This window comes from Flavobacteriales bacterium (assembly GCA_016704485.1).
GTDB lineage: Bacteria > Bacteroidota > Bacteroidia > Flavobacteriales_F > PHOS-HE28 > PHOS-HE28.
Genome location: JADJAA010000002.1, coordinates 173014 through 288356 on the forward strand (window position 1 = coordinate 173014; position 115343 = coordinate 288356).

Below are 115343 nucleotides of genomic sequence, written 5' to 3' on the forward strand. Positions count from 1 at the left end.
CTTGGTTTGCTTTTGATAGTGTGTGTAAGCCGCGCCCAAGATCAGGTTGGTGAGGTGAATGACCTATATCCAGCGCACGCGGATCACATCCGCATCCCTGAACATTCCGCACCTTCATTCGATCAACGAACAGCCGAACTCGATGATATTCTGCGAGAGCAGAACGGCGCATTGCGTTTATATGGCCGATTTCTACCAATTGAAGTGAGCACGACCTCACACGGTGCATGGGGCACCTTGGCCAATGGCGATAAGGTTTGGCGAATTCGGATAAGATCCAGCGAAGCACTTGCCACGGAATTGTTCTTCCGAAATGTTCAGCTAGCTGAAGAAGCGCGGTTGGATGTATTCGATGTAGGCGGTGAACAGCATTTTGGAGGATACACACAGAATGATATCGGACAAGACGGTTCGTTCTCTACGCCAATGGTCTACGGCGGAACGTGCATCGTTACCTATAGTGGGCCATCGCTGCGAACGAATGTTGAGGCATTTACTATCTCAGCGTTATCACACGCTTACCGCGATATAGTACAGGAGAAGTCGGGTAGTTGCGAGGTTGATGTGAACTGTTCAGAAGGGGTCGGTTATGAAACGGTACGAGATGCCGTAGTTCGGATCCGGGTCGTGGTTCCGGCAGGTACCGGTAGGTGTTCCGGGACACTGATGAACAACACGGACCTGGACTGTAAACCGTATGTGTTGACCGCTATGCACTGTGGAGATGGATCAACGGAAGACAATTTCAACAACTATCAATTCTTCTTCAATTATCAACGCTCGGATTGTAGTGGTTCGGACGGAGCACTTGATCAGGTAGTGACAGGTTGTTTGAAACGTGCGGGTAGCAACGATATCGATGCAAATGGGAGAGCTCAGGGATCGGATTTCATGTTGCTTGAAATGAATGGACAAGTACCAGCGGAATTCGACGCCTATTTTGCCGGTTGGGATGCTACAGGGAGCACGGTTAACGCCGGAAGGTGCATTCACCACCCGGATGGTGACGTAAAGAAGGTCAGCAGTTTCAGCACTCAGACGTACACTGCGGTATGGGGTACAACGCTGCCTGATACACATTGGCGGGTGGCATGGACAGGTACTGCCAATGGTCATGGTGTTACGGAACCGGGGAGTTCTGGTGCGAGTTTGGTGAATACCTCGAAACGTGTAATAGGAACACTTACAGGCGGGTTCTCATGTTGCACGCTATCCGCATGCGGTACCATGACCGGCCCTAACCAACCGGATTATTTCGGAAAGTTCTCTCAGCACTGGACTGGCAACCTGAACCCGGCCAATGAAAAATTGAATTTTTGGTTAGCACCGAACAGTACAGCGTTGACGCTCGATGGGTCATACGATCCATGTGGGGCGATCGGCATCGAGGAATTGGTTCATGATGTTGATCCACAGGTTTTCCCGAATCCTGCAACAGATCATATTACCGTATCGTGGCCCATGGAGTTGGCCGGGATCGATCGTGTAGTGGTCCTGGACCTTACCGGGCGTATCGTTCATTCCAGCAGCACTGGAAACCGCTCATCATTGGAATTGAATGTGGCTAATTGGGCACCAGGGACTTACGTGATCGCTTTGGAAGAGCGCGGATTACGGGTTTCAGGTAGTAGATTAGCCGTTCGTTAACAATTGGAATAGAACGCGTCTCGCACCGCATGGACTATGCCACGGATCAAATTGATCACGGAGATCGGTGCTGAAAAGCAACTTGTCTTCGATCTCGCAAGAAGTATCGATCTTCATAAGATCTCCACTGTGCATACAGATGAAAATGCTATCGCAGGTCGAACCAGTGGATTGATCAAAGAGGGTGAAACGGTGACCTGGAGGGCACGGCATTTCGGTATTTATCAAACGATGACATCGCAGATAACTGAATTCCAGAATTCTTCACATTTCGTTGATGTGATGGTGAAGGGGATCTTCGCGAGTTTCACACACGTGCATCGGTTCGAATCCAAATCGAACGAACGAACATTGATGATCGATGTCGTGGACTATCGGAGTCCATTGGGGATCCTTGGTCAGATCGCGGACAGGTTGTTCGTTCGCAGTTATCTCAAACGTCTTTTGCTGCGCCGCAACCGGACGATCAAGGAGTACGCAGAGACTGATAAGTGGATGGCCGTATTGCCCTTGAAGAATAAGGGTTATCCGTGGGTGACCAATGAGATGGTACCGCGCCTGGGAGCGACCAGCCCGATCTCCAAGCCCGACCGTAAATAGTACGAGCGTTATTGCGCTCTACCGGGTTTCACTACCTCGATCCATTGTCCTTGGCTTCTTCCGTTCACGGTGTGATCATACATCGCCTCACAGTGGGCGCCAGCTAAATAATACCGTCCTGTGTATGCAGCATTCATCATCAACCGGTACGTTACCGAGCGCCCTTTGTACAGATCGAAGTAGGTCATAACGCGATCATCACGGATGTCCTGATAGGTGAAGTAGTCGCTGGCCGTGCCATTCTCGTTGCCTTCCATCCGCGAATTCCTGATCTCCCAACCGCCGGGGAATACTTGCGTAAGCGCCAACTGGTAATAGGGTCCAAGTATGCCCGGATGTGACACCGTTACCTCAGCAATGAAATCGGTTCCCTGTTCAATGCGTTTCGGATCTATGGGGTCGTGGTTAAGATTCTCATAGGATACGGCCATGTTAAGACCATTCTTACTTGCACGCTCCTCACCAGCCAACGGTGTACCTGTACGCACCACTCGGACGTACAGCAGGTTCTTGCCTGTGTTGTTCAGCGCAACAGAAGCCTTTCCATCGGGTATTGTAAGTTCTGTTCTGCTGATCGCTTTTTCGGAGAATTTATCCTGCGACTTACCACCTAGGGTTATGGAATAACTCAGCCCTTTACCGAGTTGGCTCTTCTCTGTAAGTCGCGCTACTGCCATAAGTCCGAAGCAGGTGCTTTGTGTGCTATACCAACTTTCTGCACTCAGTCGTTTGCTAATGCGTTGCACAACAGCTGCGGCCCTTGCCGTCTCTCCCATACCGAGCAATGCCTCGGCGATCAGTGCTTCATCGCGCAGATCACTGCCGTAGGTCCAGTACATTTCGGTGTACTGTGGCACATTCGTTTCCAGATCCTTCACCAATGCTTTCGCCGCATCAACTTGACCAATTCGGGCGTAGGCCGCTGCAAGCATCCATTTGGTTCGAAGATCCAAGCCGCTCTGATCCCGCAAACGGTTCATGGCCGCGATCTCATTGCTCTTCGCCAATGCTAGAACGTACAGACGGTATGCTTGTGTGAATTGTGTTTGCTGTCGCGTCCAGCCTTGCGAAGTGGAATTGTTCCAATCTCGTGCTGCCTTGCGTTGGAATGCGAGCCAATTGGTTTTCAGGTTTCCGGGAATTGCATAACCTAGACGATCGGCTTCGATCAAGAAATGACCCGCGTAGACCGATGTCCATGTATCGTAATTGTCACCACCCGGCCAATAGTTGAATGACCCATCACTGCGTTGGAATTGTGTCATTTTACGCAGCCCACCCTCAACGTTCGCGCGCATCTGTTGCACGAAGCGATCGGGCAGTTCCATCACGTTGCCGATATACAATTGTGGAAATGCTTTGGAGGTGGTCTGTTCCAAGCAACCATGGGGATAGTCGATCAAATATTGTAAGCGCCGTGTCATGTCCACCGGTGGAATGGTGCTTACTTCCACGTACGCGCTATTTGTACCGGTCACTCCAAGCGCTTGTGGCGTATGCGTCCATGACTGACCGGGTTCCAGTGCCGTTTCGGTAACATCCGTAACAGGTAGGTTAGGTTGGCGAACTTGTAGCTCGATCTTTTCATACGCTGTTTCTCCCGCACCGGCCACCGTAACTTTCATTTTGGCAACACCGATACCTTCCTTCACGCGCACTTTGAAGGTCACCACCTGGTCACCTGTAGTTTTGAAAGTGATGTTCTTTTCTGCCGGTCCTTCGGGGATGAGCATGTCGTTGGGTTCCAGTTTCACCGAAACGTTCTTCACCTTCGCGTCCATGGCGAAAACGGTTACCGGCAGATCGACCAATTCACCTGGAGAAAGCACGCGCGGCATGGTTGCCAATACCATCAATGGCTTGCGGACGGGGACTGTTTTTTCTGTATTACCGTAGGCTTTTTCACCATCGGTGGCCACTACCATAACACGGACCGAGCCAACGTAATTGCTGATGGTGAAACTGTGTTTTGCTTTCTTACCGTGAGCGATCGTAAAGGGCCCAACATAACGCACTACGGGTTTGAAACGGTTTGCACGGGCACCTTCTGCTGGTCCGGCATCGTCGCTGCCACCCATTGCCAGAATACGTTGCAATTGTCTTCCAAAAGCACCGATCACCTGATCGTACAGATCAAAGGTGCGCACACCCAGCGCTTCCCGAGCGTAGAAATGGTTCCATGGGTCCGGGGTCTTGAAGCGCGTAAGGTCCAATAAGCCCTCGTCAACAATGGCGAGCGTATAGGTCATGCCGTCGCCGTTCTTTTCACTCACTTCAATAGTGAAGGGTATATCGGTGCGTACTTCACTGGCCATGGTGATCAATGGCTCCAAATGCGTATTGGCATCTTCCACCAGGATCGGTATCACGCCATACAACCTGATCGGAAGGTCGTTCAACGTTTTTTCGTGTGGTTGGATCAATGTAACGTGTGCATAGACATTCGGCGCCATGTCAGCCGTAACAAGGAACGTGTATTTGGTTTCCTTGTCCTTCAATTCCACCCATTCAGCATCGATCACTCGCGATCCTGTTTCCAAACTGATCAACGCGCGTCCGGTGCCTGCTGACGGGATCGTTAGCGTTGCTTGCTCACCTACGTTGTACTTCTCCTTGTCGGCATTGAAGCTCAGCATCGCGGCCTGTTCAGGGTCTTCTCGGCGCGAACGGCCCTCCCAACCGGGCCAATCCATGTACACTTGCAATGCGCTGGCATGGCCGCTTGCAGGGTCGGTAATGCGTACTGCGAATCGGCCCCATTCAGGCCTATCGATCCGGAATTTCAGTTTTGTTCTGCCTTTGCTATCGGTGGTCAGTATCTCCTCTTTTCGAAGTTCCACGCTTGGTGAGCTGATGTAATTCGCGTTCCCGTCGATATCGCCATCCCACCACCAATTGTAGTTCAACTTGTAGATCTGTGCTTTCAGTTGATGGCCACCCAAGGCCTTTCCGTCCGCATCGATGGAGACAACACCGATGGCATAGGTCGTATCCGTGTGCATGGTACCCCACGCGGAATTGAGCGTCGGCGGTTGTATGCCGACATAGCTGGTGTACGGGTAATAGGGAAAACTTTGGCGGTCCATACTGGCATCACCACCCGCCTCGAATACCCGTGTAACTATGTTGGTATTGATCATTGCCGGAGCACTCTTACCGGTCTCCACGTTCAAGGTAAATGATGTTTCACCCTCTGCGCTCAACGTGCCGTCGAAAGCCACTTGTTCTTCTTCTGGCACCCAGGTCCGCAAGTCATTGAATTCATATTTATCGTAGCCTTTGAATTTTGGAGTTCCACGCGACATGGTCACCGTAACGCGGCTTTTGAGATCACGCGCAGGAGCACCATGCAACCAATGCGACTTCAGTTTGATCACGTTCCCCGAACCGGCGTCGATCCTATCATTCGGTACTTCCAACAACACTTTCAAGCGGTTGGGTTTCACCGTTTCAATGCGGATCGTATTGTGGAATGAAGTCCCGCCCACGGTCACCGTAGCATGCCAGAAACCAGTTGGGGCCTCAGCAGCCGTAGCACACCGGAATACGTACATACCATTGACGCTGGATGTACGAACATGTTTCTGATCCAGCCTTCCACGCGGATCCGTGAGTTCAAGAACCACTGGATGATCCTTCGGTAATTTATGCAGTGCGTCCTGAAGAATGAAACTGAGATAGAGCGAATCGCCCGGTCGCCAAACGCCGCGTTCACCATAGAGCATACCTTTTATCCCACGGTCGATGGAAGCCCCTTCAACACTGAATTCACTAACGCTCAATGACGATCCGTCATCCAATTTCAAATAGCCTCGTTGGGTGCCTTTGCTGGCCACCAATAGGAACGGCTTGTGTTTACTTGGAGGCAGTGTGGCAAGGCCTTCACGGTCAGTGACCACTTGAGCCATGCTCTTGCGTTGCATGTCCAGCACGTCGAGTTTTACGCCGCTCAAGGGTGTTGTAGTGCGAATGTCACTTACGGCGATGAGCATGGAACCATCGTTGCCCACTTTGGCTATCAGGCCGAGGTCCGAGGCGATCAAATTTCGGCTGACCGAGCCGCGGTTCACGAAGTAGGAGGGCGTGCAAGGGTCTTCACGTTCCCTGTAGTCGTAGTCCTCGTAGTAATAGTCGTCGTAGTAATAGTAGTCGTTCACAAGGTCGTATGCGGCTTGTTCCTGTTCCCAACTTTGTTCGCGTTCGGGGCTGTCATCATCAGTGATCACTCCTTCGCAGGGATACACGGAATGCTTTCGGCTGAAGGATAGATCAACGCGATAGATCGCACCTGGTTCAGCCTTGAAGTACTGTTCCAGATCGAGGTAGAATTTGTTCCACCGACCAAGATCGGGTGCATCAGTTGTTTTCAGCGTAACGGTTTTCCGCGCAACCAAACGACCAACGCGTGCCAATTCGCGATCACCATCCAATGCGTTCACCTGTAGGAATTGCGAGACATTGCTCTCGTAGATACGGACCACGCGCACGTCAACGGCACTCAGGTTCACGGCTTCGAACGGCATTACCATTCCTTCACCTGATGGCAGTATCACGCCTTTACCCACCATGCGCACAGCAGGTTTCAGTTCTTCGAAGGTGAGCTCTACCGTTACATCCTTACCCAATTCTTTTCCGTTCACGTTCTTCACCGACTTGCTCACATAGCCTTGTTGCTCGCCACTTAACCGTTCGGTCGGGTAGAGGACCAGCTTATTGCCATCAATGCTAATGCGTAGTTCATCCGTACCAGCTATTCCTACGATCCCTTTGAGGTCTTGCGCAGGGTCCAATGGGTCTGAGAACAGTAGCGTGGCATATTGTTCACCGTCACTGAAGGTCGTGGCACTGATCAACGCGAGCTCACCGATCGCCGGCACATCGAACGGAAGGGCTCCTTTATCATCGCTGCCTATCCGGTCGGCGTTCCAACTGATATCAACTACCGAGGCGGCATCGCTCCTACGCACACTATCAACGGTGAATCGGTGATAGTGGCCATTCGGCTCGTGTTCCCACGTGAGTGGCAGATCCCCATTCCTTCCGTTCTGTATCGCATTGAAACAACCTGCCAGATCCTGGTCCGTGGCATCGTCACTGGTATAGACCGAAACAATAAGCCGCTGCCATTCGAGGTCGGTGGCACTCAACGATTGCATATCCGTAATACGCACGTCAACGCCTTGGCGGAAGGTGGTTACTTGGAATTTGAAGGTGCTCAGGTTCTTCGGCACATGCACGAGATCGCCAAGTTCGAATTCCACTGAATAGGTCTGATCCTGCTGCAAGCGTTCTGCCGGACGGAAACCTACCGTGAGTTCATCGTGCCAATATGCCGTACCGTTGATCGACGGGCTGAAGTCGAACACTTTTTGGATAGTGGCCAATGAAGAATCCTTCCAACGTTGATCTTGGGTGATCCGCACCAGAATAGGGGAGCGTGCCGAAATATGGCCGGTGGTGAAGGCCGGGATGTATGGTGTAAATGCGGCGTCAGGTGAGAATTTAGTATCGCTGGTCCTACAACCAATGAACACGAAGGATAGGATCACACTGAAACTAAAAGCGCGCAGGTTCCAAGAAATAGAATGCATAGCAAATTGATTGATCCGCACTCGCCGCCATTGGTTGTGCGTACCGCCAAGTTAGGAGGCTAAGTGGGAACGCAAAATGTGGCGTTGGTATTGCAGCGAAGATCTGACCGATAGTGCAACGACCAAAGAAGTTCACAATTTACTTCCCGAACAGCTCGTCTGCTTGATCCGCTGGAATAATGTGTCCGTTCATTTCGCCTACGACAAAGGCATCGGGGAAGCCCTTTTTCTGGATCGCAATGGTAGCATCATCAACAGCATGACGGTCTTTGAATGCACCATAGAAGTAACGTACACCACTGGGCGGAGTAGGGATCGCGGTAATATCACCCATACCGATCAATTTCTTCATCGTCTCCAATGGAACATCACCTATGAAGTTACCCACTTGGATCCGATAGCGGAGGACTTCAGGATTGATGATGCTCGGAGCAAGTGAACTCAGATCCTCCGGACCAGTGAGCTGTGCTCCTGCTTCAACGATCGATACACGTTTACCTTCTTTGAACGCCACAAGGAAGGCACCTTCAAAGCCTTTCAAAAGCATCTGGATCTTGTGTGCAGCAGCAATGTTGATATCGGTATACGATCCTGTGTAGTACCGTGTAAGACCATCATCGCCCTTCACCACAATAAGATCATTGATATCCTTGAATATATTATCCGAAAGTTTGTATCTGAATGCGCCTAGCTGAACACGGACCGTAACATTCCGGTTCACATCGCCTGCGCCCATTCCCTTCAATTTTTCCCTGTCCGATGCCGTTTCCTTGGAAACATCGATCAGCTTTCCATTCTCTTCGGCCATGACCAAGCTCTCGATGCCCATGCCTTTCAATTCCAGTTCACGGCGCAATGCCTCGGGGATAGCGTCGTAATTACCGACCACATAAAAGGTAGTGTCTCCGCGTTCGATCGTGCGAACATCAGGAATGCTCAATATCTTCTGGATGAGTTCTTCGCTTATGCCTTCGACCTTTGAACCCACTTTTACAACGTACACTCGTTTCGATGCGGCTTTTGGCGGCATTGGACCGAAAGATTCCCTCCGCGATGCAACGACATTCACCACACCGGAATCCAAGTAGGACAAGTGGCGTTGAAGGAATGCCTCATCAGTATAGGTCACACCTTTCACATCCACAAGAGCGCCTAGAGCGGAATCCGGTTCATCATCCAATTCGTCCGGTACACCATCCCCGTCCCGATCGCTAGGGCAGCCATGAATGTCCACTTGGAAACCAGTAGGTGTGTGTGGGCATATATCGTTCATGTCCAATACACCATCGGCGTCCTCGTCATCGTTCAATACGATAAGGTCCAACTCTTCCTTGGAGAGCGGAGTCATTTTCATTTTCTTCTTTTTCATTCGATCCATGGAAATACCATATCCGATGGAGAACGATGAGAAAAGGAATTTGTCATTCTTAGCATCACCTTTTCGATCTCCAAGGCTCGATGCCGTAATACCATCGACCTTATCATCGAAGGTGAAGTGCATGGTGGTTCCAATACGGAAGTCGAACCCTCCGCCCATGTCCAATCGAGCACCTACGCCGACAGGAACGGCCCACGTGCTTTCGCTGTATTTCCCAAAACCATCCACATTCTGTTCACGAACGTCGCTTTCATAAGAATAATCCCGTTGAATGATCACTGCGTCACCAGCGTTCGCTGCATTTTCTGCAACATCGCGTATGGTTCCATCACTCCAATAGTTGTACGACCTGCCTTGTGCATCATGTAGATCGGTCTTGGTGAGGAATTCCACGGATTCGAAACCAACTGAAATATACGGTTCAACTGCGTGGTCGTCGGGCAGAAGTTGAAGGAAATTATACTTCAATTGAAAACCACCAATGGTAACGCGAGACTCAAAGTTGATGTTCCGGAGCAGACTTCGTTCGTTCATTCCCAAACGCCCATGCATGGCGTAGAGACCTCCTTCAAGCCAAGGTGTCAGTGGTGCGGAAGCACGCAATTCATAACCCAAACGCGTTACCAATGGGTTATAATTCTTGTGGTCGTTGCCGACATCTCCATAAAACGCGAACATACCTATCCCTACTGCAATGTGAGGTTTAAGGCCAAGAATACCGGACCCGCTCGTTCCGGATTCCTCCACTTCTGTGACAGCTTCAGGCAACGAAGTAGTTGTACTGTCGGATTGTGCAACAACTGAAGTTGCGCTGAACAGGCAGACACCTATCCATAGCCCAAGACCCGCCAATTTTTGCGGGCCAATGAGGTTGCGTGGAGAACGGGGCATATGTTCCTGTTCAGTTGGTCATTACGATGCCCACTTCTGGTTGGAAAGCACCAATGCTTCCTGCACCGTTATGCGCTCACCATTGTTATATGCAGTTACGAATGGGCCGGGAAAGTTATTGCCTGCTTGAACATAGCTGTTGCGTTGATCGCGTGCATCTTTATATGCTGTGAAACTACCTGTTACATATTTGATCCATCCCTGATGGCGCTCCATGCTGTATGAACCCGAGAAATTATGCAGAACGCGGAAGTATGACCGGCTCACTTCCTTATGTCCCGCAATGATCTGCACTTTGAAGGTAATTCCTTTTTCAGGTGAAGGGATCGTACTACGTTCGGCAACAATAGGTTCCTGTGTTACTTCCGGACGCATTTCCTTTTCCGTTGCGGGCTCGGGGGTATCCGCAGTTTCCTGAGGTTGCGATGGTGTTATTGGGTCAACCTCAGGTGTTGGTACAGGTACATCGCTGGTCTCAACTGGATCAGGTGTCGGAATGTTCTCGGTTATTTCAGGTCCGTTCGCGATCAAAGCATCCGGACCGACCAAGAATTTTGTAGTTCCGGTCGTGCATTTCTGCGTTTCGTCATCCAACAAGTAACCGAACTCACCATCTATGCTGCGCTCACCCGTAACACCAGGATCATTGCTACGCAATTTGTATACGACGGTTACTTCGTTCTTAGCGGGTAAGTTCAGCCAAACGAATTTCAGGATACGGTCCTGGGTCGTAAAGATGGCATCCGCGCTGTTCTTTTCCACCGCTGAAAAGCCAGCAGGAATGACCTCTTGAAGTTTTCCGAAACCGCGGATGGCTCCTTTGATAATGGTGACCTCAACAAGCATTTCTTCAGCAGTAATGACCGTGACCTTGCGCTTGCTCGACACTTCGCCTTTGCCTTGCATTGGTGCCGTTCCAGCAGCATTGCTTACAACTGCAGCGTTTGGAACCGGAGGTGTTGTTTCAGGGACGGTCTGGTTCTGTGTTTTTGCAGCGGGCGTTGGTTGAGTAGTGCTGGCCGCAGGTTTTGTCACCGGAGGTATAGTAACCGCAGGTACAGGTTTCGATGCGGTTGGTGTTGGTGGGACTGGAACATTGGAAGGTGAAGGATCCACGGAAGGTGATGGCTCTGACTTCGAGGTACCGATCCCGATCATAGTGGAAGTTTCATCACCGACAACACCATGTTCAGCTTCTTCAGCTGCGTCCGTAACTTCTTCTGTGGAATTCGATGCGGGCTCCTCTGTGATCTGCGCTGCGCTGTAGGTGCCAAGATTGACCGTGGTCGTTGGGAGGTCGAATGTTTTGCGTTCGTTGTCCTCAATGTACGAGAAGCGGCCGATTATTGGTAAATTTCCAGAAGCTGATGGCTCCGCGGATAGGGTATAGGTCACCTTGAATGTTGGTGTGGAAGGCAGTGCCATCCATATGAATTTTGCTTTCTGATCCGCGAACGTGAACGATGCACCCTTGGTCTCGATCGCTGTTGCGGTCATTCCAACAGGTAGGTCCAGTTGGAGTTTCGCGAAACCATTCAGGTCACCCTTATTCACCGTTACCGTAACACGCACCTCGGTTCCCGGATCCATGGTTGATGGAATGTTCTGCGTGATACTGATATCACCGATCAGGAATGCATCGAATAATAGAACACCGATCAGATTGATGAAGAGTACGAGTTGATGGGCCATGTTGCGGTTGTATGGAATGCACGGAATGGACTCCTATGCTTGTGCCCAAAAGTATCGGCAGGGCGTTGGGCGATCAACCTAAGGTTCAAAGCAATACGAACAAGTTGGTGTTGATCTTGATGGATCGTTAATGCTGATCCATCTAAGGGATCCCATACGGATCACAGAGTCAGGTGAATATGATCGATCGCGATGCATGCAAAGCTCGAATTGATATTCCAGAACCAGCTCCCATTACAAGGAGGAACTTGTTCAAAGAGCAGACCGAAATAGATCACAGGGCCGATATTCTCGGACATTGCTACCGAATAATGTGGTGAGGAGCTCCGTCCACCGGAAAAGCGATCCGCATTGGACGAACAATTCAGAAATTCGGTTTCAGCATGTACTTGCTATAGAACGCGTTGATCGCTTTTACCGCGTCCTCGGGTTTGTCCACTACCGTGAATAGATCCAGGTCGGCCACGTTGATGTTGCCGTGTTGCTCGCCCATTGTTGCACGCATCCAATCGATAAGTCCTTGCCAGTATTTCTTTCCGACAAGGATGATCGGGAAGCGACCGATCTTTTGTGTTTGGATCAGCGTTAGTGCTTCAAATAGTTCATCCAATGTTCCGAAGCCACCAGGAAGTACAACGAAACCTTGCGAATATTTAGTGAACATCACTTTTCGCACAAAGAAGTAGTCGAAATCGAGACTCTTCTCCTTATCGATAAAAGGATTTGGTTCTTGCTCAAAGGGTAGATCAATGTTCAGACCAACACTTGTACCACCTCCGCGCTGTGCACCTTTATTGGCCGCTTCCATGATACCCGGGCCACCGCCAGTGATCACGCCGTAACCGTTGCCCGTTAATTGGAATGCGATCTCTTCTGCTAGTTTGTATGCGGCATGTTCCGGCTTGGTACGTGCGCTGCCGAATATGCTTACACATGGGCGGATCCGTTGCATGGCCTCAAAGCCCATCACGAATTCGCTCATTACTTTGAAGATCACCCAACTATCATTGGCCTTTATTTCGCTCCAGCCTTTGCGCTTGAATGCTTTCTTAATTCGTCGTTCGCTTTCTTCCAGCGCTTTAGGGGTCTTCTTGGTCATTGGTAGGTGCAGTATGCATGCACTAGGTTGCGCAGGCCAACAAGGATAGAAAAGAAGCGCGTACTGTAGAACGGGATAGTACGGTTCTTTTTCAACGGGTACGTACTGATCCAGGCCACGTCATTCGATTGAGCAAGGCAAATTCACGACCCCAATTACGCAATGGTCGAACGGTGCAAGAAGTGCGATCCACGTTATTCGCAAGGTGACCATTAAGCCAATTCTTTCTCGAGATAAGGTGCGGTATGTCCGCGACCCATCATCACTACTTCCTCCGGCGTACCTCGTGCTACAATTTGTCCACCACCTGCGCCACCTTCAGGACCCATGTCGATCAAGTGGTCCGCAATCTTGATGATGTCCATGTTGTGTTCGATCACGAGGACCGTATTCCCATGATCGACCAAGCGGTCCAGCACACGGATCAGTTGTTTCACATCATCGAAGTGCAAGCCGGTGGTCGGTTCATCGAGGATGTAGAATGTTCTACCGGTATCGCGTTTGCTGAGTTCCGTGGCGAGCTTTATACGCTGTGCTTCACCGCCACTGACAGTGGTACTGCTCTGTCCGAGCGTCACATATCCGAGGCCTACATCCAACAGTGTTCTAAGCTTCATGCCGATCTGTGGAATGTCCTGGAACACTTCCAAGGCTTCTTCAACCGGCATAGCGAGTACATCCGCTATGCTCTTTCCTTTGTACCGTACTTCCAATGTTTCACGGTCATAGCGCTTACCACGGCACGTTTCGCAGGGCACACTGACATCGGGTAGGAAGTTCATTTCGATTAAGCGTACACCGGCGCCTTTGCATGTTTCGCATCGGCCGCCGACGGTATTGAAGCTGAAGCGACCAGCCTTGTATCCTCTGATCTTGGCACTGGGCAAACGCGCATACAATTCACGAATATGATCGAACAGACCTGTATACGTAGCGGGGTTGCTCCGTGGCGTGCGACCGATCGGACTCTGGTCCACTTCGATCACTTTGTCGATGTGTTCCATTCCTTCGATCTTCTTGTATTCCAAAGGATGGTTGGTACTGCGATAAAAGTGTTTACTGAGAATAGGGTAGAGCGTATCACCTATCAGCGTGCTCTTTCCACTTCCGCTGACACCTGTAACGCAGATCAGTTTGCCAAGCGGAAGCTCCACATCAATATCCTTCAGGTTATTGCCATTCGCACCGCGTAGAATGATGCGTTCACCGTTCCCTTTACGTCGTTCCTTTGGCACCTCGATCCGCAATTCATTGCGTAAGTATTGGGCAGTTATACTATCACCCTTGGCCAGTGTGTGTGGATGACCTTCAGCCATGATCCGGCCACCGTGCTCGCCGGCGCCAGGGCCGATGTCGATGAGGTGATCGGAGCTCATCATCATTTCCTTGTCGTGTTCAACCACGATCACACTGTTACCTCCGTCCCTCAGATTACGTAACGATCCGATCAGCCGCTGATCATCGCGTTGGTGCAAGCCGATGCTTGGTTCATCCAGAATGTACAGCACACCTGTGAGCTGGCTGCCTATCTGTGTAGCAAGTCGAATGCGTTGCGCTTCACCTCCGGAAAGGGAGCGGGAGCTTCGGTCCAGCGTGAGGTAATCCAATCCCACATCCAATAAAAAACCACTGCGCGCAGTGATCTCTTTCACCGCTTCGCGCGCTATCAAGGCACTTTTCTCATCCAAGCGTTCGATCAGACCTTCCATGAAACCATGCAGGTCGGCAATGCTCATATTGGCCAGCTCTGAAATATTCTTATCCCCTAGGCGGAAGTACAACGACGTTTTCTTCAAACGCGTGCTTTCGCAGACCGGACAATCCACCATGTGCGTGAAGCTGGCTGCCCATTTCTGTGCACCTTTCGTACCCGTATCGCTTTGTTCCAGGATGAAAGGAATTATGCCCTCGAACTGCACATTCCGATCGCTGAGTCCAATGCTGCTCGTCACTTTCAGCGGTTCGTCCATGCCGTTCAACAAAGCGGTCAGCACGTTATCCTCCATCTCCTCAAGAGGTGTGTTGATGTCATGTCCGAAGGTCTTAATAACGGCTTCGATCTGCTTGAATATCCAACTGTTCTTATAACTACCAAGGGGAGAGATCGCACCGCGCTTCACACTTTTGCTCCTGTCGGGAACGATCTTGTCCAATGCGACCTCGGTTACTTGGCCTAATCCGTTACACCGTGGGCATGCACCATAAGGTGAATTGAAACTGAAGAGATTTGGTTCGGGTTCCTCATAAGCAATGCCGCTGGTAGGGCACATCAGGTGACGGCTTAGATAGCGTGCTTCATTGGTGTGCACATACACCACCATAAGATTTCCCTTCCCGTACTTCAAAGCAGTGTTGCACGTTTCATTCAAGCGTTTTCGGTCGCTATCCTTGACCTTCAAGCAATCGATCACGAGTTCAATGTCGTGCACTTTGTATCTATCAAGGCGCGGACGGCTAGTGAGTTCGATCACCACTCCATCTACACGTGTGCGAAGAAAACCTTGGCGTAGGAATTGTTCGAAGAGTTCGCGGTAATGTCCTTTTCTACCACGTATCACGGGTGCAAGGATCAATACTTCCTTTCCGGAATGCTCCGCACTGATGAGGTCCGTTATCTGCTTATCAGTGTAACGTACCATTGGTTCTCCGGTCTCATAGCTGTATGCAATGGCAACACGTGCAAAGAGTAAACGGAGGAGGTCGTAGATCTCTGTTATGGTCCCCACTGTACTACGCGGGTTGCGACTGATCGTTTTCTGTTCGATCGCGATCACCGGGCTCAGACCTGTTATCAGATCAACATCGGGTCGCTCAATGCCACCGAGGAATTGTCGTGCATAAGCATTGAACGTTTCAATATAGCGACGCTGACCTTCGGCGTGAATGGTATCGAATGCCAACGAACTTTTACCACTTCCACTAAGACCTGTTATCACAACGAGCTTATCGCGTGGAATGCGCACATCGATGTTCTTGAGATTGTGGACGCGTGCACCGAGAACTTCAATGAATTCGTCTTGTGCTTCGGTAAGGTCAGGAGCGCTCGGCTCGATCAACGGGATGTTCTTCAAAACGAGAATTACAACTGGGGAAGCGCGAAGTTACTCCGCTCCGCCTTCATCGAACCCTTTGCCGGGAAGAAGCACTTTGTATGCCTTGCCGTTCTGATTCGCTAAGCGGGAGTCACGCAGCCAAGGATTCAGCAGTTTCAAAGTGCGGTAGTCCGTTTCGTTGTCGATGGCGAATTGAGCTAGGTCATCCACTGCTCCATTGATCTCCAGTACACGTGTCCTGTAAGGCTGGTAAAGGTCTTTTGCGCGTAAATGGAAGCCGTAACGCTCAGGATCCTGCAACACTTCTTTCATCGCTAGCATCCGGAACACGTACCGCGAGGTCTCGTCATTCAACTGCAGATTGAAATAACTGTCTTGTTTTTGACGGCCCAATTGTTTGTCGACACCACCTACTCCTAGGTTGTACGATGCAGCCGCCAACGCCCAGTTCCCATAGCGTTTGTATGAGGCTTTCAGATATTTACAAGCGGCAATGGTGCTTTTCTCCATGTCGTAACGTTCATCCACCTCGCCACTGATCTCCAGACCGTACAATGTACCGGTCTCTTTCATGAACTGCCAATAACCAGTTGCTCCTGCAGGTGATACTACGTTGGCCAATCCGCTTTCGATCACGGAGAGGTACTTCATGTCCTCAGGAACACCTTCGCGCTTCAGGATCTCTTCGATCAACGGGAACCACCGGTTCGCTCGTTTATGGGCGATCAATGTGCTGCTCTGCCAATACGTATTGATCAATAGTTCTCTATCCAATCGTTCACGTACATCAAGCCGTTCCATTGGAACTTTTTCGCCACAGAATTCGAGTTGATCGGGAATGGTCAGGGAGAACACCTTGTAGTTATCATTGAATAGCCGTTGGTGCTCCAGGTCGCTATCTGACACAGTGGTGGAAAAAGTAAGCCAGTGTATGCAAAGACCTCCGCCCAACAATACCAAGGTGATCAGGGTCACGCGAGCAAGATGAGTTAATGTTCCAGTAGCTGATCGCATGGGTATTATGCTGGCCGGGTTCTTTTCGTAAGAATGAAGAAGGGGACGAAAACGGCCAGTGCGTAAAGAACGAATAGTCCGGTATACAAATTTTCCCAGACCGGAATAAATTTGAACATGACCAGGATAAGAAACCCGTTCAGCATGGAGATGCCAATGAACGTAAAGGCCACTTTGGCATCGCTCAACCCAGCATAGCTCAAGTGATGTGTCGTGTGATCACGTCCGCCAACGAATGGGGAAGTACCCTTCGCCAATCTGTTGAATGAAACAATAGTGGTATCCACAATGGGTAAGAGGAAAGCGATCAAGGGTGCTATCAGTTGACGAGCCGGTTCCCATTCACCTTCTGAAGAAACTGCGTTCCAGAAAAATCGGATCCCGACAAATGCGAGAAAAACACCGAGCAATTGACTTCCGGTGTCTCCCATGAACATCCTTGATGGGTTCCAATTGAAGTAGAGAAATCCGCAGAGTGATGCCATCAGACCGATCATCAGGACCATATAGACGGGTTCCAATGGTCCAATTACGAGTTGCACGATCAGTCCAGCGACCAGTATGCCGATGCTGACCACAGTGGTTATTCCATCCATATTGTCCAGCATGTTGATGGAGTTCATCATGCCAACCACCCAGATCAATGTCAGTGCGATATTGAACCATCGTGTTTCGAATACGTCGATGCATGTACCTGAAGCGATCAGGATCACACCACAGCAAAGTTGTGCGACCAATTTCAGAAGCGGGTTCGTGTTGTACGCATCATCCGCGAGGCCCATAATGAAACCCAAAGAAGTAGCGGCAAGAAGACCGAGCAGATCGGGCCTCAATGCAGTGAGGGTCATTTCGGGGAAAAGAACACCGTGCAATGTAAAGCTCACAAGGAACAAGATGAAGAAGCCGATACCCCCGAAGGCCGGTTTCGCACTTGCGCTCCATCGTTCCATGGCTTGGTTCTGCTCGCGGATCCCCAGATTGCGTGCGAAGCGCATAAAGACCGAGTTGATCATAAGGCTGAATACCAAAGCCGCGAAGAAGAGGCCGGTGTAGATCAGGAATTGTTGTGTGGGGCTGTACATCATTGCACTGCGTTGTTACCCCCAGTTGCCTTTGAACGGCGTTCCAACTGCATCCTTTTCGCTGATGATAGGATCTGTTACGTCCCAATCTATTGCAAGGTCAGTATCATTCCATTGGATGGTTCTTTCCGCGGCTTTATTGTACTGAGCCGAACACTTATATGCGAATACGGTATTATTCTCCAATGCAACGAAGCCATGTGCGAATCCAGGAGGTATCCAGAACATCCGTTTGCTCATACTATCCAATCGGATATTCACATGTTGCCCATAAGTTGTGCTGTTCTTCCTGATATCCACCGCTACATCGAGCACAGCGCCTTGCACCACCCGCACCAGTTTACCTTGCGCATGGGGCTCTGCTTGGAAGTGCAATCCTCGAAGTACGTTTTTTTTCGAAAGGCTTTCGTTGTCCTGCACGAAATCCACTTCCAGACCTGTAGCCTCCTTGAATGCCACGATATTGAACGTTTCAAGGAAATGACCACGCGGATCGCTGAAGATCCTGGGCGTTAAGAGCAGAAGCCCATCCAGTGCAGTTCTTTGTACATCCCACATTATCGTCCGAGGAGCCAGTTCAAGAAACCTTTTTGTTGGGAGGTGCTTTTCTCTTCGTAGTAACCGCCGCCATACCCTTGGCCAGTTCCATAGCCGTACCCGTAGCCGTACCCATAGCCGTAGTTGTAACCGTATTTGTTACGATCAATATCCACACCGTTCAATATGGTGCTCAATCGCTTGATGTTGTTCTCATTGATCAATCGGTCCACGTTCTGAACGAATTGTTTCTTGCTGTAATCCGAACGGAAAATGTAGATCGGGTACTCCGCTCGTTGGATCATTGGTATGCCATCAGTGACCAGCCCTACAGGCGGATTGTCTATCAGTATAACGTCATAGGTTTCTTTCAACGTCTCTAACAACTCGTCCATTCGTGGGCTGATAATAAGTTCCGAAGGATTCGGTGGGATCGGTCCAGCGGTTATGAAGTCAAGACCCTCCAAAGAACTGTGCTGGATGCAGTTCTCCAGATCATCCTTTCCGATAAGCAAGGTGCTCATACCTTTGATATTCTCGACACCAAATCCGAGGTGGATCTTGGGTTTTCGCATATCGAGATCGAGAATGATCACACGCTTTCCACCAAATGAAATTATACCAGCAAGGTTTATGGCCACGAATGTTTTTCCCTCACCGGAGATCGTACTTGTAATGGCTATTATCTTAGGCCCCGGTGTGTTGTCAACGAATTGAAGATTTGTACGAACACTTCGGAATGACTCCGCAATAAGTGATTTGGGATTCTTATCAATGAGCAATTGGCTAATGGGTATTTCCTTTTTGTACTTCGGGATCATACCAAGTATTCCTATGCTGGCGTTGGAGAGTTTGGCAATATCGTGAAGGGTCGTAATGTTATCATGGAGGATATAGCGGACGAGCACAATGAGAAAGCTCAGGATCAGTCCGGTGGCCAGGTATGAGGTAAAGATCACGTTACGTTTAGGGCTTACCGGATCATTGGCAAGGTTAGCGTTCTCAAGGATCCTGTTCTCCGCAACGAAGCCGGCCTTACTTATTCGATACTCGACTTCTTTCTCCAGCAATTGAGTGTAATACTTCTCGTTGATGTTGAAGATCCTTTCCACGCTCGCATATTCCAATTCTTTTTCGGGAAGCGAGAGGAATTCACTCTCGAAATGGCGAAGGTGTTGATCCAGCTCTTGCATACGGTCCACTGCCCGCGATCGGATCGTAGTGATCGTCTCAATGACTACACGTTTTTGAACCTCGATCTGGTGTTCAAGGCTCATGACGCTCAAGTTCTGATCGGTGGCTTCCAGATACATGGCCGTTCGTCCATTCAATAACTTTTGCATGTCGTCGATCAGCCCTTTCAGCGAGCCTTCGTACTGTGTACCGATCAATAGCGGAACAAGGTCGTACGCATTGATCTCCGGCATAGGTTTATCAGTTGCGATCTTGATCTGTTCCAAAAGCGCAATGTCCATGGAAAGGTTGGCCATTTCATCCTCGTATGCCCGTCTGCGTTCCAGGTATATGGGCGTTAATTGCTCAACGTTCGCCACATTGTTCTTCATTTTGAAATCCTGAAGTCTGGATTCGGATTGGCTTAGTTCATTGAATACTGTATCCTTTTGGCTACTGATGAATTGGATAATGTTCTCAGCACTTTCACTCTGGCGCTCAACATCATATATGATGAAGGCCTCTACCATGGCTTGTACCAGGTCCCTTGCTAGGATCCGGTTCTCGTCCCTGCAAGAGACAACGACCGTTTTTGCATTTGCATCCGCGATCTGCACTTGAACGGAGGCAACAAATCTGGAGATCAATGATCCTGTGGAATTGATCCGCATGAAAAGCGCTGATCGGATATCACCATCATCTGCATAATCAGGGTCAGATAGTCTAATGATGCAACTGAAATGTGGCGTTCGGACGATCTGTTGCCTTGCAACATCGAAATTGAAGGTTTCCTCACCGATCGAGTAGCTCAGAAGGATCCGATCCGTATTGGCAAAATTCAGGAAGATCGGTATATCACGGATCTTTTCGTTCAGCACGGTCAGCTGCTCAACCTTAAAGAACGAACGGGTGTAGAACTCCTCAGTAAGGATCTGGCCGCGATTGAAGTAGCTGACTTCCATCGGCATTTTCTTGATCACCCTGGCCATGAAGAAAGCTGAACGCATCAGTTCCACGTCGGCCAACAGATTATTGTCCTCTCCGAAGGTGGACATTTCAAGAACTTGCTTTGCGGTATTGCTCGCCCGAAGCTGAACAATAGCCTTGGATTCATAGATCGGAGCAGTATATCGTAGGTAGACGAGTGCTGCGGCCAACGCTGTTAGCACACATAAAAAGATCCAAAGCAGACTGCGGCGAACAATGAAAAGGAACAACCCCAGCTCGAACTCATTGCTGAAATTCGTGATGCGCTCCTTGTAGCTCTCAATGTTGAGATTACGTTGGCTGGAATCGTCGGCTAACATGCGCTCAGCCTTATTTGAATCCTCTAACGATGCCGATCACAAGAACTATGCTTGTAAGAAGCGTGATTATGGGAGTAAGGTCAGATAGTGCTTCTCGTGCTAATTCAGGGGTCGGTTGCACATAAACAACGTCATCCCCCTGCATTACGATATCAGCATATTTGAGACCCTCGATAGTGGACATGTCGAAGGAATAGACATCACGGCCACCTCCATCTTTCTGCAATCGGAAGAGTTTTACTTTACGTGCATCTCCTCGTTTGTTTAATCCACCGGCCTGGCCAAGGACCTCGAGCAATGTGGTGTTATTATTATCCAAGCTTACTATCCGGGCATCTCCACCACCGCCTGGGAATACCACGACACGTCTGTTCACCACAATTAACTGCACGAAGGGCTTTTTGTAATAGACCTTGAAAAGGTCCTCGAGCATGGATTCCGCCTCACGAGGTGATAGACCATTGACCTTTGTAATGCCTATAAGTGGAAATTTAGCATTCCCATTCTCATCAACATTGTAGTTGAATTGGATCTTGGATAGGATCTGCGCATCCCGCGACGCACCCTCAGAGACCAGGTCGATTATCTTGAATCCGTCGTTGGCGAACAAGCGGAACTGAAGAATATCATTGGGTTGGATCTTTAGAGGTGCTTTGGCAGAATCAGCGAATGCGTCATACACCTGATCGGTGGATGTCTTGAACATGATATCGCGGTTGATCGTGCAACCAGAAAGCAACGCTAATAGCGCGAGCGCAGTTAGCCAGTGGGTTCGTATGGACCGGGTCATAGGTGGGCAAAAGTAACCAACCCTAGTGGCTGGATCAAATAGGGATGAATGAAGAATGAACAAGAGGCAACGGAAAGGTGATCCCAACGTTAATACTTAGTTGTTCAGTAGCGTGTCGTACATGCGTGCCGTATCCGCTACAAGGCGCGTGTAATGGTACTTTTCACGAACATGATCCCACCCTTCGGCTGCCATGCGTTTGCGCAGTCCTTCATCTTCAACAAGCTGTAATAGACTGTCTGTAAGGCCATTTGCATCACCGCTGTCATGCAGGAATCCGGTTTTTCCTTGTACCACAACGTTCTCGATCCCGCCAACATTGGTGCTGATCACGGGGAGATTTGCCGCTTGTGCCTCAATAAGGCTCACCGGGGTCCCTTCATTCAAGGAAGTAAGCATCATGATGTCAAGACCGGCCGTAACGATATCCACTTCCTTGATCCAAGACGTGAATGTTATGGAAGCCCTGTCCACTGCGGGTTTTCCGTTAACTCCGTGGCCGAAACCATGTCCATTGAAATACGGTCCGTTAACCTGGGAAAGACCCATTTCCTGGACTGACTGCTGAAGGCGTTCACGCTCCTCTCCGTCCCCAACAACAAATGCGCGCACTTTCTTACCGGTGCGTCTTTCCATACGCGCTATCACATCAATGAAGAGGTCATGGTTCTTGATAGGAACCAAGCGTCCAACGATCCCGATAGCGATCTCGTCTGCGGCAATGCCATAAACATGGCGGAACAAGGCGCGCTTCTTTTCGCGGTCATCCTGAAATCGGCTAAGGTCGAACCCGAGCGGTATCACATTCACTTTTTCAGCTTTACATATCCTGTGCTCATCAACGAGTTCAGTCTTTTGAAGCTCACTGATAGCAACTATGCTAGAGGACCTATTCGCCAGAAAGCGCTCGATGTTCTTATACATAGCAGTTCTTACCGGACCGAAGTAGCTATGGAAAACGTGGCCATGGAAGGTGTGAACAATGGCCTTCACGCCCATGTCGGCTGCCGCCATGCGTCCCACTGCGCCTGCTTTTGCGGCATGGGTATGTACAATATCCGGTTTGAATTCTTTGATCAACTCTTTGATCCGTCGGTATGCACCACGATCGCGCCATGGTGCTACTTCCCGCTGCAATTCCGGTAAGATCACGGGTTTTACACCGATCGCATCCAGGATGTGATGGCTCCCTTCTTCCGTATCCTCTTGACTACCGCCAACAAGTAATGTTTCGTATTCCGCTGGCATATAGCGGGATAGATAGGCGGCATTGTAGGTTGGCCCACCGAGATTGAATCGGTTGATTATTCGAAGAACCTTAGGCATTGTTGAGCATCTGGTGATAAAAGTAGGTCAATGGGCTATTGGATCGGATCCGCATCTCAAGCAGTAAGACGCAAAAGATGATATTGGTTGCCTACTTAGGTGATCATACTGGACTTTAATAGCAGGTCGGAGCTTAGCCATCGTTTCCATGCTGAATTTCCTGGCACACTATCGATCCACTTTGCAATAACAATTGCTGGCTTCGGTAGCACACGAGAAAAGGGGAACACGGTTTGGTTAAGCAAGTGAAGTTCAGGTGAATTGAAATAACGACCAACGGCTCCTTTAGCGATCGCCGCAGAGCGAGGATAGATAGGTACACCGCTTGTCATTACCTTATTCTTTTTACCGGTCAAGGCCAAAAAGGGCTTCGCCAAATTGCGCATCCAAAGATCCAAGGCATGGGAATTAGTGAATGACACAATGACCTGTCCGTTCGGTTTAAGACTTTTCGCAATAAATGCTAGGTTCTTCTCCAATTCTTCATCATCCATATAGGTCGTAACGCCTAGCATGGTGATCAGGTCGAACTTTTTGGTGCTGAAGTGATTGTCATAACCGTGCCCAACGAATTTGTGATCGTTCGGCACCCTGCTTTGGGCGAGCATGCCTCCAGAAATATCGGTCGCAAAAAAGCGGGTGGTAGGCCAACGGCTGATCACCTCATCATAGAGATCACCTGTGCCTGAACCGATGTCCAGAACATCCTTATCCGAAAGGTCCAGCCCCTGGAGGGTTTTCTGCAACCTTTGGTTAAAAAAGTAATGGTGGAAAGCGCTTTTTTTGCCGTACTTCTCCTTGTATCGATCAGAAACACTGTCGAAGAACTTCGAGGCAAGAGTGCTGTCCTTGGTCAAAATGAGTTGTAACGATCGTGTTAGAAAAGCAACGGTGATCGCGCTGATAATAAAAAGCAGCGCGCATTAGTAGGTTGGCCTTCCATAATAACGTGAAAGGACCTGATCTACAGGTGTATCACTTCGCCATAAGCAGCCGCTGCAGCTTCCATGATCGCCTCGCTCATAGTAGGGTGAGGATGAACGGTCTTAATGATCTCGTGTCCAGTGGTCTCGAGTTTCCGGATGCTAACGCACTCCGCGATCATTTCGGTAACATTCATGCCGATCATGTGTGCGCCTAGAAGCTCACCGTACTTGGCATCAAAGATCAATTTAACGAAACCGTCCTTTGCGCCGGCAGCACTTGCTTTACCGCTGGCCATGAAGGGGAACTTGCCTATTTTGATATCAAGTCCTTTTTCTTTCGCCTGTTTCTCGGTCATTCCCACGCTGGCAACTTCAGGACTACAATAAGTACATCCGGGAATATTGTTGTAGTCCAGCTTTTGCGGGTTCTTTCCTGCGATCTGCTCTACGCAGATGATTCCTTCAGCACTAGCTACGTGGGCCAGTGCTTGGCCTGGGGTAACATCTCCAATGGCATAGTAACCGGGCATGTTCGTGGCATAGAAGTCATCCACTTTGATCTTCCCTTTATCGGTAACAATTCCGATCTCCTGAAGGCCGAAACCCTCAATATTGGGTGTGATCCCTACTGCGCTCAGCACGATATCGCATTCAATGGTCTGCTCACCTTTTGGGGTCTTCACGGTCACCTTGCATCCTTTACCGCTGGTATCCACTTTGGTCACTTCGGAAGAGGTCATTACCTCGATCCCTTGTTTCTTGAAGCTTTTTTCCAGTTGCTTGCTCACATCTTCATCTTCCACGGGAACCACGTTCGGAAGAAACTCTATTAGGGTAACTTTAGTACCTAGCGCGTTATAGAAATAAGCAAACTCGCTACCTATTGCACCGCTGCCAACAACAACCATGCTCTTGGGTTGCTCAGGCAGAACCATGGCATCACGGTAACCAATGATCTTCTTCCCATCCTGTTTCAACGCAGGCAGTTCGCGGCTACGCGCACCGGTCGCGATGATGACATTCTTACCCTCAACGGTCTGGGTTTTGCCATCCGCACCTTTCACATCGATCTTCTTCCCGGGTTTCAGTGTACCCGTACCCATGATCACATCGATCTTGTTCTTTTTCATCAAGAATTGCACGCCACTGCTCATGCCTTTTGCTACATCGCGGCTGCGGGCAACGATCGCTGGAAAGTCCGCTTTCGGTGAGCCTACGGTAATGCCATAATCCTTTGCATGGTTAATGTATTCGAACACATTCGCACTTTTCAGTAGTGCTTTAGTAGGAATACAGCCCCAGTTCAGGCAGATACCGCCAAGTGCTTCTTTCTCAACAATAGCGGTCTTGAGTCCAAGTTGGCTGGCACGGATAGCAGCAACATAGCCACCAGGGCCACTGCCGAGAACGATCAGGTCATAGGTCATAGGAAGAATGGAATATGCGGTTGTCTTGTTCTAATTAGACTTCGGGAAATGCCCCGGATCATCCTTCGAAGTAGATGACCGGGAAATGAGGTCAACTCTCCGAAAGTGGGTGCGAAGTTAGCGATCGCGGATAACCACGCAGCTCGTTCGTGAAAGCCATTGATCTTATAACGTCCTATCTATTGTTAGCAGCTATTTTCGCCGCCATGGAGGAAGGTAAACTTGGTCATGGGAACAAAAAGGCACCCCTATTGAAGCAACTCCTTACGGTCAGCTTCATGAACATTGGCGCATTTGTGGTTTTCTATAGCATCGGGATGATCGGAATGCTAGGTATCAAGCAACTCACATTCGATGAATTCGTGGGAACAATTGAACCCCAGATCGAATTGATGGGAGGCTATGATGCGCTTCCCGGTATTGAACAATTAACCCACTTGATCTATGACCACGGGGCAATGCTGATGGCGCTCTTACTGCTACGCACCGTGGTTCGCGGCATTGGTGCTTATCTCATTTATAAAGGACGAAAGAACGGTTTCATGGTTTACGCCATTGCTCAATTGGTGGGCATATTTCTCCCGCATATCGTATTACCGTGGGTGTATCTTGGCTTTTTCGGACCGCTGTCCTCCGTATCCATGACGGCATTGTATGGCTCCATTCTGCGCCCCAAAAAGGTAGACTGAATCAGGTCAGTCCGGTTATCCGGATATTGCAATACCGCTTATTTCCACGTTCACATTTCGCGGTAGACCTTTCACGGCAACTGCTTCCCGTGCAGGAGGTACATCATCGAAATAACGTGCATACACGTCGTTCACAGCGGCATAATGGTCCATGTTGCTCAAGAAGATGGTCACCTTCACCAAATGTTCGAAACCGAGTCCGGCTTCTTTCAAAAGGGCGCGAACATTTTCCATTACCTGCTCAGTTTCTTCCGCGATGCTGTTCATACGCAAGTCCCCTGTTCCAGGGTCCAACGCGATCTGTCCGCTCAGGAATACGAAACCACCTGCGGCAATTGCAGGTGTATAGGGTGCAATGGGTTTTGCAGCGTTCGGGGGTAGTATTGGGGTTTTCATTTAACAAAGATGGTGATGGGCCGGTTCTTTCCACTTAGAAGATGACCAATAGCTTTGCCACCCATGAAAGACAAGCGCCCGCTGATCCTGGTCACCAATGATGATGGCATATTCGCATCCGGCATTCGCACGCTGGTGGAAGAGATAATGCCCTATGGCCGTGTGATCGTAGTTGCACCGGATAAACCGCAGAGTGCAATGGGACATGCCATTACGATCCATAATTTTCTGCGGTTGTCAAAAGTCGAACTGATGGATGGTGTGGAAGCATGGAGTTGTACCGGTACACCGGTTGATTGCGTGAAACTGGCGATCTACAAATTGCTTGGCGGTAGCAAACCGGATCTGCTGGTCAGTGGGATCAACCATGGGGCGAACATCAGTATCAACGTATTGTACAGCGGTACCATGAGCGCTGCTGTTGAGGGTGCAATGGAAGGGATCCCGAGCATTGGTTTCAGTTTGATGGACCATGCGGTAGATGCCGATTTCAGCCAAGTACGTCCTATCATCCGCAGTGTTACTGAGAACACGTTGAAGCACGGCATGTCACAGGGTATCTGTCTCAATGTGAACATTCCGCGGAATACCGGTGTGGCTCTCAAAGGTCTACGTGTATGCCGTCAGGCCAGGGCCAATTGGGAAGATGAATTCGAGACCCGCTTGGATCCCGGGAACAAGGAATACTATTGGATGCGCGGTGAGTTCCGAAGTGAAGATCACGGTGAGGATACCGACGTTTGGGCAGTTCGGAACGGTTTTGCAAGTATGGTTCCAGTTCAATTCGATATGACCGCGCACCATACAATTGCCGACCTTAATACGTGGGACCATGCCATCGGATAGTTTGCGTCTAGGGTTGATCACCGGACTTCTGGTTCCACTACTGGGGTTTGTCATCTATGCCACGATGTATGTTACGGGCATCCGTCCACATCTTACGTTCTCCTATTTCGTGAATGATCTTTTCTTGGGCACACGCACGTATCAGTCGCCCGTTCTATCGCTATCGCTGATCGCAAATTTGCCGCTGTTCTTCTGGTATGATCGTAAGGAGATGCCAAAGGCGATGCGAGGAGTGATCCTCGCGAGCTTTGTTTATGCAGTTGTTGTCGTTGCGTTATGGTTGGTAGCTTTATGAGCAAGCGCATATACATCATTGCAGGTGAAGCCAGCGGAGATCTACATGGAGGCAACTTGGTCAAAGCATTGTTCAATGAAGCAGCCGGGTCGAAGTCGGAGCTGAAAATTCGCGGATGGGGTGGTGATCGGATGGCTGCTGCTGGTGCCGATGTGGTAAAGCACTACAGCGAGCTGGCCTTCATGGGCTTTACACAGGTGATCATGAATTTGCGCAGTATCCTGCGCAACATCGATGCATGCAAAGCGGACATTGCAGCTTTCACACCCGACGCTATCATCCTGATCGATTACCCCGGATTCAATTTACGAATAGCGCAGTGGGCGCATGAAAAAGGCATACCGGTGCATTACTACATCAGCCCTCAGGTCTGGGCGTGGAAGAAAGGCAGAGTGCATACCATCAAGAAAGTCGTGGATCGCATGTATGTGATCCTTCCGTTCGAGAAGGAGTGGTACGCGCAATATGGCATGGATGTGGATTTTGTTGGCCATCCGTTGTTGGATGCCATCGAGCAGGAGGGCAGTTCCGAGGTGTTGCCTTTGCCGGGTGCTGATGGCCGTCCTGTGATCGCGCTTTTACCGGGCAGCAGAAGGCAAGAGATCGTGCGCATGTTACCACTCATGATCAATGCCGTTCGACATTTTCCGCAGTTCCGTGCGGTCGTGGCAGCGGCTCCCTCGGTTCCGGACGCGGATTATGTTGATCTGATCGGCGACGCACCCATCACCCTGGTCAAGGACAGGACCTATGACATTCTGCGTACAGCGCACTCCGCGCTCGTTACAAGTGGCACGGCAACATTGGAAACCGCTTTATTCGGAGTGCCAGAGGTGGTCTGCTACAGCGGTAGCGCTATAAATGTGTGGCTGGCAAAGCGATTGGTGAACATAGAGTACATCAGCTTGGTGAACCTCATTATGGAGCGGGAAGTGGTAAGGGAACTGATCCAATCCGACCTGAACGAAAAAGGTCTGAGTACCGAATTGGAAAGAATTTCTTCCGCAGGTGACTACCGGAACACCATGATCGAGGGGCTTTCTGCCTTGCGCGAAAAACTAGGAGGCCCTGGAGCATCTAAAAAGGTTGCCAAAGCCGTGTGGATAACTCTGGACCCTGCGTCCTGAAGTACACAAGGCCACCCGATACATTTGGGCGCTCGTCGGGATCTGTACGTCGACGGAGTACCCATGATCAAACGAATTTCAAGCCTGTTCCTTACACTTGCTTCCTTATTTGTGCAGGCTCAAGACCGTACGATCAGCGTGGGCTTATTGCAGGACCGGACGGTTCGGCACATCATGGTCATGAGCACAAAAGGCAACTGTTCGGTGCTTGTGGATGGTAAACGTATCGGTGAGGTCAAAGCGAACGATGGCTTACTGGTGGATCTCGTTGATGGGAAGATCAAAGGTAAGTCACTGTCGCTAGCGTTTACTGCAACCACTTCTGTGGAACTTGTGCCGCAGCTGGAAAGTGGCGGATTCAGGCTACGCTCCATGGATCACAAATTGGCGGAACGGACCTATCCCGGCGCACTTACGATCACGAACAACGGTGGGTCTTTCAAGCTGGTGGATGCAGCAGATATTGAAGCTTACACAGAAGGAGTGGTGAAGGCCGAAGCCGGAAATAAGCACCACGTGGAGTATTACAAATTGCAGAGCGTAAGCTGCCGAACTTATGCGCTAAGCAATACACGCAAACATGCATTGGACGGATTTCAATTATGCGATGGCGTTCATTGCCAAGTATTCTATGGCATAAATACGAACGATAGCATTCATCAAGCTGTGGAAGCTACCAAAGGACTTGTGCTCGTTGATCCGAACATCAAACTGATCCATGCTACTTTCCACAGTAATTGCGGCGGCGAAACCGTGAATGCCGAAGATCTGTGGTCCAAGCGGGAACCCTATTTGCGAGCGACCAAGGATACCTTCTGTTTGGCATCACCTCATGCTACTTGGAAGAAGACACTTACACGCAAGGAATGGCTGCATTACCTGAACACTAAGTACAAGATCCGGACGAATGATAAGGACCAGTTACATGCTGTTCTGAACTACGCACCGGAATGCCGTGATCTTTATTTGGCGAATACGTGGCCGTTGGTTCCTTTGAAGAATGTTCGCGAAGATCTGAAACTACGATCCACCTTTTTCTCCGTGCATGCTCAAGGTGATAACGTGGTATTGGAAGGACGAGGTTTCGGGCATGGCGTAGGCTTATGCCAAGAAGGGTCCATGCGCATGGCACGTTCAGGGCTCGGTTACATGGATATTCTGCACCACTACTACAAAGATGTCCATTTGGTGGACGTTAGTTCCGTGGAATTCTTCCGCGCAGAAGAGCAGGTGGGAAATAGCTTTGGAACGAATCCTTGACACTCCGTTGAGTTGCGATCAGGAGCCGTCCTGACCGATGGTATTTTCGGTAAACACTGTAACGCATGGCACAAGCGCGAATTACCGTAGACGATACACGGGACAGGATCCGCAACGGACACCCATGGATATTCGGTACCCAGATCCAGAAGGAAGAAGGGGAGTACGCCCCGGGTGATATCGTGCAGGTCTTCGATAAGCGTCGCAGGCCTTTGGGGCAAGGTTATATCAATCCTGCATCCATGATCCGCATCCGGTTGTTGACACCGCATTTGGAAGATCGGATCAACAAAGCATTCATTACTGAGCGGATCGTTGCTGCTTGGCAATATCGCCTACGCATGGGGCATGGTTCCAGTTGTAGAGTTGTATTCGGTGAAGCCGATGGGTTGCCCGGCCTTGTCGTGGATAAATTCCAGGACGTCGGTACGAAGAAGTTAGTGCTATCGGTGCAATTCCTAACGCTCGGAATGGAGCGTTGGAAGGATGTTGTATTGGAAGCGTTGAACGCTACGATAAAACCGGATGGTGTGTATTTGCGCAACGATGTACCTATCCGCGAAAAAGAAGGACTTGAACAATACAAAGGCTTTGCTGACAAACCCTTCGATACTGATCTGATCATCGACGAGAACGGCTTGCGGATCTCCGTTGACGTGGCGGGTGGGCAGAAGACAGGCCATTTTCTTGATCAAGTAGCGAACCATGCAGCCATGCAACAGATCAGTTCCGGCAATAGGGTATTGGATTGCTTCACGCACACTGGCGGCTTTGGCCTGCACGCCGCGCACTATGGTGCCAAAGAAGTTTACGGGATCGACATCAGTGAAGATGCCATTACCCAAGCAAAGCGGAATACAGCGCTCAATAAGTTGAAGAACATCAGCTTCGGTAAGGCAAATGTGTTCGACTACCTCACGGACGCCAGTTCCAAGGGAGAGCAATGGGACGTCATTGTGTTGGACCCACCCGCTTTCGCGAAGAGTAAAAGTGCCATTGATAATGCATACCGTGGATACAAGGAGATCAACCTACGTGCATTGAAATGCATAACGAAAGGTGGTTTTCTGGTAACCTGTTCCTGTAGCCAGCACATGGGTCCTGAATTGTTCCGCAAGATGATCGCTGAAGCCGGTGTGGATGCTGGCCGCCGCTTGCGCGAAGTGTACTACGGTACCCAACCAACGGACCATCCCATCCTTTGGGGTGTTCCAGAATCGCACTACTTGAAGTGCTTCGTATTGGAAGTGCAGTAGGGCACCCTAAAATTGGTCGTAGGATTTTTCTGTATTTTCATCATTCCAAAAGAAGTAATGTGAATTGACATTGTCTATTTGCATTGTGTGAATTACTTCTTTTACTGAAAGGTCGATCGCATGCAGGATACATTATCCAGAACTGTGCATTGGAACTTCGTAGCGAGGGTTGAAATGGCAACGGTAGCAAGGGTTTCAGTGAGAAGGCATAGCAGAAGCTATGCTGACGAACTGAAATCGAGCGAAGCGCTTGATACCACAGCCATTTCAGGCCGTAGTAGATTTTCTAATGCATAGTTCAGGATTATTCTGGAGTGCCTTGGTGCGTGCCCCCATGGTGCGCCTTGCAACACCTTTCATCATGGGCATTTCGGTAGCGTATGTAACCCATCCAGGATTGATACCTGTTCTCGTATTGTGTATTGTAACGTCCCTGGCTCTTGTATTCGCCCTGCGTTCCAAGGCGCGTTACGAGCAACGATGGCGAAGAGGAGTCCTATTCGCGTGTTGGACATTCGTGTTCGGTGTGTTCTGGTACACGCTGCGCGATCCGAACTCGGACCCCGAGAACATATCCAGCATTGCGGATCTTACGGGACAATGGACCGTGAACATCACTGAAGTAACTGGTATAAGCAAAGCATTGCTCCGTGCCGAAGGGGAGATCCAAGCACATACTACTGAGGAAGAGTGGAAGGAATGCTCAGGTAAGTTGATGATATCCTTGTTACGCGGAGAGGATGGAGCAACGGTAATGGCAGGCGATCGGTTGGTGCTTGTTGGAGAAGTGACCCCGATCGAACGTGTGCCGGATCCTGGTGGGTTCGACAGAAAGGCGTGGGCTGGATCACGAGGAATGGACTATGAGATCTTCGCGCCGCGTGATGATTGGTCAGTGACCGGACATATTGCTACGTGGACGGATGGATTCAGTTCTTTAAGGAAGCACGTATCGAAATGGATCGACGAGAGTGCTGTGCCAACACGGGAACGAGCTCTGGTAAAGGCATTGGTCCTAGGGTTGCGCGATGAATTGACAAGTGAGCAACGTACTTCATTCATCAGGAGCGGGACCATACATGTGTTGGCCGTCTCGGGAACACATGTTGGGTTCATCTATGGCATGCTCTTCATTTTGTTCCGTTGGTCCGGGGAAAGCAGAAAAGTGCGGTTGATCAGAGGTACTTTCATCATACTTGCATTATGGGGATATGCAGGGCTGACGGGAGGTTCGCCGAGTGTGCTAAGGGCCACGATCATGTTCAGTTTCTTTACGCTGGCCGACATGTTTGCGCGGCAGAACAATTCATTGAACAGCCTATTCACAGCTGCATTTCTTTTGCTGATCATTGATCCGCATATGCTTGTTGAGATCGGTTTCCAGCTTTCATTCCTAGCTGTCTTGGGTATTATTCTTTTCATGCGTCCGATCGAGATCCTCTGGTCACCGGACAATTGGTTGTTGCGGAAGGTCTGGAGCTTGGTTGCGGTTTCATTAGCTGCACAAACGCTCACTACGCCGCTATCGATCTATTTGTTCGGTGGATTTCCGACATGGTTCATCCCAGCAAATCTGATCGTCGTAACAGCAGCGGGCTTTGCTGTCTATGGATCCGTTCTTTTGTTGTTGCTGTACAAAGTACCTGTGATCGGTGCGGCGATCACGTGGGTCCTTACACGTTTGTTGATGGGCGTTGGTATCACCACTGAATTCTTCGCACAATTGCCATACGCATATCCTCCGATGCGCGTGAGTCTAATGGAAATGATCTTGCTCTATGTCATTATTGTCGCCTTTATGTCGGCATGGATACTACGATGGCGGCAAGGGCTGATCATTGGGTCGCTGAGCGTTGCCGCGGTATTCGTAAGCATCGGTATCCGTATCGAGCGGTCACATGAGCTGGATCAATTCACCATCTATGACGATCGTGGTGCTTTACATGCTGCATTATCCACGGGTCGGTCATTGGTGGTGTTGAGCGATACAAACGGAACTGAAGATCGAACATGGATCAAAAGCAAAGTTGCACGTCATGAACGTGTCCTAGGTGCGCGTTCGGTGGAGTGGATAGATATGGATCGTGTCCAAGAAAACGTAAGCAGAACTGGAAACTCGTTGATCGGCAATGGATACTGGTGTTCGTCTCAGATCGAAGTGCTGTTCTTCTCCCAGAATGATCATATGGTGCAGGAGCCGGAAGTATCCGCGGTAGATGCGATCGTTATACATGACACGAAGCACTTGGCAGAAGAGGACCTTGAGTTGATCTCCGAACGCACTGATCAGGTCGTACTGGCAGGTGACTTGCCGTGGAAGTTACGCTCTTTCGTCAAGCGTTGGAGCGAAGAGAACGGACTTAAGTTGCACGATGTTCGGGAAGATGGTGCATTCATTTTTTCACGCCGATCCGTTGATGAATGATCAATGCAAGCGCACAGCAATTGGTGCAACGCCGTAGCTTGGCTCCAATGCTCGTAGACTCCATCCGTTGGCGCACGATCCGTGATGCGCGATTAGCATCCTTGCAAGAAGGTGGCCTGTTGCGCGTGATGCTCGGTAAGCAACCGATATTGTTCGTACGTCATGAAGGAACGTTACGCGCTATGCAAGACCGTTGCCCGCATCAAGGGCGATCGCTCAGCGGTGGTTGGTTGGATAAGGGACACGTGGTCTGCCCTTTTCATCGCTTTCATTTCGATCCAATAACAGGAGCATGCAGAGGTGGGCTTACCGTGAACGTGGAGACCTTTCCGGTGCACGAAGAGAATGGGGTGATCAAACTCGGTAAACCTTATACTACGCTGCGGATCTTCGGGTTCGATCTGTGGTAAGCATCAGAACTTGAACGCTACCTGAATGCTGTACTGCAAGCCTCTGGTCTTGTTCGGAAGCGGAGTGTAGGAGTAGTACTCGTCGGTCGCGAGTGGAACAACGCCATCTTTCTGTATGTCATGATCTGTTGTTGTCAGGCTCACCCAGTTCAGGTCCATGTTGAGCCCTACGCGTTCACTGAAGTACATACCAACACCCATGCTGATCCCATAATAGACACCCGTATCAATGAACTTAACTTCACCCTCATCCATACGGTCGGTATATTTCAATCTCCCAAGGCCTACTTCAGAGCTAACTGTCCAAGCAAATTTGTCACTTTGGAGCAAGTATCCCCGTCCTTTGAATCCCATTGTACGAAAACCGGTTCCCGCATCAAAGTCACCGCTAAAAAGCACTAGGGCCCCTGGTTCCAGCGTTGCACCTAAACTAAATTGTTTGATCACACCTACCTGAACGTCGAGCACAGCTCCCAACGAAAAGCCACCATCGATCTCTGGTGAGAACCGGTTCATTCGTTCATTCTTGGTATAATGCCAACCGATAGCACCACCTGCGGCAATATGGACGGTACCTGACTTGTTGATCTGCGCACTTGTAGTATTGGGCAAACAAGTAGCAAACGCGAATGCTATCAGGGTAGAAGCGGTAAATGATCTCATAATGCCAGAAGCTTGTTGTTCTTGAAGGATGAAAAGTAAACGATCGGTAGCGAACAGGATCCTATCATCATCCCAAAAGTGCTAATTCTGGATATTCGAAGGGTTCAATGGCTCGATGCGTGTTCGGTGATGCATGTTTTCCGAGCAAAGGAGCTACGGTAAACGCCTCAAGGTCATTTTCAGTGAACGGTGAGATCAAGTCCGATATCCGATCACGGTCAGTGCTTGAGGAAAGCCAAAGTTCATCCAATTCTTTCGGAATGATGAATGGCATGCGTGGCCCTTTGGCCTTAGGGTTATTGTGGATCCTGGCCATCAAAGCATTCGCTTCGGCAGTGACGATGCTCACGGTGTTGATCGATGCTCCCGTTTCCGGATCTTTCCAATTGCTGGAGATCCCGGCTAAGGCCATCGGCGCATCATCCTTGAACCGGATGTGGTACGGAAATGTACGTTTCGCAAAGTGGAAGAATTCGAAGAACCCATCCACGAGTATTAAGCACCGGTGCTGTACTGCAATGCGAAATGCGGGTTTCTCGAAAATGGTTTCACCACGTGCATTCAACGTCTGTCTGCTAACAATTGCGGCTTGTGCATGGTCCTTTACCCAGTGCGGAATAAGGCCCCAACGCACCAGATCGAACCTCGGGCCATCATCCCGTGTAAAACACAGCAACTTAGGATGTGCGAACCCGCTGATGTGGAACATGGCCGGCTGCGTTGCCGTAAGTTCTTCCAATTGCAGTTGAAGTTCCTTTACCTCATCTTCACTTGCACCCGCACGTTTGGCGTAGGTGATCTTCTTTTTGGTCAGATATGCGACCGTGTAACACATAACTATAATGCGCTAAGCGGGAAGGTTTCTTTCAAGCGGATCCCTTTCTCCGTGCGCTCCAGTGTTGCGCATTGGTTGGTCGCATCGTGCTCGAAAAAGAGAACCAGTTGATCATCCGCAGCACGTTCAAGAAATGCAGCTTTCTCCGTCATGGTCAACAGAGGCCGCGTGTCATAGGCCATTACCCAAGGCAACGGTATGTGATGCACGCTCGGCAATAGATCGGCCATGTATACCAGTGTTCGCCCTTTGTATGCAATGTGTGGTATCATCATGGCATCGGTATGGCCGTTCACGGTAAGTATATCCACGGAATGGAATACATCCTTCACGAACACATTCTCGTCAGCTTTCGCACGCGAAGCAGGCACCAGTTTCAATTGTCCACTCTCTTCGATCGGAAGAATGTTCTCCTTCAGAAAGCTGGCCTTTTCGCGCGGATTCGGCTTTGTGGCCCATTCCCAGTGATCGGCATTGCTCCAATAGGTAGCGTTCTTAAAGGCCGGAACAAGCAGTTCGCCTTGCCTTTTGATGGAGCCACCGCAATGATCAAAGTGCAAATGGGTAAGAAAAACATCCGTGATCTCATCGGTGCTGAATCCCGCTCTTTTCAATGAGCTATCAAGTGAGTCATCACCATGCAGGTCGTAATGCCCGAAGAATTTTGCATCCTGCTTATCGCCGATCCCGTTGTCGATCAGGATCAGTCGATCTCCTTCTTCGATCAAGAGGCAGCGCATGGCCCATGTGCAGAGGTTATTCGCATCTGGTGCATGACGTTTCTCCCAAACGGTCCTGGGCACCACACCGAACATGGCACCACCATCGAGTTTGAAGAAACCCGTATCGATCACATGTAGATTCATGGTGTAAAGGTCGTAATGATCGAAAGAATAGTGAACCCTGTTCATGCTATCGACAAATACCCGTGAATGATCTCTGTCATTTCGCGTCGAATGGTCGGTCTGGACGGATCATCTTCGTGCCATGCGTCACGTACATTTCATCGCGATAGGCGGCAGCGCCATGCACAATATGGCAATTGCCTTGCACCAGCAGGGGTTTGAGGTGACAGGTAGCGATGATGAGATCTTTGAGCCAAGCCGCACGCGCTTGGAACGATTGGGTCTGTTACCGGATAAACTGGGTTGGGATGCAAGTAATATCCACTCTGGATTGGAAGCGGTGATCCTTGGGATGCACGCGCGCTTGGATAACCCCGAACTGATCCGCGCACAAGAATTGGGTATACCGATCTACAGCTACCCCACCTATTTCTACGAGCGCACAAAGAATAAGACACGCGTAGTGATCGGCGGAAGCCACGGTAAGACCACCATAACCAGCATGATCGTGCATGTGTTGCGGCATGCGGGGGTGGAATTCGATTACCTCGTTGGCGCGCAGTTGGACGGATTCGATTGCATGGTGAAGCTCAGCGAGACCAGCAAAGTAGCGGTCATCGAAGGGGACGAATACCTCGCATCGGCCTTGGAGCCTGTCCCGAAATTCCATTTGTACAAACCTGATATCGCACTGATCAGCGGAATAGCGTGGGATCACATCAACGTCTTCAAAACATTCGCGAGTTACGTTGAGCAGTTCATGCTGTTCATCGATGCCATCGAGCCCGGTGGTAAACTTGTGTATTGCCAAGAAGATAGCGAGGTCCGGAACCTCTGCGAAGCCAAGGACGTCAACGTGGATCGCGTTCCATACGGTATTCCACCGCATCGAATAGATGAAGGTCGAACGGTGTTGATCACCTCGAAAGGAGACTTGCCTTTAGAGGTTTTCGGTAAACACAATTTGCAGAACCTGGAAGGCGCTCGTCATGTTTGCCATTTACTCGGCATTGGCGATAAACAGTTCTATGAAGCCATCGGTAGTTTCCACGGAGCGGCAAAGCGATTGGAGAAATTGGCGGAAACGCCGAGTAGGGTGGTGTATAAGGATTTCGCACATTCACCCAGCAAGCTGAAAGCCACGGTACAAGCGGTACGCGAGCAATTCCCGGATAGGCAATTGGTAGCCTGCATGGAACTACATACCTACAGTAGTCTCAGTGAAAATTTTCTGGATCAATATGCAGGATGCATGGATGATGCTGACCGTGCTATTGTATTCTATGATCCGCATGCCGTTCAGCTCAAACGGTTACCATCCATTCCGCCTGAACGCATCCAAAGAGCATTTGCGCGTGAAGTAGAAGTGCTGAATGACCCTATTGCTGTAATGGGCGCTGTACGAAAGGATGCGCGTGAAAAAAGTGTTCTACTTATGATGAGCAGTGGCAACTTCGGCGGCCTGGACCTTCAAGCCATGAGCGAGGCATTCATTGCGTGAGATCATCCGCTAGTACAATGCCACTTGAGATGATCGCCCGATCCTTAGAGCTGCTGCGGCGATCAACTCGATCCACATACTCACCGAATGAACCGGCGTAACAATTTATGTTGGGTTGCCGCGATCACCAATGCATTGAATGCCCCAACCGCAAGCAATGTGAAGAACGTAATGCTCGCGTAGTTGAATGGTGTGAACATGACCAAAAGGCTTTCGCGTGCATCTGCTTCGGTCTTGCCCGCAGCTACCAATGCAGCTATGCGTTCTTCCATCTTTTGCGGAAATTCATCCAGGTCGATGAACGTATAGTATAGGTAAAGGAAAACGCCCATGATCAAGGCATAGATCGCAGCATTGCTGAACTCGTTCCGCATCAGGTCCGGGAAACGAGTGGTACGGTCGCGCACTAACATGCGGTGCCCTGTGAAATAGATCAACGTGACCATCGCGAAAAAATGCACCAACATGAAGTCGGTACCCTCCGGCGGGTTTCCGGAATAGAAAAGGAATAGTCGCAGAGCAATTACAGCTATAGCAGCGAAGAGTGTTAGGGCCATAGCAAGGAGAACGTGTCAATTAGGACATGATACCTTCTCTTGATCATCACTGGCTAATTTAACCATTCATGCTCACCAGGAACTCTTCGTTGCTCTTGGTTCCCTCCATGTGCTTTTTCACGAATTCCATGGCTTCCACGGAGTTCATGTCAGCAAGGTGTTTACGCAGGATCCATGTGCGTTGCAACACGTCCTTGTGGTGAAGCAGATCGTCGCGACGTGTACCGCTGGCCATGATGTCGATGGCAGGGAAGATGCGGCGGTTGCTGATCTTACGGTCCAGTTGCAGTTCCATGTTACCGGTTCCTTTGAATTCCTCGAAGATCACCTCGTCCATTTTACTGCCGGTCTCCACAAGTGCAGTAGCAAGAATGGTCAATGAACCACCGTTCTCGATCTTACGTGCCGCACCAAAGAAACGTTTTGGTTTTTGCAATGCATTGGCATCCACACCACCGGAAAGGATCTTACCACTAGCAGGTTGCACCGTGTTATACGCACGTGCAAGACGTGTAATGGAATCGAGCAGGATCACCACATCGTGGCCACACTCTACCAAGGCTTTTGCTTTTTCCAGAACAATGCCAGCAACCTGCACGTGGCGTGATGCTGGTTCATCGAATGTACTGGCGATCACTTCCGCATTCACGCTACGGGCCATATCGGTCACCTCTTCCGGACGTTCATCGATCAATAGTACGATCAAATACACTTCCGGGTGGTTGGATGCAATAGCGTTCGCCACGTCCTTCAACAGCACCGTTTTCCCGGTCTTCGGTTGAGCAACGATCAATCCACGCTGACCTTTTCCGATCGGTGCAAAAAGATCGAGAACGCGCATGCTCACATTCGTCTCTTTCGCGACCAGATTGAATTTCTCATCCGGGAAAAGCGGAGTAAGGAATTTGAACGGAACCCTGTCACGCACCCATTCCGGATCTCGCCCATTGATGGTATCCACCTTTACCAGCGGGAAGAATTTATCACCTTCACGTGGTGGGCGAACATAGCCTTTTACGGTATCGCCGAGTTTCAGTCCGAACTGTTTCACTTGTTGCTGACCAACGTAAACATCATCCGGTGAGGCCAAGTAATTATAGTCACTGCTGCGCAGGAAACCATAACCGTCGGGCATCATTTCCAACACACCTTCGGTCTCTACGAAAGCATCGAAATTGAATTGCTCGCGTTGTGGGCGTTGCTCGTTGCGCTGGTCAGTCCTAGGTTCGTTGCGTTGGTCTGTCCTAGGTTCGTTGCGCTGATCGGTCCTAGGCTCGTTGCGCCCTTCCGAGCGTTGATTGCGATCGTTGCGTTGGCCATCATGATCATTCCTGTTGTCATTTGATCCGCGGTCCCGGTTCTCATTTCGGTTACGGTCATTTGGTCCACGTTGCTCCTGTTCGCTGCGAGGAGATTGTTCACCCTGGTTCCGTCGGTCACGGCGATCCGGCCGATCATTTCGATCACCGTGTTCATTCTGGCGTTGCTGCGGGTCCTCGTTCTTGGGACTCTCACGGTCCTCATTCCGGCTACGGTCATTGCGAGGTTGTTCTCGTCGATCGCTATCCGTTCGCTCGCGTGGTGCTCTTTTCCTATCAGCAGCGCCATCATCTTTCGGATTCACCCGATCACTAACTTTCTCACCAGTATCACGCGCGTTTTCAGTTTGGTCGTCATCATTATCATCCCCATCTTCATCATCTTCATCATCCTGATCGTCATCATCGTCATCGTCCTCTTCTTCTCCCATTTTCAATGGTAGCTCTTGCTCGGGATCTTCTTCAGTCTCCTCTTCATCAGCAGTGGCCAATGCAAGGATCGCTGTATCATCTTCAACGAATTTCGGCCCCTTTGGCTTCGCTGGTTTAGCATCGCGCGCTTCTTCTTCAAGGATCGTGGTGATCAGATCCTGTTTACGCAACGTATCTGCTTTTTTAAGATTGAGCTTTTTTGCGATCTCTTTTAGCTCGGAGAGTTTCATTGCGCTCAACGCGTTCTGGTCGTACATGGACGAATAAATGGTAAAGTGTTCGTGGGTCACCCGGGTTCGGGTCCAAAGAAAAGCCTGATAGGCTCAGTCAACTTACAGTATAAAGGGACAAAAGAACCGACTCGGAGTGGATCGGGCGTCAATAAGACGGATAGTCCGGCCAGTGCAATACGAATGCAATGTTACGGGGATAATATGATAATGGCAATGGTTTTTTTGCATTTTTGCTGGCTGGTCCCATTAGGGATCTTCTTTTTTCAATTCGTAGCCGGTATTTTCGCCGCTCCGCCACGCACGTAGACCCTCGAATGATACAACGCAAGCAATCCTTGTTTCTTTTACTAGCGGCATTATTGGCCTTTGCCACATGGCTATTTCCAATATCATCATACAAGCGCAATGATGGAACGTACCAATTAAAGACTCTCGGGCTCTACGCAGAAGATGGGGTAGAGGTGGCGGATGTCGGTCTCAGGATCCCATTCGCGGCAATATTGACCGTTATCGGCGCTGGGTTGCTGTTCTGTATTTTCCTGTACAAGAACAGAACGCGTCAAATGCGTTTCGTACGGGCCGCATTCCTATTGACCCTCGCGGTAACAGCATTCATGTTCATCACGGACAATTCCGTACAGGCTTATCTCATGGTGGATCATGTGCTGGTGAGCACGTACGGTCTATCCTTCTACATGCCGCTCGCTATACTGGTATTGTGCGTTTTGGCAGAGCGCTCCATAAAAGCCGATGATGCGCTGGTGCGAAGTGCAGATCGTTTGCGGTAGGCATCAATTCACTTCCACTTTCAGGGTGGTCGTTCGTGTGCCAATTGAGAGTTTGAGCAAGTAGGATCCTGTAGGTAGATCCTCAACAGAGAATGTAAAAATTCCGTTACCGATCGTAGATTGGAAGGTGTTGCGATAGACCGTTTTACCGGACAGGCCAACAAGTTCAGCGAAGATCTGTTTACCATTATGGTCTGGTAACTGCACGGTGATCATATCGTGCGCAGGGTTCGGAGCAACAACTGCATTTAATGGACTTGGTTCGTAACGCTCCGGCAACCTTGTAAAGCCGGGCAAGCTGGCAGTATCCATACCCGCATTGATCGGTTCTGCAAGTAGTGCTGCGGCGGCAAGTGTGGCTTTTGTACAATTGGTAAGAAAGGGGATGTCGATCGTGGCTATTGCGTCATTCACTGTATGGTAATTGGGATTCCTGAAATTGGAACCATCCGTAAGCATCAGCGCCTGTCTTCCGCTATCCCAGAACACGGCATGGTCGCTGCGGCGAAGGTCTGGCACGATCTCGCTGTTGCCCGGTGCCGCAAGTGCAATGGTGCGTAAAGCAGATACGTATGTGCTGCTCGCAGTCAGGTAACTATTGATCAACGCTTGGGAGGCCACATTGCCGACAACGGTCAGGAAATCACCTCTGTTCTCATTGGCTTCAATTGCTGTGGTGGCATCCGGAAATAGAATGTTGAAACCTTGTGGCACCTCTTGGCTATTCGGTTCATCACTATAAAAGCCGATCATTTCCATATTCAACACGCCGTTGATCTGTTCCCACGCTGGAATACTGTTCAGTACATAATGTTGTGAACCGATCAGTCCTTGTTCTTCGAATGAAAAGCCTAGGAACCGCAGACTGTTCTTGAAATTGTATTGCGAAAGAATGCGAGCAATGGACATCGTCGCGACAACACCGGTAGCGTTATCATCTGCGCCTGGAACGTTGGCCACTGCGTCATAATGTGCATCCACTATAAAAGTGCTTGCCTCGTTCACGCATCCCGGTTTACGCCCAACTACATTGTCAGCTTGGGCAGCTCCGAACGGCACTGCAATTGAGGATCGTTGAAAGCCAGGCATGCTGAACGTGTTCCAGATCGAATCACGTACGGCTTGCAGTCCGTCCGGATCAGCGACATGGTTGCGCGGGATCGCAATGTATCCCAACCGATCTTGTATGATCTGCTCAGTGACCTGATCAACCATTTCCTGAATATCAGGCGTGTTGTCATCATAAGCCACCACCTTGACGATCACCGACCCAAGTGACGGAATTCCAGTATAATTCCAACTGATCGAAAGGCCGGATGCCGGTGCAATGTTGTTCCCGATCGCTCCAGTAACGGTTGTAACGTCCGCTAGAAATGTTTCACTATTATTCTGTGATGCTGAGAACATAACGGTACACAGGTCGTTGGTAGGGTCGATCAGATCATATTCCACCGTGATCATTGCTGATCCTTCATCCAAAATCACATTCGTTATTTGTACGCTAGGCGGGGCGTTCTGCGCAGCAGTATGAAAAGGAATACATGCGCACAGCAACAAGAAAAGGTAGAGCAGTATCCCCTTGAACATGGGTTGGTTGCTATGGATAGTGTTCCGAACTGGATCGATGTTGGTCGCGCTGCAATGCATGTTCCTCGTTTTTTGGCGTATTGGTGCCTATTTGTTTTTGAATTTCGCGATGGCGTTCCGTGTGAAATCGCTCAGTACCAACCGGCCACTGGTTGCGGCCCGATCAGCGAGTAAGGTATCCCAATCCTCGGTACCACGCCACATGATCTTTTTCAATTCCGCCATTGCCTCAGGACTATAGGTGGACAATTCTTTCGTGTGCTCTTCAATTTTGCTGTTGAGCGCGTCCATGGTCGGGAATAGTTCCGCGTAGATCCCGTTCTGCACGCACCACGCAGCACTACGCCGCGTTGCAGGGGTAGCCGATAATAGCCCGAAAACCCCGTTGCCGGTCTTGCGTTCAACTGCTGGCCCCACTACGAACGGACCAATTCCGATCGCTAATTCACTGAGCCTGGCGGATGCGTTTTCATGAGCATAGGCAATGTCCACAGCACAAGCCAAGCCCACACCACCACCAACGATATGGCTGTGGATACGTCCAATTACAAATACCGGAGCCTTGCGTATTGCGTTGATCACTGCGGCAAAGCCACTGAAAAAAACAGTGCCTGCTGCAATGTCATCAATGGCCAACAATTCATCGAAACTTGCACCAGCGCAAAAGGCTTTTTCGCCTTCGCTTTGGAGAATGATAACGCGCACATTCGTGTCATTGCCCGCTGTTTCAATAGCGCTTGCAATGCTTCTGAGAATATGCCCAGGTAGGCTGTTGCTTTTGGGATGGTGGAATGAAATGGTTGCAATACCTTCTTCAACTGTGCTATGTACGTGGCCGTCACTCATGGAAATGTGGTTCGTTCGGTTCAGGGGGCGAATGGAATGTAAGTTAGTTCGTTCGAACCATTTGGAACGGTGCGAAATTGCATAACAAGAACGATACGGCGAACTTACAGGGTAATTCATGATGGCAAGTGACGGATCGATCGGTTACTCGTCGAAACTAGAACCTAACTAAACAACGATGTTCGATCAGATAATTTCTTCCCTTAAGGAACAAGCAGGTTCAGCGCTTATGAGCAATTTGGGCCTCAATGAACAACAAACGGATGGGTCCATCACGGCAGCTGCCGATAGCGCAAAAGAAGTGCTTAGTGGCGGCGATGGCTTTGGTATGGACGATGTCATGAACCTTTTCAGCAGTGCTAATAACAGCTCTGGTGCCGATGGCATCCTAAGCCAAATTGGTACCGTATTATTGAGCAAGCTTACCGGTCAGGTAGGTCTGGATCGCAGTAAGGCCAGTGATGTTAGCGCGATGTTGCTCCCCATGTTGACCAATTTGATCACGGAAAAGTCCGGTGGCAATGCGGATATGCTAAAAGGTCTGCTAGGCGGTAATGGTGGTGGAATTGCTGACGTTGCCAAAGGCATGCTTGGCAATTTGTTCAAATAGGAACGATCTGATTTGAAATTGGGCCGGGTCTTCGAAAGAAGGTCCGGCCTTTTTCATACAGGATCATGCAGGAATGGGTTTTACGATCCTCTGTCCGGTGAACGGAATTGGTTGTACTCGGCTCCTAAGGAATGCCATGACTTCTTCTTCGGAAGAATGGACGTTGCCCACGTTCACGAAGTGTTTGGCAAGAATATCATAACGGTCCCTGATCAACAGCAGGAAGACATGCCCATAATTCAATCCAGAGAATACTACAGCTCGGTTCTTCGCAAAGTCATTCAAGTGCGTGTGGAAATAATTGGGGTGTTCGGTCCAGTGCATCGTTGGGTCGATGTGATGGCTGATGTGGTAACCGTCATTCCAACATTTATGATTGAACTTTACATTGATGCAGGTGATGCTGTTCTTGAAGTCGTTCCCAGGTTCATCCGGACAAATAAAGGTGTGCTGCGTCCAATTGCCTGCCATGGCCACTAATCTGAATGCGATGAACGGTAGGATGAATGCGACAACGGTTGCCGGCCAATTGACCAAGCACAACAATCCACAGAAAACGAAGAACAGGAATTCACCACGTGCTGCTTGCATCGCCAATTTATTCCTTTTACGACCGATCAGATACGCCACGAGCGTCCACATGCCAGTGAATAGAAAACGCAGGTAGTACCGTAGGAAATCCATACCCGAGTCCCGCTGATAGGGCATCGTGCTACTTTCGTCCAACTCCAGGTTATTCTCTACATGGTGCATTCCTACATGGTGTGCGCGATACGTTTCCGGAGATTGTCCGAAGAAAGGCGCTAGGACCCAGGGTAGGTATTGATTGAGGAAACCGTATTCCTTCTTGAAGAACGGACGATGGGTGGTACAATGCAACATCAACCCGAATGGACCTTTATACGTGATGTTGTTTATGAACAGATAGGTCAAAGCAATGACCCACCATAACCACGTGGGTACGAATGGCATGTACAGAAGCACCGCCATTGGTATCAATGTTACGGTAACGCGAAGGAGCAGATAGACGAATGGAAGATCACGCTTATCCCGGATCAACTTCAAGAAGAACCGGTCCAATGCTGAATAGCTGGTGGGTTCTACGTATGTGGGGTCCGTGTTAACTGGTACTGAAAGCATAAAGTGGTTCTGATGAGCGCAAGCTACGTATCAACGTGATGAAAGTGCGCATAAAGCGCGTTGAACCCTTGCGACGCTGACACCCACAAAGAGCTGCGGCCTACGTTTTTTCTGATCACCAAATTGTTAAAGCATAGGACACGACTGGTACTTGCTCGGAACCGAACTGTTCGCATGCATAAAAGAGAGGTAAATTCGCAGGTGTGAAACAGTCCCTGACAGTCCTCATTATCGCTATCGGTAACTTGGTTGCAGCCCAATCCGGTGTATCGCAATTCACGTCACGCCCACTTAAGCACACCTTTTATGTTTACTGGGGATATAACCGTTCCTACTATCGGGATTCCGATATATCATTCAAGGGAGAGGGGTATGAATTCAAGTTAAAGGGTGTACAGGCCATTGATGATCCTGAAAGGTTCTCACCCGATGTGTATTTCAACCCAAGCAAGTTCACGATCCCACAATTCAACGTTCGGGTCGGATTTCATATCAAAGATAATCTGAGCATATCATTGGGCTGGGATCATATGAAGTATGTAATGCGGGCGCCGCAGGTGGCTGTTATGGATGGATCCATCGACCCGGAGCTTTCTTGGCGTTATGGTCGGGAATACACCAATGAACCGATCGTGGTTGACCCGGATCTCTTGCTTTATGAGCATACGGACGGTCTCAATTTCGTGCGACTTGGATTGGAAACGCACGCACCTTTTTGGTCCGGATCGCGTCAGCGACTTCAGTTGGGGGTGTTGTTGGGCATCAATGCGGGCATGGTAATGCCGTGGACCGATGTTACTTTTCTGGAGGAACGCCAAGCAACAAGACTTCATCTAGCTGGCTGGGGGGCTTCCGCTACCATGGGGTTACGATTGAAATGGCGCAATACGTTCTTTCTGCAATATCAGGTACAACCCGGATATCTGGATCTGCGCGACATTCTTTTGCAGGACCACGGCCCAGCTAGAGCCAAGCAAAAGATCTGGTTCACTGAACTGAGCTTGACCGCAGGTGCATACGTGTCCATATTCAAAAGAAGATCCTGATATGGAGGATGTGGCCATCAAAACGGGAGTAGTTTGCTGGGTCGTTCTCCACATTAGCGCGTTGATATGAGGTGTTGCCATGCTTTACCAGGGCTGATCGATAATCTATATTAGCGGCCGTAAATTCATCCCCTGAACGTCATGACATTGAATAATTACACAGCTATTTTGACCATGATCACCGTATCGATCGGGTCTTTCCTGAATGGTACGGTCAAAGCACAAGGCGTTGATGCATGCGGTGCGGCTATCACACAGTCGCTTCCGCTCGGGGGTTCGCTAACGCTAACAGGTGACAATACATCAGCAACAGCGACAGGTGATTGGGCGCCAGGATCCAATTTTGCTGGTGCACCGGTCCTCTGGCACTCGTTCTCAATTTCTGATTGTGCCAATGTGACGGTCAGTTTTTGTGGATTATCTCCAGCTTGGGGCAATGTATTTGGAATTTTGAGCACGGATTGCCCAGCAGATAACCTTGTGACATTCTCCAATGTGAGCACAACAAGTTGTGGCGACGGAAATACGGTGTACACCTGGAATAGCTTGGCCCCTGGCACGTACAAACTTCCTGTAGTAAAGGATGCTGCACAAGGATCCGTTGGTGCATACAGTATTCTTTTGAGCTCTGAGGCTTGCAATTTGGATTTCTGCAATAACGCACCTGCCATCCCGATCTCGGTCGGGGAAACATTGACCTTCACAGGTGATGTAACGGATGCAACACCTACCGGAGATTTTGTAACAACCTCACCTTTTGCTGGAGCACCGGTCAAGTGGCATGCCTTCACAACGGAGTCCTGCACGAATATCACAGTAAGCTATTGTGGAACCACTGCAGGTTGGGGAACGGTGTTCGGAATTCTGAGTACGGATTGCCCGGCAGACAATACGGTGAATTTTTCTACCACGGAAACTTGTGCAAATGGTAATGTGATCTATAACTGGAATGAATTACCGATGGGTACGTACTACGTTCCCATCGTGCTTGATCCAGGGGCCGGTTCCGTGGGACCTTACTCGGTAACAGTAAATGCCTCGAATTGTTTCAATGACCTGTGTGCAACCATTACGCCGGGATCACTAGAGGTAGGTTCAACGCTCACCTTTACGGGTGATAACACCAATGCTACGGCTGCGAATGACTTCGTCGCAACTTCTCCTTTCAGTGGGGCACCTGTTGTTTGGCATGCGGTAACAACTACGCAGTGTTCGAATATAACGGTTGCGTTCTGTGGTCAATCACCTGTATTCGGCAACGTATTCGGCTTCCTCAGTACCACATGCCCAGCAGATCAAGTAACGGTATTCAGTACCACCAGCACCTGTGCTGATGGGAATATCATCTACACGTATGATGCTGTTCCGGCGGGTACCTACTACATACCTGTGGTATTGGACCCTGGCCAGAACTCGATCGGTGCTTACAGTATTGAGGTCAGTGCTACGGGCTGTTTCAATGACTTCTGCGATCAGGTTTCACCGGATGAGCTGGTGCTTGGAGAAACGTTGGTATTCAATGGAGATAACACCAACGCAACGGCCGCTAATGACTGGGTACCGGGCTCTTCATTCGCAGGTGCTCCGGTTCTCTGGCATGCCTTCACTACCACGGTGTGTTTGGATGTTACAGTAAGCTATTGTGGACAGGATCCGGTGTTCAGTAACGTCTTCGGATTCTTCAGCAGGGATTGTCCAGCTGGTGACCTGGTAACGTTCACCAGTTTCAGCAACACGGCCTGTGGTGATGGAAACTACATTTACTTCTGGAACGATCTGGAACCCGGCACCTATCTGATGCCAGTTGTTTTGGATCCGAGCGTTGGTCAAGTTGGTAGTTATAGCGTTAGCGTTGTTGGTACATCCTGTGATGTCGGGATCTACGAAGAGGATCCGGGACCTGGAGCGTCTATCCGAACCCTGCGGTAGATGAATTGGTGTTGCAGTTCAATGGAGAGAATGGTATGGGAACGATCGAGCTACTGGATCTGACCGGTCGTATTGTAATGCAAGAGACCCGCAATTTGTCACAAGGCGGTACCTATCGTTTCGATCTACCAGCAACAGTGACCTCTGGAACCTATGTGTTCCGGGTTGTTACTGAAAATGATCGCGTAGCGAAGCGTGTAGTGGTGCAATAAGCCTCTAGTGATCAATTCGGAACAGGCGCTCCGATCGGGCGCCTGTTCCATTTATGGACGATCCTGTTCAGTCTTGAGTATTCAATAGATCGGGTAGAAGTTGGCTGAAGGTGAGTGACCTGAATTGGGAAAGTGCCACTTTTGTAGTATCTTCAACTAAAATTGAATTACCATGGAAAAGCACACGAGCAACGACCCATTGGATCCGATCTATCCGCATGATCCCGGAAGTTCGCAGGACGTGAAGGGTATCGGAAGTTTGACGCGGAATACCAATGTGCTCCTATTGATCGTAGTTGCGGTAGTTGTGATGGCTGCGCTTTATTTTCTGGGAAGGACGGACACGACCCATGATGAAACGGTACCGGCTGCAACGGAGGTGCGTTAGACGAATACTAAGTGGTATTCAGCCGTGGATCGGCGAACTGGTCTTTTCTTTGTGGAGATGTATTAGTGGCACACTTTTTTCATTGCCATTACGTACTATTTCCATACCCACGAATGATCAAGAACATCCTGTCCGCGTTTTTTTCGATCCTCTTAGTGAACAATGCGGGGCTGTTCGGCCAATTACAGCCCGGTTTTCAACCGGATGAAGCGCGCGATATGATCATGTTGTGCAACACGCACACCTTCATTGATCTATATGGTTCGGATGAGAAGATGATACCCGGCGGGTACACACGGATCTATTCAAGTGTGGCTACACCATTGGACACGAAGTTCGAGGTATTCAGGAAGGGAAATGTTGGCGTGATCGAGTTCCGTGGATCAACCGCGAGTATGATGAGCTGGATGGTGAACGTTCACTCCAGCATGATCCCAGCGGAAGGCCGCATGGTGATAAATGGGAACAGATTTGATTACGAGTTTGCGGAGGATACCAGCGCTGCGGTACATGCAGGCTTTGCACTTGTGATCGGCACAATAGCGGAGGAGGTTCTCGGTCAGTTGAAGGAACTGCACAAGCTAGGTGTAAGTAATGTGATCATTACCGGTCACAGTCAGGGCGGTGCTTTAGCTCATTTAATGCGTGCCTATTTGGAGCATCTGCCACGGCGTAAACTTCCGACCCACATGGAATTCAAGACGTATTCATTCGCTGCGCCCATGGTCGGTGATAGGGCGTTCGCCACTGAGTACGAACGAGAGTATTGCACAAGGCTATCCAGCTTCAGCATCATCGAACCGGAAGATCCTGTACCGGATATGCCGATCGCCTACAGCGAGGGCAACGCCTTCTCGATGCAGAACATTTTGGCCATGATGACCGGTGGCCAAAGCATTAAGAACAATGCAAAGAACGCATTACTGAATCTGTTCAGTGGTGGAATGGAAAAGATCACCGGAGCTGCGGATGTATCTATAGCAAAACGTGTGGAAGGAGCAGTTGGCGAAGTGGTGATGCCGGATTATCGCAAGGAATGGAACTATTATCCGATGGCCACGAAGATCGAACTGGATGTGTTCGAGTATCCAAAGGTCTTAGTGGAACCAAAGCCGGGAAATGAAACCGTAGAAGACGGATCGTCAACGCCAAGCAAGCCCGAATACAAAAAGGAACCGAGTTTCTTTCACCATAAGCCTTACAATTATTACGTCGGTGTGCTGAAGCGTTATTTCCCCGATGCGTATGAGGCGCTTGAAGTCAAGGTGCTGCCTGAGAATTTGTAGTGCCTGCTGACGATTGGAACGGCGCTTTTCCAGTTTGTCCGGATCGAACTGGATCTTTCCCATCGTGCAAGCTCATCGTGTTAATACCATTTCATCTTACAGAAACGGCTAAAGTTGTGTAGCTATTTTTTGATCAGGCGATCAAGAAAATCTTTTCATAGCCATAGCTATGGAACTATTTTATTGAGAAGCATGGTTGGAAAAGAGCGAGCAAATTGGTCGAGACTGTATGACGAAATGGTATAAGATGCGAACTGGATCTAGATCCAACCGCTGAACATGAACGGCACTTGATCTGGTCGTGTAGTGTTTTATTTGTGGGTTCATTCCAACTGGATCACGCTCATTTTAAGGATTTTACACAATGAAGGACTCGTATTTCATGCCAGCTGGATTGACTTGGCGTAAGATAAATCGCCATCTTGCTCCAATGGTATACTCCCGCTCAAGTATGACGGACCTTTTGCGTTCGTCATTTCTTATTGGTTTTATGTTCTGGTCTGGAACATGGGTGGTAGCACAGAATGGCTATTCACCGTGTTCGGCGTTGCCCATTGATTCGACCACGTGCATAGTTGTGGACAACACAATGGCACCTGGTAGCGGGTTGGATCCTGGGTGTGCGGGTTATGAAGGTCATGATGTTTGGTATGCCATGGTCGTTCCGGAAGGTGGGACGGTTGTAGTGAACACTGCGGATAATGGAGATCTGGACGACACTGCGGTTGCAATATGGACCGGGACTTCATGCGCTGGTCTAAGTCCTAGCGGGTGTGATGATGATGGTGGTGAAGGATATCATGGAAATTTGTTCATACCATCATTGACCCCAGGGGATTCAGTTTGGATCCAGGCTTTTGGGTATGGCACAGGAACCGGTACATTCCAGCTGTGCGTGGCTACTCCCCAGCTTGTAGAGCTTGAGAGTTCTGAGTTACCCATCGTGGAGATCAACACATTGGGGCAGGTCATAACGAATGGGCCCAAGATCGATGCGTTGATGGAGATCACATACAGTGGCGCTGGAAACCTCACATATCCCACTGACCCACCTAACATTTACTCCGGTTCCATTGGTATTGAAGTGCGTGGGGCAAGCTCTGCGGGTTACTTACAACGACCCTATGGATTCGAGACCAGGGATTCCTTGGGTGAGAACCTGAACGTCTCTCTATTGAACATGCCGGAGGAAAATGATTGGGTGCTTCTATCGAATTTCAATGATCGATCCCTGATCAAGAACCAATTGAGCTTCCGGATCTCACAGGAAATGGGACAATACGCACCCCGGACCCACTTGTGCGAGGTAAACGTGAATGACCGATATCAAGGGATCTACGTATTCGGCGAAAAGATCAAACGGGATGCTGGGCGCGTTGATATCGCTAAGCTCACGGAATTCGATATTAGTGGGGACGACCTGACGGGTGGCTATATCATAGGTCAGAATCTTTGGAACAGTAGCAACAGTTTCGAGTCGAATTACTCGCCAATTGACCATCCTGAGCTGGATATCCATTTTACCTATGAGTATCCAGATGAGGATCTGATCACCATCGAACAGAAAACGTATATCGCAGCTTTTGTGGACAGTTTGGAGACAACGCTTTATGCATCGGATTTCAGCGACAACGAAACCGGCTATCGGAAGTACATGGATGTTAAGTCGTTCATTGATTATTTTCTGGTGAATGAAGTTGCAAGGAATGGGGATGGCTTCAAGAAGAGCGTATTTTTTCACAAGGACAAAAATTCGAACGGGTCGAAATTAAAGGCTGGCCCTGTCTGGGATTTCGATTGGGCTTGGAAGAACATCTACGAGTGTGATATCGTATCCCAGATCGATGGATCCGGTTGGGCACATCAGGTGAATAATTGCCCAACGGATAATAATTCCTGTGGCTGGTATATCCGTTTATTGGAGGATGAGGCATTCCGGAATGAACTCCATTGCACGTACACCAATTACCGGACAACGATGTTGGATACGGCTTTCATGTTCCAATACATTGATAGCATTGTCGGTCGTGTAGAAAATGCACAAGCGCGTCACTTTGAAACATGGCCTATCTTAGGCATTAGCGGTCCAGCACCGGATATTGGCCCTGTGCCAACAACTTACGCGGATGAGATCACGGCATTCAAAGCATGGATCACCTTAAGACTCGATTGGTTGGATGCGAACATGCCGGGACTTTGCCAAACGGTGAGCGCGAATGCTATTTCGGAGCGTGATCCACTAACGATCTTTCCGAATCCGAGTACCGGAAGGGTCACCATACAAGGCAGTTTACGTGGAGGTACTATAGGTCAATTGCACATGTACGACGTAACGGGTCGCTCGATCGGCAGCATTCCAATTGCGGCTGGTACGGTGTCCATGGCTCATGAAATGCCGGGTAGCGGAACGTACTATTTCAAGCTGTATGAGAACAGCGCATTGGTGCAGACCGGGAAATTGGTTGTTCTATAGTGAACCGGGTATGTGATCAATGCGTGCTGCATTGATCGGTACGACGCTCGCCGATCTAAGGAATTTGATCAGTTGTCCGGTGCTTCTTGTTGGTCGGTCTGGATACCACCCATTGCGCTTATCTCAGTGTTCATTTCATCGATCATGATCTGGGTCTTATACAACCGCATTGAGTTGAAGAACGTAACAAGTTCGCCCTAGCGTTTGTTCTATGTTTGCCGCGTGCAGTTCTTCTCCCGCGCATATCATTACTACATCCATTCCTTCGAAGGGCTGCGCCGCGAAGTGTGGATGCTCGCGGCGGTAACTTTCGTGAACCGCGCGGGTACCATGGTGGTACCTTTCCTTTCGCTCTACCTCACCAAGGATATGGGGTTGAGCATGGAACAGGTTGGTTGGATCATGAGCTGTTTCGGTCTAGGCTCCGTTCTAGGGTCTTGGTTAGGAGGAAAACTCACCGACCGTTTCGGGTTCTATGATGTCATGATCGGCGCGCTCGTTGCGTCGGGTATTGCATTCATTCTGTTGCAATTTGTCCAAGGCTTTGTACCGTTCTGTTTCGGGATCTTCGCGCTTACATTGGTGTCGGATACCTTCCGACCGGCGATCTTTGTTGCGTTACGAGCGTATGCCAAACCGGAGAACCGGACGCGTGCCGTAACGCTGATAAGATTGGCGATCAACTTAGGCTTTAGTTTGGGTCCTGCCATTGGCGGGTTGATCATTGCTGGCCTTGGTTACAGCGGCCTGTTCTGGGTAGATGGCATTACGTGTTTGGTCGCGGTCGGGATCATGTTGTACTGGTTGCCGCGCAAACAAGCGCAGCAAAATGACCAAGCCACGCGTTCAACAGCTACACGGTCACCCTACAGCGATGGACCATACTGGCTGTTCTTGCTGACCATGGTGTTGATCAGTGTCCCATTCCTACAGTACTTCAGCACCATTCCGTTGTTCTATAGCGAAGTACACAACTTAAGTGAAACGTATATCGGCGTGCTGTTAGGGTTGAATGGCTTGTTGATCTTCTTGATCGAAATGCCATTGATCAAATTCTGCGAGGACCGGAAGTTCGATCTGTACAGGATCCTATTGATCAGTGTTGTGTTGTTCGCACTAAGTTTTGCCGTGTTGAATTGGTTCCCAGTGATCGGTTTCCTGTGGGTTGGAATGACGTTGATGACAGTAGGGGAGATGCTGAATTTCCCATTCATGAACAGGTTTGCTTATGATCGTTCGGACCAAGGACCACCCGGTGCCTACATGGCGTTGTTCACCATGTCATGGAGCGTGGCGCACATCTTCGGCCATACCCTAGGTCTCAATTTGATCGCGCAATTCGGGTACACAAGTACATGGTACATCATGGCCGGAATCATGGTGTTGGCCATGGGTTTGTTGGTAGTGTTGAAGCGGATGATGGAAAGTGAATTGACGAATTGAGCGGTAAAATGTACCTTAATACAGTTTATTCATCTCCTGCTGATTTGACCAAACGAATGGAATGGACGTTATGCCTTGAGCGTACCTTTAATACGTAAACACCATCAGGCAAATGACCGATATTAACGCTAATATTTTCTGAAGTGGTAGGAATCATAACCCCAGTGTTTCGCCCTTGCAAGTCACAAAGGGCAGCAGAAATGACAGAAGTAGGAAGGGAAAAGTTGAGTTCGTCAGATGCTGGATTAGGGTAGCATAAAATAGATTGCTCTAAGATGTCAGTAACTCCAAGGTATTGAGGAGTGCAGTTGCCCACGGTAGCTTGAATGTCTCCGGGTAAAAAGAACCAGATAGTATCGAGATGGCTCATGCAGTCAATTCCTGCCAAGTAACCAGAAACGTTGATAGGGTCTTGCCTTGAGAACAAACCGTACGGTGACCCAAACCCTTCTATCCAAACTTGTTCTGGCCCGCCCCATTGCTGACCTAAGGTTATTTCTTTACGACCTTCGATCGTATCGACTTGCGTCACGATGTACTCCACTAATTGCGGAAACTGAGAAACTCCGCTGAATGCCAGTCCTCCATCCACAAATACATCGCTCAAAGTATCGCCAACGGTCACATTAAAGTCATACAACAGAAAGGCATCTATCGAGTCTTTAGGCAGGAAGAACACGCGTGAAGAGTCCTCCTTTATTGCACCTAGATATGCCATGTTGCAGAGTTCCACCTGCTTGTATGTAATACCGCCGATCAACGTGTCACTTCCGTTCATGCAGATACTTGATATGCTCTCCGTTGTGCAGATCACTGGCGGCAATGGAGGCCAGGGAGTATTCGGGATCGTACAATAGGATTGTACCCAGACAGCCGCACTATCCGGGAAAGGGAAATTTACTTGAGCTCTTGTATCGAATGAAAGCAAAAACGCAGCAATGATCAAAGATCCAGACAAGTTTAATAGGCGTCTCGATGAATTCATTCCATTGTAAATATATACAATGTTGGAGATGATCGAACCATACGCTCCTACTAGTGTACAGTTGAATGTTCTTCTTACCAACACAGGGAAGGATCAACCACACACCAACATGGAAATTCTGAAGAAAACGATATCCGCATTAGCGGTAGCACTTTTGATCTGTTCAACTGCAGCTCAAGCTCAATACAACACGGCTAATCTTACACCAGTGGTAGGCAAAGAAACCAACGCGAGTTACACCTGCGAAAAGCTGCGATTGTACCCGATCATCGCCAACGATGTATTCCGCGAAGCGCATAAAGACATCGGCCAAAGCGTGCCGATGAACAAAGCCTTGGCCGATGGACGATTGAAGGTGAGCGAAAAAGAGGGTGGGGGTACCGTGAACACGTTACAAGCGAAGAACACATCCACCGATACGATCTACTTAATGCAAGGCGAAGTAGTTGTCGGTGGAAAGCAGGATCGCATGTTGGCGCAAGATGTGCTGATCCCACCCGGCGCCACGATGGACATCGGAGCGTTCTGTGTAGAGCACGGGCGCTGGAGCGAAGGCGGCACAGGCAAGGGTTTCAATAACACGGCGGGTGTTGTTCCGCAAGAGGTACGGAAAGCGGCCGCTGTGCAAAAAGATCAAAGCGAGGTCTGGGATAAAGTAGCGAAGAATGTAGCCAAGCATGATGCGAACGCCCCGTCGGGCAGCTATGTTGACGTAACGCGCGACGAGAAATTCGCGAAAGCGCAAAAGCAGTACAAGGATCGGCTGGGGCGTTTACCGCAATCGGTAAAGCACATTGTAGGTGTTGTGGCAGTCACCGGCGATAGGGTAGTGGGTTGCGATGTGTTCGCCACAGAGGACATGTTCGCGCAGGCCTTTCCACAGTTGATCGATGCATACATCGCCGAGGCTTTATCCAACGGAAGCGAAGTGACCATGTCGGATGCGGCGATCCAGGAATACTTCAAGGAACTATTCGAGAATGAAAAGGCGTTGGAAGAGAAGACCAACGGAAACGGTTATTTATTCAAGCAAGAAGGCAAGACGTATCGGATAAGTTCGTTCTGAGAGGGTGTCTCTACCTCGCCCTAGATCCGTGCCAACACCTCCAACAAATACCCCCAGAATTTCTGCACGCTGCTGATCACTACGAACTCATCCGGTGAATGCGCTCCACGGATCGTCGGGCCGAAGGAGATCATTTCCATCTCGGGGTAATTGGTTCCAAGAATACCGCATTCCAGACCGGCATGGCAAGCCAGAACATGTGGTTCGCTCTTGAAACGCTCGCGGTAGATGTCGCTCATCAGCTTTACGATCTTGGCTTCCGGGCGTGGTATCCATCCGGGATAGGAACCGGTGAATTCAACCTTCGCACCGATCAATTCGAAGACGGCTTTGATCGCGTTGGCTTCATCCAATTTCTCGCTATTCACGGAGCTACGCGTAAGGCAAAGCACTTTGTATTGGCCGTCCTTCACTTCAATGCGTGCAACATTGTTGGATGTTTGCGTGAGGCCCTCAACATCCGGGCTCATACGGTAGATCCCGTTGGGACATGCTTGTACAGCACGTAGGAACCGGGTCTGATCTTCCAGTGCCATCACTTTTGCGGGAGACTCGGTAGGGGAGAGTGAGATCTTTAGATCTGGGTCCGTCGTGCTGTATTCTGATATGATCTTCGTTTTGAGTTCGGTGAACGACGCCTTGAATGCGTGCTCCTGATCCGTAGGTACGGTGATGATGCAAACGCTTTCCCGTGGGATCGCATTGCGTAAACTACCACCTTCAATCGTTGCCACACGTACGCCTTGGTCCAGTGCGTTGAGCAGGAACCGGTTCATGATCTTGTTCGCGTTACCCAGACCCTTGTGGATGTCGGTTCCTGAGTGTCCGCCGTTCAAGCCATTCACGACCAAACGCATCGCTTTTGCACCAGCCTGAGCGGCTTCTTCCTTATACGAACCCGATGCCGTTACATCAAGCCCGCCGGCACAACCGATCGTCAATTCATTGTCCTCCTCTGTATCCAAATTCAGAAGAATGTGTGCATCGAGCATTCCACCTTTCAATTCGAACGCACCGGTCATTCCGGTTTCTTCATCAATTGTAAACAGTGCTTCCAACGGAGGATGAGGAATATCGGTAGATGCCAGCAATGCCATGATCGCAGCCACACCAATGCCATTATCCGCTCCGAGCGTCGTGCCTTCCGCCTTCACCTTATCACCTTCTACTTTCATGCGGATCCCATCCGTATCGAAGTTGAAAGTGGTGTCGTTGTTCTTTTGATGGACCATATCCAAATGGCTTTGCAGCGCGACCGGCTTCAACCCTTCCTTCCCTTTGGTTCCGGGCTTCTTAATGATCACATTGCCAGCATGGTCCACAACGGTTTTCAACCCAAGGCCTTCACCGAATTTCTTTACGAACGCGATAACGCGCTCTTCCTTTTTCGACGGACGCGGTACAGCGTTCAGGTCGACAAAGTGGTTCCAAAGTGCTTTCGGTTCAAGGGCGCGGATCGCTTCGTTCATGGGGCTGAGTAAAGGAATTTTGGTGGCTGAAGATAGGAAGTAACGATCTTCTGTGACAACTACTTCCAACGATCGGATCCAACGTCCGTTCAGGTCTTTTGGGAATTATTACAATTAGCTTACAGCTAACTTTGGAACTGTCATCATCAGCCCAATGAGTTTTATCCGGGATCGATCAGTAGAATTAAAATGGAAGTTATGAAAAAGGCATACATCGCAGGCGGCTGTTTCTGGGGCATGGAAGATCTATTCCGTGTACGGCCAGGTATACTGGACACGGAGGTGGGATACATCGGAGGTGCCAATGAGAACCCGACCTACAAGAATCACCCCGGCCATGCGGAAGGGATCGAGATCACGTACGATCCATCGCAGACCAGTTTCAAACATATCCTGGACTATTTTTTCCGGATGCATGACCCAACCACTATCGATCGCCAAGGCAACGACCGCGGTTCCAGTTATCGGTCGACCATCTTTTTTCAGAATGAAGATGAAAAGCGCGAAGCGGAAGAAGTGATCGCCATTGTAAATGCTTCAGGTAAGTGGCCCGCAAAGGTGGTAACGACGTTGGAGCCGTACACGAAGTTCTGGGCTGCGGAGCCAGAGCATCAGGACTATTTGGTTCGCAACCCGAACGGCTACACGTGCCATTTCGAGCGCTCCGGGGAGAGTTTTTTATAGCTCACCCAAGCCGTTCCAACAGGTCACAGATCGCATCCTTCAATTTCTCGCTAGCGCTGGCGGTAACGGTTAATTGATCTGATAGCGACATTCGCATTCTTTATGAAACACTCGATGTTTTCACTGGACAACTTCTCATTGGATCATCACATGCCCTCAGAGAAAAGCGATCTACGCTTACAGCTAGCCCTTGAAGATCTGCGCAGATGGCTGGTACGATGAAGGCGATGATGATCGTCTTCTTCGTGATCCCGTTTACGCTCCATGCGCAGAACGCAGCACGATTCGCTCGTGCGCTTGAGAGCGGACGTGTGCAAGCAATTGATCATTGGATGAAGCGCGAGTTGAAGGCACAGAAAAAGGGAGTGCTCATTAACAACGGATCTACAGCGTACACCGTTCATCACCCTACGTATGATAGCCTTGTTTCGTTCTTGATGGAACAGCCCGGTTTACTTGATGCTGCATGGGATCGCTGCCAAACAAAGCCCGCGATCTGGCCGGGACATAGCACGGTCGGCTTGCGTTTCATGTTGAATGGCAAGCTACATGAACGTTGCTACAACCTGCAGGAAGGAATACCGGGAACCCCTGATTTTTGGGGCTTTCGGGCACATGTGCGCAAAGATCGCGATCACGTGAAATTCCTTAGGGCATTGGCGTGCCCTGGTTTCATTGAGCAACAGCGAAAAATTTGTGAAGGGGCTTATCCGTAGCGAACTGTTCTGCTCAGAAGAGCACAACGTTCCTATTTACCCGGCACAGCCAACATCATGCGCTTGGTGCCGCGCAGGATCCGTTCGGTGGTCGTGCCCATCAGCGCATCGCTCCAACTGTCCCTGCCATCGGTCGCCATGGCAATGAGATCCGGTCCCCAGCTTGCTGCGAATTCCGAAATGGTTTCCACAACTGCTCCACGTAGCACCGAACGTTCCCATGTTGCCTCAGGAATATTCGGTAATTGCAAAGCATCCAGTGCGTGCGCATCGTCTCCAACGTGCATAATGTGTACGATCACCGGTTGCGCTACGGAACAACGGGCCAATGCTAATACGGGCCTTATCGCTGTCAGTGCCGTTGCAACATTCAACGCGGGTATCAGGATCCGCTTCAGGCTGAGTGCTCCATCCGTTTCGCGCAAGGGTGTTGGACCATCGGTAGGCAAGAAGAGCGTGGGTATGTTCGATAGATCCGCGATGGGTTCCGAGCGCGATGGCGACACCAATTGCCGCAGCGCTGATCGTCCTTCGGTGGCCATTACTACCATGTCACTCGGGTTTTCATCCAAGTATCTCGCCACGGGTTCTTTCAGATCTTTCGCGTGAAGAGCATGTTTATGGATCTTGATCCCCAGTGTCGTAAAAACGTCTTGCTGCGCACTATCCTTGGGCATAAGACCCCAGCCTTCCAACGTTTCCCTAACATGTGGAAATCGATCCCACGGCACATGATCATGGTCTTCCATACCGATGTGTAACAAGGTGAGCTTGCCGCGGTGGTCCAATGCCAATCGAAGTGCAGCGTGGAATGCGGGGATCTCCTCAGGCCGGAACGAAGTAAGGTGCAGTACCTGCTTGAATCCTGGATGATCTTGTAAACTCATGGTACTACAAATCAACGCAATGTTGGAGATCGGTAAAGTGACCAATGTTGGTTCTCAGTGATCGTGTGAGGGTCAGGTGCGGCGCGGATCAGAAAAATGTTTGAATGAGGATAGGGGTATTTCGGACTGAGATGGTCTAAGGTATGAAGCACGGCACGAACCAACGTGTAAATACCTAGAAACGAAACACAATTCACAATGAAAACCATCAAGACCTCTCTCTTACTCTTTTTAGTCATCACCACGCTCTTTTCCTGCAGGAAGGACCAGATCCACGGGTCGGGAACGACCGCATCTCAGGACCGTGAACTCGCAGGATTCGAGAACGTCCTGATCAAAGGTGCGATCAGAACGAACATCATATACGGTACCGATTTCCGCGTGACAGTGACTACCGACCCAGTGGTCATGTCCCACGTGGAAACGCGTGTTGAGGACAATACCCTTATCCTTGATCTGGATGATCATTACAATTACCAGCACATCTCATTCACGGTAGACGTTGTCATGCCGTTGATCCACAACCTGACGCACGAAGGCATCTCCACATCAAGCCTTAGCGGATTCTACGATCTGAACGAATTGCACGTTAGACACAACGGTGTGGGTAAATTGGATCTTTCGGGATCTGCAGCTCATTTGGATCTGGAGCACGATGGCGTAGGTAGCGTGAATGCTTTCAACTTCCCGGTTCAGACCTGCCATGCCGGACAGTCCGGTGTGGGGAGCGTTAAGGTAACCGTGAGCGATCTTTTGGAAGGCCACTTGAATGGGGTAGGGAATATCTATTACCGAGGCCAACCTGAGGTGAATATTTCGGACAGTGGCGTTGGAAATGTTATCCACCAGAATTGAGTGGGCTAACGCCGAGAAATAGCACGAGCGCCGAGGTCCTGGACCTCGGCGCTCGTACAGTTCGGGTCTTAAGTGGTGTGATGCATAGCAGGAACTTGTCCGCAATAATTACGATCAGCCCAGCCGCTCCACCAGATCACTGATCGCGTCCTTCAGTTTTTCACAAGCGCGAGCGGTATCGGTATACAATTCCGGGCGTGGTGTTAGGGTATTCTCCCGCACCGTATCCACCAACGGAACAAGACCAGTGCAACGCGGTTCCGTGCTTATGCCATGATCCATTTGGGATTCGATCTCTTCAAGCAGAGCGTTATTCAATTGACCGTGTCGCAGATCGGTCTGAAGCATGTATACCGTACGGCTCAATTTCCGCAACCGCCTTACGAGGTCTTCGTTCTGCATCAGGGCGAAGATCGGGATAGGAATGTAAAGGGGGGCTTGATCGCCGCCAACCAATCGAAATGGAGACCTACCTTATTACGAGAAGATCGCAGATAAACGAACAGAAGTATGCGCGGTCATTCTGACTAGCCCTTATCGCGCCCGAACGAACCCGCGGATGGTGCTTGCCTGAGAAGTTGTTATACGGATCTGGTACGCACCGGGTAATAGTGCTGAAACGTCAACTGTGTTGTTCAAAGAACCAACCATGCACATACGGCCTGTAGCGTCCAACACTTCGTAACGTACTTGGCCGGCCGGTACGCCTTGCAGTTGTAGCAGGTCATTAGTCGGATTCGGGTAGATCAGAAGAGCAGGGAATGCATCCAACTCCTCGAAGCCAACAGCGGAGTTTTTGTAAACGTGACCAGCAGGCCCTAAGCCACCGCGGTAACCTACGGCATAGACAAGACCTTGGTATTCTTCAATATCGAGTACGGTCTCGTTCGTCGGGATGCCTGGTACCGCACTCCAACTGGTACCATTGAACAGTAGCACGTTGGCATCGGTCACAGTACCGGCGTTCATACCCTTGCCGCCTACGAGCAATCCAGCGGATGTTACCTGAAGAGTAGAGACATAGCCACCCAAGGCCGTGGTGATGCCACCTGCCACCGCACTCCAGGTCGTTCCGTTCCATCGTGCTATGCGGGAGGTACTAACACTGCCAGCCATAGTGAAAGAACCTGAAGCGTAGAGTTGGCCGTTGTATGCCACCAGTTCGGAGCAGTTGTTATTCATACCACCTCCAACGTTCACCCAAGCGGAACCATTCCATTTGGCGATCTTGTCAAGCACGGTGCTACCGCTCAGCGTGAAAGAGCCTGCCGCGTATAGATCGCCCATCGTATGTAGCCAGTGCGAGTACACCAGCATCGAAGCCTGCGCCCATCACGGAAGAAGTTGTACCGTTATACTGCATGATAAACGGCGCGGGAGTGGTAAAGCCGCCGCCGATGATCAACTGATCGTTCCATGCCAACATAGCGTTCACATTCACAACATTATTGGTTGCTATTGGACCAGCTTGCCAAGAGCCTCCGCCCCATAGTACCGTTCCAGATAGGCCGGATTGGGCCATTCCTCCACCTCCGTAAAGGTTTCCATTGTACTCCTCCAAGCATGAGAAGCCATTTCCACCGATCAGTGTGCTATGATAGCCGAAAGTGGTGCCATTGTAGGTCATCGAACCGTAGGTCTGCTGTCCGTTGAAACGGGTCATGTTGCCACCGAAGTATAGTGTGCCGTTATACTCCTTCATTACGTTGATATTACTGTTGGCACTATCTCCTACTTGCATCCACTGCGCTTGCATGGGAAACGACATGGCGAAAAGGCAGGCGATCGTAAAAATGCGGCTTATCATGTGGTCTGGTTTAATGTGGTCAAATGTATCAGGATTAAAAGATCGATCCTAATTCTGGCGGATCGGACATGGGTTGTAGATCTCCGATCTCTGCTGATAACACTTTTCCATTTGGCCGTATGTTGGCCGTATGATAGATCGGTCAGTAACATGAACACTCCGGCTCAATGTGAAATAACTTAGCCGCATGATCACGCGCAATACTTTTCCGGTAATTCTATTGGTGCTGCTTTTCACGGCATGCAACATTCCACGCAAGATGGAAAAGGCGGCCGTAAAAGCCTACGAAAAGAACGCCATGGTGTCACGTACGTTCACCGATGCAGCAGGGCCGCATTACACGTGGGTGAGCAAAGATCTAGCGACAAGTGCAAGGCCCAAACTATTGCTTGTTCATGGCATCACCAGCAGCAATGCAATGTGGGCCGGGAACCTTGCCGGATTAAGCAAGACCTATGAACTGATCGTACCCGACCTGATCGGCCATGGAAAAAGCACGAAGCAATGGAGCGGGAACAGTGTGGATCAACAAGTGGCGCACCTCGCCTTGATCCTCGATAGTCTAGGTGTGAAAGAGCCGATCAATGTGGTGGGCAATTCGTACGGTGGTGCCATATCGGCGAACTTCGCTGAGCAACATCCGGACTGGGTAAAAACCTTAGTAATCTACGATGGTCCTGCATGTGATTTCACCAAGGCAATGGCTGACAGCGTTGCGCGTTCCGTTGGTGCCGCCGACATGAAGGGGTTGTTCACTCCTCAGAACCCTGACGAACAATACCGTTTATTGGCCATCGCATTTTACGATCCACCGAAAGTTCCCGCGTTCGCGCGGAAACAATTTACGAGCACGCGAAAGAAAAGCAACCGGGTTACCTTGGTTTATTACAGGATCTTTTGGACCGGGAAAAGCAGTATGCTACAAAGCAGTACACGTGGTCCATGCCCGTGTATGTGTTGTGGGGCGAAGGCGATCGGTTGATACCACCGGCAGTCGGCCGAGGCATTGCATCGCGCAACCACTTACCTGCGGATCATTTGATCATGATACCAAATGCGGGACACATTGCGAATGTTGAACAGAAAGCGGTTTTTGAAGAGCAGTTGCGGCGGGTATTGAAGGAATAACGACGCGCTCAAGAGCACTAATGATTGATAATGGTATTGCCTATCTTTGAGGTATGACCCCGAAGCAATCCCGAAAGCCACCAGTATCGCAAGAGGAACGGCTGCTTGGCCTGATCGCATCGTTCAGCATTGAAGGCATACGGATCTCCATGGAGGAGGCCCTGGCTTTGTTGAAGAAGGTGCAGGTCACACCGGGAAAACAGAACGGATGATCGCTTCCATCGGTGCTCTGTTGTCGAGCGCTGCTTGTTGCACTGCGTTTATGTATGCGTCGAAATTCACACGCCCCACTTGTTCCCAGCGCAATTTTCCGTGGCCTTGTTTTTGGGCCATCATATCGGCCAGTAGCCGCGCTGTGCGACCATTGCCTTCCCGAAAGGGATGGATGAAAAGCAGCTCGCCATGGACCAGAGCGATGTCCCGGATAAGTTCATCCTTGTCTAAATAGGTTTCAGGAAGTGGGCGCAACATGAGCTGATCGAAGTTGCGCATCGTTTCGTCCAAGAACTTGGCGGAGGGAAAGTTGAAGCCACCCTTGGACAGGTTCACTGTGCGCAGTTTCCCAGCGAAAGCATAAAGGTGGCCGAGTGCCAAGCCGTGCATTTGAAGCAGGTAGTCCAGATCGAAGGAGGTGGCATCTTCAAGATCGTCGTACAGCATGATCTCTGCCCGCAAGAAACCTTCCGCCTCCGATAGCTCAACCTTACGTAGGTCGGTCAGGCCTAAAAGATTCGGTAGCACTTCACTCTGCTCATCAGGTAGGTCATAACTTCATCGGCGGAAAGTTAAGTGTGCGCACCTAACCACGCTGTTCAAGGCTAAACCTCCCCAGCGTCTCCCACGCTTCAGCAGGAACTCTGCGGCGGCTTAAGGGGATAATCCAAAAAAAACGCAAGGACCAGAGACGGCGACGCTGCGAAGGTTTAAGAACGGATCGGATCTATCTTTGGTAAAACCATCTCCCATGCGATCCGTTAGCGTGCTATTCATTCTGTTAGCCTTCTCGGTACAAGGCCAATTGATCAACGGCAGTTTCGAACAGGACTTGTCGGGTTGGGTGAGTCCGCAACCGTGCGCGAACCCGACGGCTTCACCCGAGGTTCCGGGCGGTACCGGGGATTGGAGCTTGCGACTGAATGCACAGAGCCACGCACCGGTCGGTTGCATTTACACATCGGACAGCGTCGCCCTGTATCAACCGTTGCCATGGATCACACCAGGTACATGGACGCTTAGCGGATGGATCAAGGGGGTGGATCCGAACACCCTCGATGGTAACCAAGTGATCGTTGCCTATGATCCATTCACCTTTTTCGGCTCGATCGGATGGATCGATAGCACATGGCATTTTAGTCAGAGTACTGTTACCATACCAACAGGATTCCCTACCGAGAACATCCGCCTGGTCATTTTACCTGCTGGTCTTTCGGAATACGGCCCGTACTACGCCTACTTCGACGACCTTTCGTTGGATATCACAACTTCCGTCACACAACCCTCAGCCGAACGACCGGCCTTCCGCCCGAACCCAGCGACCGACCGGCTGTGGGTAGACCTAGCAGATTTACCGTCGCAGATCGTCCTGCTCGATGCCATTGGTCGTCGGGTACACATGGGGCCATACACTGTTACCGGCCGCACACTTGAGGCGGACGTTAGTGCAGCGCCAACAGGACTTTGCTCCCTATTAATTTTTACGGCTAAGGGGGTAAGCGTGGTGCATTTTGTGAAGGTTTGATGGGGCGTTCGGAGAATTAGTGACTCAGAAATTCATCAACCTGTTGTAACCCCTTCCGGCTCCCTAGCTTTTGGGGGGGACATTGTTGTCAAGGCGAAGAACGCAAGGTCCCGTTTCGGAGAAACTGGGACGGTTTAAAGGATAACAGTTGTTGTCCTAGGCGAACAGATGGACTTTTTTCTAAGGCTGTCGAATGTAGTATCGCTCAAGAGTTTGCGTGAACATGTGGAGTGCGGTTGACTGAATTTATCCATGCCGATCGCACAGAATGCGCTTGACGGATCTAAATTGAATTGAATAGTAAGGTGGGCTTTATGCTGAGCGATCGACCGGGTGCATTGGACACGTGAGATCAATGTCCTCAGTCCACCTTCACCACCTTCATTGTGCGCGATATGGTTCCATCCTGCGGCCAACAACGCACGGTGTAGAGCCCAGCAGCTAACTGTGCTGTGGGCAAGGTGATGCTCTGCCCGCTAGGCGCTGTGCCCGTGAGCAGTTCGGCACCCACAGCGTTGTAGAGCGTATACCGCATGGTGATGTTGGAATGCAAGGTGAGCGACTCGGTGAAAGGGTTGGGGCCGAGGAAGACCGTGCCTTCAGCGAACTGCTGCACGCCGGTACAGATATCCACAGTGAAGGGCACAGCGATGGAATCGGAACAGGTATATGTGTGTGAAACTGTTTCCGCGAAATAGAAGTCGATATCCGCCGTGGTGGCGTATTGCCCGGTGCCGCGCGGATAACGCGTTCCATCGGTGAAGTAGTAGACCAGGTCCGCGGTGCTGAGCGTATCAGCGATGCGTTCGAACTGGATGGTGTAGACCGAATCGCGGTACACTTCCGGGTGAATGCTTCCGAGCATATCCGGGTAGGAAGTACCCGCATTGTTCGTGATAGTGTCCGCGCCGATGAGGAGGCCATCGGGCCCCGTGCCGTGCACGAGCCGCACCGCGTAGCTGAAGGGTCCTTCGATGCCGTAGAGCGATAGGATGAAACGCTCCAATCGTCCGCTGAAGGCTGGGGTGAAGGACTGCCACATAACGGTGCCTGGGGAAGCTGTGCCTTGTTCGCCGGAGCTATAGCTGCCAAAGCCGGTGTTCTGGTCGGTGAAGGTGATAGTGTCCAACACTTCGTCGAAATAGTACCTGGCCATGTGCGCACCAAGGCCAAGGGCCAATGGGTTAAGCAGGCTATCACGAATACCATCCACCGTGATGTATCCGCCGAACGGTTCGCCGGTCAGGATGAAGGGTTCAGCATTTATACAGAGCGGCGCGTTGATGGCGGGAATACTGAGTACGGGTGCGGCGACCGTGATGATGGATAGTGTGGTGTCCGTGCAACCGAACGCGGTGTTGATGTAAGTGAGTTCATGGGGGCCTTCACCGAGGGAGGCGGGTAAGAAACCATTCGTATTTACCCCTTCGATCCAGATCTCGGCATCCGGTGAGAAGTCATTGTCGCCGAAGAGCCACACGGTATCAACCTCGCTCACGCAATAGGCATCGGCGAGGTTGAGCATGTAATGCGGCGGCACTTCGTAAAGGGAGTAGTAGCGGATAGCACTCTGGCACGGTGGTAGGGCATTGACCCATGTGCGGAAGGCGGCATCGTGGTATGCATCCACGCTACTCGTGCCACGGGTGTAGTCGTAATAGGCCCAGTTGGTACCGAAGCTCAGCACTTGCCGGAAGGCATGTTCAGCGGTGAGTTCCACCGTGTACATGGTATCCGCGTTCCATGGAACCAGACTGCTGACGGGGAAGGTGATCCAACTTGTATCCATGATCGCGGGCGACGCGATCATGCTTTCGTGAAGGAGCACCGCACCGGCACCAACGCCGTGATATACACGCAGCGTGAAGTTGTTCGGCAAGCTATCGTGCAGCATGAATTCCACTTGCGTCAAACGACCGGTCTCGCCCGCGCGCACCGTTTGGCGAATGCTGTCCAAGAGCGCGTAACTGTAGGTATAGTTGCCGTAGTAGTCATACAGGGTGTACGACTGGTCGATGTGTTCCGAGCTATCCAACGGGAGGTCATTGGGTGAATACGTCACGGAATATTCGCCCGGAGTGTTCGGCGCATTCATCAACGTGGTGCCGCTCACCAAGGGTCCATCAAAAGTGCCGGGGCCAGGCGCAGCGGAGAGTTGGATGGAAGGATGGTTATGGCATTGGCGTGTGTCGAACGCATCGATGGCGATCGACACGGGATCTGAATGGAGATCGGTCTTCACGAAGTCCAGCACGTACTGCATCACCTGCGTTTGGCCGGTTGTAAAGAGGTTGTTGTCGCAGGGCGAATAGCACATGATGTTCGTTGTCTGCGGCATGTAGGGATCACCGTTCGCGTCGGTGCTGGTGCCGATGTACGTGCAGTTGGCATAGTCGATCATCCCGGCCAATCCAAGGTTGGGATCTGCAGGCGTGTCGCAGATCTGGTCACCGCCGATGGTGCAGTTGGAACCGTCCACCAGCTCGGCTTCGAACAATGCGTCGTGTGTATGCGGAAGGCCGAGCAAGTGACCGACCTCATGGGCCAGCACACGCGGGTTATCCGCGCCTTGCAGGAAGACCAAGTTGCCGAAGTTGAAGCCCGCCAAACCGTTGGGCAATAGTGCCACGTAAACCAACGTGACATAGCCCGGTTCGTAATACGGGTTCAGGATCTCCGGGTCGAAGTTCCACAGCGCATAGAGGTTGTCGTTATCCACTACCTGCACCGGCCCACACAGCTCGAATTGGATGTCCGTGTTGTTCTGTGCGTAAAGCGCGTTCGTGCCATCGAGGTCGCGCTGCACCGCGCTGGTCGTTACAGCATCACCACCGGGCCCGCTCAGTGAGGCAATGATCACCTTCACCTTCAGGTAGCGCGTTCCACTGCGGCCGGGGTGATAGTTACGCGCTGCTTGAATGATTTCCGGGGAAACGGACGAGGTGCTGTTGCACCAGATACCGCTGGTCTGGGAGTGGAGCAAAAGCGGAAAGAGACTTTGAAGAACACCGACCAGGGCGAAGATGAGAAAGCGCATGTGTTCTATCACTGTCGATGGTGCTGGAGTGACGCGAAGATGCGGAAAGGAGTTGTCCGTTCGTGCTGCTGTGAGGAAAAGAATTTCAGGGCCACTTTACAACTCAACAAAGTCTACTACGCTTTGGTGGGGACCGTGCGGTCAAGACCAAGAACGCAAGGTCCTGAAGCGGTACCCTTGCGGAGAGTTAGTACACATGCGTGACGACAGTAATAAGGAAGTATACGAACAGTGAGCTGCAAAGGTTATCGATCACCTGGGCCAAGCAGCCGGAAAATGTACCTCGCAAGCTCCAGCGGGATGCGTGCGATCCATGGCCCAACTAGTAGCCCATTGCCTACAAGTAAGTGGTATTTAACAATGCGAGAAACATTTTGTTAAAGGATCACGCCATTTTCTTCTTTGTCTTTTTCATTTTCTCCTTTGTACTTGCGGCAAGTTCCTTTGTCTTTTTCATTTTCTCCTTTGTACTTGCGGCAAGTTCCTTTGTCTTTTTCATTTTCTCCTTTGCACTTGCGGCAAGTTCCTTTGTCTTTTTCATTTTCTCCTTTGTACTTGCGGCAAGTTCCTTTGTCTTTTTCATTTTCTCCTTTGTACTTGCGGCAAGTTCCTTTGTCTTTTTCATTTTCTCCTTTGTACTTGCGGCAAGTTCCTTTGTCTTTTTCATTTTCTCCTTTGCACTTGCGGCAAGTTCCTTTGTCTTTTTCATTTTCTCCTTTGTACTTGCGGCAAGTTCCTTTGTCTTTTTCATTTTCTCCTTTGCACTTGCGGCAAGTTCCTTTGTCTTTTTCATTTTCTCCTTTGTCTTTTTCATTTTGGCAAAGCACTTTTTGGTTTTGCCCTCGCAATTGGCGGTGCTCTGCCCTCAAACCGGCGTTCTTCGCTGCCAAATAGCGTCGGCACGCGCCGTTTCGACCGGATTACTTCGTTTGCAGTGGGATCTTCATTTAACAGCCCCTCCGCGCCGTAAAGGAGGCTCCCGATTTCGAATACTTCAAGTCGGGACGGTCGGAGCTCACGATGGATCTTTCGGCGGAGTGGTCGGCTGGATGGCCGGAGGTCGGAATGACGATCGTGCCAGCCCCAACAGGACTGTGTTCCCTCTTGATCTATACGAAGAATGGGCTCCGTTTGGTGCATTTTGCGAAGGTGTAATGGGGAATAGGGTGGTGTAAGTGACTATGGGTCAGGCTGCTAAATGTGGCCCTATGTTGACCTCATGTTCATGAACGTTGCCTCCCATGTTCATGAAGGTTGCCCTCACTGTTCATGAAGGTTGCCCTCACTGTTCATGAAGGTTGCCTTCACTGTTCATGAAGGTTGCCCTCACTGTTCATGAAGGTTGCCCTCACTGTTCATGAAGGTTGCCCTCACTGTTCATGAACGTTGCCCTCACTGTTCATGAAGGTTGCCTCCCATGTTCATGAACGTTGCCCCTCATGTTCATGAAGGTTGCCTCCCATGTTCATGAACATTGCCCCTCATGTTCATGAAGGTTGCCTCCCATGTTCATGAACATTGCCCCTTAGGTTCATGAACATTGCCCACCATGTCATACGACATTGCCCACCATGTCGACTGTAGTTGCCCACCATGTCGACTGACGTTGCCCACCATGTCGACTGACGTTGCCCACCATGTCGACTGACATTGCCCACCATGTCGACTGACATTGCCCACCATGTCGACTGACATTGCCCACCATGTCGACAGACATTGCCCACCATGTCGACTGACGTTGCCCACCATGTCGACTGACATTGCCCACCATGTCGACTGACATTGCCCACCATGTCGACTGACATTGCCCACCACTACGACTGTAGTTGCCCACCACTACGACTGTAGTTGCCCACCACTACGAGCGTAGTTGCCCACCACTACGACTGTAGTTGCCCACCACTACGACCGTAGTTGCCCACCACTACGACTGTAGTTGCCCACCACTACGACTGTAGGTGCCCATCACTACGACTGTAGTTGCCCGACACTACGCTTGTAGTTGCCCACCTCGACGACTGTAGTTGTCCAGCACTACGCCTGACCTTGCGCACGAGCGGGCCGTAAATGCCCGATATGTCCATAAACCCCTCGTATTGACGGCGGCCTCCGGTGGGTAAGGTTTCTTGGCCTCTTGGTTGGCTTGGGTTTGGGCTTTTGGTCCCTAGTCCAGTGGCTTCTGGCGTTGGCTGGTATGGTTGCCATGCCACAGGCAGGCCATAGGTTGAGGTGGTTGGTGGGTAGGTTGGTATTGAAGGGGCTAGCATAAGCTTCTCTCCTCAAGCACAGGAGTACCTGCCGGCCCGTATGTACTGCTCTGTGCCGAGCACTGCCGACCTTGATCACATTATGGGGAAGGGAATCCCGTGCGAGTTGGGTACACGGCCCGGGCCACATGGGTGATACTTCCAGAGTATTGGCTTGGCCCGGGTGGGTAGACAACGCAGGGTCCCGAAGCGGAGACTTATTCTATGTTAAAAACAAGCATAACGTAAAGTTTTTTTCAGGCATTAGGACTCCAGCCATGAACCAAGGATGAGGCCCACCCTTGATCCATGTTGTTGGCCGTTGCCATCATGCCTATCCCTGTTAGGTTGCTCTTCAGCAGAGCCTGCTTCCGTTTGGACACGACATACGAAGTACGGCAATCCGATCAATTCTGCACTAATTGCCGCTGCTCATAGGGCCGGTTGTTGCGGATCACGGCGCAAACACAATGGATGATCTTATTACGGACCGCATTGACAACCAATATCGGCTTCTTGCCTTCAGATACTTTGCGTTGGAAGTAGACCTTTAATTCTCCTTCGCGTTGCACGTTGGCAAGTGCAGCCATGTGGAGCATGGTCTTAAGGATCTTGTTGGCTTGATGTGATACTTGCGTTCGTCCGCGAATACTGCTACCAGAACTACGCTCAAATGGAGCTACACCAGCATGACATGCCAGTTCGCGTGGGTTCGTAAATCGATGGAAGCCATCGGTGAGCGCGATCAAATAGCTCGCTAATTGTGGGCCTACGCCGGGGATCGTGAGCAACAGGTTGTATTGTTCACTGGTTATATCATCGGCTTTGATCTGTGCCATGATCAGTTGCTCTACGCGTATCACGGCACGATCAGAAGCAACGATCAAACGCTTGTCAAGTTGGTCGAACGCCTTTTTAATGTCCTTGTCCATGTAGCGGTTCAGGTCCGAGAGATGCTTCTTGTACATGGCTCTGACGCGAACCAAGTGTTGCCTACGTGTGAGCAGGTGCTTGAGTTTATCGAGCTTGAGGTTCTGTGCTGTGAACAAACGTGTTTTCTCTCGAAATGTGCGTGCGTATTGCGCGATCCGCAAAGCGTCCACTTTGTCGTTCTTCACACGCTTGATGCCCATGCTCTTTTGTATATCGAGCGGGTGCGCCAACCAAGCATGCCAGTGCTGCTCCACGATCAGATTAAGCAACATCAACGTATAGTGCCCGGTAGGTTCCAAACACACTAGGCATTCCCCGGTGTCAACTCCGTATCGTTTCTTCCAGCTGTTCATTAGCGTCATTACGGCTGTACGACCATTGCTTACTTGCAAGCTCTCCAAGTGAACACCGTGTTCATCGAGCAATGCGAAATCCAAGGTTGCACTGCTCACATCGATACCGATCCAATGCTTCATTTTCGTTTACTTTGAGGTTCAACAAATGATCGCTGTTGAGGCTGAGCGACAGGTCCGATGCTCCATGACTCTAATAGGCCCTTACGCCTAGCATTCTATCCGAGCCTTAGACCTGAGAAAGCCAGAGGTACCCATAAGTCTCTTAGGGGCTTTAACCCTAGCTGCGGAGTTGGTTCACCCCTGGCTTGGCTCAGTTCTCTTCAGTGATCTATCGACATCTAAGAAAATAGTTCCTTAGTGACGATGCAATACTAGAGCCTGCATAGGGTTAGTGGTCAAGTGGGCGTGAAGGCTCCGCGGCATCTTAATACGTTTGACCATCCGCCTTCAGAACCACAATACTTTCCCTTAGTGCTGGAACTTCCGTCGAATGTGCTTCATGATTCCAATGTTGGCCTGAGCTACGTAAACGGCGAATGACCTGTACTTCCTGCGTAAGCCAACCTACCTTTTCAGCGATGTCCGCGAGGATAAAATCCACGGGGATTACCACTCCGGCATATGCGGAGGTGCCAACGGCAATTTTTAGGACCGCATCTGGTTTTGCTCTGTTCCGAAGGTTCTTCAATAGTCCGGCCATGTCTTCAAAGTAGGCTTGAATCATATTGGGGATGTTCGGATTCCAAAGTTGCTCCTTGCGCACAACTAACTCTTTGTATGCTTTTGCATAGTTGATACCGAAGTCGTCATTAAATGGCTTCGCCCAGGCTGCTTGCACATGCGACCGGACCGTTTGGAGCCGAATATTCATCAAGTCTGCGTTAGTGCGAACAAAACCGCCCAAGAAAAGCTCCGGCCTATAGACATCTGTGTAGTCGAAGGAGTTCAAGTAAGGCGGTGATGTGACACAGAGGTCGAACTTTCGTATATCCCTGTGTGTACTGAGCCGCCGCGCATCCATGCGCTCAACACTGGACTTGGAACCAGATATTGGGGCTGCTACTACGTCCTCCTTCATCATAGCAATGTATGCCTCGTATGCGCTGAGAAAAGAGGACGCATTGAATGACCGATAGTTGTCCATGCGCTTGTACCGGAGGCATTTGCCATCAGGATACGCATTACAATTATCCATGGCTGCCTTCATAAGCGCCAAACGGCTTAACGATCGCTCAGGACGTGCGAAACGTTTGGTGGAATCCCAGCCTCCCATGAAGGATCGAAGTACGGACCTGTTGAATAGCCATTTACTCTTGCCTCCAGCTTGTGAGAAGGTGGAATAGGACTCAAGCGAAGTCTTCAGAGGCTGTCGAATGCCCTTGACCGTCCACTCAAACGCGTTTGAAAGGATACGGGGCGTTGATTGTTCAAGTTTGGCCTGACCAACAAAAGCGAGGAACGGATTTACTTCAAAGGCAAGGCACTCAACTCCACTTAAAGCATATTGCAGAGGACTAGTGCCGGAACCGCTGAAAGGCTCTATGGCGAAAATCCCATTCCGTGGTGTGTGATCGACCTCTGAAAGTGCGTCCGTAATTAGAGAAGCACTGAAGCCCTCCTTAATTGGGTACCATCGATGACGAGGCAACACCATGTTATCTACGGCATTGGTAATTGAGCGAACTGCATGTTTTGGCATACTTAGGCTTCTAAGAAAAGGCGGATTGGTTTTTCAAAGTCACTTCTTGTGGAATGGTAATCTGGGTTATAGGTGATTTCGCGTGTCGCAAAATGACATTGCTGTTTAGCTGTTAGTGATTTGGTGCTCGCCTTTACTCCATGGCGGCGACAGTCAAAAACAACGAGATAACCCAACGTGTCCGAAGCAGGACTATTTCGCTTGTGATTGTCAAGGTAATTCGCAAGTTGCTCTGCACCTTTATTTGCACGTGATTCGCCATAGTTGGCAGTGAATCTTGCACCATCACCACTACGGGATTTACCAATCCACTTAATTTCAATAAGTGCCTCTCTCGTAGACATCTGGGCTGTTAACTTGATGTCAATCGGATGGCTTTCATCGATATTTTGTTCGGGGCGAACCCAATAGTCATCAAAGCGCATACAACAGCGCAGGTAATGGCTAAGAGAGGTACGTAGCCGGTGTTCTGGTCCTGGCCCGAACCAGAAGCGTCTATCTGGATCTTGCCAAGCTTCCCGCAAAGTTGGGCATGTAGAGTGGCGAGCTAGGCTATGCCCGTAATCCAGCAGGGCTTCGCGCAGGTCATCAAAATGATGAAGCAGGAACTGACTTGGTGCCCCAGGTAGGAATTTGTCAACAGTCAGGCATTGTTCGCCAATCCGAAACTCCTCGACCTCTTGAACTAAACTGTAAACAATAGCGTCGGTCTGGTTTTGAAGGGGTGAGTTTACATTCCCTTTCCAAAGAAATGCAGTTCCGTCTGGTCTTATCTCAATTGCTGCCAAATCGAGTACGCCGTTGATGGTTTTACCATTGAGAATTCGTTCGGCTTGGACAAGGCGCTTCTCATCAAGTTCCGAATGAATTCCTATTGGGGCAAAGACAGTGAGTTGCGTTTTTCGATTAACACGGCAGAACTGGCCTTGAATGCGAAGAAAGTTCAAGAGCTGTTTAAGCCGTGTGACACCCTCTTCACCAAACACCTCTTGAGCCTTTATTAATGGCTGATTCGCCAATGCGCGATGCATGACGTCTGTATCAATTTTCCTAGTTGCTATGCTCATGTGTTCGGCCTATGGTAAGCAAGTATTCAAGCCAAGCGGAGAGTGGGAGGGAAAGGTCACTACCTTGATAGGGTAGCAGTTCCCTGATTTCCCCAAATGTATCATGGAGTCTATCTACGATTGGATCACTGAACAACCAAGCTGTTTGGGCGTGTCGCTTAATAAATGCAAGTGCGGGCTCGTAAGCAAAAGCTTCACGGATGACACTCGGTGTGAACAAGAGCAAGCAATCCGCTGCTCCGTTGAGGTAGGCTAACCTTTCTTGATTGATAGTGTGTTCCTTCCAAATACCTAGGTTGGTTTGTCCATCAGAAGTAATCTGTAGTAATTCTCCATGATCCGTGATGTCACCTATACGTATACAGTAATCCAGTGCATCATCAAGGTTTTTCGAGAACGGCAAGCCTGATGGAGTGGAGCTAAATTCATATTCCCAATCTGAAACTGGTTTGCCTCCGTACAATGACAGCAGGCAGCTTGCGTAGGCAAGTAGGTGTAACTCTGATCTTGAGAAGCCCCTAACCGTTTGTGTCAGTCGTGAACCCAGTAGGAGCGAGTCAAAGTATGCTTGCGGACTGGTCATATATTTCTGGAGTGTGCGAGTGCATCCAGCGCATTCAAGCGATTCTCAAATTCTGCTTCATGCTTCTCTTGCACTTCAGACAGTTCGCGCCACTTATACAGGCGATGGAGTCCAAACCCGAGACTCGATTGCTTCGCAATCTCGGTGAGAAGTTCAGAAGTGTTGATGTTGGCTGTCATGAAGACAGGGTGTCCGTCATTGGCGAATTCAGCCACCATTTGTCCGGCTTGTGACTCATAAGCTAGATCAAGACTGCCTTCTGGTGTATCTATGTAAAGGGGAGCTTTGATGGTATCTGATGAAACGTAGTTAGCTAGCGCCATTCTTAGTGCAATGTCGATGAAGAAGCGCTGACTTTCGGAGAGGTCATGCTCCGCATGTCGCTGTGTCTTCTTCACTGTTAGCGCCAGAGTAACACTCTTATCGCGCGTTTCGAGTTGGATATCTAAGTCGACACCCAGAAAGAGATTGGCTAAAGTGTTAAACTTAGGAACAAAGTCTTCCTGAATATTCAGGTATTCTTGCTCTAGCTTTTTTTGTATTTGCTTGTAAGCTTTAGAAGCTTCGGCACTTTTACTCTTCTGCTTCAAACGCTCCTTATCGATTTCGGCAATAGTTTTCTCATATGCTGCAATGACTTGATCATGATTAGCGTCCACCGGTCTGCCTCGGTTAACAACATCTCGATTTTGCTCTTCAAAGGCGTCAAGCTCTGTTTGCACAGTTTCAAGTGAACGTACGCGTATGTCATTTTCGACATCAAGCTGAGTGATAAGGAGCACACTGGAATCGACACGCTTTTTCTGTTCGGCCAGTTCCTTATCAAGCTCTTTAAGGCGCTGGTGCACAGCTGCCGGAATGGTAGCCCGGTCAGTTGCAGCTTTGCACAGTGGACAAGTATGCTCCGCAATAGCCTTTTTTACAGGCTCTACAACTGCGATGCCCTCAGTACCGCAAATAGCACATTTGTGCTCAATTAGTGCGAGCTGGATTGCGGGTGCGTTCTCTACTGAGTGCTTTGCCGTCACGCGTTCGCTGAACTCGCGTTGGTAGTCGTTTCGAATGACGGAAGCTCGTGCAGCGCCTTCAGCAAGCGCGAGTTTGGCATCGCGCAATTTGGTTTGAATTATATCGACCTCATTTGATCGTTCTTTCACTCGGTCAAGGAGTGTCTCAAATTCTTCATATGTGCTTGCCTCATCGTCTACAAGTTCATTCCCGCTGAGTACCTGTCTGAGGCTGTCAAGCCGATCTTTTTGCTGTGTCATGTTCCAGCGCAGATTTCGAACCCTTGAATCCGCCTTTTCCATTTCACGTCTCAGTCTTTCCGCATCTGCCCGCTGTTCATTATCAATTCCTACAAACAGAAGCAAGCAGGTTTCTAGAACTTTCGGATCCCAAAACAATAAATGACGTCGTTCATCAAAAGTGAGCACGAATGATTGGATGAAGACAAACTCCTTGAACGTTGAGAGTCCGATGTGCTGAGTTAATACGGCCTGATAATTTGCCTCCCGGTCTTCGGGTGTCATCTCATCAAAGTGCCTGGCATCGTTTGTAATGACAAGTGACCGCAGCGCATCAGGTTCATCGAATCCTCGAATTAGCGTAATTGTTCGATCTCCGATTGTGAGTTCAAGTTCGATTTCTGCAATGTCACGGTCCTCAGGCTGTACACGCCCTTGAAAGTAGTCCTTGGAGAATCTTGAAATATCTCGGTAGTAATCATCAACGGATACGAACTTTTGTCCTGGGCGTGGAACAACTCCTGTTAGGCCGTAATTGATGATTTGGAAAAATGTAGATTTCCCAAGACCATTGGCCCCTGCAAGGCATGTCGTTCCAGGTTGGATTGAAAATTCAATGTGGTCCTGAAGATTGTACAGCGAGAAGTGTGACAGTCGGATCCGGCGCACAATAGGGAAGTTAAGATGCCTCATGCTTGGTGATTAGATTGATATTAACCTACTCAATCCTTAGTGTCGATTTGGAATTTGAATAACGCGCGTTCCTTAGCGTTAGGGATTGAGGCGGAAAGCCAGTAGGCGAGGAGGAACGACGAGTGTAGTTTTGCAGTGGAAAGAGTGCCTCAGAATGAATTTGAGCATGTACCCGCCCAAAGAAACAACAATCCTCACGTTCGCCATCATTTCTGATCCAACTTCCTAACCATCGTCAAAATAGTAGCAATGGCAATCGTCTCCCCAGTTTCATCCACAACATCAACAAGGAACTTCACCCCGGGTCGAGGCCCGGGGCAGGCTCTTAAATGAATCATTCTTGGTCGAGCTTTCTTACCATGGTCAGGATGGTTGCTATTGCGACAGTTTCTCCTGTTTCGTCTACGACGTCGACCAAGAATTTGACGATTCCTGATGCCACATCCGCACCCTTCGGAGAATCTTCCGTTAGCACTTTCTTCTCCTGATCCACTTTCTCCTTTACGGTGAACTTAACCTGGATCGTGGAGCCCGGATAAACAGGTTTTGTAAAGCGCGCTTCTTCGATGCCGTAGTTGAGTAGTACAGGTCCTTTAGGTGGGTCTACGAAGAGACCCGCTGCTCGCGATAGGATAAAGTAACCGTGTGCCACGCGACCGGTGAAGACAGTTCCGTCGAGGGCGTTCTCGTCCATGTGGGCGTAGAACTTGTCGCCGCTGAGGTCTGCGAAGTTGTTGATGTCATCCAACGTTACCAAGTGCTTGTCGGTGATCACAGTGTCGCCGATGTTCAGCTCTTCGAAATGCATGCGGAAGGTGTGCTTCGGCGTGATGTTCTGTTTCGCACCTTGCTGGTACTGTTGTGTCAACGCAGTGATCGTTGTCGGTGATCCTTGGATGGCGGTGCGTTGCAGGTAGTGCAATACACCACGCTTGCCGCCCATCTCTTCACCACCACCTGCACGTCCGGGGCCGCCGTGTACCAATGTTGCGAGCGGTGATCCGTGTCCGGTGTTCTCCTTGGCCATGTCGCGGTTGATCACCAGCATACGTCCGTGGTGACTTGCTGCACCCCACACGAATTGCTGTGCTGCTTTATCGTCGTACGTCGCAATACTCGCGCAGAGACTGCCTTTGCCGAGTTTGGTAAGTGCTACCGCTTCTTCGATATCGGTGTAGGGCATCAATGTGCTTACCGGTCCAAAGGCTTCGATGTTGTGGCACTGTTGGTTCTTCCATGGATCTTTGTTCAGTAGTAGGATCGGACTCATGAATGCACCTTTCTCGGAATCGGCACCGGTCACGTCCACGCTGTTGGGGTCGCCGTACACCAGCTCGCTGCCTTTCATTAATTCGGCGAGGTTATCGCGCACTTCGTTGCGTTGTGTTTGTCCGGCAAGAGCTCCCATGCGCACACCTTCTGCGCGCGGATCACCGATCACTGTTCCGCCCAAGCGTTTGCCCAATGCGATCTGCACATCCTCTACCAAGTTCTCTGGAACCATAATGCGTCGCGCACCGGTGCAGCGTTGGCCGCACTTCAACGTCATTTCCTTTCCCACTTCTTTAATGAAGAGCGAGAACTCTTCGGTATCCGGTGTGGCATCAGGGCCAAGCACAATGCTGTTCAAGCTATCGGCCTCCATGTTGAAGGGCACACTTTCGGCAATGATCTGCTTGTGCGCTTTCAGCATGCGTCCGGTGGTTGCACTTCCGGTGAAGGTCACCACATCTTGGCTCTCCACATGATCCAAAAGATCACCGGCGCTGCCTACGATCAATTGGATGGCGCCTTCAGGTAAGATGCCTGAGGCGACTATCGCCTTCACCATCGCTTCCGTCAAATAACTGGTAACGGTAGCGGGTTTCACCACCGCTGGCATTCCAGCCATCCAGTTCACGGCGCATTTTTCCAGCATCCCCCAGATCGGGAAATTGAACGCATTGATGTGTACTGCAACACCTTCCTTCGGCACCATGATGTGGTGGCCCATGAAGCTGCCGCCTTTGCTCGTGAGTACAGGAGGTCCATCCACATAGAACGGCATATTGCCGAGCTGTTTGCGCAAGCTCGCATTGGCAAAAACGTTTCCGATCCCGCCTTCAATATCCACCCAACTATCAGCCTTGGTCGCACCGGTGCGGTAACTGATCTGGTAGAACTCCTCCTTGCGATCCATCAAATACATGGCGAGTGCTTTCAGCATTCTGCCGCGTTCCGGGAAGGTCATTTTGCGCAGCGTTGGTCCACCGGTTTCGCGTGCGTAGTTCAGCATCGCGCCAAAATCCAGACCACCGCTACTGGTTGTTGCGATGAGTTCGCCGGTGCTGGCGTCCGTGAGTTCGGTTTGTTTTCCGGATCCTTTCACCCAGGTTCCAGCGATATAATTTTCGAGTTGCATAGGGGCGAAGTTCGAGAATTATGTGCTCAAGGTTGGCTTAACTTTATAATTGAGCCTTGTGAATTGTGTCTTGTTTCTTCCGCGTAGCGGCATCCCAATAGCAGGCTGCGTAAAAGTTCACCGCACGAACACCTTCCCCTTCATAACCGTTCCCTCGATGTCGATGAGGGTCCAGAACATTAGTCCGGCAGGGCTGGCGACATACTCAGTTGAACTGTTGATCCGATCCTTGGAATGCATTCTTCCTTGCAGATCGAACAGGGTGAGCGTGCCTCCTCCTTGTACACCATGCACCTCAACCACTCCAGGCGCACCAGCTATCACAGTGTACTGCGATCCCGGATCTTGATCATCCACATTGACCGCGAAATTGAACGTGAAGTTTGCGGTATCGGTATTGCCACAGGGGTCATTGTAGATATGCGTGGCGAAGTACGTATCCGATGTCGGGAACGTGAACGTGGCCGTTGCAGTAGTGAACGATTCGCCATTGGTACAGGTCCAGAGGTGCGTGCCTTGCCCGTAGTGGATCAGGGTGATGAAGTCGGGTCCATTGATGAAGCCATCGAGTAGGGCATTGGTTCCATTCGGTTCGTCGAGATTCCAAGTGCCAATATCATCTAGAACCGTGGCGCTGGCTATACTGCGAAGGATCGCCGCCGTCTCCGGTAGAAGTGTTGAATTGAATGTTGCGTCAACACAACTTACTTGGAAAAAGGTGCAATAGAACACGCATGCCGCGAGGTAGGTGCCTTCCACGGAAGGATGGGATCCATCAGCATCGTACAGGTTGATGAGCGGGTACGTATCGCGCACTTGTTTCCACGCTGCCCCGACGGGTGCGGTGTGTGCATCGTTCCAAGTGGCGAGTGACACATAGTTGTTCCTCAATGCCTGTTGCATACCGTTGTAAGTACACATGAAAGGGAAGGCGGCACAATTGTCGGGATCGCCGTTCTGCCTGCCCCAGGTCATGTAAAAGACGGGATAGGTGCATTCGTAATTCTCTTCGATCGTCGCCATCAGCTGGATCGCGGCGATCTCCGTAGTGGTGACATCCGCAGGCAATGCACCCAATTGACTTTGTTCCTGCATCACCACGAAATCCCACGAGTTCGACTCTATCGCTGTGATCGTAGGCGCATACGTGGAATGTTGGAACAACGTGTACCCGCCTGGTGCCGAACTCGCAACGGTAATGTCCTCCCCTAGGGAGAGGGCAAGTTGCTGCGTCATACTCGGCAGGTCGTTCACATACGTGTAGCTATTGCCGATGAAGAGAACCGAGGTCTGCCCATGGACGTGCAATACGGAAAGGATCAGGAGGATAAAAAGACCGCGCATTGTGTAAAAATAGCGCATCGTACCAACATGTTGACCCAACCATAGGATCATGCATCGCGTAGTGCGCGAGTGATTACAGCTTGAGAAACTCGCTGCGCAGCGCAAATAATGGATAACCGCGTTGAAGAAGCGCGAGATCATAATGTGAAGGCTCTTTCTTTTTTCAATTAGTTCGTTGGATGCGTTCATGTGAATGCGAGCTTACATTGCAAGTTGCAAGAACCAACAGTTCCGATCACTGCTTATTGTCAGGATTTATGTAACGGCGACACCGCAAGGTTCGAAAGGCGATTCACAGTAATGCTGAGTATCATCATCCCCACATACAGTGAAGAAGGCTACATCGGAAGAACGTTGATCGCGCTTCGCAGTTGCGCGGGCATTGAACAGTGCGAAGTGTTGGTAGTGGATGGAGGTAGCACCGATGGCACGGTGCGAGAAGTAGAAGGATTGGGTATTCCTGTAGTGCATTCACTCAAGGGGCGCGCTGTGCAGATGAATGCCGGAGCTGCCAACGCATTGGGTGATACGTTCTACTTTCTACATGCCGAAAGCGTTCCACCGCCGGACTTTGTTGCTGAGATCTCTGTCGCACTTGCGGAAGGTGCGGCGGCCGGATGTTTCCGCTTGGGCTTCGACCATGACCATTGGTTCTTACGTTTCAACTGTTGGTTCACGCGCTTTGATGTGAATGCATTCCGCTATGGAGATCAAAGCCTTTTTGTTACTAAGGAAGCTTTTGATCGGATCGGAGGTTTTAAGGAAGAACTGATCGTTTTTGAGGACAACGACATTGTTTGTCGCTTAAAACAAAAGGGTCGTTTTCGAGTGCTAAGTGGGATTGTGCGTACCAGTGCGCGCAAGTATGTTCTGAATGGCGTTCACCGAATGCAGTGGATATTTTATTACATGTTCTTGCTCTACAAAATGGGTTGTTCGCAGGATAGGCTCGTTCGCAGCTATCGGCGTTTGATCAAGCAGGATAAAATTTGAACGGGTTGTGAATACATCCATGAGCGAGAATTGTACAGTTGATTGCTGATCTAGATCCTGTGATATGGCCTCCTTTCTTCTTTTTAGTTGAGGTGTTTTCGAAAAGCTATTAAGATGGATAGCATTGAATGGAAGACGCTGACTACTTGCATCCGAACAGAACTAACTTCGAATGACCACACGTGGTGTGATCCTACCGGTTATGTAATGCACGTGACAAAGTTCATGATCGATCATCATCTTTGAGGGCAAATTGGCCTTGATCGTGTCAGTACCAGTATTTCCCACCACATTAGTGCGTTTGCGTCTTACCCAACTCCGCCGGGCTTATCCCGGATGGTGGGTCGTGCTCTTGGCGATTGCAATTATCGCGATACCGATCGTCGTGGAAAAGTTGGTAGTGAGCGATTCCAACATGCGCTATTATTTGAGTGGTGCATTTCTATTGGCCGTGGTTGGCTGGCACCAGCGTCGACCTGACCTCCGATTCGTTCGCAAGCATATCGCACAACCGAATGGATCGTTGATGCTCGAGTATCTGTTGTTGGCGTTGCCGGTCATGATCGGTTTTGGGATGGCAAACGCTTGGGTTGAAGTTGGTGCTGTATTGTTCGGCATGATCGCACTTGTCTTCATGCCGGTCATGGATCCTGTAGGAACCCATATGCGTTGGTTGCGTTCCCGCATTCCTGCTTTGTTGTTCGAAATGAAGGCGGGGCTGCAGCGCACATATCCGTTCGCATTTGTGATCTGGGTTTTGGCACTAGCGTTCTGTTGGTTACCGGCATTGCCCTTGTTCCTAACATGGGTCCTTACAATGATCATGGCCTCGCAGTTCGAAGAGTGCGAATCGCGCGCAATGCTCTTGGTCACTGCATCGGATGCGCGGAGTATCTTGAATAAGAAGATCGCGGGTTCATTGAAGATCATGTTGCTGATCATGGCTCCGGTATTGATCGCAGCAACGATCGCGCGTCCGGAGTGGTGGTGGATCCATGGCCTGTTCGGACTTGGTCAATTGAGTGTGATCGCGTTGGCGGTGATCCTCAAGTACAAAGAATACATTCCCAATGAGCGGCTCACCGCGAATGGCGCGACCATTGCCATTGGTGCAGTGTTCGCATTGTTGCCGGGTCTTTTTTTGTTGCCGCTTTTAATGGCGCTTACCGATCGACGTAAAGCGCTCGAGAACCTCGATCTATATTTTCATGCTACAGATCACTGACCTCACACGCTCGTACGGCGAGAAGGAAGTTCTTTCCATTCCGTCATTCGGTTTCGTGACCGGAGAAGTCCATGGAATTGTAGGTTTGAACGGATCCGGAAAGACAACGTTCTTGAACGCGTTATATGGTTTTGGAAGATCGAAGAACGCGCGAGTGATATATGAGAACATGCCGATGGATCATACCAACACCGCATTCTTGGAAGCGGAGAATTATTTCTATCCGGGTATTACTGGTCATGAGTACTTGGCGTTGTTCCAAGGAAAAGATACCACTACGACGATCGATGGCGTTAACGAACTGTTGGAAGTTCCATTGGACGAATTGATCTCAACCTACAGCACAGGAATGCGGAAGAAACTTGCATTGCTAGGGATCTTGAAGTTGGATCGTCCCGTCTTACTGTTGGACGAACCAATGAATGGTTTGGATCTGGCAGCGGTGCGTGTGTTGGAAGCCATCGTTCGCAAGTTGGTGGAGCACGAGAGAACAGTGTTCATCACTTCGCATGTTCTTGGACCATTGATCGCGATATGTAAGCAGATCCATTTGCTACAGGACGGAATGTTCTTACGCACCTTTGAGCAGAGAGAAATGGATCAATTGGAAGCAGCCTTGTTCGCCGATCTGGATAAGCGGACCGAAGAGACAATAGGACGGGTAATGTGATCGCGGATCACGCTTCGCTACAGTACTAAAAAAGTCGGTCATCGCTTGTCGTACACGGGGTGTAAACACAAGGTCCGCTTAAGAGCTCATATTTTAGTTGGTCCTACCCATGGATGTGCCATGCACTCTATGAAATGCATAGATCAATTCATCTTCGATCTTCCCATGCTTGATGAAGGTTCCCGTAAGGCGCGCTTCAAGAATAAATCCGGCTTTTTCCAACACACGTTGTGAAGCGGTGTTGCTTCCGAAGGGGCGGGCATAGATCCGATCGATATGAGGAAACTCCAAAAATGCCCGAGCAGTGGCTTGTTGAATGGCCAACGTCATGATGCCTTTGCCACGGAACGGTGCACCGATCCAATAACCAAGTTCCGCATTGCGGCGGTATACATCGTCGTCCGGATGGATGCCCACAGCGCCCACAGCAATTCCGTTCACGGAGATCGCCAAGAACAGTTGCGGATCATGTGCCATGAAGCGCTCAAGGAACCGATGGCCATCGCTCGGTGTGAAGGGGTAAGGGAATGCATCCATCATGTTGTCGGCAACGGTGCGATCGTTCGCGTACTGGACAAGCGAAACAAGGTCACCAGCTTGCCAAGGGCGGAGGATGAATTCCATAGGTGCGCTAGATCGGTGGCAATTTTGTTCCGCACTTGCGGCAGAACTTGGCATCTTTGAGGTGGTCCGTGGCATGGCAATACGTGCATTTCCTAGGGATCTCACTGCCCATCCGCATCATCTCGGCGCTCATGATGGCCGTAGGAACAGCAATGGTGCCGTAACCGAGGATCATAACAACTGAGGCGAGCGCTTGGCCTAGAGCAGTTTGCGGTGCAATATCTCCAAAGCCTACAGTGGTAAGTGTTACTATGGCCCAATAGATACTTCGGGGAATGCTGGTGAAACCTGCATCCGGTGTTTCCACCATGTAGATCAACGTTCCGAAAATGACGGCGATGGTGAGAACGGCGAGCACGAAGACGGTGATCTTGCGGCGGCTTGCTTGGAAGGCCTTCACCATCACATTGGCCTCTGAGACGAAGCGAGCCAATTTGAGCACCCGGAAGATACGAAGCAGGCGCAGAGCGCGGATCACCATCAGCGTATGTGCCCCGCCGATCAAAAGGCCGATGTACGTTGGGAGGATGGAAAGCAGGTCGACTATGCCGAAGAAACTCTTGGCATAGTTCATGGGACGTTTAATGCTCCACAGCCGGAGACCATATTCGACGGTGAACAAGGTAGTGAAACCAAGCTCCGCCATGTAAAGCCAATGTCCATATTTTAACTTGATCTCAACAACACTCTCCAACATCACCAGCAGAACGCTGATCACAATGGCTATCAAAAGGATCACATCGAACAGTTTACCGGCCGGGGTGTCCGTTCCGAATATGATCTGGAAAACACGTCGGCGTAAAGGGCTGTGCGGAGGATGATGGTTATCCATGGAACAAAAGAAGCAAAGTTGATCGAGCAAGATAACCGTTAGTACCGGTCATTCTGAACAATTGTGCTATGTCCTCAAATGATCAACCTCACTCCGCCAAGATCCGCAACACGGTAAGTGAATCGATCACTGGGTGAACTGATGAACATGAAGTTCTTGGGGATATCCCAATCCGCACTGAGCGAGTCCACTAATTCCGGCCCGAATACGCCATGCATTGAAATGAATTCGATCTTAATGTCGGGGTATGCACGATCCAGTACGTCCAGGTCGCTGAGGAATGTTTCGGAGACCGTATCCCCTTCTTTCAGTACCGTGACGACCTTCAGTTTCTTGGTGATCTCGTTCTCCTCGACATACATCATTACGTGGTTCAATGTTGCCACGTCATCCCCCTTGGTGAAGTACACGAACTCCTGATCTGTAAGCTGGCGGATGGTCCTGGAAAGCCGAAGCCTGCTGAGCGTGGCAACATGATGCATCGTATCGAGGAAGCTGGATACCACCACCATCAGGTATTCCAGGATCACATTGCGCTTAAGGAAAAAGAACGTGAGCAGGAATGTGGGAATGAAATATTGGAGGAAAACGACCAGATGTTCCGGGTGTAAGCGCACATTTCCATAGAGCGCAGAGACAACAGCCAACATAGCAATGAATACCACGAAAGCTTTAGCGGTCTCTGGTCTAGGCAATCTCGCACGCTTGATCTTCAGTAGGAAATTTCCGTATGCGAAGAAGGCCATTACGATCAGGAATGATATCGTGTAAACGCCTGCCAACGCACCAATTTCACCATTGGTGATCAATAGCACGCTAACGCAGAGTAAAAAGAACAAGATCAGGATCCTCGGCGAGCTGCCACGTTTGGTTTCCTTCAGAAGTATTTGCGGAAGCACACGGTCCAGTGTCATGCGTTTCATGAGACCACTAACTCCAACGAAGCTGGTAAGTACAGCACCGCAAAGAACAAGGACCGCATCAACGGAGATCAATGTGCTTAGCCATTGGCCGCCGATCTCGTTACCCATGAATGATAATAGCGCTTCCTTATTTTCTCCAACAGTGGCCAAGGGCAGAACGAATATGGCGAGTAGGGCCATGAGCGGATTGATCACGGTAACTGCGATCCACATATTGCGTAACGTTTTACGGAATACCCCCGGCGCTTGCTCCTCCACGAAGTTGGCGGAGCTTTCGAACCCACTGACACCTAACATGGCGGTGCTGAAACCGAAGAACAGAGCGGCTGCCATGCCACCCATGGGAATGGGGGCATCAAAGTTCATCATGCCTATCGATATTCCGTTGTTCGCTACGAATACGCCACCAAGGACCAATAGAAGGCCCATGGATGATAGATGAACAATGAAGATGATGACCGCCACAATGGATGACTCACCAATACCGGCAATGGTAAGCAGGAGAAAGAACGCAAGTACGATCAATGTGGCGATGATAATGGGCAAAGAATGGATCATGCTATGCAAGTAGTGCATGGCTTCGGAGGCACTGATAACGGCGGTTGCCATATAGCTCAGTATGGTTAGGCATGCTGCCATAGTGGCACTGGTCTTGTTAGTGGTATTTAGCAGCACATTATAGGCGCCGCCGTTGAGCGGTAAGGCACCAACCACTTCACCGTATATTTTTCGGAATAGAAAGAGCACACCGGCAACGAGTGCCAAGGCTACGAATGCCCAAGGTCCAGCATATCCGATCGTAAGTGCGCTCACATATAGGCAGCTACTGGTAATGTCGTTACCACAGATCGCTGTGGCAGGAAGTTGTCCAAGTTTCGTCGGACTATGCATTCGGTGATGGAGTTAAGTAGCGCAGGTGGTGTTGCGGAATTAGGATCACAGTACCATTGGCTCCTGATCTTCCCTGAATGGCAAAATGGACATCACTCGTTCCTTCCGGGAATAGAGTAACCATGCACCGGTCAAGATCAATAGGGCACCGAAAGAAGGGCTCAAGGCCACGGAATAGTTAGCTGGTTTCAATTGCAACATCACGCTATATAATGAAGCCCGGTCAATGAACTGAAAAAATATGGAATTTCAGACGAACAAAGTGGTGTAACGGAGATGATCGGAACGTTACTCCGATGCAGCGTGCAAATATGCAACCGAAATGAACATCTTGAGTACCATTAAAATGAAGAAGACCAATGCAAAGCGGCTGGGAACTTGGTATCACATTGATCTATGTTGTTACGGGATCCTTAGTTCTAGTACAGGACTCTACCATAGGGTGGGTAGCGAAAAAATAGTACTTTGATCGGATGTAAAGCCGGTACTATCGAATTCAGTAGTGGTTGTTGCTAAGAACCGCTGATCTTCGCTGCCCGGAGAACGAGTCATGAACTGGATCAACCGCATATTAGCATACCTCCGTTTAGGAGCCGACGCTGAGGAGCCGAGCAAGGCAATGAAGTCCATTGAGAACAACGCGAAGTTCAATGGTACCAATATGTTGATCCTGGTGTTCGCGATCATCATTGCATCCGTAGGATTGAACGTGAATTCTGCTGCGGTGGTAATTGGTGCGATGCTCATTTCACCGCTAATGGGGCCGATCGTTGCGGTGGGTGCCGGGCTTGGTGTAATGGACCTATTGCTGGTAAGAAGATCATTGAAGAATCTAGGGTTCGCGGTCGGGGCAAGTTTGATCACCTCCACGCTTTACTTCATGGTGAGTCCATTGAGCGAAGCACATTCAGAGATACTTGCGCGTACCACACCCACGATCTGGGACGTACTTATTGCATTGGCCGGTGGGTTCGCCGGGATCGTTGCAACAGCAAGTAAGGAAAAGAACCGTGGTAACGTTGTGCCGGGTGTGGCCATTGCTACTGCGCTAATGCCACCGCTCTGCACGGCAGGATTCGGTCTCGCACATTTGAACATGCCCTATTTTTTCGGTGCATTGTATCTGTTCACCATCAACTCGGTATTCATTAGCATTTCCGCATTGCTTACGGTACGTTGGTTAGGTTATCCATCCGTGGCCCAGAAGGATGAAAAGATATCGTCAAGGATCCGACGATACACGACATTGATCGTAATAGCGACCGTAGTGCCAAGTATCTACTTGGCCTACCGGTTGGTCGGGCAGAACGTCTATAAGACCAAAGCAGAGAAATTCATTGCTGCGGAATGCAGTATTCCTGAGAATTATTTGATGCACCAGACCGTCGATGCACCGAATAGGAATATTTCGCTGACCTATTTGGGCAATGGGATCTCAGAGGATCAGGAGGCACAGCTACGACGGCGTATGGAACCCTATGGGATCGAAGGTACCGGGTTGGAGATCCGTACGGGGCTGAGTTTGCAGGAATTGGGCGAGGAAGACAGGAAAGAGAATGAAGGAATGCGTACGCAATTGGATGAGCAACGCGCTATGTTGGCGCGTTACAATGCGTTGAATGATAGTTTGGGCCACATGACCCAATTGCATCGATCATTGATGGATGAAGCACGAGCCATGAATACGAACATTGCCTGGATCGCTATCGCGGACATGCCCGTGAAGCACAAAGCTGATAGCACGGAAACGTTCAATAAGGTTGTTTCCATCCATTTCAAAGAACCGCCGGACTCCTTGCAGATCGCAGTAGCCGACCGATGGTTGGAAGCACGCTTGCAAGGCGTTAAACATTTTACATCCATTTCCTCTGACCCGCCGAAGGCAGGAAAGAAGAAGTGAATATGAGACCAAAGACCCCGAGCATGTATCGGGTAAAATGTAGTTGAAGGAATGAGCAAGAAAATAGTTAAAGCTTCCAAGGCGCCAAAGGCAAGAAGGAAACAAGAGAAGGTGGAGATAATGCCACTGGACCTTGGTGCGTTCGAGGACTTTGCCGAAGCCATGCGGGCTTCTTACCCAGCTTGGAGTGGAGGGTACTGGAAGAAGGAGTCCATACAGCGCCTGATCTCGTTATTCCCTGCAGGGCAGTTCGGTGTATTCGTGAATGGAAAGATCGCTGGTACCGCACTTACGTTGATCATCGATATAGACAAGATGGGGCTTGACCATAACTATGTTAAGGTCACGGGCAACTACACCTTCAATACGCACGATCCCAAGGGCAATGTGTTGTATGGTATCGAGGTTTTCGTTCACCCTGAATACCGTGGCATGCGGTTGGGACGGCGGTTATATGAGGCGCGAAAGGAACTGTGTGAGCAGCTGAACCTTCGCTCGGTCATGTTCGGCGGTCGCATCCCGAATTTCCATAAGTATTCCGATAAAATGAGTCCGAAGGAATACATACAGAAGGTGAAGGAGAAAGAGATACACGACCCTGTTCTTTCATTCCAATTGGCCAATGATTTCCACGTTGTGAAATTGATGAAAGGCTATATGCCGGACGACAAGAATTCGATGGAATACGCTACATTGATGGAGTGGGATAACATCTACCAGAACGAGGAGGAGTTGGGGCGTAGTTGGTCGCGTAATGTTCGTTTGGGACTTATCCAATGGCAAATGCGACCCTACCGTGACCTCGAGGCATTGTACAGCCAATTGGATTTTTTCATGGATGTAGTGAGCGGTTATGGAAGTGATTTTGCTGTACTGCCGGAATTATTCAATGCCCCGTTAATGGCCGCGTATGAAGGAGTGAATGAAGCCGAGGCCATCCGATTATTATCCGAACATACCTTACACATCCGTGAATACCTCTTGGGTGCTGCGGTGAAGTACAATGTAAATGTCATCTGTGGAAGCATGCCGTTATTGGAGGACGGTAAGCTTTTCAATGTAGGCTATCTGTGCCGTCGTGATGGTACTTATGAACGCTATGACAAGATCCATATCACACCGAACGAGAAACAAGCTTGGGGCATACAAGGTGGAGAAACAGTGCGGGTATTCGACACGGATTGTGGTAGGGTCGGCATATTGATATGCTACGATTGCGAGTTCCCCGAATTGGTGCGTTTACTTGCCCTGCAAGGCATGCAGATCCTGTTCGTGCCATTCTTGACCGATACGCAGAACGCATACTCCCGTGTGCGGCATTGTTCACAAGCGCGTGCTATTGAGAACGAATGCTTCGTGGCCATTGCTGGTAGTGTGGGCAATTTGCCAAGGGTAAGCAACATGGATATCCAGTACGCTCAGAGTGCTGTGTTCACGCCGTGTGATTTTGCTTTCCCGAGCACGGGGATAAAAAGTGAAGCAACGGCAAATACGGAAATGGTGCTCGTGGTGGATGTTGATCTGAGCTTGCTCAAGGATCTTCATCACCGAGGAAGTGTGCGGAATTTGAAGGATCGCAGGGAAGATGTCTACACGTTGAAGCTCAACAAATAGATCCACCGGCACAGTTCATTTCTGGCTCAATACCACTTGGATGATCACATTGCGCTCACTCAAGGAATGCAACTTGCGCGATAGTTCTTCGCCAAGGCCTTTGGTCACGATCTTGTCCTGTGGTACACCGGCCTCAACCAATTGACGGGCTACTTCATCTGCTCGGAACTGGGATAAACGCAAATTGTAACTGGCATCACCGGCTTGGTCCGAATGTCCGGTAACCAGCACATGACCGTAAGTGGAGCCACTGATGGTTTTGCCCACCATCGTAATACGCTCTCGTTTCTCGGTGTTGATCGTGTAGGAATTGCTGCTGAAATAAACAGTATCCGATAAGGCAGTTCCCGCTCCCGCCGAGGTGTCGGTTGCTCCGTTGTTTACGTTGCTACCGGAAGTATTATCAAGTGTTGCTCCTTTGGTCCTGATGCGATCCTTTGCGACCCGAAGTGAATCGCGCAGTCCATCAACATTGCTATCCAGGTCGAGGATCCTCAGTCGAAGCACTTCTACAATACTATCATTCCCTTGTTCTTTCTGGAAGTCGATATATCGCTCCAACGTGTTGATCCGTTCAACCAGTACACCGTTCAATGCTTGTGTGTGTTGGCGGTAACGCGTGTCATTCAGCAAGCCGCTATCAGGAACAGAGGTTTTGACCGGCACGGTGATGTCAACTGGTTTTCCGTTGGCCAAACTATCGGCTAAATGCTGTAAACGTGCATTACGCTCTTCAAGTGCACTGAGACTATCCTTCAATGCTTGGTTCTGTGCATCATCACGCACGATGACCGGAACTGTTACAACACGCTCTGTTGTTCGGGTGCCCGTGTTCGTTGACTGTGCAGGTTCATTACGAACAACGGTCGGCGGTGGAGCAGTTGTACTCTGTGAATTGTTCTTTGGTGTGACGCTCCCTTCCGGCTGAGCAGGTTCTTGCTCAACTGACTTCGGCACTACTGGCTCGGGAACTGATCGGGTAGAATCCGCTTTTATCACTGCCGGTTGAGGTATTGGCACAATGACCTTTGGTTCCGGAACAGCCAATGTATCGGATAAGGGTGCGACCATCTGGTCAGCCTTTGAGCTCTTCAAACTATCGGTCGGTGCTACGGCCGGCACTAAACTGTCCTGTTCAAGTATAACACCGGAACCATCGTTAATACCATTTATTCTTACAGGCGGCTTCACGATCGAACTGTCTTTTGGAAGAGCGATGATGGTGTCCGATCTGAGTGCTTTCGGTGCTATGCTATCCAACTCCAACCGTTGTTCCGGTAACGATCTGATGCTATCATTCATAGAACGAATACTATCCGACAACATGATCTTCGCGTCGGGAATTACAGCCAGAGAATCATCCGTTTTCACCCACGTGTCGAGCATCTTATTCACTGTTGTCGTATCAAGCCCAACCACTGTATCGTTCGGGAGAATAGGGTTAACGCGTGAAAGCGTATCAACCTTTGTCGAGTCAGCAATAATGGAATTCGTCAAGAGCGTATCGGCACTGGTTGGTGTGATCGACTTCTGTATCAACGTGGTTACGACCAACGTATCCACAACGAATTTTCCGACTGTGATCTGCTCCACCACAATGTTGATGACCTTAGGTGCTTCAACCGCGGCTGGCGGTGGAGGTGGTGGAGGAATAACGGCAACGGTATCAACTCGTACCGGTGTGGTCATGCCATGATCGATATAGATCGGTGTCACTCTGTAATCATGTGAGCGCCTACCAAAGTTCCAGGACAAAGAAAGCCCTGCATAATGGTAATGATCATTATCATTCACGTTGCCCCGTGGATCCTTGTTACCGGTGGGGTTGCTTGCATAACGGTCCACGGAATTGGTGAGGTCGATCGGGTAAGCGTCATGGATATCATCCAAGTAATCCGTAAATGTCCAGTTGAAGCCATAGAACACTTCCGCGGAAAGACGATCGGATATCCGCCATTTCACGCCAAGTTTCGCAGGTACATAGATGTAGTACGGTTCGCTCGGTTTACCGTTCTCGGTTCGTCTGTAGGTCAACTCAGTGTCATACACGCCATCCTGATCGATCACTACCGCCGAAGAAGCAAAAGCAGAATTCTCACCGAGATCACGTATCGTGCCATCGCTCCAATAATTATAACGAGAACCGCTAGCGGAGTAAAGATCACCGTACACATTATACAATCCAGCACCTACGCCGAGTGAGAAGAAAGGTGCGAAGCGTGCATCGTACCGCAACAGTTTTCCGTTGTCCATTCTGAACTGGAGGCCAAGTTCGAATGTGTGTGCTTCGGTCAAGAAGTTCAATGCACGTTGCCGGTTCCCGTGATCGATATCGTTCGCGGAGAATCGTAGGAAACTGTATTGGCCATACAAAGCCGTACCGTAGCTCAACGATCGTTGATAGTTGACACCGATCATTGAAGATTTCTCGATGTCCACATCGCTGTACGACTGTTGGATGTCACCTATGTAGCGATCCACGCCGCCCATGATCCCGATCCGTGAACGGAACAGGTCTTGCTGCGCCATCCCGGAGAAGGAGAACAGCAGGGCGTTGATCAGCAGTATTCTATCTAAGTTGATCCTCATTTTCCTAGACCCAACCAAAGATTTATCTCCAAACTGGCGCCGATGAACGGACTACCGTAGATCGTGCTTTTCGTGGAACCATCGGACAGCGTGCTATCATGTTGCAACAATGCACCACCAGCATTCAGCCGTATCATGCGGAATATACGGTAGCCATAGGCCAAATAGAGTGGTCGCCCTACCAAAGGTCCGGTCACTGGTTCCCCGTATTCGTTCTCTGTATTCTGCAGGAATATTCCGGCGGAAATTGAGCTGTTACTAAGGACCTTGCAGGTCATGGACCTACGACCCAACGGAATGCTGAGACCTAAGAACGGTGCTTGACCGATGGAAAGATCGCTTGACCCGCCGCTATTGTAGATAGCTCCATAACCAGCGTTAAGCGCAATGATATTCTTCACTTTTGCTGTGGGTACATCAGCCATGACGACCCGATCACGTAAGATCATCAACTCACGCGCTGCGTATGAACGTAATTCAGAATCGACCAAGGTCTTCAGTCCATCTATTCTTTCCCGGGCGAATTCGATCTTACGATCACCTTTATCTTCTTCTTCGGATCCTTTGATGGAGAATTTGGACATGCTCAGACGTGTTGCATCCATCTTGTCCAACTTATCCTCTATGATCTGGGAGAAACCGGCGAAAGGAAGTTGGAGCCGCGTCCGGTAGTTGCTCATTCCGTTCGTCACGAGCAGGTTCATCTCTTCCATCATTTGTCGCGTTGGTTTCAAGACCTTCGTCTTGTCACGTTTTATCTCGATGTTCTCATCCAAATAGGCACCGATCGCACTTGAAAGAGCATCTGCTACAGCGGTAGCGGCATCTTCAGGTACTGGCTCGTAGAATCCAAGCACCACGGTATAGTCGCTGTTCCCGTTCAAAAGTTCATCGACGTTAATAAGGAAACGGTGATCACTGCTCCATTCCGACCGTTCCCAGCGACCTGTGTATAGCAAGCGCTTCATATCTACCCGATCGAAAAGCTGCAATTCAACTAATTGCAGACGATCGGCAACAGGCCCTGTCACCATCCATTTGGTCTCGGCGGGTAGGGGAAGACCTTCATTGAGCGCATTGCGCTCCGGGTCGAAAACAACAGACGCATGTTGCGCAGAAACAATTCCGCTAAGTCCAATAGCAGCAATAGATAGAAGTAATTTTAAGTCCATATGGTTCAAGGAATTTCACAAGTGTGTCCATTCCGCTCATGGTATCGGTAAGGCAGTTAGGCCAATGCACGAGATTACCTCGTCATGCAACGGTGCCTAACTACTACCGCTTTGTCCTAAGCGTGTTAGTAATGTACGCATTATATAGCAAATTAAAAAATTGATCCGGAACAGGGAACCGAACTCACTTCGGTCCGGCAACGATCGATCCGACCAGTAGATCAGGCTTTGATCGCTCTCTGCAAGTCATCTTCAGGAAGCGGGTCATGAAATTCGATCCTTGAATTTGAAAGGCGAGCTGGTGTTCTCTTACGCGGTGGAAATGATGTGTGTACCCCAATATGTACTAGCTGAAAAAGCACAAGGCCCGATGCGATGAACATCGGGCCTTGTGCCTATGATCTTTGTCGGATGCTAATGTGTTCCAGTAGCTGAGAATTTCGGAGTTACTCCAATATTCTGGAAAAAGAACGCCCATTTATCGGCCTGTTCAGAAATGACCATGCTCGTTGGCTTACCGGCACCATGTCCTGCGTTGGTCTCAACGCGGATCAACACAGGAGCATTGCCTTCTTGTGCTGGCTGTAGTGTGCTGATGAATTTGAAGCTGTGCGCCGGTACCACACGGTCATCATGATCTGCTGTCATCACCATCGTGGCAGGATAAGATGCAGGTTCAATATTATGCAGTGGGGAATACGCACGCAAATAGTCGAACTCCTCCTTACTGTTATCTGCATTGCCATACTCCGGCGTCCATCCGAAGCCTGCAGTGAATTTCTGGAACCGTAGCATATCCATTACTCCAACTGCCGGGAATGCAACGCTGAATAACTCGGGGCGCTGAGTGATCACAGCTCCAACGAGCAGGCCACCGTTGCTACCCCCTTCGATTGCCAATTTTTTGCTGCTCGTCCAATTGTTCTTGATCAAGTATTCCGCGGCGGCAATGAAGTCATCGAATACGTTCTGCTTTTTCTCTTTCATGCCTGCCTTATGCCAATCTTCACCATACTCGCCACCACCGCGCAAATTGGCCAAAGCGAATACGCCTCCTTGTTCCAATAGGATCATGCGGCTTGTACTGAAACTTGGGCTCAAGCTAATGTTGAATCCACCATAGGCGTAAAGCAAAGCAGGGTTCTTTCCGTTCTTTTCCAGCCCTTTCTTATGGACGATGAACATTGGCACTTTAGTACCATCCAAACTCGTGTAGAATACTTGTTCGGTCACGAATTGGTCCGGATCGAATTTAAGTTCAGGCCGGAAATACACTTCACTTTTACCTGTTGCATAATCATATTTGTAGGTCGTGCCAGGGTCGGTGAATGAAGTATAACTGTAGAACGAATAGGTGTCACCGCGCTTCCCACCGAAGCCTCCCGCAGTGCCTAGGCCGGGTAGCTCAATGACCGTCTCATTGGTGCCGTCCATATCGTAGCGCATCACGCGTGTGGTCACATCCTTCAGGTAATGGGCGAACAGTTTACCGCCACCAATGCTCACACTTTCAAGCAGCATGTCCTTGGCTGGGATGATGTTCTTCCATGCCTCTTTTTCAGGATGTGAAGGATCCACACTGACGAGCCTGTAATTCGGTGCGTCCACATCCGTCATTACAAGAAGGTGCTTACTCTTCGGATCAAAGTCGATGATGCTCGTCTTATGATCGAATCCCGTTTGCAAGGGTGTCCAAGGCGCGCCCGGCTTCGGTATGCCGCCACTGCGCAGGTCGAAGTAATACTGTTCAAATCCATCCGTTCCCGTGGAGATATATAATGTCGCGAACTCTTCGCCTTCAGTAACGCTCACTCCCATATATAGGAGTGGTTCTTCCTTGTCCTCATAGACCAGAACATCATTCTCTTGAGGCTGGCCCATGGTATGGTAGTAGACCTTTTGCCATTCATTCGATGCGCTTAGTTCGGTCCCTTTCGTAGGCTCTGGATAGCGGCTGTAGAAGAACCCGTTCTTGAACCACGCCACCCCACTGAATTTGGCCCATTTCAATACATCAGGCAGTTCTTTCATGGTCTTCAGGTCCCAAAGGATAATGTCCTGCCAATCACTTCCTGCCTTTTGCACACTAACCGCCATATACTTATCATCATTGCTGGCTCCCATCAGACCAATACTCGTGGTACCCTTTGTATCAATTTCATTCGGGTCGATGAAGACCTGATCCTCGCCATCGATCCCCTTCCTTACATAGATCACGCTTTGGTTCTGTAGACCACTGTTGCGGTACTGAAAAAATAGGTCGCCCACCTTCGTCGGTGCACTCACTTTTGGAAAGTTGAACAGTTCTTCATAACGCTGCGCAATGGAATCGCGATAGGGGATCTTATCGAGATACGCATTGGTAACGGCATTCTGTGCCTTTACCCATTCCGCGGTCTCCTTGGATGTGTCGTTCTCCAACCAGCGATAGGGGTCGGCTACGAATGTTCCGTGCAAGGTGTCACCTGCCGCTGCATCAGCACGTGTAGTGGGGTAATCGAGATCTTTTTTCACGGGTACGGATGTGTCGCTCTGTTCACATGAGACAAAGCAAAGTGTGGATAGAGGAACTACTAGGAATGAAAGGTTGCGCATGTCAATTCAGGCCGGCCAATTAGCAGGTCGAGCGCAAATGTAGAGCGTGTGGAGTTGGGTGCGGTTCCGGCTGTTCGGTACGATCAAGCACGTTTCAACTTGACGATCGGCGTAGAGACTATTTCATACACTGTGCCTGGACCGCTAGCAAGTTCCACCGTAGCATCCAATTGCTCGGCCAACGTATGGATCAGTTCCATGCCCAAGGTTTCTGGACGGGACCAGCGGCTGCGATCAGGCAGACCTATGCCGTTGTCTCCGATGCGCAAGGAAATTCCTGTTAGCTGATCACCATAGATATGCACCATGATCACACCCTCCTTTCTATCCTTGAATGCATATTTGAGCGAGTTCGAAATGATCTCGTTGATCATCAGCCCTAGTGGGATCAGCGTATCGACACTCAAAGTTGGGACTTCGATCTTAATGTCCAGATCAAGTTTCATATCGATCGTATAGGCGGCACAGATATCGCGGATCAATTGATCCAGGTAGCTGCTTACATCGATATTCGCTAAGTCCTTGCTTAAGTAAGTCTGTTCGTGTACCAGCGCCATAGCGCTAACGCGGTTCACGCATTCGTTGAACATTTCGTTCGTTCGTTCATCTTCTACCTGGTCCATTTGGAACCGGATCAGGCTCTTTACGATCTGCAGGTTGTTCTTCACGCGGTGATGGATCTCCTTTATCATTACCTCCTTCTCCTCTTTGCTCAACATGGTCTCGAGCAATTCCTTGTTCGTGCTTTCCAGATTTTGTTTTGCGGTGGCAAGTTGTTCCGAACGGGAACGGGCCTCTATCAATAATCGGTTGCTGATGCCCACCAACCAGGCGAAAACAACTGCGAACAAACAAGCCGTTATCAAAAGAAATTGTGCTTCGTTCCAACGGGCGCTTAAAGTGCCTGTATGCCGACTGATACCCTGTTCATGGACACTACGTGCAGTACGGTCCACCACTTTTTGTGCACGCTGTACCATGATCTGGAATACGGCTTCCGTCGCTCTTGCTTGGGTCACATCCATGCCTGGCTGCATGGCATCGCGATGAAGAGAGTCCGCCAAAGTGAGAACGGGGGTCAAAGAGCTGATCAATCGATCCATTCCGGGGGCATCCGAGTAAAGTTTTTGCGTCAGAACTACGTTATCATTCAGAACTTTCAACTCATTGGCCCACTTGTACTGCCGCGACTCCACATCCACACGATGGACCAATCCTAATTGATGGATCGCGTCGTTCAGCTCGGTCAGCTCATCCAACAGCCGCACTTCATGTGCGATACGGGACTGAAGTTCGCGTGAACGGGACATCAATGAAATCCCATAAACGATGAATGCAATGGATAACAAAGCAGCCACGAAGGGCCATTTGCGCCAGGAAAGGGATGAAGGTTTGAACATGTTACCGACACCTTTCAACGGAAATAAGCGAAGGTTGGTTACGCAGCGATCACTCTGATCTCCACACCAGAAACGCGATGATGAGATGACTTGATGCCCTAGCGGGTTGTTCTAACGGTTCGCGACTTAGTAACGGATCAACGGATGGCTATTCATTACCGACCCTGATCCGAGAGCAGAAATCCTGCATTACCTTGAGCACACGATCATTTGCGGACTCCTTGGCATTGCTGTATAGCTTCACTAAGTTGGAATGAGCCATCCGTATAGGAGGGTCGATGGGGGCCGTACTTATGGTAAGCAGGCCCAGATCGATCGCGGCGCGATTGGTGCCATGATTTCCCTTATGGATGAATTCCGTAACAAGGACCGTGCATTCACCGGCATGCGTATTGATCAGGATCTTATATCCGATGACCCCCATACTTTCTTCTCTCATACTAAGCTGATCGGACCTGAAGTTTACACGGGCTATGGCCTCGATGATGCCGGATTCACGATCGCTGCGGATCAATTGGGCACCCGGCTCTTTTCCGAAGGTCCATTTGTACGACTCCATCGCCTTGTCGAACAACTGAAGTGTATTCAGTGGAACGCTGACCGATCTGGTGACGGTCAATGCTACAGGAACATCCGTTGATATGGGCTGTGTGACACCAGTATAGGTGGACAATACGAATAGGAATATGGAAAGCATACGGCTCACGTGGCGTAAGTTAAAGGGGATAAGCCCAAGTGGGAGGTTACCTTTGTAGTAAAATAACATAACATTAAATGGAAAAGACCATTCAGGGCAGCCATTCTTTAAAGGTGGGTGTTTTCTATGACGGAAGCTATTATACACATGTCAGCAACTACTATAACTATGTTCATCCTCATCATCGGCGTTTACATATCGGAGGGTTGCATGACTTTGTGAAACACATGGTGGCTGAGCGTGAAGGAACCAAACCGAATCTGTGCCATATTATTGATGCTCATTTTTTTCGAGGAAGGTTCAGTGCGCGCGATGCCAATGACAAACCCAACCAATTGTACTACGATCGGGTCTTCGATGACGTTCTGATGTACAACAATGTGCAGAGTCATTATTTGCCGGTAAAGGACCAGCAAGGGCGTAAAAGGGAAAAGGGTGTTGATGTGCTCATGGCCCTTGAGACGTACGAGCTGTGCATGTTGAAGCGCTATGATGTTGTCGTACTTGTAGCGTGCGATGGAGATCATGTTCCCTTGGTTCGCAAATTGCATGCCTTAGGTTGTAAGACCATGCTAATGGGCTGGGATTATGAATACACGGATCAGGAAACAGGAGAGCAACAGACCACGAAGACCAGCACAGACCTCTGGAATGAAGTGAGTTGGCCTTTGCCCATGCACGACCTGATCGAAGAAGGACTACAAAGCGATGATCCTGTAGTTCGGGAGATGTTCGTATTGCGAGAGACCATAGCGCGTGAGTTCGATGAGGAGTCTCAAGAACCCATGACCTTTGATCCTGAGGATCGCCGAACGAGTGATGTAATGAGCTTACATAGCGGATATGGGTTCATCCGGTTCCCGGAGAATAATCTGTTCTTCATCCACGATGATCTGGTCAACGCTGAGTTCACGGATCTGCAGATAGGTGATCAAGTGGAATTCTCCGTTGCCGTCAACAATCGCGGTCAGCGTGTGGCCAGAGAGGTCAAACGGATCGTGGAAGCGTGAGTATTATCCAATATCCTTCTGTGCCAGCATTTCGAGCATCTCCTCCAACGAATCCGTATTGATAGGTTTTGTAAGGTAATCACACCCCTTCAACTTATGGATCGCTTCAATGATCTCCGGGCTGGTGCTCGCGGAAAGGAATAGGATAGGGATTGGATCTACGGCATGGATCTCCTGCGCTAGTTCCAAACCGGTCTTCGTCCCGCGTAAGTAAATGTCCATGAGGATGATGTCCGGTCTATCCTTGGCCAAAAGATCCATAGCCTGTTCAAAACTCCGTGCGGTACCAAGAACATCAAAACCCAATCGCTGGAGTTGCATGCGATAGCCAAGGGAAATAATGGCCTCGTCCTCTACGATGATGATCTTCTTCTTCATGTATCCGGGAGGTGGAATTGCAGGATAACCGTGGTAAATATAGGTGACCATGGTGAAATGGCCTTGAATGGCCTCAGTTCTGCTCAATAAGCGGTATTCGGATCGGTTCATCGGAAAGTGGCTTACAATGAACCATTTGTTCGGTGCAGTGTACGGGAGGTTGCATGTTAGCTCAACTACGGTCTTTCGCTATGCTTTCACCTCTGCAATTCCTGCAGCGGGATGCACGCCATTTCCAGATCCTCTTTCTTGGCATCTTTTTGATCTACGGCACATTGGAGTTGCAGTGGGACACTGAATGGATCCGGTATTTCACCTTGATGGGAACCTGTCTTATCGTACAGACAGTATTTATTGAATGGAAGGGTATGCCTTGGACGGCGTTGAAAAGTGCAGCAATTACCGGGCTTGGTCTCTGTTTGTTGTTCCATGCCACGAGCATTTCCACATTGGTTCTGGCAGCTTCAATTGCCATATCATCAAAGTTTCTTGTGCGTATTAAAGGCAAGCATGTTCTCAATCCTGCCAACATTGGGATCGTTGGTGCGCTTCTCCTTGCGGATGATGCTTGGGTCAGTCCTGGACAATGGGGCTCAGGTCCTGCGTTGGTTTTCCTGGTCGCTGCCGCAGGGTTGATGGTCCTACTTCGCGTAGGGCGCATTGACACTAGTGTCGCGTTCTTATTGACGTTCTCCTTGCTTGACCTGGGTAGAACAGTTCTTTACCTCGGTTGGGGCATGGATGTTTGGGCGCATCGCCTGATGAATGGGTCATTATTGCTGTTCACATTCTTCATGATCACCGACCCCATGACCACTCCGAATGCGACGAAAGCGCGCATTGTCTGGAGCATATTGATCGCGGTCATCACGTTTGCAATCAGCACGTTTGCATACATACATACCGCTCCTGTATGGGCATTGGCCGTGTTATGTTCCATTACACCGATCCTTGACCTAGCCTTCAAAGGCGAGCGCTTCAGCTGGCTACCAGGAACGAACGATAACAGCAGCACTGGATCGACCGGAACCCATGGGAGGTCCGGCGTTCCGTCAATGACCTCCAGCATAATTCCGATCAAACCATAACAGAACGACACCTACACAATGAGAACGAACCGTTTGCTTGCCATTGCTGCCATTTGTGCGGCCGGCAGCGCCTCCGCTTTCTGCGGATTCTATGTGGCCAAGGCCGATGCCACGCTTTTCAACGATCGCAGCGAGGTCATCCTTGTCCGCGATGGTCAGCGCACGATCATTACCATGAGCAACGATTTCAAAGGCAATGTGAAGGATTTCGCTATGGTGATCCCAGTGCCGACCATTCTACAACGAAACGATATCCGCATTGTGGAGCGCCGTGTTTTTGGTGCCTTGGATGCTTACAGTGCTCCACGGCTAGTGGAATATTGGGACGAAAATCCTTGCCAACGATGGGAGTATGCGGAGAACGAAATGTTGATGGATGTCATGCCGACCAAATCCACAGGAATGAGTAGGCTTTTCAAAGAAAAGGCGACCAAGGATTATGGAGTGACCATTGAAGCCCAATACAGCGTTGGGGAGTATGACATTCTGATCCTTGGAGCGAAAGAAAGCAATGGCCTTGAACAATGGCTCTTGGATAATGGCTACAAGATCCCTACGACAGCCCATGACGTACTGGATCCATACATCAAGAGCGGGTTGAAGTTCTTTGTGGTGAAGGTGGACCTTGAACGCATGCAGCAAAGCGGGTTCGAGTTTCTACGGCCGATCCAGGTCGCATTTGAAAGTGAGAAATTCATGTTGCCTATCCGATTGGGTATGGCCAATAGCAGTGGCGTGCAGGATATGATCGTTTATGCCTTTACGCGCACTGGTCGTGTAGAATGCGTGAACTACCGCACTGTGAAAGTTCCAAGCGATCGGAACATTCCCTTGTTCACCAAAGAGAAGTTCGGTCCATTCTACAAGGATCTTTTCGATCGCAACTGGAAGCAGGAAGGTAAGAATGCCATTGCCTTGGAGTATGCTTGGAACGTTACACCGAGCTGGGATGGAATGAAGTGCGATCCGTGCGTTGGTCCACCTCCGATGCCCGCCGAATTTGCAGAGGCTGGCGTGGATTGGGCCTTACCACAAGGAGGTGGAGGCCAGGTTTTTTTCACGCGATTACATGTGCGCTACGGTCGGGAGAAATTTCCACAGGATCTCTTTTTTCAAGTAACGCCGAACACCGAGAATTTTCAAGCACGTTACATACTTACGCATCCGGCTGAGGGAGATCTGAGCTGTTCCGCAGGTCAGGACTATCTGGAAACACTGTTCTACAAGCGCACCCGCGAAATGGATGAATTGTATGCGCTTACCGGGTGGGATCTGAGCAATGATCGTAAGTACATGGAAGAGGTAAAAGGAAAGATGAGTCCTGAACGACGCAACGGGTTGGAAATGCCTTACGCACCGGTTGATGGACCAAATGATGACGGTGGGAACGATGGCGGAGGAAGTGGCATTCCGACTATGATCATGATATTAGGACTTGCAGCCTTGTTGATCGGTGTATTCATGCAACGATCCGCACGGGAGCCACAGATGAATTAGAGCGTAGGAGGGTACGATCAATGTGGCCGCACAGATCAAATTCTGATCCGTCCGGCCACATTTTTTTCATCGAATATCACGGTCCATCCTTACGATGTTCTCCGGAGACCCCAGCATGTAGAGCAGGTCATCCGTCATGATACGTTCACTGCTCTTAACGTTCGAGATATAACGGCCGTTGCGTCGAATAGCGAGCACGGTAATACCATAGTTGTCTCGTAGAGCGGTTTCGGCGATCGTCTTGCCAACGATCTTGCTTCTGCCGAGCGTAACAGGTAAAGTAGCGATCTCCATCCCGGGGATCACCAATGTTTCTTCCTTGCGTTTCATCTTGTTCCCTTTCTTGCCGCGAAGCATTCCGTAATGGTCGGAACGCATCTCGGCGACCAGATCCTGTATTTGGGTTTCGGGGATCAAATATTTCCGCAGTACGTGGTGGAAGATCTCGATGCTGGTCTCGAATTCCTCGGGGATCACTTCATTCGCACCCGCGTCGTAGTTGGCTTGCAGTTCTGCAACGTGGCGTGTGCGAACGATGATATGTGCTTTTGCAGTAAGCGAGCGAACACCGGCCACTATCTTGAGTGTTTCTGATGGGTCACTGATCGCTATAACGACCACACGTGCACGTTCCACGTGCGCTTGTTCCAAGAGATGCAGGTTCGAGGCATCACCGATCAACACAGGAACATCCAGTGCTTTTGCCTTATCGGCAAGATCCGGGTCTTCTTCCAGGACGGCGCAGGGAATACTGTTTTCCTGGGCTGCCTTAAGAACGTTCTGTCCGTTCAATCCGAAACCAATGATCACGACATGGTCTTTCAGGACCTTCTCCAATGACTTTTCCTGCTGCTGCTTTACACGCATTATGCGGTCCAGTCGCTCACCAACGGAGCCCGGTAAAAAGCTGATGAAGATCTTCCGTACAATGCGATCCGAGTACTCCAGCACGATCGGAGTAACGCCCATGCTCAAGATCGATACGCTCAGGAAGATCTGGTAATGTTCTTTGCTTAGTAGACCCATTTCCAATCCTGGAATGGCAAGTATGAAACCGAACTCACCCAATTGGAATAGAGCCAGACCGGAATAGATCGCCGTGCGTAATGGATAACGGAGCACCCATACAGCGACTATTGTCATTAACGTCTTTAAGAGCAATACACCCATGGTCAAGCCGATCACAAGCAGCGGAGATGCAAAGAATTGTTCAAGATCCACCAACATGCCGATGCTCACGAAAAAGAACGCCATGAACAATTGGTGGAAGGGTAGGACGATGCCCGTTGCGTGGTATGCATGATCGGTCTCGCTGATCACAAGGCCTGCGAAGAATGCTCCCAATGCGAGAGAAAGGCCAAGCGCCTGCGTCGCAAATGCGGCTGCGAAACAGATAACAACGATCGTGATGATGAACAGATCGTTCCCTTTGCCTTGGCTAGCTGCTTTCAATAAGCGTGGTACAACGAAACGCCCACTGAAGTATACGGCGACCAGAAGCACGATCATTTTACCAAGAAGCAGTAATAGATCCATACCTACGTTCGTGCTTTTTCCCGCAAGCATTGGGGTTACCAACATCATAGGCACCACAATGATGTCCTGAAAGATCAGGATGGCCGTGGCGACTCGCCCGTGTGCGGAATCCATCTTTCCTTGTTCCTGTAACACACGCAATACGATAGCAGTACTGCTCAAGGTGATCAGGAATCCGATGAAGACCGCAGATTCCATTTTTATGCCGAACAACCCCAGGATCCCGGCAACCGCAGCTGTGGTAAGTCCGGCTTGCAACAGACCGCCAATAAAAACGGTACGCCCCAATGTGGCAAGCTTTTTAAGGCTGAACTCCATACCGATCACGAACAACAGTAGCACAACGCCAACCTCGGCCATTGCCTCAACCTTGTCCACTTCACCAACCCACTCAAGGCCATGAGGACCGGCGATCATACCCGTAAGAATGAATCCAAGTATTCCCGGTAGTTTGAAACGTCTGAACAGCAACAGGATCCCCGCCGCCAATGCGAGAATGATGATCAGGTCCTGAAAGAGTGGAAAGTGCATGGATCACATTTTTATGCCAACCAAGCTGCATCGATCAACCGCAGCCCGGCCAAAGAATGAATTCACTGGAATGCCACGGAGCGGGTCAAAAGAACGATGGTCCAGTGGACTGTTATACAAGGATAAGGACAAAGTACCTGAGGTGGCCAACGTGCGCAACACGCTAGGTCAACTGTTGGTCCACGCTTAGGTGTTGATCATGAAACCAATGGGTGGCGAAATGCGTATGCATGGATCCGTAGGAGTCGGATCCATGATCCACCCATGAACACTGGGAATGTAGGAAGCCACGCACGAATTCATCCACTACATGGCAGTACAGAACAAAGCGCGCATAACTGAACAGAACTGGGAAAGCCCGGAATTGGTCGTTGAATTTTGGACCTGGTTCAAACAGAATCAGCGATCCATTGAGCGTCTGGCAGAGGGTGATCGGGAGATGCTTCCTGTCTACGAGGAAATGACTCATCGCATGCATGGTTTCCATCCGAATATATTTCCTGAACTGAGTTTGGATGATGCAGGCGGTTACATTTTGATCGTCACTGCGGATGGTCGCAACGAAGGGCTGGAGCCAGTAATGCATTTCACAGAGCTTTACCCGGTCATTGAAGGTTGGCAAGTGCAGCGTTTCCGTAAGCCGGTTAACGACCCATTGGCCGTATTCGAATACCACGATCTTATTGTAGCGTTGGCCGAAGTAAATGTGGCATATGCCTATGATCCTGAAAATGAGCTGATCCACGTCGGGCTGGTGATCGAAGGTGCTTCGCGAGAGGATGAGCGTTGGCTGGGAATGATGTACATTTTAATGGATCACGCCATTGGCGAATACAACACTATGACCTACATGGGTTCCTTGGACCTGATGGCCATAGATGAGTTACCTGAGAATGTGACGCTGATCACCATGGATGAACTGCGTGAGGTTTTCGAGGAGGAATTCTATTGAAATACGACTCATTTCGACACCATATTCAGCATGTTAGGAAGGCGACTGCTGACCCGTTGGTAAGCACTATCCGGATTGAACGCTACGATCCAATTGATCGAGCGATCCCCTCAGATCACTTAGTTAACCGTTTTTCGATCCGGGTCAACAATTCCATTTGTTGAGCTTGTACATCGAACAACGTTTTTATCTGTTCCTCCAATAAAAGATCAACCTTCTGGTGCAAACTGCGGATCTGGAGCTCGGCCTTCAAATTGATCAAATAATCGTTCTCAGCGCGCATCCTATCGCGTTCTTCTTTTCGGTTCTGGGACATCATGATCACCGGTGCCTGCATAGCTGCAACACAGGAAAGGATCAGATTCATCAAAATGAAAGGGTAGGGATCGAACCGATCGCTCAATACCACGGTAACGTTGAAAACGATCCAAACTGTAAGAATGCCGAGAAAGATCAGAATGAATGCCCAACTACCTCCGAACCGTGCGATCTTATCGGAAATACGCTGACCTCGTTTAAGTGTTTCGCTCGGCGGATGAAGCAGGTTATTTACCACCAGTTCTTCTTCTCGGATGGAATTCTCCACGATCGTGTGTAATCGGTTCAACTGTTCCTGTTCAACAGCGAGCAATTGTTTCTTCCTCTGAGCCATCAGGGTTTGCGGGTTTTGTTCCAGGTAGAATAACGCGCAGTGATCGTAGGTCCATCGTTCGGTATTTCTCGGAGTGGCTCACATTCCTTTAGCGTAGCGTGCAATTCAACGGGTAGCCTCTGATAAAGCCCAGTGCCTTGCGTTTTCCACGCGATCATTTCGTCGCTAACATCCTTAATGGCCTTGGCCGGATTACCGACAATGACCTTTCGTGGCTCCCAGACACTATCTGCCGGTAAAAAGGCGAGCGCGCCAACAATGCATTCATCGCCAAGTTCCACGTTGTCCATCAGAACAGCATTCATTCCAACCAGGCAATTTCTGCCGATGTGCGCTCCGTGGATTATCGCACCGTGGCCAATGTGTGCGGACTCTTCCAATACTACACGGACGCCAGGGAACATGTGTATCGTGCAATTCTCCTGAACGTTGCACCCATTACTTATCACGATCTCACCCCAGTCCCCGCGCAAAGCAGCGCCTGGGCCTATGTAGACATCTTTGCCAATGACCACATTGCCGGTAACCACCGCCTGTGGGTGAACGAATGCACTCGGATGCACCACGGGTTTGAAGCCATTGAATTCGTACAGCATTGTTTTGGAATGAAGGCGCAAGGTACAGTGGTGTAGAGAGCACCTTCAGCAGCCGATCAGGAAGATCGCGTTGGTCGATCCATGTTAAGCCGATATTAACTTTAGGGTACGGATCTGCTGGAACAGGACCGTTAGGGTACATTTGGGCGGTTATTAACAGCTTCCGGATGTCCTTGGGATCCTTACTGAACGTCTTCAAACCGCGCGATCGTATATTCTTTTATCACTTCGAGGCAAGTGCTGCGAACGTGCGGAAAATGAGCGAGGACCTTATCGCTATCATGAATACCGAACGGGGTTCACAGCGCAATGCGATCTTGGAACGATTGGAGATCTCCGAGCGTGCGAATGACGATCTTACGCATACCATTTTCACGGACCTTGCACGCAATTTCATTACGCCTATCGATCGAGAGGATATCCACTCACTGGCTTCGAGTTTGGATGATATTGCTGATTACATACTTGCATCGGCAAAGAACCTTCGACTGTTCTCAATTGAAAAACCCGATGAGACATGTCGCGAATTAGCGCGTTTGGTGAACGAAGGTGCCAAGATCGTGCAGCTCATTGTGCAGACCTTGCGGCACATGAATAAGCCCAACGGCTATGGCGATCTCGTGATCCGGATCAATAGCATGGAGAACGAGGCCGACGAGGTTTACGATCAAGCGATCCAACACCTTTTCGAGAACGAGAAGGATCCGATCCAACTGATCAAGATGCGCGATCTCTATACTACCTTGGAGTTGGCAACCGACAAGTGCGAGGATGCCGGGAACGTGGTGGAGTCCATCATGCTGAAATATGCTTAACACACGCCGTATGATCGATCTGCCGTTCCACCATATTCGGATGGCATGACAACACTGCTTGTTGTAATTGTTGTGTTGGCCTTGGTGTTCGATTACATCAATGGATTCCATGATGCGGCGAACTCCATCGCTACGATCGTTAGCACCAAAGTGCTTACCCCTTTTCAAGCCGTGATGTGGGCGGCGGCATTTAATTTCATTGCCTTCTTCATCTTCAGTGAGCACCATGTTGCCAACACCGTCGCCAAAGTGGTGAATGAGGAGTACATCACGCTACGCGTAGTGCTTTCAGGGTTAGTGGCAGCCATTACCTGGAATCTGCTCACTTGGTGGTACGGTATCCCTAGCAGCAGCTCACATACACTTATCGGCGGTTTTGCCGGTGCTGCATTGGCAGGTGCAGGCTTCGATATCGGCAGCATCAATTTGGAAAAGATCGGTCTCATTGCGGTATTCATTTTCTTGGCGCCTTTGGTGGGTATGGTCATTTCGATCTTCATCACGTTGGTTACGATCATTCAAAAACTCTGGTTGCGCTTGTTATTGATAGCGATCTCCACGGCTGTAACCGCCATCTTCGTTATTAAGAACAATGATCTAAAGATCGGACTTGTCGTTTTTTCATTGATCTTCATGATCGCGTATGCATGGGATATGACCCGCCAACCCAGCGCTCAACGCACCGCCAATTTGTACAAGCGCTTACAATTGCTCAGTTCTGCGGCATTCAGTATTGGCCACGGCGGGAATGATGCGCAAAAGGTCATGGGAATTATTATGGTGGCATTGGTTGCCGGTGGTCAAAAAGAAAGCCTTAATGATATGCCGAACTGGGTGCCCCTTGCCTGTTACACCGCAATAGGTTTAGGTACGTTGAGCGGTGGTTGGAAGATCATTAAGACCATGGGAACGCGCATCACAAAGGTTACTCCATTGGAAGGTGTTTGTGCTGAAAGTGCTGGTGCCATGACGCTGTACATGACCGAGCAAATGGGCATACCTGTAAGCACAACGCATACCATAACAGGTGCGATCATCGGTGTAGGAGCCACCAAGCGGTTAAGTGCAGTGCGGTGGGGCGTAACGTTGCAATTGATGTGGGCGTGGATACTGACCATTCCCGTAAGCGCGGTGTTGGCATGCATCGCTTATTGGGTGTGTGGGTTCTTCGATATCGTGTGATCCCAGTATTTTTCAGTGATGAGCGTCGGACAGCTTGGTGCAGCACTGAATGGTCAAGGATCTACGATCATCGATCCGCAATGGACAATAGGAAGTAACTTTCCACGCTGAACAAAGCGACGATGTCCATCATCCTATCAGACGCTGGCCTGCATAGCCACTTATTACCACTCACCTTCACTCGTCCGGTTGGTCAACTGCGACCTGGTATCCTTCGGTTATCGGAGGGTTGGTACGTGCGCACAGGATTAAGCGTAGGCTACAGAACGGAGGGCTATTTGTCCAAGGCTTTTCCACTGCCTCAATATGCCTCGCCCAATTTCGAAGTGAACGGAGCGTTGTTCCCATCCGATGAATTGGTAGGTGCTGTCCTCGACCTGAAACCTGGTCAAGTTCTTGTGAAGGACGGAAAGCCGTTGGCCTATTGTTCGGAAAGCGAAGGTGGACCGCAACCCATGGATTGGGATTCGGTACCAGGCTACGCTGCACAGATCCAATTCACGGCTGAAGTGATCTCGTTCGATCGTCCATGGCATCTTTTCCAACATTGCGGAAAGGCAATTGAGCAGGACATTGCACTACTCACAGAAGGCCGCCGATCACAGCGACTAAGCGCATTGAATACGGTCGTGGGTGACCCCAATAGGATCTTTTTGGAAGAAGGTGCTGTCGTAGAAGCATGCATACTGAATACCAACGGTGGTCCTATCTACATCGGGAAAGATGCGGAGGTCATGGAAGGCTGTATCATTCGTGGTCCGTTCGCTTTGGGCGATCATTCGCAGCTGAAAATGGGTGCCAAGATCTATGGGCCTACCGCGGTAGGTCCGGAGTGCAGGGTTGGGGGCGAAGTGAACAATTGTGTCATCTCAGGTTTCAGCAATAAGGGGCATGATGGTTTTCTGGGAAACAGTGTATTGGGAGAGTGGTGCAATTTGGGAGCCGATACCAATGGCAGCAATCTGAAGAATACCTATGGCGAGGTAAAAGCGTGGAGTTATTCAGAAAATGCACAGGTTGATACAGGCTTGCAATTCTGCGGTTTGATCATGGGCGACCATAGTAAAAGTGGGATCAATACCATGTTCAATACGGGCACGGTAGTTGGCGTTTGTGCCAATGTTTTTGGTAGCGGTTTCCCACCCAAGCATATTCGTAGTTTCGCATGGGGCGGTGCGGATGGTTTCGTGGACCATGACATTGAGCGGGCTTTGAATACGGCGAAGCGCGTCATGGAGCGGCGCAAGATCCCGTTCACGCAGTTGGATGAGGACGTCTTACGGCATATTTGCACCATCGCGAAGGGTTGAGCCGATCTTCTTTTGAATAATTTTCCGGAGCCGTTCTCAGCGGGCAGTGAACTGCCTTTCCAACAATGAACGTGTCGGTCTATTCCTGCTATCCTGAAGTTATGTCAGCCCATCCACCACGGCACGGTGCTTGACAATGGGCAACAGCCTGTGCACGTTATCAACCGATTACGTAATGGACATGGCTTGGTAATACATTTGCAACTGACAACCTGACGATCCGTCGATGAGCGACATCATACATAACGATAACCCTTTATTCGGTAGCGACGCACTCGAGAACGAGACCGAGCTTATTCCGCTTATTACGGCTGAGGATGAGGAGTTGATGAATGCAGAGAAGACCCCTGCCGAACTTCCGATCCTTCCTTTGCGGAATACCGTGCTTTTTCCAGGAGTGGTGATCCCGATCACAGTAGGTCGCGATCGCAGTATACGACTGATCCAGGACGTGTACCGCGGTACTAAGACCCTTGGCGTAGTGAGCCAGAAGGATGGCCAGATCGAAGAACCGAACGCTGAGGACCTGAACCGTGTAGGGACGATCGCAACGATCATTCGCATGTTGCGTATGCCCGATGGAAGTACAACTGCCATCATTCAAGGCAAAAAGCGTTTCGAGATCTTGAAGATGGCGAAGACCGACCCTTACTTCACGGCCAGCGTCAAGGAGTTTGCGGAGCTGCGTCCAGAGAAGACTGACAAGAACTTTGATGCGTTGATCAGTTCGCTCAAGGACATGGCGACCGAGATCATCAAGCAGAGTCCACACATTCCTACGGAAGCGCAATTCGCTCTCAAGAATATTGATAGCCCGAGTTTCCTGGTGAACTTCATCAGTAGCAATATGAACGCTACGGTTGAGGACAAACAGAAAATGCTCGAAGTGGCCGATCTAAGGGAACGGGCCAACTTGTTACTTGCCCACCTCACCAAGGAGCTACAGATGCTCCAGATGAAGAATGAGATCCAGAGCAAGGTCCGCACTGAAGTAGATCGCCAGCAGCGGGAGTATTTCCTGCATCAACAGATAAAGACCATCCAGGACGAACTAGGTGGCAACCCGATCGAACAGGAGATCGAGGAAATGCGGGCAAAGGCGGATAAGAAGAAGTGGACCGAGAAAGTGAAGGAGGTCTTTGAGAAAGAGGTCACCAAGTTGCAACGTATGAATCCGGCAGGTGCTGAATTCAGTGTGCAATACAGCTACGTGCAGCTGCTACTGGAATTGCCTTGGGGCGAATACAGTAACGATAAGTTCGATCTTCGGAATGCGCAGAAGATCCTTGATCGCGATCATTTCGGGTTGGAGAAAGTGAAAGAACGCTTGATCGAACACCTTGCCGTACTGAAGCTGAAAGGTGATATGAAAGCGCCTATCATTTGCCTGTATGGTCCTCCAGGTGTCGGTAAGACCAGTTTGGGAAAAAGCATGGCCGAGGCGCTTGGACGCAAATATGTGCGGATGAGCTTGGGCGGGTTGCATGATGAAAGCGAGATCCGCGGCCATCGTAAAACGTATATCGGCGCAATGCCCGGCCGGTTGATCCAGAGCTTGAAAAAAGCAGGAACCAGCAACCCATTGTTCGTGTTGGACGAGATCGATAAAGTAGGGAAGGACTTCCACGGCGACCCTGCGAGCGCATTGCTCGAAGTATTGGACCCCGAGCAGAATAGCGCGTTCTATGACAATTATGTGGAGATCGAATTCGACCTGAGTCGTGTGATGTTCGTTGCCACAGCAAATACGCTGAGCACGATCCATCCGGCCTTGCGTGATCGCATGGAGATCATTGAAGTGAACGGCTACACGCAGGAAGAGAAATTGCAGATCGCCATTAAGCACTTGTTGCCGAAACAATTCTCGGAGAACGGGATCAAGCCTTCGCGTTTGAAACTTGGCGAGGGTCTATTGGAAGCGATCATTGATCAATATACCGATGAAAGTGGTGTGCGTACCCTTGAGAAGCGCATTGCCAAATTGGTGCGATACCGGGCCAAGCAGATCGCGTTGAAGGAAAAATACTCTATCACGATCGGTGTGGATGACATGGTGAAGATCTACGGTCCGAGCCATGCGCGGGATAAATACCAAGGCAACGATGTGGCCGGTGTTGTTACTGGTTTAGCGTGGACCCCGACGGGTGGTGATATCCTGTTCATAGAGACCAGCATTACCAAAGGAGAAGGCAAACTTACCCTCACGGGTAACCTCGGTGATGTAATGAAGGAAAGCGCCATCATTGCATTGGAATACCTGAAATCACACAGTGCTATCATCGGTGTGGATAGTGAGGTCTTCAAGCGATGGAACGTTCATGTACACGTGCCCGAAGGTGCAACGCCGAAGGATGGGCCAAGTGCGGGTATCACCATGCTAACAAGTATCGCGAGTGCATTCACCCAACAAAAAGTGCGCAAGTTCGTTGCCATGACCGGTGAGATCACCTTGCGTGGTCGTGTGCTACCGGTTGGTGGTATCAAGGAAAAGATCCTTGCAGCAAAACGTGCGGGCATCAAAGAGATCATATTGAGCAGCGATAACAGGAAGGACATCGAGGACATCGATGCACGGTATACCAAGGGCATGCGATTCACGTACGTTTCAGAAATGATAGAGGTCGTGAAACACGCATTGTTGAAGGAGAAAGTTGAGAACGCGCTGAAGGTGGCATAAAGACACTGCGGAATTGAAGAATAGAGAAGCTCCGGGCCTAGCTCGGAGTTTCTTATTTTGATAAGGTCCGGCAGTACGTGCTCCGAGATGAACAGGGCTATCGCCTCTTAAACCTTTGTATTCATTGAAACTCAGATCCTGCGACTCTGCCGTACGGCAGAGTCGCAGAAATACGGTTGCGTGAATTTTAAGAGGCGATAGCCCTACCGAGATGAATGATCCTAAACCCCGATTGTGTTACTTAGACGATCCAAGCAACAGTTCCATGACCCGATACATTCTCGTACTTGCACTTATCACATCGCAATTCCTTGCAGCGCAGAACACCTTGCCCGCCACCACACGCGTGGGTTTGCAAGAATTGCAAGGCTTGGCTGAGAAGTATCCTAAAGCGCAAGAATTGACCAACGAAACGCAAGGCTATTATCCGACCGCAATGATCCATGGACGCTGCATGGTCGGCTTTTTAGGAAAGGTGAATGGTTCGTTCGATGCAAGCGCGGTTGAGCACGGGGTCGTAATGCAAGGAACCCAAAAAGGATCCGTTATTTCCTTCCGCATCGATGCGTATCACTTGGATGCCATCCACCAGATCAATGGTCTAGTTTATAGCGAACTTGCGGGCAAGACGGCTCCAACACTGGACAAAGTGATCAAGGCAATTCATGCGGATAGTGTGCAAATGGGCATCAACCTTCCCTCGACCTATACGGGAAGAGATGTGTTGATAGGCATTACGGATTGGGGTTTCGATTACACCCATCCAATGTTCTATGACACGGCGTTGACCACGAGTCGCGTTCGAGCTGCGTGGGATCATTACCGCCAAGCCGGCCCAGCGCCAGCGGCATTTTCGTATGGCACCGAGCTTACAACGCCCGCCGAATTACTCGCTGCTGAAGCCGATACGGTGAATATCTACGGCTATGCGACACATGGTTCACATGTAGCTGGGATCGCTGGTGGAGGTGGAGCCGGAACCTACTTCAGAGGAGTTGCATTCGATGCACAATACCTTTTCTGTACGTTCCTGGTTGATGCCGCTGCCGTCATTGATGCTTTTGAATGGATGAAGACCATCGCAGAACAGGATGACAAGCGCTTGGTGATCAACATGAGCTGGGGTCTGCATTGGATGGGAACATTGGATGGTAATTCATTGATCAGTCAAGCCATCGATCAGTTCTCACAGGAAGGAGTGGTCTTTGTGAATTCAGCGGGAAATAATGGCGATGTCAATTTCCACATAAAGAAGAATTTTGCTGCGGATACGATGCGTACACGGATCCAGTTCTACCCGTATAGCGCACATCCGAAAATGTGGGGCCAGAGCATCAGCATGTGGGGTGAAGCAGGTGCTTCGTTCTCTACTGGATTCACAATTACATCGAATGGTGGAGCAACACTCCAAGAAAGTCCGTGGTATGGCTCATCCACGCAAGTAGACTATGTTGATTCATTCCTAGTGGAAGGTGTGGATACGGTATTCTACAACCTGACGACCGAAGCAGCGCATCCTTTGAACGGAAGACCCCATTTCAGACTGCGTGTAAAGAATACGAGTGCTGCGTTGAAGATCACGCTGAAAGCTGCTGCTACAAGCGGGACGGTACATTTTTGGAACGTTACCGAACTCACGAATGATGTGGGTAATTGGGGTCAGGACTTTCAAGCTCCATTGGC

The 115343-nt window shown here is 50.0% G+C and carries 92 protein-coding genes and 1 pseudogene (2 of these 93 only partly in view); 43 read left to right on the forward strand and 50 right to left on the reverse strand.

The window, feature by feature from the left end; genetic code table 11:
* Together IPF95_11910 and IPF95_11915 are read left to right on the forward strand one after the other, a co-directional pair.
* Nucleotides 1–1647: the 3' portion of a T9SS type A sorting domain-containing protein gene (locus IPF95_11910; GenBank protein ID MBK6475392.1), read on the forward strand. The gene continues 24 nt to the left of window position 1, outside the view; the window shows 1647 of its 1671 coding nt (coding positions 25–1671); its start codon lies beyond the left edge, outside the window; its stop codon occupies nucleotides 1645–1647.
* Between the two features lie 36 nt (nucleotides 1648–1683).
* A pseudogene (locus IPF95_11915) lies at nucleotides 1684–2154 on the forward strand (SRPBCC family protein).
* A gap of 101 nt (nucleotides 2155–2255) precedes the next feature.
* Here IPF95_11915 and IPF95_11920 read toward each other — a convergent pair.
* From IPF95_11920 to lpdA, 14 genes are all read right to left on the reverse strand, one after another.
* Nucleotides 2256–7838, reverse strand: a complete 5583-nt coding sequence (locus IPF95_11920; GenBank protein ID MBK6475393.1) for a hypothetical protein — start codon at nucleotides 7836–7838, stop codon at nucleotides 2256–2258.
* A gap of 139 nt (nucleotides 7839–7977) precedes the next feature.
* Complete coding sequence (locus tag IPF95_11925; protein ID MBK6475394.1) at nucleotides 7978–10107, reverse strand: hypothetical protein; 2130 nt, start codon at nucleotides 10105–10107, stop codon at nucleotides 7978–7980.
* A 21-nt stretch (nucleotides 10108–10128) separates the two neighbouring features.
* Complete coding sequence (locus IPF95_11930) at nucleotides 10129–11799, reverse strand: hypothetical protein (GenBank protein MBK6475395.1); 1671 nt, start codon at nucleotides 11797–11799, stop codon at nucleotides 10129–10131.
* A gap of 161 nt (nucleotides 11800–11960) precedes the next feature.
* Nucleotides 11961–12098, reverse strand: a complete 138-nt coding sequence (locus IPF95_11935; GenBank protein MBK6475396.1) for a hypothetical protein — start codon at nucleotides 12096–12098, stop codon at nucleotides 11961–11963.
* 65 nt (nucleotides 12099–12163) lie between these two features.
* Nucleotides 12164–12898, reverse strand: coding sequence for a TIGR00730 family Rossman fold protein (locus IPF95_11940; GenBank protein ID MBK6475397.1), 735 nt, complete (start codon nucleotides 12896–12898; stop codon nucleotides 12164–12166).
* Nucleotides 12899–13110: 212 nt separating this feature from the next.
* Nucleotides 13111–15951: an excinuclease ABC subunit UvrA gene (uvrA, locus tag IPF95_11945; protein MBK6475398.1), complete on the reverse strand. Its 2841-nt coding sequence runs from the start codon at nucleotides 15949–15951 to the stop codon at nucleotides 13111–13113.
* 48 nt (nucleotides 15952–15999) lie between these two features.
* The gene (locus IPF95_11950) at nucleotides 16000–16926 is read right to left on the reverse strand and encodes a transglycosylase SLT domain-containing protein (GenBank protein ID MBK6475399.1); all 927 of its coding nucleotides are present in this window, start codon (nucleotides 16924–16926) and stop codon (nucleotides 16000–16002) included.
* Between the two features lie 44 nt (nucleotides 16927–16970).
* Nucleotides 16971–18050 (reverse strand): undecaprenyl/decaprenyl-phosphate alpha-N-acetylglucosaminyl 1-phosphate transferase, encoded by a 1080-nt coding sequence (locus tag IPF95_11955; GenBank protein ID MBK6475400.1) that lies wholly within the window; start codon nucleotides 18048–18050, stop codon nucleotides 16971–16973.
* Between the two features lie 12 nt (nucleotides 18051–18062).
* Nucleotides 18063–18605 carry a dTDP-4-dehydrorhamnose 3,5-epimerase gene (gene rfbC, locus IPF95_11960; protein MBK6475401.1) on the reverse strand — a complete coding sequence of 181 codons (543 nt, stop codon included), beginning with the start codon at nucleotides 18603–18605 and terminating at the stop codon, nucleotides 18063–18065.
* Nucleotides 18605–21064, reverse strand: coding sequence for a polysaccharide biosynthesis tyrosine autokinase (locus IPF95_11965; protein ID MBK6475402.1), 2460 nt, complete (start codon nucleotides 21062–21064; stop codon nucleotides 18605–18607). Before IPF95_11965 ends, rfbC begins: the two co-directional genes overlap by 1 nt.
* A gap of 10 nt (nucleotides 21065–21074) precedes the next feature.
* Nucleotides 21075–21854: a polysaccharide biosynthesis/export family protein gene (locus IPF95_11970; protein MBK6475403.1), complete on the reverse strand. Its 780-nt coding sequence runs from the start codon at nucleotides 21852–21854 to the stop codon at nucleotides 21075–21077.
* Nucleotides 21855–21950: 96 nt separating this feature from the next.
* On the reverse strand, nucleotides 21951–23180 hold the full coding sequence (locus IPF95_11975; protein MBK6475404.1) for a glycosyltransferase: 1230 nt from the start codon (nucleotides 23178–23180) through the stop codon (nucleotides 21951–21953).
* Nucleotides 23181–23275: 95 nt separating this feature from the next.
* On the reverse strand, nucleotides 23276–23926 hold the full coding sequence (locus IPF95_11980; protein ID MBK6475405.1) for a class I SAM-dependent methyltransferase: 651 nt from the start codon (nucleotides 23924–23926) through the stop codon (nucleotides 23276–23278).
* A gap of 218 nt (nucleotides 23927–24144) precedes the next feature.
* Nucleotides 24145–25533, reverse strand: a complete 1389-nt coding sequence (lpdA, locus tag IPF95_11985) for a dihydrolipoyl dehydrogenase (GenBank protein MBK6475406.1) — start codon at nucleotides 25531–25533, stop codon at nucleotides 24145–24147.
* A gap of 206 nt (nucleotides 25534–25739) precedes the next feature.
* Between lpdA and IPF95_11990 the strand changes: the two genes are divergently transcribed.
* Entirely contained in the window at nucleotides 25740–26222 is a 483-nt protein-coding gene (locus IPF95_11990; protein MBK6475407.1) for a hypothetical protein, read from the forward strand.
* A 15-nt stretch (nucleotides 26223–26237) separates the two neighbouring features.
* Here the strand turns inward: IPF95_11990 and IPF95_11995 are convergent, their stop codons facing one another.
* Entirely contained in the window at nucleotides 26238–26618 is a 381-nt protein-coding gene (locus tag IPF95_11995; protein MBK6475408.1) for a RidA family protein, read from the reverse strand.
* A 63-nt stretch (nucleotides 26619–26681) separates the two neighbouring features.
* Here IPF95_11995 and surE point away from each other — a divergent pair, with 63 nt between their 5' ends.
* From surE to IPF95_12030, 7 genes are all read left to right on the forward strand, one after another.
* On the forward strand, nucleotides 26682–27464 hold the full coding sequence (surE, locus tag IPF95_12000; GenBank protein MBK6475409.1) for a 5'/3'-nucleotidase SurE: 783 nt from the start codon (nucleotides 26682–26684) through the stop codon (nucleotides 27462–27464).
* Complete coding sequence (locus IPF95_12005; GenBank protein MBK6475410.1) at nucleotides 27451–27759, forward strand: hypothetical protein; 309 nt, start codon at nucleotides 27451–27453, stop codon at nucleotides 27757–27759. The genes surE and IPF95_12005 overlap by 14 nt, the downstream gene beginning before the upstream one ends.
* The gene (gene lpxB / locus IPF95_12010; protein ID MBK6475411.1) at nucleotides 27756–28886 is read left to right on the forward strand and encodes a lipid-A-disaccharide synthase; all 1131 of its coding nucleotides are present in this window, start codon (nucleotides 27756–27758) and stop codon (nucleotides 28884–28886) included. The genes IPF95_12005 and lpxB overlap by 4 nt, the downstream gene beginning before the upstream one ends.
* 63 nt (nucleotides 28887–28949) lie before the next feature.
* A complete protein-coding gene (locus IPF95_12015) occupies nucleotides 28950–30146 on the forward strand; it encodes a SpoIID/LytB domain-containing protein (protein ID MBK6475412.1) in 1197 nt (398 codons plus the stop codon).
* Between the two features lie 65 nt (nucleotides 30147–30211).
* Nucleotides 30212–31402 (forward strand): class I SAM-dependent rRNA methyltransferase, encoded by a 1191-nt coding sequence (locus IPF95_12020; protein ID MBK6475413.1) that lies wholly within the window; start codon nucleotides 30212–30214, stop codon nucleotides 31400–31402.
* A gap of 289 nt (nucleotides 31403–31691) precedes the next feature.
* Complete coding sequence (locus IPF95_12025; GenBank protein ID MBK6475414.1) at nucleotides 31692–33827, forward strand: ComEC/Rec2 family competence protein; 2136 nt, start codon at nucleotides 31692–31694, stop codon at nucleotides 33825–33827.
* A complete protein-coding gene (locus IPF95_12030) occupies nucleotides 33824–34237 on the forward strand; it encodes a Rieske (2Fe-2S) protein (protein ID MBK6475415.1) in 414 nt (137 codons plus the stop codon). Before IPF95_12025 ends, IPF95_12030 begins: the two co-directional genes overlap by 4 nt.
* A gap of 3 nt (nucleotides 34238–34240) precedes the next feature.
* Here the strand turns inward: IPF95_12030 and IPF95_12035 are convergent, their stop codons facing one another.
* From IPF95_12035 to IPF95_12045, 3 genes are all read right to left on the reverse strand, one after another.
* Nucleotides 34241–34900 carry a hypothetical protein gene (locus IPF95_12035; GenBank protein MBK6475416.1) on the reverse strand — a complete coding sequence of 220 codons (660 nt, stop codon included), beginning with the start codon at nucleotides 34898–34900 and terminating at the stop codon, nucleotides 34241–34243.
* Between the two features lie 67 nt (nucleotides 34901–34967).
* A complete protein-coding gene (locus tag IPF95_12040; GenBank protein MBK6475417.1) occupies nucleotides 34968–35735 on the reverse strand; it encodes an SOS response-associated peptidase in 768 nt (255 codons plus the stop codon).
* Between the two features lie 2 nt (nucleotides 35736–35737).
* A complete protein-coding gene (locus tag IPF95_12045; GenBank protein MBK6475418.1) occupies nucleotides 35738–36601 on the reverse strand; it encodes an MBL fold metallo-hydrolase in 864 nt (287 codons plus the stop codon).
* Nucleotides 36602–36722: 121 nt separating this feature from the next.
* On the opposite strand from IPF95_12045, the gene IPF95_12050 reads away from it, so the two are divergent.
* Nucleotides 36723–38081 (forward strand): peptidoglycan synthetase, encoded by a 1359-nt coding sequence (locus tag IPF95_12050; protein MBK6475419.1) that lies wholly within the window; start codon nucleotides 36723–36725, stop codon nucleotides 38079–38081.
* 80 nt (nucleotides 38082–38161) lie between these two features.
* Here IPF95_12050 and IPF95_12055 read toward each other — a convergent pair whose 3' ends face one another.
* Both IPF95_12055 and rho read right to left on the reverse strand, forming a co-directional pair.
* Nucleotides 38162–38638 carry a DUF4199 domain-containing protein gene (locus IPF95_12055; protein ID MBK6475420.1) on the reverse strand — a complete coding sequence of 159 codons (477 nt, stop codon included), beginning with the start codon at nucleotides 38636–38638 and terminating at the stop codon, nucleotides 38162–38164.
* A gap of 58 nt (nucleotides 38639–38696) precedes the next feature.
* Nucleotides 38697–40646, reverse strand: a complete 1950-nt coding sequence (gene rho, locus IPF95_12060) for a transcription termination factor Rho (protein ID MBK6475421.1) — start codon at nucleotides 40644–40646, stop codon at nucleotides 38697–38699.
* 290 nt (nucleotides 40647–40936) lie between these two features.
* Here rho and IPF95_12065 point away from each other — a divergent pair, with 290 nt between their 5' ends.
* A complete protein-coding gene (locus tag IPF95_12065; GenBank protein ID MBK6475422.1) occupies nucleotides 40937–41410 on the forward strand; it encodes a DUF4293 domain-containing protein in 474 nt (157 codons plus the stop codon).
* A 3-nt stretch (nucleotides 41411–41413) separates the two neighbouring features.
* Here IPF95_12065 and IPF95_12070 read toward each other — a convergent pair whose 3' ends face one another.
* Both IPF95_12070 and IPF95_12075 read right to left on the reverse strand, forming a co-directional pair.
* On the reverse strand, nucleotides 41414–42997 hold the full coding sequence (locus IPF95_12070) for a M28 family peptidase (protein MBK6475423.1): 1584 nt from the start codon (nucleotides 42995–42997) through the stop codon (nucleotides 41414–41416).
* Nucleotides 42998–43084: 87 nt separating this feature from the next.
* A complete protein-coding gene (locus IPF95_12075; protein MBK6475424.1) occupies nucleotides 43085–43843 on the reverse strand; it encodes an enoyl-CoA hydratase/isomerase family protein in 759 nt (252 codons plus the stop codon).
* Nucleotides 43844–44021: 178 nt separating this feature from the next.
* Here IPF95_12075 and IPF95_12080 point away from each other — a divergent pair, with 178 nt between their 5' ends.
* The gene (locus IPF95_12080) at nucleotides 44022–44453 is read left to right on the forward strand and encodes a hypothetical protein (GenBank protein MBK6475425.1); all 432 of its coding nucleotides are present in this window, start codon (nucleotides 44022–44024) and stop codon (nucleotides 44451–44453) included.
* A gap of 63 nt (nucleotides 44454–44516) precedes the next feature.
* On the opposite strand, the gene IPF95_12085 is transcribed toward IPF95_12080, so the two are convergent.
* Nucleotides 44517–45593 (reverse strand): fatty acid desaturase, encoded by a 1077-nt coding sequence (locus IPF95_12085; protein MBK6475426.1) that lies wholly within the window; start codon nucleotides 45591–45593, stop codon nucleotides 44517–44519.
* Nucleotides 45594–45796: 203 nt separating this feature from the next.
* Between IPF95_12085 and IPF95_12090 the strand changes: the two genes are divergently transcribed.
* The 7 genes from IPF95_12090 to IPF95_12120 all read left to right on the forward strand — a co-directional run bounded on the left by IPF95_12090 (nucleotide 45797) and on the right by IPF95_12120 (nucleotide 54370).
* Nucleotides 45797–46639: a hypothetical protein gene (locus tag IPF95_12090; GenBank protein MBK6475427.1), complete on the forward strand. Its 843-nt coding sequence runs from the start codon at nucleotides 45797–45799 to the stop codon at nucleotides 46637–46639.
* A gap of 141 nt (nucleotides 46640–46780) precedes the next feature.
* A complete protein-coding gene (locus tag IPF95_12095; GenBank protein MBK6475428.1) occupies nucleotides 46781–48568 on the forward strand; it encodes a hypothetical protein in 1788 nt (595 codons plus the stop codon).
* Between the two features lie 8 nt (nucleotides 48569–48576).
* Nucleotides 48577–48780 carry a T9SS type A sorting domain-containing protein gene (locus tag IPF95_12100; GenBank protein ID MBK6475429.1) on the forward strand — a complete coding sequence of 68 codons (204 nt, stop codon included), beginning with the start codon at nucleotides 48577–48579 and terminating at the stop codon, nucleotides 48778–48780.
* A 172-nt stretch (nucleotides 48781–48952) separates the two neighbouring features.
* Nucleotides 48953–49168, forward strand: a complete 216-nt coding sequence (locus IPF95_12105; GenBank protein MBK6475430.1) for a hypothetical protein — start codon at nucleotides 48953–48955, stop codon at nucleotides 49166–49168.
* Nucleotides 49169–49281: 113 nt separating this feature from the next.
* Nucleotides 49282–50454, forward strand: a complete 1173-nt coding sequence (locus tag IPF95_12110; GenBank protein ID MBK6475431.1) for a lipase family protein — start codon at nucleotides 49282–49284, stop codon at nucleotides 50452–50454.
* 430 nt (nucleotides 50455–50884) lie between these two features.
* A complete protein-coding gene (locus IPF95_12115; GenBank protein MBK6475432.1) occupies nucleotides 50885–52927 on the forward strand; it encodes a CotH kinase family protein in 2043 nt (680 codons plus the stop codon).
* A 291-nt stretch (nucleotides 52928–53218) separates the two neighbouring features.
* On the forward strand, nucleotides 53219–54370 hold the full coding sequence (locus tag IPF95_12120; GenBank protein MBK6475433.1) for an MFS transporter: 1152 nt from the start codon (nucleotides 53219–53221) through the stop codon (nucleotides 54368–54370).
* A gap of 25 nt (nucleotides 54371–54395) precedes the next feature.
* Here IPF95_12120 and IPF95_12125 read toward each other — a convergent pair whose 3' ends face one another.
* Nucleotides 54396–55088, reverse strand: coding sequence for a T9SS type A sorting domain-containing protein (locus IPF95_12125; GenBank protein MBK6475434.1), 693 nt, complete (start codon nucleotides 55086–55088; stop codon nucleotides 54396–54398).
* Here IPF95_12125 and IPF95_12130 point away from each other — a divergent pair.
* Nucleotides 55087–55227, forward strand: a complete 141-nt coding sequence (locus tag IPF95_12130) for a hypothetical protein (GenBank protein MBK6475435.1) — start codon at nucleotides 55087–55089, stop codon at nucleotides 55225–55227. The two genes, IPF95_12125 and IPF95_12130, sit on opposite strands and share 2 nt — an antisense overlap.
* Before the next feature lie 147 nt (nucleotides 55228–55374).
* Nucleotides 55375–56421 (forward strand): hypothetical protein, encoded by a 1047-nt coding sequence (locus tag IPF95_12135; GenBank protein MBK6475436.1) that lies wholly within the window; start codon nucleotides 55375–55377, stop codon nucleotides 56419–56421.
* A 20-nt stretch (nucleotides 56422–56441) separates the two neighbouring features.
* Here IPF95_12135 and IPF95_12140 read toward each other — a convergent pair whose 3' ends face one another.
* Nucleotides 56442–57890: an aminoacyl-histidine dipeptidase gene (locus tag IPF95_12140; protein MBK6475437.1), complete on the reverse strand. Its 1449-nt coding sequence runs from the start codon at nucleotides 57888–57890 to the stop codon at nucleotides 56442–56444.
* A gap of 189 nt (nucleotides 57891–58079) precedes the next feature.
* Between IPF95_12140 and msrA the strand changes: the two genes are divergently transcribed.
* Nucleotides 58080–58574 (forward strand): peptide-methionine (S)-S-oxide reductase MsrA, encoded by a 495-nt coding sequence (msrA, locus tag IPF95_12145; GenBank protein MBK6475438.1) that lies wholly within the window; start codon nucleotides 58080–58082, stop codon nucleotides 58572–58574.
* 206 nt (nucleotides 58575–58780) lie between these two features.
* Complete coding sequence (locus tag IPF95_12150; GenBank protein ID MBK6475439.1) at nucleotides 58781–59290, forward strand: hypothetical protein; 510 nt, start codon at nucleotides 58781–58783, stop codon at nucleotides 59288–59290.
* Nucleotides 59291–59322: 32 nt separating this feature from the next.
* Here the strand turns inward: IPF95_12150 and IPF95_12155 are convergent, their stop codons facing one another.
* The gene (locus tag IPF95_12155) at nucleotides 59323–60177 is read right to left on the reverse strand and encodes a universal stress protein (GenBank protein MBK6475440.1); all 855 of its coding nucleotides are present in this window, start codon (nucleotides 60175–60177) and stop codon (nucleotides 59323–59325) included.
* Nucleotides 60178–60375: 198 nt separating this feature from the next.
* Between IPF95_12155 and IPF95_12160 the strand changes: the two genes are divergently transcribed.
* Nucleotides 60376–61032 (forward strand): DUF2807 domain-containing protein, encoded by a 657-nt coding sequence (locus tag IPF95_12160; protein MBK6475441.1) that lies wholly within the window; start codon nucleotides 60376–60378, stop codon nucleotides 61030–61032.
* A gap of 114 nt (nucleotides 61033–61146) precedes the next feature.
* Here IPF95_12160 and IPF95_12165 read toward each other — a convergent pair whose 3' ends face one another.
* The 3 genes from IPF95_12165 to IPF95_12175 form a co-directional block, all read right to left on the reverse strand.
* A complete protein-coding gene (locus tag IPF95_12165; GenBank protein ID MBK6475442.1) occupies nucleotides 61147–61434 on the reverse strand; it encodes a hypothetical protein in 288 nt (95 codons plus the stop codon).
* Nucleotides 61435–61566: 132 nt separating this feature from the next.
* Nucleotides 61567–62319: a T9SS type A sorting domain-containing protein gene (locus tag IPF95_12170; protein MBK6475443.1), complete on the reverse strand. Its 753-nt coding sequence runs from the start codon at nucleotides 62317–62319 to the stop codon at nucleotides 61567–61569.
* On the reverse strand, nucleotides 62276–62839 hold the full coding sequence (locus tag IPF95_12175) for a hypothetical protein (protein MBK6475444.1): 564 nt from the start codon (nucleotides 62837–62839) through the stop codon (nucleotides 62276–62278). The genes IPF95_12170 and IPF95_12175 overlap by 44 nt, the downstream gene beginning before the upstream one ends.
* A 187-nt stretch (nucleotides 62840–63026) precedes the next feature.
* On the opposite strand from IPF95_12175, the gene IPF95_12180 reads away from it, so the two are divergent.
* Nucleotides 63027–63821 (forward strand): alpha/beta fold hydrolase, encoded by a 795-nt coding sequence (locus IPF95_12180; protein MBK6475445.1) that lies wholly within the window; start codon nucleotides 63027–63029, stop codon nucleotides 63819–63821.
* A 199-nt stretch (nucleotides 63822–64020) separates the two neighbouring features.
* A complete protein-coding gene (locus IPF95_12185) occupies nucleotides 64021–64179 on the forward strand; it encodes a hypothetical protein (GenBank protein MBK6475446.1) in 159 nt (52 codons plus the stop codon).
* Here IPF95_12185 and IPF95_12190 read toward each other — a convergent pair.
* Nucleotides 64154–64708 (reverse strand): Fic family protein, encoded by a 555-nt coding sequence (locus tag IPF95_12190; protein MBK6475447.1) that lies wholly within the window; start codon nucleotides 64706–64708, stop codon nucleotides 64154–64156. The genes IPF95_12185 and IPF95_12190 overlap by 26 nt on opposite strands.
* Nucleotides 64709–64931: 223 nt before the next feature.
* On the opposite strand from IPF95_12190, the gene IPF95_12195 reads away from it, so the two are divergent.
* Complete coding sequence (locus IPF95_12195; GenBank protein ID MBK6475448.1) at nucleotides 64932–65705, forward strand: hypothetical protein; 774 nt, start codon at nucleotides 64932–64934, stop codon at nucleotides 65703–65705.
* A gap of 361 nt (nucleotides 65706–66066) precedes the next feature.
* On the opposite strand, the gene IPF95_12200 is transcribed toward IPF95_12195, so the two are convergent.
* The 8 genes from IPF95_12200 to IPF95_12235 all read right to left on the reverse strand — a co-directional run bounded on the left by IPF95_12200 (nucleotide 66067) and on the right by IPF95_12235 (nucleotide 81500).
* Nucleotides 66067–68742, reverse strand: coding sequence for a hypothetical protein (locus IPF95_12200; GenBank protein MBK6475449.1), 2676 nt, complete (start codon nucleotides 68740–68742; stop codon nucleotides 66067–66069).
* A 385-nt stretch (nucleotides 68743–69127) separates the two neighbouring features.
* Entirely contained in the window at nucleotides 69128–69556 is a 429-nt protein-coding gene (locus IPF95_12205) for a hypothetical protein (protein ID MBK6475450.1), read from the reverse strand.
* A 1839-nt stretch (nucleotides 69557–71395) separates the two neighbouring features.
* The gene (locus tag IPF95_12210; protein ID MBK6475451.1) at nucleotides 71396–72397 is read right to left on the reverse strand and encodes an IS110 family transposase; all 1002 of its coding nucleotides are present in this window, start codon (nucleotides 72395–72397) and stop codon (nucleotides 71396–71398) included.
* A gap of 304 nt (nucleotides 72398–72701) precedes the next feature.
* Complete coding sequence (locus IPF95_12215; GenBank protein MBK6475452.1) at nucleotides 72702–73976, reverse strand: hypothetical protein; 1275 nt, start codon at nucleotides 73974–73976, stop codon at nucleotides 72702–72704.
* Nucleotides 73977–73978: 2 nt separating this feature from the next.
* Nucleotides 73979–75043, reverse strand: a complete 1065-nt coding sequence (locus IPF95_12220; protein MBK6475453.1) for a hypothetical protein — start codon at nucleotides 75041–75043, stop codon at nucleotides 73979–73981.
* Nucleotides 75044–75622: 579 nt separating this feature from the next.
* On the reverse strand, nucleotides 75623–77566 hold the full coding sequence (locus IPF95_12225) for a hypothetical protein (protein MBK6475454.1): 1944 nt from the start codon (nucleotides 77564–77566) through the stop codon (nucleotides 75623–75625).
* Nucleotides 77567–77900: 334 nt separating this feature from the next.
* Entirely contained in the window at nucleotides 77901–79967 is a 2067-nt protein-coding gene (gene paaZ / locus IPF95_12230) for a phenylacetic acid degradation bifunctional protein PaaZ (GenBank protein ID MBK6475455.1), read from the reverse strand.
* A 117-nt stretch (nucleotides 79968–80084) separates the two neighbouring features.
* Complete coding sequence (locus IPF95_12235) at nucleotides 80085–81500, reverse strand: hypothetical protein (protein ID MBK6475456.1); 1416 nt, start codon at nucleotides 81498–81500, stop codon at nucleotides 80085–80087.
* A gap of 111 nt (nucleotides 81501–81611) precedes the next feature.
* Between IPF95_12235 and IPF95_12240 the strand changes: the two genes are divergently transcribed.
* From IPF95_12240 to IPF95_12250, 3 genes are all read left to right on the forward strand, one after another.
* Entirely contained in the window at nucleotides 81612–82304 is a 693-nt protein-coding gene (locus IPF95_12240; protein ID MBK6475457.1) for a TIGR04283 family arsenosugar biosynthesis glycosyltransferase, read from the forward strand.
* A gap of 265 nt (nucleotides 82305–82569) precedes the next feature.
* The gene (locus tag IPF95_12245) at nucleotides 82570–83529 is read left to right on the forward strand and encodes a hypothetical protein (GenBank protein MBK6475458.1); all 960 of its coding nucleotides are present in this window, start codon (nucleotides 82570–82572) and stop codon (nucleotides 83527–83529) included.
* Complete coding sequence (locus IPF95_12250) at nucleotides 83513–84199, forward strand: ATP-binding cassette domain-containing protein (protein MBK6475459.1); 687 nt, start codon at nucleotides 83513–83515, stop codon at nucleotides 84197–84199. The genes IPF95_12245 and IPF95_12250 overlap by 17 nt, the downstream gene beginning before the upstream one ends.
* Nucleotides 84200–84292: 93 nt before the next feature.
* Here the strand turns inward: IPF95_12250 and IPF95_12255 are convergent, their stop codons facing one another.
* The 3 genes from IPF95_12255 to IPF95_12265 all read right to left on the reverse strand — a co-directional run bounded on the left by IPF95_12255 (nucleotide 84293) and on the right by IPF95_12265 (nucleotide 87469).
* Nucleotides 84293–84823, reverse strand: coding sequence for a GNAT family N-acetyltransferase (locus IPF95_12255; protein MBK6475460.1), 531 nt, complete (start codon nucleotides 84821–84823; stop codon nucleotides 84293–84295).
* A gap of 7 nt (nucleotides 84824–84830) precedes the next feature.
* On the reverse strand, nucleotides 84831–85655 hold the full coding sequence (locus IPF95_12260) for an ion transporter (GenBank protein ID MBK6475461.1): 825 nt from the start codon (nucleotides 85653–85655) through the stop codon (nucleotides 84831–84833).
* Between the two features lie 74 nt (nucleotides 85656–85729).
* Entirely contained in the window at nucleotides 85730–87469 is a 1740-nt protein-coding gene (locus tag IPF95_12265) for an APC family permease (GenBank protein MBK6475462.1), read from the reverse strand.
* Nucleotides 87470–88019: 550 nt separating this feature from the next.
* Here IPF95_12265 and IPF95_12270 point away from each other — a divergent pair.
* A complete protein-coding gene (locus tag IPF95_12270; protein MBK6475463.1) occupies nucleotides 88020–89369 on the forward strand; it encodes a TIGR00341 family protein in 1350 nt (449 codons plus the stop codon).
* Between the two features lie 120 nt (nucleotides 89370–89489).
* Complete coding sequence (locus IPF95_12275) at nucleotides 89490–90983, forward strand: bifunctional GNAT family N-acetyltransferase/carbon-nitrogen hydrolase family protein (protein MBK6475464.1); 1494 nt, start codon at nucleotides 89490–89492, stop codon at nucleotides 90981–90983.
* A 15-nt stretch (nucleotides 90984–90998) separates the two neighbouring features.
* Here the strand turns inward: IPF95_12275 and IPF95_12280 are convergent, their stop codons facing one another.
* From IPF95_12280 to IPF95_12300, 5 genes are all read right to left on the reverse strand, one after another.
* Nucleotides 90999–93572, reverse strand: coding sequence for an OmpA family protein (locus IPF95_12280; GenBank protein ID MBK6475465.1), 2574 nt, complete (start codon nucleotides 93570–93572; stop codon nucleotides 90999–91001).
* On the reverse strand, nucleotides 93569–94744 hold the full coding sequence (locus IPF95_12285; GenBank protein MBK6475466.1) for a hypothetical protein: 1176 nt from the start codon (nucleotides 94742–94744) through the stop codon (nucleotides 93569–93571). Before IPF95_12285 ends, IPF95_12280 begins: the two co-directional genes overlap by 4 nt.
* Before the next feature lie 414 nt (nucleotides 94745–95158).
* Entirely contained in the window at nucleotides 95159–97339 is a 2181-nt protein-coding gene (locus tag IPF95_12290; protein MBK6475467.1) for a S9 family peptidase, read from the reverse strand.
* An 83-nt stretch (nucleotides 97340–97422) separates the two neighbouring features.
* Nucleotides 97423–98649, reverse strand: coding sequence for a sensor histidine kinase (locus tag IPF95_12295; GenBank protein MBK6475468.1), 1227 nt, complete (start codon nucleotides 98647–98649; stop codon nucleotides 97423–97425).
* Nucleotides 98650–98887: 238 nt separating this feature from the next.
* On the reverse strand, nucleotides 98888–99445 hold the full coding sequence (locus tag IPF95_12300; GenBank protein ID MBK6475469.1) for a hypothetical protein: 558 nt from the start codon (nucleotides 99443–99445) through the stop codon (nucleotides 98888–98890).
* A gap of 68 nt (nucleotides 99446–99513) precedes the next feature.
* Between IPF95_12300 and IPF95_12305 the strand changes: the two genes are divergently transcribed.
* Nucleotides 99514–100446 (forward strand): NYN domain-containing protein, encoded by a 933-nt coding sequence (locus IPF95_12305; protein ID MBK6475470.1) that lies wholly within the window; start codon nucleotides 99514–99516, stop codon nucleotides 100444–100446.
* A gap of 3 nt (nucleotides 100447–100449) precedes the next feature.
* On the opposite strand, the gene IPF95_12310 is transcribed toward IPF95_12305, so the two are convergent.
* Nucleotides 100450–100935 carry a response regulator gene (locus IPF95_12310; protein MBK6475471.1) on the reverse strand — a complete coding sequence of 162 codons (486 nt, stop codon included), beginning with the start codon at nucleotides 100933–100935 and terminating at the stop codon, nucleotides 100450–100452.
* Nucleotides 100936–101015: 80 nt separating this feature from the next.
* Between IPF95_12310 and IPF95_12315 the strand changes: the two genes are divergently transcribed.
* On the forward strand, nucleotides 101016–101912 hold the full coding sequence (locus IPF95_12315; GenBank protein MBK6475472.1) for an RnfABCDGE type electron transport complex subunit D: 897 nt from the start codon (nucleotides 101016–101018) through the stop codon (nucleotides 101910–101912).
* Between the two features lie 18 nt (nucleotides 101913–101930).
* Complete coding sequence (locus IPF95_12320; GenBank protein ID MBK6475473.1) at nucleotides 101931–103409, forward strand: DUF2330 domain-containing protein; 1479 nt, start codon at nucleotides 101931–101933, stop codon at nucleotides 103407–103409.
* A 66-nt stretch (nucleotides 103410–103475) separates the two neighbouring features.
* Here IPF95_12320 and IPF95_12325 read toward each other — a convergent pair whose 3' ends face one another.
* Entirely contained in the window at nucleotides 103476–105476 is a 2001-nt protein-coding gene (locus tag IPF95_12325) for a cation:proton antiporter (protein MBK6475474.1), read from the reverse strand.
* Between the two features lie 13 nt (nucleotides 105477–105489).
* Here IPF95_12325 and IPF95_12330 point away from each other — a divergent pair, with 13 nt between their 5' ends.
* Together IPF95_12330 and IPF95_12335 are read left to right on the forward strand one after the other, a co-directional pair.
* Nucleotides 105490–105666: a hypothetical protein gene (locus tag IPF95_12330; GenBank protein ID MBK6475475.1), complete on the forward strand. Its 177-nt coding sequence runs from the start codon at nucleotides 105490–105492 to the stop codon at nucleotides 105664–105666.
* Between the two features lie 120 nt (nucleotides 105667–105786).
* Nucleotides 105787–106428: a hypothetical protein gene (locus IPF95_12335; protein ID MBK6475476.1), complete on the forward strand. Its 642-nt coding sequence runs from the start codon at nucleotides 105787–105789 to the stop codon at nucleotides 106426–106428.
* A gap of 115 nt (nucleotides 106429–106543) precedes the next feature.
* On the opposite strand, the gene IPF95_12340 is transcribed toward IPF95_12335, so the two are convergent.
* Nucleotides 106544–107080, reverse strand: coding sequence for a DUF1003 domain-containing protein (locus tag IPF95_12340; GenBank protein ID MBK6475477.1), 537 nt, complete (start codon nucleotides 107078–107080; stop codon nucleotides 106544–106546).
* On the reverse strand, nucleotides 107080–107676 hold the full coding sequence (locus tag IPF95_12345; protein ID MBK6475478.1) for a transferase hexapeptide repeat family protein: 597 nt from the start codon (nucleotides 107674–107676) through the stop codon (nucleotides 107080–107082). The genes IPF95_12340 and IPF95_12345 overlap by 1 nt, the downstream gene beginning before the upstream one ends.
* A 167-nt stretch (nucleotides 107677–107843) precedes the next feature.
* On the opposite strand from IPF95_12345, the gene IPF95_12350 reads away from it, so the two are divergent.
* From IPF95_12350 to IPF95_12370, 5 genes are all read left to right on the forward strand, one after another.
* Entirely contained in the window at nucleotides 107844–108491 is a 648-nt protein-coding gene (locus IPF95_12350) for a DUF47 domain-containing protein (GenBank protein MBK6475479.1), read from the forward strand.
* A gap of 45 nt (nucleotides 108492–108536) precedes the next feature.
* Nucleotides 108537–109673, forward strand: a complete 1137-nt coding sequence (locus tag IPF95_12355) for an inorganic phosphate transporter (GenBank protein MBK6475480.1) — start codon at nucleotides 108537–108539, stop codon at nucleotides 109671–109673.
* Between the two features lie 122 nt (nucleotides 109674–109795).
* Nucleotides 109796–110983, forward strand: coding sequence for a GlmU family protein (locus IPF95_12360; protein MBK6475481.1), 1188 nt, complete (start codon nucleotides 109796–109798; stop codon nucleotides 110981–110983).
* Between the two features lie 226 nt (nucleotides 110984–111209).
* Nucleotides 111210–113660: an endopeptidase La gene (lon, locus tag IPF95_12365; protein ID MBK6475482.1), complete on the forward strand. Its 2451-nt coding sequence runs from the start codon at nucleotides 111210–111212 to the stop codon at nucleotides 113658–113660.
* Nucleotides 113661–113925: 265 nt separating this feature from the next.
* Nucleotides 113926–115343, forward strand: the 5' portion of a protein-coding gene (locus IPF95_12370; GenBank protein MBK6475483.1) for a S8 family peptidase. The gene runs 766 nt beyond the window's last position; the window shows 1418 of its 2184 coding nt (coding positions 1–1418); its start codon is at nucleotides 113926–113928; its stop codon lies beyond the right edge, outside the window.

Coding starts and splice junctions, on each gene's coding strand:
- IPF95_12040 (MBK6475417.1), bottom strand. CDS start 35,735: ATGTGTTACACGGTCGCATATCTGACCAAAAAGAAGATCACCTACGCC.
- IPF95_12195 (MBK6475448.1), top strand. CDS start 64,932: ATGCGATCCGTTAGCGTGCTATTCATTCTGTTAGCCTTCTCGGTACAA.
- lpdA (MBK6475406.1), bottom strand. CDS start 25,533: ATGACCTATGACCTGATCGTTCTCGGCAGTGGCCCTGGTGGCTATGTT.
- IPF95_12025 (MBK6475414.1), top strand. CDS start 31,692: ATGCATAGTTCAGGATTATTCTGGAGTGCCTTGGTGCGTGCCCCCATG.
- IPF95_12030 (MBK6475415.1), top strand. CDS start 33,824: ATGATCAATGCAAGCGCACAGCAATTGGTGCAACGCCGTAGCTTGGCT.
- IPF95_12360 (MBK6475481.1), top strand. CDS start 109,796: ATGTCCATCATCCTATCAGACGCTGGCCTGCATAGCCACTTATTACCA.
- IPF95_12185 (MBK6475446.1), top strand. CDS start 64,021: ATGACCCCGAAGCAATCCCGAAAGCCACCAGTATCGCAAGAGGAACGG.
- IPF95_11940 (MBK6475397.1), bottom strand. CDS start 12,898: ATGACCAAGAAGACCCCTAAAGCGCTGGAAGAAAGCGAACGACGAATT.
- IPF95_12175 (MBK6475444.1), bottom strand. CDS start 62,839: ATGATAAGCCGCATTTTTACGATCGCCTGCCTTTTCGCCATGTCGTTT.
- IPF95_12210 (MBK6475451.1), bottom strand. CDS start 72,397: ATGAAGCATTGGATCGGTATCGATGTGAGCAGTGCAACCTTGGATTTC.
- IPF95_12330 (MBK6475475.1), top strand. CDS start 105,490: ATGCCAACCAAGCTGCATCGATCAACCGCAGCCCGGCCAAAGAATGAA.
- IPF95_12120 (MBK6475433.1), top strand. CDS start 53,219: ATGCTCGCGGCGGTAACTTTCGTGAACCGCGCGGGTACCATGGTGGTA.
- IPF95_11925 (MBK6475394.1), bottom strand. CDS start 10,107: ATGCCCCGTTCTCCACGCAACCTCATTGGCCCGCAAAAATTGGCGGGT.
- IPF95_12085 (MBK6475426.1), bottom strand. CDS start 45,593: ATGCTTTCAGTACCAGTTAACACGGACCCCACATACGTAGAACCCACC.
- IPF95_12170 (MBK6475443.1), bottom strand. CDS start 62,319: ATGGGCGATCTATACGCGGCAGGCTCTTTCACGCTGAGCGGTAGCACC.
- IPF95_12225 (MBK6475454.1), bottom strand. CDS start 77,566: ATGAGGCATCTTAACTTCCCTATTGTGCGCCGGATCCGACTGTCACAC.
- IPF95_12260 (MBK6475461.1), bottom strand. CDS start 85,655: ATGGATAACCATCATCCTCCGCACAGCCCTTTACGCCGACGTGTTTTC.
- IPF95_12200 (MBK6475449.1), bottom strand. CDS start 68,742: ATGCGCTTTCTCATCTTCGCCCTGGTCGGTGTTCTTCAAAGTCTCTTT.
- IPF95_12220 (MBK6475453.1), bottom strand. CDS start 75,043: ATGAGCATAGCAACTAGGAAAATTGATACAGACGTCATGCATCGCGCA.
- msrA (MBK6475438.1), top strand. CDS start 58,080: ATGGAAGTTATGAAAAAGGCATACATCGCAGGCGGCTGTTTCTGGGGC.
- paaZ (MBK6475455.1), bottom strand. CDS start 79,967: ATGCAACTCGAAAATTATATCGCTGGAACCTGGGTGAAAGGATCCGGA.
- IPF95_11995 (MBK6475408.1), bottom strand. CDS start 26,618: ATGAAAACCCCAATACTACCCCCGAACGCTGCAAAACCCATTGCACCC.
- IPF95_12150 (MBK6475439.1), top strand. CDS start 58,781: ATGGCTGGTACGATGAAGGCGATGATGATCGTCTTCTTCGTGATCCCG.
- IPF95_12080 (MBK6475425.1), top strand. CDS start 44,022: ATGTTCGATCAGATAATTTCTTCCCTTAAGGAACAAGCAGGTTCAGCG.
- IPF95_12280 (MBK6475465.1), bottom strand. CDS start 93,572: ATGAGGATCAACTTAGATAGAATACTGCTGATCAACGCCCTGCTGTTC.
- IPF95_12035 (MBK6475416.1), bottom strand. CDS start 34,900: ATGAGATCATTTACCGCTTCTACCCTGATAGCATTCGCGTTTGCTACT.
- IPF95_12135 (MBK6475436.1), top strand. CDS start 55,375: ATGTTGGAGATGATCGAACCATACGCTCCTACTAGTGTACAGTTGAAT.
- IPF95_12295 (MBK6475468.1), bottom strand. CDS start 98,649: ATGTCCCGTTCACGCGAACTTCAGTCCCGTATCGCACATGAAGTGCGG.
- IPF95_12355 (MBK6475480.1), top strand. CDS start 108,537: ATGACAACACTGCTTGTTGTAATTGTTGTGTTGGCCTTGGTGTTCGAT.
- IPF95_12335 (MBK6475476.1), top strand. CDS start 105,787: ATGGCAGTACAGAACAAAGCGCGCATAACTGAACAGAACTGGGAAAGC.
- IPF95_12045 (MBK6475418.1), bottom strand. CDS start 36,601: ATGAATCTACATGTGATCGATACGGGTTTCTTCAAACTCGATGGTGGT.
- IPF95_12070 (MBK6475423.1), bottom strand. CDS start 42,997: ATGTTCAAGGGGATACTGCTCTACCTTTTCTTGTTGCTGTGCGCATGT.
- IPF95_12270 (MBK6475463.1), top strand. CDS start 88,020: ATGAACTGGATCAACCGCATATTAGCATACCTCCGTTTAGGAGCCGAC.
- IPF95_12075 (MBK6475424.1), bottom strand. CDS start 43,843: ATGAGTGACGGCCACGTACATAGCACAGTTGAAGAAGGTATTGCAACC.
- IPF95_12310 (MBK6475471.1), bottom strand. CDS start 100,935: ATGAACCGATCCGAATACCGCTTATTGAGCAGAACTGAGGCCATTCAA.
- IPF95_12315 (MBK6475472.1), top strand. CDS start 101,016: ATGCTTTCACCTCTGCAATTCCTGCAGCGGGATGCACGCCATTTCCAG.
- IPF95_12320 (MBK6475473.1), top strand. CDS start 101,931: ATGAGAACGAACCGTTTGCTTGCCATTGCTGCCATTTGTGCGGCCGGC.
- IPF95_12215 (MBK6475452.1), bottom strand. CDS start 73,976: ATGCCAAAACATGCAGTTCGCTCAATTACCAATGCCGTAGATAACATG.
- IPF95_12165 (MBK6475442.1), bottom strand. CDS start 61,434: ATGCAGAACGAAGACCTCGTAAGGCGGTTGCGGAAATTGAGCCGTACG.
- IPF95_12105 (MBK6475430.1), top strand. CDS start 48,953: ATGGAAAAGCACACGAGCAACGACCCATTGGATCCGATCTATCCGCAT.
- IPF95_12205 (MBK6475450.1), bottom strand. CDS start 69,556: ATGAAAAAGACAAAGGAGAAAATGAAAAAGACAAAGGAACTTGCCGCA.
- IPF95_12155 (MBK6475440.1), bottom strand. CDS start 60,177: ATGAGTTTACAAGATCATCCAGGATTCAAGCAGGTACTGCACCTTACT.
- IPF95_12290 (MBK6475467.1), bottom strand. CDS start 97,339: ATGCGCAACCTTTCATTCCTAGTAGTTCCTCTATCCACACTTTGCTTT.
- IPF95_12110 (MBK6475431.1), top strand. CDS start 49,282: ATGATCAAGAACATCCTGTCCGCGTTTTTTTCGATCCTCTTAGTGAAC.
- IPF95_12065 (MBK6475422.1), top strand. CDS start 40,937: ATGATACAACGCAAGCAATCCTTGTTTCTTTTACTAGCGGCATTATTG.
- IPF95_12235 (MBK6475456.1), bottom strand. CDS start 81,500: ATGAACGCATCCAACGAACTAATTGAAAAAAGAAAGAGCCTTCACATT.
- IPF95_12325 (MBK6475474.1), bottom strand. CDS start 105,476: ATGCACTTTCCACTCTTTCAGGACCTGATCATCATTCTCGCATTGGCG.
- IPF95_12130 (MBK6475435.1), top strand. CDS start 55,087: ATGTTGCAGAGTTCCACCTGCTTGTATGTAATACCGCCGATCAACGTG.
- rfbC (MBK6475401.1), bottom strand. CDS start 18,605: ATGTGGGATGTACAAAGAACTGCACTGGATGGGCTTCTGCTCTTAACG.
- IPF95_11990 (MBK6475407.1), top strand. CDS start 25,740: ATGGAGGAAGGTAAACTTGGTCATGGGAACAAAAAGGCACCCCTATTG.
- IPF95_12275 (MBK6475464.1), top strand. CDS start 89,490: ATGCCACTGGACCTTGGTGCGTTCGAGGACTTTGCCGAAGCCATGCGG.
- IPF95_12140 (MBK6475437.1), bottom strand. CDS start 57,890: ATGAACGAAGCGATCCGCGCCCTTGAACCGAAAGCACTTTGGAACCAC.
- IPF95_12050 (MBK6475419.1), top strand. CDS start 36,723: ATGCGTCACGTACATTTCATCGCGATAGGCGGCAGCGCCATGCACAAT.
- IPF95_12055 (MBK6475420.1), bottom strand. CDS start 38,638: ATGGCCCTAACACTCTTCGCTGCTATAGCTGTAATTGCTCTGCGACTA.
- rho (MBK6475421.1), bottom strand. CDS start 40,646: ATGTACGACCAGAACGCGTTGAGCGCAATGAAACTCTCCGAGCTAAAA.
- IPF95_11970 (MBK6475403.1), bottom strand. CDS start 21,854: ATGACCCGGTCCATACGAACCCACTGGCTAACTGCGCTCGCGCTATTA.
- IPF95_12285 (MBK6475466.1), bottom strand. CDS start 94,744: ATGGACTTAAAATTACTTCTATCTATTGCTGCTATTGGACTTAGCGGA.
- IPF95_11965 (MBK6475402.1), bottom strand. CDS start 21,064: ATGTTAGCCGACGATTCCAGCCAACGTAATCTCAACATTGAGAGCTAC.
- IPF95_12020 (MBK6475413.1), top strand. CDS start 30,212: ATGGCACAAGCGCGAATTACCGTAGACGATACACGGGACAGGATCCGC.
- IPF95_12125 (MBK6475434.1), bottom strand. CDS start 55,088: ATGGCATATCTAGGTGCAATAAAGGAGGACTCTTCACGCGTGTTCTTC.
- IPF95_11920 (MBK6475393.1), bottom strand. CDS start 7,838: ATGCATTCTATTTCTTGGAACCTGCGCGCTTTTAGTTTCAGTGTGATC.
- IPF95_12115 (MBK6475432.1), top strand. CDS start 50,885: ATGGTATACTCCCGCTCAAGTATGACGGACCTTTTGCGTTCGTCATTT.
- IPF95_12180 (MBK6475445.1), top strand. CDS start 63,027: ATGATCACGCGCAATACTTTTCCGGTAATTCTATTGGTGCTGCTTTTC.
- IPF95_12265 (MBK6475462.1), bottom strand. CDS start 87,469: ATGCATAGTCCGACGAAACTTGGACAACTTCCTGCCACAGCGATCTGT.
- IPF95_12160 (MBK6475441.1), top strand. CDS start 60,376: ATGAAAACCATCAAGACCTCTCTCTTACTCTTTTTAGTCATCACCACG.
- IPF95_11935 (MBK6475396.1), bottom strand. CDS start 12,098: ATGTCCGAGAATATCGGCCCTGTGATCTATTTCGGTCTGCTCTTTGAA.
- IPF95_11930 (MBK6475395.1), bottom strand. CDS start 11,799: ATGGCCCATCAACTCGTACTCTTCATCAATCTGATCGGTGTTCTATTA.
- IPF95_12240 (MBK6475457.1), top strand. CDS start 81,612: ATGCTGAGTATCATCATCCCCACATACAGTGAAGAAGGCTACATCGGA.
- IPF95_12015 (MBK6475412.1), top strand. CDS start 28,950: ATGATCAAACGAATTTCAAGCCTGTTCCTTACACTTGCTTCCTTATTT.
- lon (MBK6475482.1), top strand. CDS start 111,210: ATGAGCGACATCATACATAACGATAACCCTTTATTCGGTAGCGACGCA.
- IPF95_12350 (MBK6475479.1), top strand. CDS start 107,844: ATGTCCTTGGGATCCTTACTGAACGTCTTCAAACCGCGCGATCGTATA.
- IPF95_12250 (MBK6475459.1), top strand. CDS start 83,513: ATGCTACAGATCACTGACCTCACACGCTCGTACGGCGAGAAGGAAGTT.
- IPF95_11955 (MBK6475400.1), bottom strand. CDS start 18,050: ATGATGTACAGCCCCACACAACAATTCCTGATCTACACCGGCCTCTTC.
- IPF95_12005 (MBK6475410.1), top strand. CDS start 27,451: ATGCCATCGGATAGTTTGCGTCTAGGGTTGATCACCGGACTTCTGGTT.
- IPF95_12095 (MBK6475428.1), top strand. CDS start 46,781: ATGACATTGAATAATTACACAGCTATTTTGACCATGATCACCGTATCG.
- lpxB (MBK6475411.1), top strand. CDS start 27,756: ATGAGCAAGCGCATATACATCATTGCAGGTGAAGCCAGCGGAGATCTA.
- IPF95_12345 (MBK6475478.1), bottom strand. CDS start 107,676: ATGCTGTACGAATTCAATGGCTTCAAACCCGTGGTGCATCCGAGTGCA.
- IPF95_12305 (MBK6475470.1), top strand. CDS start 99,514: ATGGAAAAGACCATTCAGGGCAGCCATTCTTTAAAGGTGGGTGTTTTC.
- IPF95_12340 (MBK6475477.1), bottom strand. CDS start 107,080: ATGGCTCAGAGGAAGAAACAATTGCTCGCTGTTGAACAGGAACAGTTG.
- IPF95_12255 (MBK6475460.1), bottom strand. CDS start 84,823: ATGGAATTCATCCTCCGCCCTTGGCAAGCTGGTGACCTTGTTTCGCTT.
- surE (MBK6475409.1), top strand. CDS start 26,682: ATGAAAGACAAGCGCCCGCTGATCCTGGTCACCAATGATGATGGCATA.
- IPF95_11975 (MBK6475404.1), bottom strand. CDS start 23,180: ATGCCTAAGGTTCTTCGAATAATCAACCGATTCAATCTCGGTGGGCCA.